General features: G+C 39.2%; 102 protein-coding genes, 1 tRNA gene, 6 pseudogenes, 1 riboswitch and 2 other annotated features (1 of these 112 only partly in view). Of the genes and pseudogenes, 12 read left to right on the top strand and 97 right to left on the bottom strand.

The genetic code is table 11. The features are described 5' to 3' along the window. Nucleotides 1-851 precede the first annotated feature (851 nt). The 16 genes and pseudogenes from HT696_RS00810 to HT696_RS00735 form a co-directional block, all read right to left on the bottom strand. A complete protein-coding gene (locus HT696_RS00810) occupies nt 852-1,010 on the bottom strand; it encodes a hypothetical protein (protein WP_007284777.1) in 159 nt (52 codons plus the stop codon). 9 nt (nt 1,011-1,019) lie between these two features. Beyond that, a complete protein-coding gene (gene obgE / locus HT696_RS00805) occupies nt 1,020-2,330 on the bottom strand; it encodes a GTPase ObgE (protein WP_173234029.1) in 1,311 nt (436 codons plus the stop codon). Nucleotides 2,331-2,393: 63 nt separating this feature from the next. Continuing rightward, a complete protein-coding gene (locus HT696_RS00800; protein WP_000863859.1) occupies nt 2,394-2,528 on the bottom strand; it encodes a DUF4044 domain-containing protein in 135 nt (44 codons plus the stop codon). A 58-nt stretch (nt 2,529-2,586) separates the two neighbouring features. Continuing rightward, nucleotides 2,587-2,763 (bottom strand): PspC domain-containing protein, encoded by a 177-nt coding sequence (locus HT696_RS00795; protein WP_173234132.1) that lies wholly within the window; start codon nt 2,761-2,763, stop codon nt 2,587-2,589. Between the two features lie 29 nt (nt 2,764-2,792). Next, the gene (locus tag HT696_RS00790; RefSeq protein ID WP_173283061.1) at nt 2,793-4,118 is read right to left on the bottom strand and encodes a glycosyltransferase family 4 protein; all 1,326 of its coding nucleotides are present in this window, start codon (nt 4,116-4,118) and stop codon (nt 2,793-2,795) included. A gap of 15 nt (nt 4,119-4,133) precedes the next feature. After that, on the bottom strand, nt 4,134-5,177 hold the full coding sequence (gene cpoA / locus HT696_RS00785; RefSeq protein WP_173283059.1) for an alpha-galactosylglucosyldiacylglycerol synthase: 1,044 nt from the start codon (nt 5,175-5,177) through the stop codon (nt 4,134-4,136). A 115-nt stretch (nt 5,178-5,292) separates the two neighbouring features. Continuing rightward, nucleotides 5,293-5,622: a metal-sulfur cluster assembly factor gene (locus HT696_RS00780; protein ID WP_000331929.1), complete on the bottom strand. Its 330-nt coding sequence runs from the start codon at nt 5,620-5,622 to the stop codon at nt 5,293-5,295. A gap of 13 nt (nt 5,623-5,635) precedes the next feature. Further along, nucleotides 5,636-6,745, bottom strand: coding sequence for an RNA polymerase sigma factor RpoD (rpoD, locus tag HT696_RS00775; RefSeq protein ID WP_000201907.1), 1,110 nt, complete (start codon nt 6,743-6,745; stop codon nt 5,636-5,638). A 2-nt stretch (nt 6,746-6,747) separates the two neighbouring features. Beyond that, nucleotides 6,748-8,508 (bottom strand): DNA primase, encoded by a 1,761-nt coding sequence (gene dnaG / locus HT696_RS00770; protein WP_173283057.1) that lies wholly within the window; start codon nt 8,506-8,508, stop codon nt 6,748-6,750. An 89-nt stretch (nt 8,509-8,597) separates the two neighbouring features. After that, the gene (locus HT696_RS00765) at nt 8,598-9,356 is read right to left on the bottom strand and encodes an ABC transporter ATP-binding protein (RefSeq protein WP_173283055.1); all 759 of its coding nucleotides are present in this window, start codon (nt 9,354-9,356) and stop codon (nt 8,598-8,600) included. Continuing rightward, nucleotides 9,353-10,219, bottom strand: coding sequence for an ABC transporter permease (locus tag HT696_RS00760; protein WP_000637230.1), 867 nt, complete (start codon nt 10,217-10,219; stop codon nt 9,353-9,355). Before HT696_RS00760 ends, HT696_RS00765 begins: the two co-directional genes overlap by 4 nt. Before the next feature lie 68 nt (nt 10,220-10,287). Continuing rightward, entirely contained in the window at nt 10,288-11,292 is a 1,005-nt protein-coding gene (trpX, locus tag HT696_RS00755) for a tryptophan ABC transporter substrate-binding protein (RefSeq protein ID WP_119920141.1), read from the bottom strand. A gap of 247 nt (nt 11,293-11,539) precedes the next feature. After that, nucleotides 11,540-11,757 (bottom strand) — a binding site (T-box leader). Nucleotides 11,758-11,826: 69 nt separating this feature from the next. Further along, the gene (ppc, locus tag HT696_RS00750) at nt 11,827-14,523 is read right to left on the bottom strand and encodes a phosphoenolpyruvate carboxylase (protein ID WP_173283053.1); all 2,697 of its coding nucleotides are present in this window, start codon (nt 14,521-14,523) and stop codon (nt 11,827-11,829) included. A gap of 24 nt (nt 14,524-14,547) precedes the next feature. After that, nucleotides 14,548-15,771, bottom strand: a complete 1,224-nt coding sequence (locus HT696_RS00745; protein WP_061439109.1) for an FtsW/RodA/SpoVE family cell cycle protein — start codon at nt 15,769-15,771, stop codon at nt 14,548-14,550. A 143-nt stretch (nt 15,772-15,914) separates the two neighbouring features. After that, nucleotides 15,915-16,229, bottom strand: a pseudogene (locus tag HT696_RS00740) (transposase family protein); the annotation flags it as partial. A gap of 255 nt (nt 16,230-16,484) precedes the next feature. Then, a complete protein-coding gene (locus tag HT696_RS00735; protein ID WP_173282824.1) occupies nt 16,485-16,841 on the bottom strand; it encodes a hypothetical protein in 357 nt (118 codons plus the stop codon). Here HT696_RS00735 and HT696_RS00730 point away from each other — a divergent pair. After that, nucleotides 16,825-17,976, top strand: a pseudogene (locus HT696_RS00730) (IS256 family transposase). The gene HT696_RS00735 and the pseudogene HT696_RS00730 overlap by 17 nt on opposite strands. A 303-nt stretch (nt 17,977-18,279) precedes the next feature. Here HT696_RS00730 and HT696_RS00725 read toward each other — a convergent pair. The 26 genes and pseudogenes from HT696_RS00725 to HT696_RS00600 all read right to left on the bottom strand — a co-directional run bounded on the left by HT696_RS00725 (nt 18,280) and on the right by HT696_RS00600 (nt 40,798). After that, nucleotides 18,280-18,867, bottom strand: coding sequence for a hypothetical protein (locus tag HT696_RS00725; protein WP_173282823.1), 588 nt, complete (start codon nt 18,865-18,867; stop codon nt 18,280-18,282). 1,069 nt (nt 18,868-19,936) lie between these two features. After that, a complete protein-coding gene (locus HT696_RS00720; RefSeq protein WP_173282822.1) occupies nt 19,937-20,254 on the bottom strand; it encodes a hypothetical protein in 318 nt (105 codons plus the stop codon). Next, complete coding sequence (locus tag HT696_RS00715) at nt 20,251-20,595, bottom strand: hypothetical protein (RefSeq protein WP_173282821.1); 345 nt, start codon at nt 20,593-20,595, stop codon at nt 20,251-20,253. The genes HT696_RS00720 and HT696_RS00715 overlap by 4 nt, the downstream gene beginning before the upstream one ends. Nucleotides 20,596-20,598: 3 nt before the next feature. Further along, nucleotides 20,599-20,781: a hypothetical protein gene (locus tag HT696_RS00710; RefSeq protein WP_173282820.1), complete on the bottom strand. Its 183-nt coding sequence runs from the start codon at nt 20,779-20,781 to the stop codon at nt 20,599-20,601. A gap of 229 nt (nt 20,782-21,010) precedes the next feature. After that, on the bottom strand, nt 21,011-21,775 hold the full coding sequence (locus HT696_RS00705; RefSeq protein ID WP_173282819.1) for an ATP-grasp domain-containing protein: 765 nt from the start codon (nt 21,773-21,775) through the stop codon (nt 21,011-21,013). Between the two features lie 62 nt (nt 21,776-21,837). After that, nucleotides 21,838-22,026: a hypothetical protein gene (locus HT696_RS00700; RefSeq protein WP_000179769.1), complete on the bottom strand. Its 189-nt coding sequence runs from the start codon at nt 22,024-22,026 to the stop codon at nt 21,838-21,840. A gap of 321 nt (nt 22,027-22,347) precedes the next feature. Next, nucleotides 22,348-22,914: a hypothetical protein gene (locus tag HT696_RS00695; RefSeq protein ID WP_173282818.1), complete on the bottom strand. Its 567-nt coding sequence runs from the start codon at nt 22,912-22,914 to the stop codon at nt 22,348-22,350. A 464-nt stretch (nt 22,915-23,378) separates the two neighbouring features. Beyond that, a complete protein-coding gene (locus tag HT696_RS00690; protein WP_173282817.1) occupies nt 23,379-24,122 on the bottom strand; it encodes a CPBP family intramembrane glutamic endopeptidase in 744 nt (247 codons plus the stop codon). A 310-nt stretch (nt 24,123-24,432) separates the two neighbouring features. Continuing rightward, nucleotides 24,433-25,822 (bottom strand): annotated as a pseudogene (gtfA, locus tag HT696_RS00685) (sucrose phosphorylase). 8 nt (nt 25,823-25,830) lie between these two features. Then, on the bottom strand, nt 25,831-26,151 hold the full coding sequence (locus tag HT696_RS00680) for a PTS lactose/cellobiose transporter subunit IIA (RefSeq protein ID WP_049518651.1): 321 nt from the start codon (nt 26,149-26,151) through the stop codon (nt 25,831-25,833). Between the two features lie 13 nt (nt 26,152-26,164). Next, nucleotides 26,165-27,478, bottom strand: a complete 1,314-nt coding sequence (locus HT696_RS00675; protein ID WP_049518650.1) for a PTS sugar transporter subunit IIC — start codon at nt 27,476-27,478, stop codon at nt 26,165-26,167. Between the two features lie 10 nt (nt 27,479-27,488). Then, nucleotides 27,489-27,791: a PTS sugar transporter subunit IIB gene (locus HT696_RS00670; RefSeq protein WP_001020606.1), complete on the bottom strand. Its 303-nt coding sequence runs from the start codon at nt 27,789-27,791 to the stop codon at nt 27,489-27,491. Between the two features lie 12 nt (nt 27,792-27,803). Beyond that, nucleotides 27,804-29,234 carry a 6-phospho-beta-glucosidase gene (locus HT696_RS00665; protein WP_173282816.1) on the bottom strand — a complete coding sequence of 477 codons (1,431 nt, stop codon included), beginning with the start codon at nt 29,232-29,234 and terminating at the stop codon, nt 27,804-27,806. Between the two features lie 148 nt (nt 29,235-29,382). Then, nucleotides 29,383-30,135, bottom strand: coding sequence for a MurR/RpiR family transcriptional regulator (locus HT696_RS00660; RefSeq protein ID WP_173282815.1), 753 nt, complete (start codon nt 30,133-30,135; stop codon nt 29,383-29,385). Between the two features lie 8 nt (nt 30,136-30,143). Next, nucleotides 30,144-30,866, bottom strand: coding sequence for a MurR/RpiR family transcriptional regulator (locus tag HT696_RS00655; protein ID WP_173282814.1), 723 nt, complete (start codon nt 30,864-30,866; stop codon nt 30,144-30,146). Between the two features lie 529 nt (nt 30,867-31,395). Next, nucleotides 31,396-32,751 carry a 23S rRNA (uracil(1939)-C(5))-methyltransferase RlmD gene (gene rlmD, locus HT696_RS00650; RefSeq protein ID WP_173282813.1) on the bottom strand — a complete coding sequence of 452 codons (1,356 nt, stop codon included), beginning with the start codon at nt 32,749-32,751 and terminating at the stop codon, nt 31,396-31,398. Nucleotides 32,752-32,824: 73 nt separating this feature from the next. After that, nucleotides 32,825-33,799 carry a DUF1002 domain-containing protein gene (locus HT696_RS00645; protein ID WP_173282812.1) on the bottom strand — a complete coding sequence of 325 codons (975 nt, stop codon included), beginning with the start codon at nt 33,797-33,799 and terminating at the stop codon, nt 32,825-32,827. Between the two features lie 73 nt (nt 33,800-33,872). Then, nucleotides 33,873-34,487, bottom strand: coding sequence for a cell wall hydrolase Pmp23 (gene pmp23 / locus HT696_RS00640; protein ID WP_004254352.1), 615 nt, complete (start codon nt 34,485-34,487; stop codon nt 33,873-33,875). Then, the gene (locus tag HT696_RS00635; protein ID WP_173282811.1) at nt 34,487-35,461 is read right to left on the bottom strand and encodes a nucleoid-associated protein; all 975 of its coding nucleotides are present in this window, start codon (nt 35,459-35,461) and stop codon (nt 34,487-34,489) included. Before HT696_RS00635 ends, pmp23 begins: the two co-directional genes overlap by 1 nt. Nucleotides 35,462-35,468: 7 nt before the next feature. Beyond that, a complete protein-coding gene (gene glyA, locus HT696_RS00630; RefSeq protein ID WP_173282810.1) occupies nt 35,469-36,725 on the bottom strand; it encodes a serine hydroxymethyltransferase in 1,257 nt (418 codons plus the stop codon). Between the two features lie 60 nt (nt 36,726-36,785). Further along, nucleotides 36,786-37,217 carry a GNAT family N-acetyltransferase gene (locus HT696_RS00625; RefSeq protein WP_173282809.1) on the bottom strand — a complete coding sequence of 144 codons (432 nt, stop codon included), beginning with the start codon at nt 37,215-37,217 and terminating at the stop codon, nt 36,786-36,788. 1 nt (nt 37,218) lies between these two features. Beyond that, a complete protein-coding gene (locus tag HT696_RS00620; protein WP_173283048.1) occupies nt 37,219-37,821 on the bottom strand; it encodes an L-threonylcarbamoyladenylate synthase in 603 nt (200 codons plus the stop codon). Next, on the bottom strand, nt 37,805-38,641 hold the full coding sequence (gene prmC, locus HT696_RS00615; RefSeq protein ID WP_173283046.1) for a peptide chain release factor N(5)-glutamine methyltransferase: 837 nt from the start codon (nt 38,639-38,641) through the stop codon (nt 37,805-37,807). The genes HT696_RS00620 and prmC overlap by 17 nt, the downstream gene beginning before the upstream one ends. Next, nucleotides 38,641-39,720, bottom strand: coding sequence for a peptide chain release factor 1 (gene prfA / locus HT696_RS00610; protein WP_173283044.1), 1,080 nt, complete (start codon nt 39,718-39,720; stop codon nt 38,641-38,643). Before prfA ends, prmC begins: the two co-directional genes overlap by 1 nt. A 9-nt stretch (nt 39,721-39,729) precedes the next feature. Then, nucleotides 39,730-40,209: a GNAT family N-acetyltransferase gene (locus HT696_RS00605; protein ID WP_173283042.1), complete on the bottom strand. Its 480-nt coding sequence runs from the start codon at nt 40,207-40,209 to the stop codon at nt 39,730-39,732. Continuing rightward, nucleotides 40,199-40,798, bottom strand: a complete 600-nt coding sequence (locus HT696_RS00600; RefSeq protein WP_173283040.1) for a thymidine kinase — start codon at nt 40,796-40,798, stop codon at nt 40,199-40,201. The genes HT696_RS00605 and HT696_RS00600 overlap by 11 nt, the downstream gene beginning before the upstream one ends. Before the next feature lie 123 nt (nt 40,799-40,921). Between HT696_RS00600 and HT696_RS00595 the strand changes: the two genes are divergently transcribed. Together HT696_RS00595 and mnmE are read left to right on the top strand one after the other, a co-directional pair. Beyond that, nucleotides 40,922-41,104 (top strand): 4-oxalocrotonate tautomerase, encoded by a 183-nt coding sequence (locus HT696_RS00595; RefSeq protein WP_001117401.1) that lies wholly within the window; start codon nt 40,922-40,924, stop codon nt 41,102-41,104. 137 nt (nt 41,105-41,241) lie between these two features. Then, a complete protein-coding gene (gene mnmE, locus HT696_RS00590) occupies nt 41,242-42,615 on the top strand; it encodes a tRNA uridine-5-carboxymethylaminomethyl(34) synthesis GTPase MnmE (protein WP_173283038.1) in 1,374 nt (457 codons plus the stop codon). Nucleotides 42,616-42,660: 45 nt separating this feature from the next. Here mnmE and dapA read toward each other — a convergent pair whose 3' ends face one another. The 4 genes from dapA to HT696_RS00570 all read right to left on the bottom strand — a co-directional run bounded on the left by dapA (nt 42,661) and on the right by HT696_RS00570 (nt 45,790). Next, nucleotides 42,661-43,596, bottom strand: coding sequence for a 4-hydroxy-tetrahydrodipicolinate synthase (gene dapA / locus HT696_RS00585; RefSeq protein ID WP_173269759.1), 936 nt, complete (start codon nt 43,594-43,596; stop codon nt 42,661-42,663). A gap of 55 nt (nt 43,597-43,651) precedes the next feature. Next, entirely contained in the window at nt 43,652-44,728 is a 1,077-nt protein-coding gene (locus HT696_RS00580) for an aspartate-semialdehyde dehydrogenase (RefSeq protein WP_173269755.1), read from the bottom strand. Between the two features lie 380 nt (nt 44,729-45,108). Further along, nucleotides 45,109-45,181, bottom strand: a tRNA-Thr gene (locus HT696_RS00575). Between the two features lie 99 nt (nt 45,182-45,280). Next, nucleotides 45,281-45,790 carry a QueT transporter family protein gene (locus HT696_RS00570; protein ID WP_000737071.1) on the bottom strand — a complete coding sequence of 170 codons (510 nt, stop codon included), beginning with the start codon at nt 45,788-45,790 and terminating at the stop codon, nt 45,281-45,283. Beyond that, a riboswitch (PreQ1 riboswitch) is annotated at nt 45,788-45,884 on the bottom strand. Its footprint overlaps the gene before it by 3 nt. A gap of 12 nt (nt 45,885-45,896) precedes the next feature. Here HT696_RS00570 and HT696_RS00565 point away from each other — a divergent pair. Together HT696_RS00565 and mscL are read left to right on the top strand one after the other, a co-directional pair. Next, entirely contained in the window at nt 45,897-46,355 is a 459-nt protein-coding gene (locus HT696_RS00565; RefSeq protein WP_173283036.1) for a GtrA family protein, read from the top strand. 81 nt (nt 46,356-46,436) lie between these two features. Beyond that, nucleotides 46,437-46,814 carry a large conductance mechanosensitive channel protein MscL gene (gene mscL, locus HT696_RS00560; protein WP_023932701.1) on the top strand — a complete coding sequence of 126 codons (378 nt, stop codon included), beginning with the start codon at nt 46,437-46,439 and terminating at the stop codon, nt 46,812-46,814. 41 nt (nt 46,815-46,855) lie between these two features. On the opposite strand, the gene hemH is transcribed toward mscL, so the two are convergent. Continuing rightward, nucleotides 46,856-47,950 (bottom strand): ferrochelatase, encoded by a 1,095-nt coding sequence (hemH, locus tag HT696_RS00555; protein WP_173282801.1) that lies wholly within the window; start codon nt 47,948-47,950, stop codon nt 46,856-46,858. 154 nt (nt 47,951-48,104) lie between these two features. Here hemH and pepT point away from each other — a divergent pair, with 154 nt between their 5' ends. Then, entirely contained in the window at nt 48,105-49,328 is a 1,224-nt protein-coding gene (pepT, locus tag HT696_RS00550; protein ID WP_173282800.1) for a peptidase T, read from the top strand. A 35-nt stretch (nt 49,329-49,363) separates the two neighbouring features. Here the strand turns inward: pepT and HT696_RS00545 are convergent, their stop codons facing one another. The 9 genes and pseudogenes from HT696_RS00545 to HT696_RS10595 form a co-directional block, all read right to left on the bottom strand. Beyond that, complete coding sequence (locus HT696_RS00545; RefSeq protein ID WP_173283033.1) at nt 49,364-52,909, bottom strand: pneumococcal-type histidine triad protein; 3,546 nt, start codon at nt 52,907-52,909, stop codon at nt 49,364-49,366. Between the two features lie 211 nt (nt 52,910-53,120). Continuing rightward, nucleotides 53,121-56,210 carry a pneumococcal-type histidine triad protein gene (locus tag HT696_RS00540; protein ID WP_173283031.1) on the bottom strand — a complete coding sequence of 1,030 codons (3,090 nt, stop codon included), beginning with the start codon at nt 56,208-56,210 and terminating at the stop codon, nt 53,121-53,123. Between the two features lie 7 nt (nt 56,211-56,217). Then, entirely contained in the window at nt 56,218-57,135 is a 918-nt protein-coding gene (gene adcAII / locus HT696_RS00535; protein ID WP_173283029.1) for a zinc-binding lipoprotein AdcAII, read from the bottom strand. Nucleotides 57,136-57,277: 142 nt separating this feature from the next. Then, complete coding sequence (locus HT696_RS00530; RefSeq protein WP_173282796.1) at nt 57,278-58,669, bottom strand: amino acid permease; 1,392 nt, start codon at nt 58,667-58,669, stop codon at nt 57,278-57,280. Between the two features lie 122 nt (nt 58,670-58,791). Beyond that, the gene (gene sdbB, locus HT696_RS00525; protein WP_173282795.1) at nt 58,792-59,349 is read right to left on the bottom strand and encodes a thiol-disulfide oxidoreductase-associated lipoprotein SdbB; all 558 of its coding nucleotides are present in this window, start codon (nt 59,347-59,349) and stop codon (nt 58,792-58,794) included. Nucleotides 59,350-59,359: 10 nt separating this feature from the next. Continuing rightward, nucleotides 59,360-60,067: a thiol-disulfide oxidoreductase-associated membrane protein CcdA2 gene (gene ccdA2, locus HT696_RS00520; protein WP_173282794.1), complete on the bottom strand. Its 708-nt coding sequence runs from the start codon at nt 60,065-60,067 to the stop codon at nt 59,360-59,362. A 230-nt stretch (nt 60,068-60,297) separates the two neighbouring features. Beyond that, nucleotides 60,298-60,714 (bottom strand): transmembrane domain-containing protein, encoded by a 417-nt coding sequence (locus HT696_RS00515; protein ID WP_173282832.1) that lies wholly within the window; start codon nt 60,712-60,714, stop codon nt 60,298-60,300. Nucleotides 60,715-60,741: 27 nt separating this feature from the next. Further along, nucleotides 60,742-60,945, bottom strand: a pseudogene (locus HT696_RS00510) (hypothetical protein); the annotation flags it as partial. Nucleotides 60,946-61,152: 207 nt separating this feature from the next. After that, nucleotides 61,153-62,988: pseudogene (locus tag HT696_RS10595) on the bottom strand (YSIRK-type signal peptide-containing protein); the annotation flags it as partial. A 504-nt stretch (nt 62,989-63,492) separates the two neighbouring features. Here HT696_RS10595 and HT696_RS00495 point away from each other — a divergent pair. After that, nucleotides 63,493-63,693 (top strand): hypothetical protein, encoded by a 201-nt coding sequence (locus HT696_RS00495; protein ID WP_173282793.1) that lies wholly within the window; start codon nt 63,493-63,495, stop codon nt 63,691-63,693. A gap of 32 nt (nt 63,694-63,725) precedes the next feature. On the opposite strand, the gene HT696_RS00490 is transcribed toward HT696_RS00495, so the two are convergent. The 9 genes from HT696_RS00490 to glmU all read right to left on the bottom strand — a co-directional run bounded on the left by HT696_RS00490 (nt 63,726) and on the right by glmU (nt 72,138). Beyond that, complete coding sequence (locus HT696_RS00490; RefSeq protein WP_173282792.1) at nt 63,726-64,721, bottom strand: Rpn family recombination-promoting nuclease/putative transposase; 996 nt, start codon at nt 64,719-64,721, stop codon at nt 63,726-63,728. 191 nt (nt 64,722-64,912) lie between these two features. Then, nucleotides 64,913-65,812, bottom strand: coding sequence for an Rpn family recombination-promoting nuclease/putative transposase (locus HT696_RS00485; protein ID WP_173218323.1), 900 nt, complete (start codon nt 65,810-65,812; stop codon nt 64,913-64,915). A 325-nt stretch (nt 65,813-66,137) separates the two neighbouring features. Next, complete coding sequence (locus HT696_RS00480) at nt 66,138-67,901, bottom strand: glycerophosphodiester phosphodiesterase (RefSeq protein ID WP_173218320.1); 1,764 nt, start codon at nt 67,899-67,901, stop codon at nt 66,138-66,140. An 8-nt stretch (nt 67,902-67,909) separates the two neighbouring features. Then, a complete protein-coding gene (locus tag HT696_RS00475; protein ID WP_173282791.1) occupies nt 67,910-68,500 on the bottom strand; it encodes a 3'-5' exonuclease in 591 nt (196 codons plus the stop codon). A 103-nt stretch (nt 68,501-68,603) separates the two neighbouring features. Next, the gene (gene rocS, locus HT696_RS00470; RefSeq protein ID WP_000021242.1) at nt 68,604-69,095 is read right to left on the bottom strand and encodes a chromosome segregation protein RocS; all 492 of its coding nucleotides are present in this window, start codon (nt 69,093-69,095) and stop codon (nt 68,604-68,606) included. A gap of 76 nt (nt 69,096-69,171) precedes the next feature. Beyond that, nucleotides 69,172-69,864: a 5'-methylthioadenosine/adenosylhomocysteine nucleosidase gene (locus HT696_RS00465; RefSeq protein WP_173233965.1), complete on the bottom strand. Its 693-nt coding sequence runs from the start codon at nt 69,862-69,864 to the stop codon at nt 69,172-69,174. Nucleotides 69,865-69,880: 16 nt separating this feature from the next. Next, nucleotides 69,881-70,192, bottom strand: a complete 312-nt coding sequence (gene macP / locus HT696_RS00460) for a cell wall synthase accessory phosphoprotein MacP (protein WP_173233964.1) — start codon at nt 70,190-70,192, stop codon at nt 69,881-69,883. Between the two features lie 11 nt (nt 70,193-70,203). Next, the gene (locus HT696_RS00455) at nt 70,204-70,749 is read right to left on the bottom strand and encodes an NUDIX hydrolase (RefSeq protein ID WP_000393816.1); all 546 of its coding nucleotides are present in this window, start codon (nt 70,747-70,749) and stop codon (nt 70,204-70,206) included. 9 nt (nt 70,750-70,758) lie between these two features. Further along, entirely contained in the window at nt 70,759-72,138 is a 1,380-nt protein-coding gene (gene glmU / locus HT696_RS00450) for a bifunctional UDP-N-acetylglucosamine diphosphorylase/glucosamine-1-phosphate N-acetyltransferase GlmU (RefSeq protein WP_164227026.1), read from the bottom strand. Between the two features lie 143 nt (nt 72,139-72,281). Between glmU and HT696_RS00445 the strand changes: the two genes are divergently transcribed. The 4 genes from HT696_RS00445 (at nt 72,282) to HT696_RS00430 (ending at nt 75,121) form a co-directional block, all read left to right on the top strand. Next, nucleotides 72,282-73,082 (top strand): glycoside hydrolase family 25 protein, encoded by an 801-nt coding sequence (locus tag HT696_RS00445; protein ID WP_173233963.1) that lies wholly within the window; start codon nt 72,282-72,284, stop codon nt 73,080-73,082. A gap of 94 nt (nt 73,083-73,176) precedes the next feature. Next, nucleotides 73,177-74,019 (top strand): DUF368 domain-containing protein, encoded by an 843-nt coding sequence (locus tag HT696_RS00440; RefSeq protein WP_173233962.1) that lies wholly within the window; start codon nt 73,177-73,179, stop codon nt 74,017-74,019. Then, nucleotides 74,019-74,501, top strand: a complete 483-nt coding sequence (locus tag HT696_RS00435) for an aminoacyl-tRNA deacylase (RefSeq protein ID WP_061423884.1) — start codon at nt 74,019-74,021, stop codon at nt 74,499-74,501. Before HT696_RS00440 ends, HT696_RS00435 begins: the two co-directional genes overlap by 1 nt. Beyond that, a complete protein-coding gene (locus HT696_RS00430; RefSeq protein ID WP_173233961.1) occupies nt 74,501-75,121 on the top strand; it encodes a histidine phosphatase family protein in 621 nt (206 codons plus the stop codon). Before HT696_RS00435 ends, HT696_RS00430 begins: the two co-directional genes overlap by 1 nt. Nucleotides 75,122-75,479: 358 nt before the next feature. Here HT696_RS00430 and HT696_RS00425 read toward each other — a convergent pair. From HT696_RS00425 to ybeY, 18 genes and pseudogenes are all read right to left on the bottom strand, one after another. Then, nucleotides 75,480-75,575: pseudogene (locus tag HT696_RS00425) on the bottom strand (IS630 family transposase); the annotation flags it as partial. 307 nt (nt 75,576-75,882) lie between these two features. Beyond that, complete coding sequence (gene prsA / locus HT696_RS00420; protein WP_173233959.1) at nt 75,883-76,824, bottom strand: peptidylprolyl isomerase PrsA; 942 nt, start codon at nt 76,822-76,824, stop codon at nt 75,883-75,885. Between the two features lie 66 nt (nt 76,825-76,890). Beyond that, nucleotides 76,891-77,604, bottom strand: a complete 714-nt coding sequence (locus HT696_RS00415) for an O-methyltransferase (protein ID WP_004259562.1) — start codon at nt 77,602-77,604, stop codon at nt 76,891-76,893. Between the two features lies 1 nt (nt 77,605). Further along, a complete protein-coding gene (gene pepF, locus HT696_RS00410; protein ID WP_173282790.1) occupies nt 77,606-79,408 on the bottom strand; it encodes an oligoendopeptidase F in 1,803 nt (600 codons plus the stop codon). An 18-nt stretch (nt 79,409-79,426) separates the two neighbouring features. Next, complete coding sequence (locus tag HT696_RS00405; protein WP_173218299.1) at nt 79,427-80,380, bottom strand: competence protein CoiA family protein; 954 nt, start codon at nt 80,378-80,380, stop codon at nt 79,427-79,429. Nucleotides 80,381-80,458: 78 nt separating this feature from the next. Next, entirely contained in the window at nt 80,459-80,836 is a 378-nt protein-coding gene (locus tag HT696_RS00400; protein ID WP_050252888.1) for a type II toxin-antitoxin system HicB family antitoxin, read from the bottom strand. 27 nt (nt 80,837-80,863) lie between these two features. Further along, nucleotides 80,864-81,052, bottom strand: a complete 189-nt coding sequence (locus tag HT696_RS00395) for a type II toxin-antitoxin system HicA family toxin (protein WP_001122912.1) — start codon at nt 81,050-81,052, stop codon at nt 80,864-80,866. Nucleotides 81,053-81,173: 121 nt separating this feature from the next. Beyond that, complete coding sequence (tehB, locus tag HT696_RS00390; RefSeq protein WP_173218297.1) at nt 81,174-82,034, bottom strand: SAM-dependent methyltransferase TehB; 861 nt, start codon at nt 82,032-82,034, stop codon at nt 81,174-81,176. Between the two features lie 14 nt (nt 82,035-82,048). After that, nucleotides 82,049-82,516, bottom strand: a complete 468-nt coding sequence (smpB, locus tag HT696_RS00385; RefSeq protein ID WP_001051750.1) for an SsrA-binding protein SmpB — start codon at nt 82,514-82,516, stop codon at nt 82,049-82,051. Then, the gene (gene rnr / locus HT696_RS00380) at nt 82,479-84,833 is read right to left on the bottom strand and encodes a ribonuclease R (RefSeq protein ID WP_173218295.1); all 2,355 of its coding nucleotides are present in this window, start codon (nt 84,831-84,833) and stop codon (nt 82,479-82,481) included. The genes smpB and rnr overlap by 38 nt, the downstream gene beginning before the upstream one ends. 100 nt (nt 84,834-84,933) lie before the next feature. After that, complete coding sequence (secG, locus tag HT696_RS00375) at nt 84,934-85,167, bottom strand: preprotein translocase subunit SecG (protein WP_000282517.1); 234 nt, start codon at nt 85,165-85,167, stop codon at nt 84,934-84,936. Between the two features lie 39 nt (nt 85,168-85,206). Next, entirely contained in the window at nt 85,207-85,356 is a 150-nt protein-coding gene (rpmG, locus tag HT696_RS00370) for a 50S ribosomal protein L33 (RefSeq protein WP_001809104.1), read from the bottom strand. Continuing rightward, complete coding sequence (locus HT696_RS00365) at nt 85,356-86,555, bottom strand: multidrug efflux MFS transporter (RefSeq protein ID WP_173218293.1); 1,200 nt, start codon at nt 86,553-86,555, stop codon at nt 85,356-85,358. Before HT696_RS00365 ends, rpmG begins: the two co-directional genes overlap by 1 nt. Further along, the gene (coaE, locus tag HT696_RS00360) at nt 86,542-87,147 is read right to left on the bottom strand and encodes a dephospho-CoA kinase (protein WP_173218291.1); all 606 of its coding nucleotides are present in this window, start codon (nt 87,145-87,147) and stop codon (nt 86,542-86,544) included. Before coaE ends, HT696_RS00365 begins: the two co-directional genes overlap by 14 nt. Further along, on the bottom strand, nt 87,147-87,971 hold the full coding sequence (mutM, locus tag HT696_RS00355) for a DNA-formamidopyrimidine glycosylase (protein ID WP_173282788.1): 825 nt from the start codon (nt 87,969-87,971) through the stop codon (nt 87,147-87,149). The genes coaE and mutM overlap by 1 nt, the downstream gene beginning before the upstream one ends. 48 nt (nt 87,972-88,019) lie before the next feature. Next, on the bottom strand, nt 88,020-88,919 hold the full coding sequence (gene era / locus HT696_RS00350; RefSeq protein WP_173218287.1) for a GTPase Era: 900 nt from the start codon (nt 88,917-88,919) through the stop codon (nt 88,020-88,022). A gap of 16 nt (nt 88,920-88,935) precedes the next feature. Next, nucleotides 88,936-89,331, bottom strand: a complete 396-nt coding sequence (locus tag HT696_RS00345) for a diacylglycerol kinase (RefSeq protein WP_173218285.1) — start codon at nt 89,329-89,331, stop codon at nt 88,936-88,938. After that, nucleotides 89,312-89,809 (bottom strand): rRNA maturation RNase YbeY, encoded by a 498-nt coding sequence (ybeY, locus tag HT696_RS00340; RefSeq protein WP_173218283.1) that lies wholly within the window; start codon nt 89,807-89,809, stop codon nt 89,312-89,314. The genes HT696_RS00345 and ybeY overlap by 20 nt, the downstream gene beginning before the upstream one ends. Nucleotides 89,810-89,913: 104 nt before the next feature. On the opposite strand from ybeY, the gene pavA reads away from it, so the two are divergent. Next, on the top strand, nt 89,914-91,569 hold the full coding sequence (gene pavA / locus HT696_RS00335) for an Rqc2 family fibronectin-binding protein PavA (RefSeq protein ID WP_173282787.1): 1,656 nt from the start codon (nt 89,914-89,916) through the stop codon (nt 91,567-91,569). 60 nt (nt 91,570-91,629) lie between these two features. Here the strand turns inward: pavA and HT696_RS00330 are convergent, their stop codons facing one another. The 14 genes from HT696_RS00330 to HT696_RS00265 all read right to left on the bottom strand — a co-directional run. After that, nucleotides 91,630-93,399, bottom strand: a complete 1,770-nt coding sequence (locus HT696_RS00330; RefSeq protein WP_173218279.1) for a glucosaminidase domain-containing protein — start codon at nt 93,397-93,399, stop codon at nt 91,630-91,632. Nucleotides 93,400-93,440: 41 nt separating this feature from the next. Next, complete coding sequence (locus HT696_RS00325) at nt 93,441-94,427, bottom strand: dihydroorotate dehydrogenase (protein WP_173252984.1); 987 nt, start codon at nt 94,425-94,427, stop codon at nt 93,441-93,443. Continuing rightward, a complete protein-coding gene (locus HT696_RS00320; RefSeq protein ID WP_173282786.1) occupies nt 94,390-95,190 on the bottom strand; it encodes a dihydroorotate dehydrogenase electron transfer subunit in 801 nt (266 codons plus the stop codon). The genes HT696_RS00325 and HT696_RS00320 overlap by 38 nt, the downstream gene beginning before the upstream one ends. Nucleotides 95,191-95,438: 248 nt before the next feature. Then, nucleotides 95,439-95,819, bottom strand: a complete 381-nt coding sequence (locus HT696_RS00315) for a VOC family protein (RefSeq protein WP_000157153.1) — start codon at nt 95,817-95,819, stop codon at nt 95,439-95,441. 57 nt (nt 95,820-95,876) lie between these two features. Continuing rightward, nucleotides 95,877-96,236, bottom strand: coding sequence for a 50S ribosomal protein L20 (gene rplT, locus HT696_RS00310; protein WP_000124834.1), 360 nt, complete (start codon nt 96,234-96,236; stop codon nt 95,877-95,879). 51 nt (nt 96,237-96,287) lie between these two features. Further along, entirely contained in the window at nt 96,288-96,488 is a 201-nt protein-coding gene (gene rpmI, locus HT696_RS00305; RefSeq protein ID WP_001125943.1) for a 50S ribosomal protein L35, read from the bottom strand. 32 nt (nt 96,489-96,520) lie between these two features. Further along, nucleotides 96,521-97,051 (bottom strand): translation initiation factor IF-3, encoded by a 531-nt coding sequence (gene infC, locus HT696_RS00300; RefSeq protein WP_000848180.1) that lies wholly within the window; start codon nt 97,049-97,051, stop codon nt 96,521-96,523. Nucleotides 97,052-97,066: 15 nt separating this feature from the next. Then, nucleotides 97,067-97,198 (bottom strand) — a sequence feature (ribosomal protein L20 leader region). A gap of 160 nt (nt 97,199-97,358) precedes the next feature. Continuing rightward, nucleotides 97,359-98,540, bottom strand: coding sequence for a hypothetical protein (locus tag HT696_RS00295; RefSeq protein WP_173282785.1), 1,182 nt, complete (start codon nt 98,538-98,540; stop codon nt 97,359-97,361). A 3-nt stretch (nt 98,541-98,543) separates the two neighbouring features. After that, nucleotides 98,544-99,131, bottom strand: coding sequence for an ABC transporter ATP-binding protein (locus HT696_RS00290; protein ID WP_112443609.1), 588 nt, complete (start codon nt 99,129-99,131; stop codon nt 98,544-98,546). A 32-nt stretch (nt 99,132-99,163) separates the two neighbouring features. After that, on the bottom strand, nt 99,164-99,427 hold the full coding sequence (locus HT696_RS00285; RefSeq protein WP_112443608.1) for a hypothetical protein: 264 nt from the start codon (nt 99,425-99,427) through the stop codon (nt 99,164-99,166). Nucleotides 99,428-99,553: 126 nt separating this feature from the next. Further along, on the bottom strand, nt 99,554-101,794 hold the full coding sequence (locus HT696_RS00280) for a DNA internalization-related competence protein ComEC/Rec2 (protein ID WP_173282784.1): 2,241 nt from the start codon (nt 101,792-101,794) through the stop codon (nt 99,554-99,556). Continuing rightward, a complete protein-coding gene (locus HT696_RS00275) occupies nt 101,778-102,416 on the bottom strand; it encodes a helix-hairpin-helix domain-containing protein (protein WP_173282783.1) in 639 nt (212 codons plus the stop codon). The genes HT696_RS00280 and HT696_RS00275 overlap by 17 nt, the downstream gene beginning before the upstream one ends. Nucleotides 102,417-102,483: 67 nt before the next feature. Further along, the gene (locus tag HT696_RS00270) at nt 102,484-103,053 is read right to left on the bottom strand and encodes a GNAT family N-acetyltransferase (protein WP_173282782.1); all 570 of its coding nucleotides are present in this window, start codon (nt 103,051-103,053) and stop codon (nt 102,484-102,486) included. A 106-nt stretch (nt 103,054-103,159) separates the two neighbouring features. Continuing rightward, nucleotides 103,160-103,346, bottom strand: the 3' end of a protein-coding gene (locus HT696_RS00265) for a PhoH family protein (RefSeq protein ID WP_173282781.1). 818 nt of this gene lie beyond the right edge of the window; only the last 187 of its 1,005 coding nucleotides appear in the window; the start codon falls outside the window, past its right edge; its stop codon occupies nt 103,160-103,162.

Below are 103,346 nucleotides of genomic sequence, written 5' to 3'. Positions count from 1 at the left end.
ATATATACGGCAAGGCGATATTGACGTGATTTGAAGAGATTTTCGAAGAGTATAATCTTTCTCGAATCGCTATTGCCCCTTTTTTGCCCCCTGAAATCGAGTAGGAGCTAAGACTAACCCCCTTATCTAAGTATCGGAATACGGCTGTTCAACTAAACTTTAGAAAGAACTTCTCCCCCTTCTCTCAGTTCACAGAAGCGTTTTATACATAGCGTCCTATATTTCATGAACAAGACGTTTTCAGGCTAGCATCCTATCAGACAATCTATTTTAAAGATAACCGTGACTCAGGATCACCTCTATCTGTCGTTTTCTCTTTATAGTGATAGACCTCACGGGATAAGTCATACATCTTTCCTCGTGTATACAAGATATGAGGACGTTAAAAGGTTACAGTGAAAATAGAAAATCTTAGTCCGAATTCAATTACTCTCGTGCTTTATGTATATAGGTTACGACTACCTTTTTGGACTTTAGAGTTTTGAGCCCCCTTATCCACTATATACGCCTTACTATCACGTTCCTGTTCGTAGAGCCACGATTTCGCTATCCCTTCCCCTGACGATTCTTATTTCCAGCATCAGACTTAAAACGATCTATCCCCAGACCGTTTTAATCCGCTACCTCACGATAGTCAGGCTTGGGAATCGCTATTTGACTCGCCGAGAATTTTGACATCAGATATACTATAACAAAGTGAAATAAGAATCAAACAATTTAATTTTGAAATTCAAATCAATTGATAACAATATTTTAGAAGATATGCTGTGCTATTCCAGATTCAGTTTGCTATACATCCCGTCGTACCACAAAATCCCGTATCTGATGAGGCACGGGATTTTTTAGCTTCTTTACTGAGATGGATTGTCTTTTTTAGTTCGTGCCAATCTCAGAGCACGATTTGGATTGAGACGATTAAACAGTTCTTCCAATTTCTTTTCATTCCAAACGTCTGCAGCGGAAACAAAATTACCATCCGCATCTCGGAAAGATATCGGTTTATCTCCCATATCAGTCTCCTAGTCTACAAATTCAAACTCAAATTTACCAATGCGGACCAAATCCCCATCCTTAGCACCACGCGCACGAAGGGCTTCATCAACCCCCATACCACGAAGTTGGCGGGCAAATTTCATGACAGATTCATCACGATCAAAGTTGGTCATATTAAAGAGTTTCATGAGTTTTTCACCAGAAAGCACCCATGTTGCATCGTCATCACGACTAATTTCAAAGGCTTTTTCTTCCTCGTCAAATCCATAGTAAGCTTCTTCTTCCATATCTGACTCGTCGTAGAGCAAGAATTCTGGTGTCTTGTCTAACAATTCAGCTGTCGCATCCAAGAGCGTTGCCAAACCTTGCTTGGTCAATCCAGAAATCGGGAAGATAGCTGGTAACTCTTCAAATTCATCGTAGTTTTCAGCTAATTTCTTCTTGAATTCTTCAAGATTTTCCTGACTCTCAGGCATATCCATCTTATTGGCTACGATAATCTGTGGACGCTCCATGAGACGAAGATTGTATGACTCCAGCTCTTTATTGATAGCTAGGTAGTCCTCATAAGGATCACGGCCTTCGCTAGCTGACATATCAATGATATGGAGGATGACACGTGTACGCTCAATGTGGCGGAGGAACTGGGTTCCCAAACCAACACCTTGACTAGCCCCTTCAATCAAACCTGGTAAATCGGCTACTGCAAAAGATTCACCCGATTGGGTGCGAACCATACCTAAATTTGGTACAATTGTCGTAAAGTGGTAGGCTCCAATTTTAGGTTTAGCTGAGGTAATAACACTTAAAAGTGTTGATTTCCCAACAGATGGGAATCCTACTAAACCGACATCTGCCAAGATTTTTAGTTCCAATTGTAACTCACGTTCCTGACCTGGTTCTCCGTTTTCAGAGATTTCAGGTGCAGGATTTTTGGGTGTCGCAAAGCGGATGTTTCCACGTCCACCACGACCACCGTGGGCTACAATAAATTCTTGACCATGTTCAATCAAATCTTTCAAAACCTTGCCAGTCTCTGCATCACGAACAGTCGTACCTTGTGGAACACGAACTCTGAGATCCTCTGCACCACGACCATGCATCCCTTTGGTCATTCCTTTCTCACCAGAATCAGCCTTGAAATGGCGATTATAGCGGAAATCCATGAGGGTACGTAGACCTTCATCTACAACGAAGACGACATTGCCTCCACGACCACCATCACCACCCCAAGGACCACCATTAGGGACATATTTTTCACGGCGAAAGGCAACCATACCATCGCCACCATTACCAGCCTTGACCTTAATCTTGGCTGTATCTAAAAACATACTCATTATTTCTTCTCACTTTAAAAAAGGGCTGGGAAATCCCAGTCACTAAATTTTCTTGAATCTATTTTATAGATTACTGAGGGCACCAATTGCAGTTGCAAAAATTCCCAATAAACTTGCTACTAGCATGATAATCACGATAAACAAGGTTATTTTCTCAAACATCGTTTTTTTACGATTTCCATTATCTCCAAATGCCATTTTTCTCTCCTTCGTTACATTCTATTTTCTATTATCTTAGCATGAATTGAGCTAGTTTTCAATAGTCACTTGCTACTGGTGCGATAATCCATAAAATGATATAAGCTACAATTCCCGCTCCGTAACAGCAAGCAAGAACACCCCATATTACACGAACAATAGTCGGATCCATATCAAAATAATGGGCTACCCCAGCACAAACACCAGCAATTTTTTGATCACTACCACCTCTCATCAATTGTTTTTTCATAGCTATTCCTCTTTCTATTCTTCATGGTCTTTCCAATAATCTCTGATGCTGATTAACTGTGTTTTTGAAGCCTTCAGCATGCGTCTAGAGCCTTTTACCGGTACAGCGACTACCTTTTGCGGAAGATACAAAACTGTTTTAAAAATACGCTGACTGACCGTATCATCTTTTGCTAAATCTTTCTGGAAATTATTTGAAATAATAGCATCAAGATAAAACTCATGCACTCGTTTTCCAAAGTTCTCAGCTGAAATCTCGTACAACTTCTCTGATAAAGTATGCTCATTCATGTTTGGTGTTGCAATCAGGGCCTCCAGAATAGCTCCAGCCAAATCATGTTCACCGTAATACAAGGTTCCAAACATTTTATCACTGATCAGATTGTCCAGATACGGATTTCCATGTGCAATGACAGGCGTCCCACTGGCCAAGCTTTCCAAGTAGGTCAAGCCTTGGGTTTCACTTGTCGATGCCGAGATGAAGAAATCTGCTGCCTTATAATAAAGAGCCGTCTCACTAGGAGCAATCATCCCTGTAAAGACAACAGAGTCTTGAATCTCTAGTTTCTTGGCTTGCTCTTTGAGGTCATCCAGATAAGGACCATCCCCAGCTACCACCAGTTTAACCTTGTCTTCCTCTTTCAGAACTTCTGCAAAAGCTGCTAAAACTGCTTGAATATTTTTTTCATAGGAAATTCTCGAAAGACTCAGCAACATCTTTTCATCATCTTGAATCTCTAGTTTACTACGCAGTTCTTTCAAATTTTCTTGCTTGATTTCTGGACGCTCAAACTTGGCTAATTCAATCCCTGTAGGAATAACACGTTTTTCAACCTTGACTTTATAGTCAGATAGCAAGTCACGGACAATCTCACTCGGGCAAATGACTCCATCCACATCATGCAGGAAACCTCTGACCAGATACTTGACCATACTAGGACGAATCAGCAAACCCTTGGCAATATAATGCACATAGTCTTCGTACTGAGTGTGATAGGTATGGATGACTGGAATCTTCAATTCACGCGCAATCCAAATCCCCAGTAGGCCAAGAGAAAATTCTGTCTGAGTGTGGATAATATCTAGCTGATACTGTTTGGCAATTTCAAGCGCCTTGCTAAAACCTCGGTAGGCAAAGCGACGATCCTTGAAAGCGAAGAAAGGAACACTTGGAATACGAATAATTTGCCAATCTTCGTAGCGATTGACATCCTTATCCGTCGTCGTAAAGATAAAAACAGCATGTCCTTGCTTTTCAAGTTCTGTTTTCAAGGTTCGAATACTGGTCGCAACACCTGAAACCTGAGGAAAATAGGTATCTGTAAATAAACCAATTCGCATAGATTACCTCACTTTTTACTTTCTCCCTAAAGCGGCTTGTTTCTCATAAAAGTCCAACCAGATTTGTAACAAGTGCTCTTCTGAATACTCTCTGGAAATATTCTTAGCCTTTTCTTTGAGATCTTTTAAGACAGCAGGATTCGATTGATATTCCAGAATAGCTTCTTTCATCTCTTCTCTATCTGCTGTCGCCCGATAATTTCCCTCCAAAATTACCTTATAGAGATCCAAATCACGTAACATAATAGGAGCTTCACAACTAGCAGCCTCTAAAATAGTCATAGGAAAGAGTTCATTATAACTAGGTAACAAGAAAAGATCCGCTAGGGCATACAATTCTCGCATCCGCTCTGGTGAGACAATTCCTGGAAAAATTAAATTTTTAGGAGGATTTTCCATGATTTTCTTGTAGCGTTCATAACCATCTGTCATGCCACCAAAAGAGAAACCACCGGCCCAAATAAAGGTAATCTGAGGCAATTCCTCAGCTAGACGGATAAAATCATCAATCCCTTTACGTTTCTGAACTTGACCAGCACCTACTACGATAAACTGATTATCACTAAGACCTAGCTCTGTTCGCAGTCTGACTACCTCTTCTTGTGGAAGTGGATGCCATTTTTCCTTGTTGACAAAGTTAGGAATATAGGTAACTTTTTCACGTGGAATACCAGCTGCCACCAAATCCTCAATAAACATCGGATTGACCACAACCAAGTGCTCCATCCGGTTGTAAAAAGAAAATACATAGCGTTTCACAATTCCCTTTAAGAAAAATGGAATTTTCAAACTCCCCTCAAGTGTATCAGGCAAGAAATGCACATAGCCAATTTTTCTCCCTGAGCGTTTCTTTTGAAATGTTGATAAATAATAGGGGAAATCAATTGTATGAAAGTGAGTCACATCTGCCTCTATTGGAAGATTTTCTGTAACAATCAATTGGTCCTTGGCATCACGGTGAAGAAGACGAACTAATTCACGGTAAGCACCTGAAACTCCTTGTCCTGCTACTTTCTCACTTGAACTCAACATATTGATGCGTAATTTCTTTTTTTCCATAACTACTATTATATCATTTTCTTTGAATAAAATCAGCAAAAGAAAGGAGAGACTAGAGGAAAAGAGGGGGAAATTTCCTCACTTTTCCAAGGGTCTCTCACATCCTTTTATATGTTTACTTAATGCCTAGGGCAATGCGTGCATAGCGACTCATTTTTTCAACGGTCCAGGCTGGATACCAAACTAATTTGACCTCAGTATCCGTTACTTCTGGAACCTCTGTCATGGCATCATAAATCTGGTCTGTCAAAAGGTCTGCTAGAGGACATCCCATAGTTGTCAAAGTCATATCAATCTCTGTTTGCCCTGTGTCGCCATCAAAACGAATCTCATAAATCAAACCAAGGTTGACAATATCGATTCCCAACTCAGGGTCGATGACTTCTTCCAAGGCTGTTAAAATGCGTGTTTTGATGTTTTCAATTTGCTCTTCTGTATAAGCCATATTTCCCTCACTCTTAGTCTTCAATAAAATCACGAAGCGGTTTGCTACGACTTGGTTGGCGTAGTTTTCTCAAAGCCTTGGCTTCAATCTGACGGATACGCTCACGAGTCACGTTAAAGACTTTCCCCACATCTTCAAGAGTGCGCATTTTCCCATCATCTAGTCCAAAACGTAGACGCAGAACATTTTCTTCACGGTCTGTAAGAGTATCCAAGACCTCATCCAACTGCTCACGCAAGACGATACGAGTTGTATAGTCCACTGGATTTTCAATCACTTCATCTTCGATAAAGTCTCCAAGGTGGCTATCATCCTCTTCACCGATTGGTGTTTCAAGAGATACTGGTTCTTGGGCAATCTTCAAGATTTCACGAACCTTATCAGGAGTCATATCCATACGTTCAGCAATCTGTTCTGGTGTTGGATCTTGACCTAATTCTTGAAGGAGATTCCGCTGTTCACGAACCAATTTATTGATGGTTTCAACCATGTGGACTGGGATACGGATGGTACGAGCTTGATCCGCAATAGCACGAGTGATTGCCTGACGAATCCACCAAGTTGCGTAAGTTGAGAACTTGAACCCTTTAGAATAGTCAAACTTGTCAACCGCCTTCATCAAGCCCATGTTCCCTTCTTGAATCAAGTCAAGAAACTGCATACCACGGCCGACATAGCGTTTAGCAATGGAAACAACCAAACGAAGGTTGGCTTCCGCAAGACGTTGTTTAGCTTCGATATCACCAGCTTCAACTGCTAGTGCCAATTCTTTTTCCTCTTCATTGGTCAAGAGAGGAACGACTCCGATTTCTTTCAAGTACATACGAACAGGATCGTTGACCTTAGCCGAAGTTGACCCAATCAAGTCCTCATCGCTGAGTTCTGGCTCTTCTTCAGTGCTAAGAACACGTGCACTTGGATTTCCTTCGTTATCTGTGATAGAAATTCCTGCATCTTGAATCCGTTGCAAGAGATCTTCAATCCCATCAGCGTCCAAGGTAAAAGGAACGACAAGACTAGCATTGATTTCATCATCTGTTGCTGTCCCTTTTTGCTTATGATTACGGATAAATTCTGCTACTTGTACGTCAAATGTTGTTACTTCTTTTTGTTTTGTTGCCATTATTACTCCATTCTTCTCTTTTGGGAAATTAAACGTTCCAATTCTTCTAAGGCTGTATCGGTATCTCCTACATGGCTAGCTTCCTGCACCTTCTTTTTGATTCTCATATTGTCCTGATTCAAGAGAGCCTTGTTTCGAGTCATCTCTACTTCACTAAGTTCCTGCGGTGACATCTCAGCAGGCAAATCCTGAGCTAAAACTTGGTACCAAGCTCTTTCAACTTCCTCTGTCTGTTCTGCTAGAACTTCTGGAGGAAGATTGCCATACTGGCCAAGCAAGTCATATAGGACCTGAAATTCAGGTGTATCAAATGAAAAGCCTTCTCGCAAACGGTAATCGTTCAAAATAAGAGGGAATTCCATCATCCGATAAAGTAGATGGGCTTCTGCCCTCATAATAGCCGATAACTGCTTGGTGACAGGCATAGTGATTTGCGTCGGTCTGGAAACCCCTTCCATGCGATTCTGCCTTTGCGCCTGACGACTCTCATTAACAATCTGCTCAATCTGAGCATAATCAAAGGATGCCAGACTGTCAGCTAAAATATGAATATAGCTGTTTTGAGCAGTAATAGACTTTTCTCGAACAATCAAGGGAGCTATTTTTTCAATAAACTCAATCTGAGCCTGCAGATTTTCACTGTTTTCAGGTTTGTACTGATGAATGTAAAACTCAACCGGACTAATACGAGTTTTCGTTAACAGATAGGCCAAATCTTCTGGACCATTTTTTTGTATATACTCATCTGGATCCAAGTTATCAGGCATGCTGACAATTTGCACAGGCATCTCACCAATTTCATCCAATGCTTTCAATGTCGCGGCTTGCCCAGCCTTATCACCATCGTAAACAAGGACTAACTTCTTGGTTAACCTTTTCAGATGCTCAACATGCTCTCGACTCAAGGCTGTTCCCATAGATGCGACAGCATTTTCAATTCCAGCCCGATAGGCTGCAATGACATCCATGAACCCTTCCATCAGGTAAATCTCACTAGCTTTTCCAGAAGATTTTTTAGCCCTATCCATATGATATAATTCGTAACTTTTGTTAAAAATTGCAGTCGATCGGCTATTTTTATACTTAGAAGTTTGTGAATCCATTTTCTGCCAGATACGACCTGAGAAGGCAATAACCTTTCCTTGGTCATTTGTCAGGGGAAACATAATGCGATTGTGAAAGGTATCTACAAATTGATTAGCATCCGAGAGATAAAACAGTCCCGAATCTAGGAAATCCTCATCACGATACTGACCAGACAAACGTTGATAGAGATAATTTCGTTCTGGAGGTGCTAAACCAATCCGAAAATGCTTGAGCACTTCATCTGTCAAACCACGCTGATAAAGGTAGTTTCTGGCCTCTTCCCCCATGGTCGTTGTCATGAGAATAGCATGATAAAATTTGGCTGCATCTTCGTGCATATCATAAAGAGCTTGGTGAGGCAAAACTTGCTTCTGTTCACTATAAAGCGGTTTTTCTACCTCTATCCCAACACGCTGACCTAAGATTTGGACAGCCTCCATAAATGGAACGCCTTGGTACTCCTCGATGAACTTAAAGACGTCACCTGAGCGGCCACAACCAAAACAGTGATAAAACTGCTTGTCCTCTACAACGTTGAAAGAAGGTGTTTTTTCACCATGAAAAGGACAGAGCCCTAGATAGTTCCGTCCTGCCTTTTGTAAAGAAATCACATCTCCTATGACTTCCACAATGTTGGCATTGTTTTTGATTTCTTCAATGACTTGTTTGTCAACCATACACAATACCTCCATGTTATCATAGTTTACTTTATATAGTATACTTTATTTCAGAAAAAAAGTAAACCATTTCACTCATTTTCCCTACTTTATTCAAAGAGTTGATAATAATCAGAGATTTTCATTTTTGCTTTATCTTCTTGGTTCAAATCTTGGATGATACGACCTTCTTTCATAACAATCAAGCGATTACCATATTTGAGAGCATCTTCCATGTGGTGAGTAATCATAAGAGCTGTCAGCTGATCTTTCTTGACAAATTCATCCGTCAATTCCATCAAGGCCACACTGGTCTTTGGATCAAGCGCTGCAGTATGCTCGTCTAACAAGAGTAATTCAGGTCGTTTCAAGGTTGCCATCAAGAGACTCAAGGCCTGTCTTTGCCCACCTGATAAGAACTCAATTGGCGTATTCAAGTGTTTCTCAAGACCATTTCCTACTTTTTCAATGGTCGCTTGAAATTCATCCTTATAACTAGTCAAGCGTCGTGGTAACAATCCACGCTTTTCACCACGAAATTTGGCAATCAAGAGATTCTCTGCCACTGTCATACGAGGAGCTGTCCCCATCTTTGGATCTTGGAAGACACGAGACAGATACTTAGCGCGCTTCTCTGGTGAAAACTTGGTAACATCCTCACCTAAAATACGGATAGTTCCACTGGTTAGTGATAAAGTTCCTGCAATAGTGTTAAAGAGGGTTGATTTCCCAGCACCATTTCCACCTAAAATCGTGATAAAGTCCTGTTCAAAAATTTCTAAGGAAACATCATTTAAAATAATCTTTTCTTCATCAAAGCCATTTTTAACGACTTTGGTTGCATTTTTTAATTCTACAATTGCTGTCATTTGCTTAACTTGGCTCCTTTCAAGATTGTTTGCTTAAATGTTGGAATCATGAGGCAGACTGCTAAAATCACGGCGCTGTACAAACGAAGGTAACTTGTATTAAAGCCAAGCGCAATAACTGCCCACACTAAGAATTGATAAGCGATAGAACCTACAACGATGGTAACCAGACGTTCTGCCAAGCTCAAACTCTTGAAGATAACTTCTCCAATAATCAAACTTGCAAGCCCCACAACGATAACCCCGATTCCTCGAGATACATCGGCATACCCTTCTTGCTGGGCAATGAGAGCTCCTGCAAGGGCAATCACACCATTTGATAAGACCAAGCCCATAAGCTCCATGCGTCCAGTATGAATCCCGAAACTTCTAGCCATATCAGGATTGTCACCTGTAGCAATATAGGCTTGTCCGAGTTTGGTATCCAAGAAAAAGAGCATGAGAGCAATAACAAGACTGACAAAGATAAGACCTGTCAAGAGTTGATTCAAATCCGAATCAAAAGGTAGAACATCCTGAATTTGCTTGGTTCCAAGCAGGCCTAAATTCGCACGTCCCATAATCAAGAGCATGATAGAGTGACAGGAAGTCATCACCAAAATCCCTGATAGCAAGGTTGGAATCTTCCCTTTTGTATAAAGAAGTCCTGCTACCATTCCAGCCAAACACCCTGCTCCTACAGCAAGCAGTGTCGCTAAAAAAGGGTTCACGCCTTTGGTTATCAAAGTGACAGCAACAGCTCCCCCAAGAGGGAAGGAACCTTCTGTTGTCATATCTGGAAAGTTTAAAATCCTAAATGTCATAAAGATTCCCAGACCTAGAATAGCCCAGACAAATCCTTGAGAAATAATGGAAACAATCATATTTTATTTAATCCTTTCTATATTCATCTTTTTAAAAAATGGGAAGAGTCTCCTCCTCCCTACCTTATTTATTCGATGACTTGTCCTGCTTCTTTGAGAACAGACTCAGGAATCGTAATACCTAGTTCTTGTGCTATTTTTTTATTGATGACTGACTTACCAGTTGAAAAGACATTGACTGGGGTATCAGCTGGTTTTGCACCTTTCAGAACTTGCGCAATCATTTTTCCAGTTGCCACACCAAGGTCATGTTGGTCAACTACAACTGATGCCAAACCACCTACTTCTACCATAGCTGCCGCACTTGGATAAATTGGTTTCTTAGAACTTTGATTGCTAGAGACAACCGTTGGAAATCCTGATGCAATGGTGTTATCAATTGGAACCCAAATAGCATCTACCTTGCTAGTCATAACAGTGACAGTTGAGGCAATTTCATTTGTTGAAGGAACTGCAAATGTTTCCACTGTCAGACCTGCTTTTTCAGCATAAGCCTTAAATTCTTCGACCTGTGTTTTTGAATTGTCTTCGCTACTTGAGTAAAGAGCTCCGATTGTTTTCACATTCGGTGTCAGAGTCTTGATGAGTTCAACTTGTTGTTGAGCTGGATTGTGGTCAGATACCCCTGTAACGTTGCCACCTGGTCTTTTCAAATCTTTAACCAAGTTAGCACCAATTGGGTCTGTAATAGCGGCCATGATAACAGGTAGGTCTTTTGTGGCACTAGCTAAACCTTGAGCAGCTGGTGTTGCAATACCAACCACAAGGTCATTTCCATTTGCAACCAATTGTTTACTCATTGTCGCAACCTTACTTTGGTCACCTTCTGAGTTCATAAAGTCGATCTTCAACTGGTCATCTTTATATCCTTCTTCAGCAAGTCCAGCTTGAATCCCTTTATAAATCAAATCAAGGGATGGATGGCTCACAAATTGAAGCACACCAATCTTGGTTATTTTCTTCTCATCCTTATTATTCTGAGATTCTGGTTTATTCATTGAAGAGTAAATCAAGCTTCCTGCTACTAAGACTGCTAAGGCAGCGACAATTCCAATTAAACGTTTATTTTTCATTCTGTTTCTCCTTTTTAATTCCTTTAAAATACTTCACTTATCTAATACTCTTCGAAAATCTCTTCAAACCACGTCAGCGTCGCCTTACCGTAGGTATATGATACTGACTCTGTCAGTTCTATCCACAACCTCAANNCGGCTAGCTTCCTAGTTTGTACTTTGATTTTCATTGAGTATAAACAAGCGACGCCATCGTTTTCTTTCCATACTAACCTCCATCAAAAAAAGTCCTCACACAAAAAACTTGTGTGAGGACGTCGATGCGCGGTACCACCTCAATTATAGGGAATTTCCCTATCGCTCTGTCTCGCAATAACGAGATGCACTGTAAGGTGTGCTCACCGAATTTTTATGATTTCAAATTCTAAATAACATTCAGCCCAATTTTCATCATCGCCACTTATCTGTTTTCAGCTACCACAGACTCTCTTGAAAGTTTGTACGATTACTTTTCTGAATGGTTAAATTATATCATTTTTAAACTACTTGTCAATAGTCTATTAGAATTTTTTTCATCTTCACTTTTGAAAATGATTAGCCTGAATTACGCAATCCTGTTGCAATTCCGTTGATGGTGATATGAATCAATCGTTCTTGATCACTGGACAATTCTCCACGACGTTGGCGTTTGATCAACTCCAACTGAATATAGTTGAGAATATTAAAGTAAGGCATACGGTAATCCAGACTAGCTTTTAGATATGGATTGTCAGCTAAGAGTTCGTCATGTCCTTCAATAGCCAGGATAACGTTCTTAGTAACTTGCCATTCATTTAAAATAGTCTCATAGATGGCCTTAACTTGCTCGTCTTCACAAAGTTTAGCATATTCAAAAGCAATATTCATATTTGATTTTGACAAAACCATATCAACATTTGAAAGAAGCGATTGGAAGAAAGGCCAATTTTGGTACATATCTCGTAAAATAGCAATATTTTCTGGATTTTTATCGATAAATTCCTTGAAGCTTGAACCAACCCCGTACCATCCAGGGAACATAACACGACTTTGTGACCATGAGAATACCCAAGGGATGGCACGCAAACCACCGATTTCAGTAATCGTCTTACGGGCAGCTGGGCGAGAACCAATGTTAAAGCTTGAAATAGCCTTGATTGGACTTGACTCGAAGAAATAATCATAGAAATGCTCATTACCAAAGACCAAATCACGGTAGATATCGTAACTACGGTCCACTACTTGATCCATAATGGCTTCATAACGATTTGAGGTATTGGTATCGCTCTTCTTCTGAGTAATCATACGGTTAATAGCTGCCGATACTAGCATTTCAAGGTTATAGTAAGCAGCGTCTTTATTACCGTATTTATTGCCAATTACTTCACCCTGCTCCGTCAAGCGGATACGATCCTTGATAGACTTGAGCGGTTGAGATGTGATGGCTTCATAGGTTGGCCCACCACCACGACCGACAGTCCCACCACGGCCATGGAAGAAGGTAACCTTAACGCCAAATTCATCTCCAATAGCAGTCAATTGTTGTTGAGCCTTGTAGAGGGTCCAACATGATGACAAGTAACCGCCATCTTTATTACTGTCAGAGTAGCCCAACATGATTTCTTGATAGTTATTACGTGAAGCAATCCATTTTTTGGCAAGAGGAAGAGAAAGATATTGTCTCATTGTTTCCTCTGAATGATCCAAGTCTTCAATTGTTTCAAAAAGGGGAACAATCTGAACACGCGCCCTTTCCGTATCCACCAGTCCTACTTCTTTTAATAGAATAGCTAATTCTAGCATATCAGAAAGGCTGGTTGCATGTGAAATGATGGTCTGACGGATGACATCATCTCCCAACTTATCTTTCAAAACACGAGCCGTCTTAAAAATAGCTAGTTCTTTTGCTAATAATTCTGATTTCTCTGCGTGAGTCGCAGAAAGAATTCGGGGATCTTCTTCTAACTCTTTCAAGAGAAGGTCACATTTTTCTTCTTCGCTCAACTCGCTATATCGAGAATGAATTCCTGCTGATTTCAAGAGTTCTGCCACACAGGCTTCATAGACGCTAGAGTCTTGTCGCATATCAATTGATGCTAGGTAAAAACCAAATATCTCTACTGCCTGCAATAATTCCACAAAATCACCTGAAATCAAGGACTCGCTCTTATTTTCTAGTAGAGAATCTCGAATGGCAATCAAATCCTTGTAGAAATCATTGGCGGTTTCATAACGAGTCCCAACTTCCTTATCCTCAATCAGATAGGTTTTTGTTGCTTGGATTTTTGATTGAATATCAAACAAGGCACGACGGTAAAGCTCTTTTTCGCGGTAAATCGAGTTATCCTTGGATTGACGAGCCATTTCTCTGACTTGCTTACTGACATTGACAATACTAGTTGAAAGAGAAAATTCACGATAAAGTTGGTAAATCTTTTCATCATAGTAGTTCATGATGACTTCACACTGAGTGAGTGCAGACTGCTTCAAGGTCTCTGCTGTAACAAATGGATTTCCATCACGGTCACCACCTATCCACATACCCATGGTGATTGGTTTAGCCTGTTTTAAATTCAGACCATGCGCTTGCGCTAAGCGCTTATACTCCGTCGTCAAGTGAGGTACAGCTTTCAAAAAGGAGCTGTTGTAATATTCCATAGCATTCGTGATTTCGTTAGTCACTTTTAATTTTTTCTCACGAATCATGTCTGTCTGCATGATAATTTCGATATAACGGCGCAAATCATTGTGCCATTTTTCTTTATTGATCAACCCCAACTTAACATCACGGTATTTACGCAAAAGACTATGAATATGATTTGTTAAATCCAACATACTTTTGCGTTGCACTTGTGTTGGATGGGCTGTCAAAACAGGGACAACATTCAAGTGTTCAAGAATTTCAACGGCATTTTCTTTTTCAGCAACCATTTTGATCGTTGTAGATAATTTACCTAAATAATCCTGATCAATATTATTTTGATGATTGATTTCATAAGCTAAATCCACATCCTCTGAAATATTAATCAAAAGAGGTAAGATTGAAAAATAGCGTGAAATATAGACCATTTCATCATTTGATAAGCTAGTCACTAGACGGTTTAGACCTTGATAATCTTCCTGCGTTGATAATTCTTTCAACTGCATGATTTTTTTAAAGGTCTCTGGGGCAAGCATATTTTTAGTAATATCTTCCAGCAATTCTGTTAGAATCAATACTTCTTCTTGCACAACACTTTTATTACTATAATTTTCTAATTTTTGAAGAGACATAGACTATCCTTTCTTTATTCTACTTCACAGAAGGTTCATTGGTTGATTTTCCAATTCTCGGTACAACTTAGCGCGTTTTTCACTGGCATCAATATTTAAGACAAAGGCCACTGCCACTGACAAGACTAGAAGACTATTTCCACCCTGGGATAAGAAGGGGAAAGTCACTCCTGTAGATGGAATCAAGCCCGAAATCCCTCCGATATTAACAAATACCTGAACCAACATCATCCCTCCGACACCGAGTGCAACCATGGCATTGAAAGGATTCTCCGCTCGGATACCGACCAAGATAATCCGCAAAATCATGAAAAACAAGAGAGCTAAAATAAGACTGGCACCAACAAAGCCAAATTCTTCAATCACGATAGAAAAGACAAAGTCTGTATGAGCTTCTGGTAAATAACCTCGTTTTTCAATCGAGTTTCCAAGACCTAGACCAAACCAACCGCCATTGACCATGGCAAAATAAGAATTAGATAACTGGTGACCCGCATCAGCACGATCGGCAAAAGGATTAAAAAAGGCACTAAAGCGCTTGGCTACATAGCCAAATACTGGGATTTTTGAAAAGGTCTCAACACCGATTAGGCTGATAGTGGTTAAGACAAAGACAGAAGCGGCAGATACGAGCGCCAGAATGGTTGAAAACCAGCGATAAGCGATTCCACTAACTGTATACATAATCAAGGAAACCAAGACTAAAATAGTCGCATTCCCTAAATCAGGGAAAATTCCCAAACTTCCAATCAGAACTAGGAGAACGAATCGCCAATCATTAAAAGCACGGGGAAGCCATTGATTTTGAGTCAAAACTTGAAAATCATAAATAGCTATTTCTTCTTGCTGTTTGGAGAATCGGTGAGCCAAATACCAAATAATAATGATTTTCAAGTACTCAGCTGGCTGAATAGTTACTCCTGCAACCGAAATCCAACCGTATGCCCCGTTTACGGAAATACCAATAAAACGAGCTAAGAACAATAAAACCATTTCTATCAATATAACTAAAATAATTAGTCGCTCATTTCTCAAAAAATCTAGTCTCAATTTATAAATTAAGGCAATCAGTATCAAACTAACAATCCAAAAGATTCCTTGGTTTCGAACCAATTGCAAAGCGCTCTTGCCTTCTTCAATTAAAATAGCACTGGTGGTCGAATAGACCACAATCAAGCCCAAAATAGATAAAAGCAAGTAGGGAATCAAGATGGAATAATTTAATAAGTGCCTCTTACTAATCTTCATAGTATCACCACTCTACTAGGATACAGACAAATCTGTTCCAAATTCCGTTTTATTTTCTAGTTTTGATTGCTATTATACCATTTTTTCAGAAAGAAAAAAACTCTTACCTTACAATCCTTCGAATTTTACTGTTTTTACAGAATTAAGGCAGAATTTGAAATCGTAAAACCATTTTGAATAAGAGTTGCTTCAATCCATTGACTCCGACTAATTATGTTGCTTTCGTGAATGCCAAAATCAGCCGAAATTTGTTCATAAGTGCGCTATTCTCGCATGTATTGAATAGTTACCTTGAGGAGATCGTCTAGGCTTAATTTGGATTTTCGTCCACCTTTTGCGCGTTTACGTTGATAAGCTGTTTTTAACACAGATAACATCTCTTCAAAAGTCGTGCGCTGAACACCTACAAGGCTCTTGAAACGGATATCGCTTAATTGTTTACTTGCTTCATCATCCATAGTTTTATTGTCTTGTATTTTTGTTTCGCAGAAAGTCTATTATCCCTTTCGTTCCAAGGTTTTTACGCTTTTAGCAACAAAGCTACACACTCCACGTGATATGTCTGCGGAACTCAAAAGGTTTGGGGAACCTTTTGAGGATTAACTACGTTTCTCTAACAAACTTACACACTCGACGTGGTGCTAGCAACTACATATACTATGAAACAAAATGAAGTCTGTCAGAATTAGGAATGTACTTTTGAACGAAATACATTAAAATTTTATATTTTTAGATGGAAATGATGCTTTAGAAATAGATATCATATCGTGAGCTGCTATTTTTTCTCCAGCATCAATTATTGAACTCAAGAGTGCAGTACTATCAATATCCGTATTCTGGAGTGGAAGTTCAATTGCGACTAAAGTTTCATCTAATTGATTGGGTCCATATTCAATTTCTTCAATATCGGCACTTGTATAAACGTAGTTATCACCACTTATTAATAAAAATCTCCCATTTAATTGGTAGTATACAATAAGTTGTGTAAACGCAAAAAGGAATAAATCCGTTATAGTAGAGTTGCGAAACATTACTAGAAAGAGATTTATTCCTATGACACTGTTTACCACAGAATCGCTTAACTTCCTAGCCCAAAAGCAAGATATTGATGAATTTTTCCGTTCTTCTCTTGAAACATCTATGAATGACCTTCTTCAAGCAGAGTTATCAGCCTTATTAGGGTATGAGACTTATGATAAAGCAGGCTATAATTCGTAATGGAACCTATTCACGGAAATTTGAAACCAAATATGGGACTGTTCAGTTAACTGTTCCAAGAGATCGTAATGGGAACTTTACCCCAGCTTTGATCCCTGCTTATGGGCGTCGTGATGACCATAAGCAGGGATGATTATCAAACTCTATCAAACCGGCGTAACGACTCGAAAAATTAGTGATATTATCTAGCGAATGTATGGTCATCACTATAGTCCTGCCACAATTTCTAATATCTTAAAAGCAACTAAGGAGAATGCAGATGATTTTCATGAGAGAATCTTAGTAGCTAACTACTCTGTTTTATTCCTTGACGGAACCTATCTTACATTAAGACGTGGAACCGTTAGTAAAGAATGTATCCATATCGCACTTGGCATTACACCAGAAGGACAGAAAGAAGGCTGTTCTTGGATATGAAATCGCCCCAAATGAAAACAATGCTTCTTGGTTCACTCTGTTAGACAAGCTTCAAAACCAAGGAATCCAACAGGTTTCTCTTGTAGCGACCGATGGCTTCAAGGGGCTTGAGCAGATGATCAGTCAGGCTTACCCATTAGCTAAACACCAACGTTGCTTAATTCATATTAGTCGAAATATAGCTAGCAGATCGAGCGGTTAGTCTGGGACAATTTAAAATGATTTATCGTGCTGAAAATTTAGAAATGTCAGTACAAGCTTTAAAGGATTTTATCGCCGAATGGAAACCAAAGTATAGGAAAATAATAGAAAGTCTGGAGAATACGGATAATCTTTTAATTTTTTATCAGTTTCCCTACCAGATTTGGCATAGCATTTATTCGACAAACCTCAATGAGTCTCTCAACAAGGAAATCAAACGTCAAACGAAAAAGAAGGTTTTTCCCTAACGAGGAGGCTCTGGAACGTTACTTAGTTACTTTGTTTGAAGATTATAATTTCAAGCAAAATCAACGCATCCATAAAGGGGTTGGACAATGTTCTGACACACTTGAAAGCTTATTTCATTAATATCTTTCAACTTTCCAAGAAAGTTATTAAAGTAATCTTAAAGAGTACGGTAATTCGCTCTCTTTCTATTCAAATTTAATTTATTAGGTATAACAATAAAAATACCTATAGAGTCGCACAAACTTAAATATTCTCCACTCTAAATATATATAATATTATCGTCTTCATCCCCATATTTCATTCAACGTAAACTTTTAGCAGTTGAAACCACATGAACTATGGAAATATCTAAAATAAAATTCACTCCAGTATCTAATATATAATTCTCCATCTTATTAAATTTTAGACTCTTTCTATTATTTTTTATGAGTTCAATCTCTTAAATACTAAGACATCTCTTTTCTCCAATCCTTTATGATCAGAATTATCTAACTCTTTTATGAATTTCTCCAATCCAATATCTTTATTCCACCAATCTCTCGGTAAAGCTAAATGTTCCCATACTTCAGTTTCAGGTATTTTATCATAAACTGTTAATGAAATTATCAAGGCTAACCAAACATAATCATCATCCACTAATCCTAGAAAATCATTATATAATCCTCTCAAAATCTCATCTTTTTTTATTTCCTGCTTAAAAGTATCAAAATAACCAATTGGAAATTTTCTCTGAAGGATCTCCAAAAGTCTCGAAGGCTCTATAAAAATATAATTTCTTGATAGCTCTTCTTCTTCTTTTGTTGACAATGTAGGATAACTACGCCAATAATATATTTCATCTATAAATTTTGCATTAACTTTTCCTATTTTTTCAGAGTAGGGAATACATCCAAAATAATGCCAAAATTGACAAATTGTACAAATTGTGTAGCCTTTACTCTGAAACTTACATCGTCTATTTATTCTATCAATCATTTTTTCAGAGATAATTGATACTTCCCATAATACCATAGCTTACCTTTCTATAATCAAATAAATATATGTGACAAAAATTTAAAAAATAGACTTGGTGTCTTAAACTATTTAATATAAAATCAAATTGAAAATTTTAAGCACCAATTAATCTATTTCTCCTTACTAATTCCTATTTTACAATATAAATTTAAAATTAACAATGTTTAAATCGTCATCTTTTTTATTGGTAGTGTACAATAATGCCACTTTCTTACTTTTAAATATTTCAAGAAACACTTTATTTTACTTCAATTTGGACTATTTGCAATATTTTTTTATATAATGTTTATCATATGGAGGAATTAATGCCTAATTTTAAAAACTACAAAAGAATATATAATAAAGTGCGGATTGTATAAGCGCATACACTCATACAATCCACTCTTATCCTGCTATGTTGATACCTAGTATTGCAAGAAATTGTATGCGGCAATATGCATCTTAAGATTCAGTTATTATTAATCCATATATGGAATAAGGGACAACTTTGTTTGAAGGTGTTGTTGAAAATGTCAAAACAGTTATTGGCTGTAATTTAAACCCTTTAGCATTTCTAATTACAAAAGCAAAAACAACAAAATTTGACTTTACTGAAATAAAAAAGAAATAGGTAGCCTTAAATATAATTCATCTAAATTGGTCAGCTATAGTTGTCCAACATTTAATATTCTCTACTCATGGTTTACAGAGGACTCAATAGAAGATTTATCAAAACTAAAAATATTGATAAATAATAAAAAAGTAGATCACTTTTAGTGTTCTACTTTTTTATTATTTAAAGAGAGACAAACCATCAACAAAAGGGGTCAACTCCCTCGCCTGCGGGAAGGAAAGGAAAGAAATGACATCAAATCAAGATTTTATTTTTGAATTTACCCCAAAATAGCAACTTCTTTTTTACTTACAATTATTTTAATAAAAAAAGAAGTTACCTGTCAAATAAAACATTAATTTATATCATCTTTGTCTATCTTAGTTATAATGTTTATCAAATCTGATTTGAGCATTTCTTTTCCTCATCTCAATAATTGAACTACAAAAAAATCGGTTGCGCGTAGCGCAACCTTTAGTAATAATCATATTTATCATAATAATCAGATTTACCGATATCTACTCTTCGCCAAACGTCTTCCTCAACCTTTTTGATGTTGAAGTCTTTTGATTTTTCGCTATAAACCACTAAGAAATAACCGTCGTCATTATAAAATTTACTTGTAACTATATGATCTTCCGGTTCGAAATAATAGATATGTTTATCTATTTTTTCAACAGTCACAGTTTTTGTCTCTTGCGATGGGTACATCATAGTGACAAAACTGGGAGCTAACATGAAATAAAGCATGAAGGCAAAAGTCGAATAAACTAATAATCTCATTTCTCTCATCTTTCTTCATCCCCTTTTTCAAATTTGTCTCCGAGTTCTTTTTCTTCCCAAGCATTATATTTTTCAATAAGACGGCTTTCACCTTTGTTTTTAGCTTTGTTGTAAACTATGAAATAGTCGCGACCAAAAGAGCTATATTTTCCGATAATGACGTCATCATCGAGATTGTCTATCTTATAATGTTCTTTAGAAGGAAAACTAGTGTATTCGACTTTTTCAACGATTTCCACTTTTGGGGTTGTGATGTTTGGAATAAGCACCTGTAAAAATATTAATGTTATGACACCAATAACAATACCAAGCATGACATTTTTGTTTAGTTCTAGTTTGTTTAGTAGCATGATTTATTCCATTCTTATTTTTACTTTACTATCACTTACAGTGATAATTTTAATATTTAAGGCTTTTAAAATCGCTGAAATATATTCAGATTCAGAAAACCTCATATAATCTTTATCTAAAACAACCTTATTAACAATCAAATTTGCTTTTTGGATTAACAAAATTACTTTATCAAGTTTCTTCAAAGTTAAATCATTATTTTTGATTTTTTAAAAATAATATTCATCTTCTTTTTTTTTAATAATGCAAATATATCATAAAGAAGAAACAATATCAACATTTTTTAGTAATTTTCCGATTTTTAAAAATAATTCCCGCGTACGCATGTCTGATAACTAAAAAATTCTTTTGCCAAACACTAATAAAAAACAGTGATTTACTAGTTACAGTTACACAGATTTACTTCTGTTCCTTTTAGAAACTTATATTTTCATTTTTAGGCATAGTAAAAATATCGTTTCTTTCAAAATAAGGTTTTACCATTTCTTTCCATCTAGCTTTATGAAAATTGATTGACTTTAAAGGAGATAGTCCATAATTTCCCAATGCATAACCATCATTTACTTCAACAACAAGTGTCCTGCCATCACTAGTAACACCGATATCTAGTCCATAAGCTATTGGCGCATCTTTCCAACATGATATGGCTTCATCAATTACACTAGGATCAAATTGTGTATGATAATCACCTGTATAGGGCCGAACATCTAACACGCGACCATCTAAAACAAAACAGCGCCATTCTGCTATGAATTCTACAACCTCACTAATCCATATAGGATAGTCGAAAGGTAGACCAATACCTATTAAATCATGGGTTCCATTAACAACTCTTCCAGTAAATACTTTTGAACCAGCTTTAGGCTTAATAAATTTTCCCCAATTATCAGGTATATTTACAATCTCTCCTAAAACACCTGCATAAATCTTTCGACCATAAAACTCTTTAAGCTCAATAGGATAGTCATAAACCGGAACATTTAACCCCATCATTTTTAGCAATGCTCTAGTCTCCATTATATAATCTACAACTATATCTTCACTTGTTAACTGTTCTATTTCAGAAAAAGATTGATATAAAATAATTTCTTCTCCTTGTAAGTAGGCACCTACTTGAGCATTGTATTTATTAATTGAAACTTCACTTGGTAGTTTGCTTTGTCTAATATAAACAACCATTTCATCACTCCTGCTTCACTAGTGTTGCACCTGTTTGTAAAAAAATAATAGCAATTTTGCTCTTATTTTTTTGAGTAAATAGCTCCCATAATATCATCGAAATAATCAACAGTATTTAGGAGTAATTCTATAACCTGGGACTTTGTTAGTCGCATTCCTCTTCTATCTCTAGCATCTTCTACTAAATTTTCAAGTTTCTCTAGATTTTTATCATCCAAGCTAATCATTATTCTATTTTTATCGGTTGCCATTTTCTTCACCTCTAGTTAATTCTATCATAGGTGTAACACTTGTGTCAACTGGCTTTTATAATACATTAGTTTAAAAGTGGAGAGGATTTTTAACACAGTAACTTTAAATCTTTAGTATTAAAAAATTTTCACAGTATTTATAGAAATAAAATCTATCTCAAATAAGTTATCAAATCTAGTATAAATTATGAGCGGCTACTCTAATACTTTCCCTCTAAACAAGAAGAAGGCTTACACTCAAGGATTTTCTTAACCCCCTTCGTTACAACGTTTTGACGCTTTTACTAGCAAAGGTACATACTCACAAGGAACTTTGCTTGACTATTGAATCTCTCCCACCTCTTCTTTAACATATCCTTCTACATCTTCAATCTCTACAAACATTGAGTCTAAATGTGATAAGAAATGCCAATCTTCGGCACCTTTTTTTCTGTAGAGAATCGCTTCTCCGTCTTCACTTCCGAAAAAGCTTCTGTCGATATCATATCCACGGCTTTCTAAGAAGTCTTTTGCTTTACGATAGTTCGTTTCTCTTGTTTCGACATAGACTTTAACTTCATGGTTGTTAACGACATATGCATCGATTTTTGAATATCCTTCGATTACTCTATCGTTTTTGAGGGATAAATTTGAAATCTCTTTCCAAATAATGTCTACATTTTCCTCAGGATCGAACATAAATTTAGATAAAGGAACAATATTTCCGTTAAAAATAATTTCCATATAATCCGGTATGTTTTTAGGATTAAAATACTCCACTTCAAAACCATCTTCTGTTTCCAGAGTGTATCCCGGGATTTGAACTACAAAGGCTTTCCCATCTTCTATGGAATCAAATGCGACTAAATCTTTAGAATAATTATTTTGATATAACTCTAATATAATCATTTATAACCTCATATAAATTATCCGTAGATTGATTTTTCAGAATATAATACTGATTAGTTACCCTTAGGATATAGCAAATCCTTTTTTCCACCTTCTTAAAACATCATTTCAAGGCTACATACTCGGCGGTTCGCTGTTACCCTATCGTTTCGTCGTAAACTTCTTACTCTACGACAGCTATCCCATTGGCAGACTCAAAAGGTTCAGTGAACCTTTTGGGGATTAACTTTGTTTCACTAACAAACTTACACACTCAACATGTGGTAATATTTTTCTTTTATACTAATAAACAAAAGGCAATGAAAATCATTTTAAAATGATACTGTGGAACGGAAAGATTTTCGCCAGTTCCAAAAGAAACGACATTCATCATTCCACTTGAAATTACAACAGAAAATTCTTTAACATCGATTATCTAGATAGACCGATTGTTACCTTCAATAATGGATATACTGATCTAAATTTTAAAATGTTGTTTCCTTACTAATCCTATTACTCGCCAATATTGTATAAATTAAATAAGTAATAAATATGATAATAAAAATAAGATTAATTTTTAACACAAAATAGAGATTTAACAAATTTGCGAATGCATGAAATAATAGACAGTACCCCACAGATTTCGTTTGACGATAAAGAAGCCCTAAAACAAAACTTAAAAATAATGTATATATAAAAAATAAAATAAAAGGAAATCCTTGATGACTTTCTCCAACTATAAACCATAAAGGCAGATGCCATATTCCCCAAATTGATCCTACAATCAAATTAGATTGCCAATAAGTATATTTTTTATCAAGTAATGGCTGTAATATTCCTCTCCATCCTAATTCTTCATGTCCACCACCAAAAAAAATTAGTTGTATAAAGAATAATGGCATCAGATAAATTGATACTCCATTTAATTCTAAGGAAGATACAGAAAATAGTATCAAAATTGCTAACAAATGAATAATGAAATAAATACTACTATTTTTTCTTTTATTAAATACAAAATGTTTAAATTTTATATTATTACTTTTCAAATAAAAACCACTTGCAATAGCTGGACCAAGTGCACCTACTATATGTAACATTCTCCCTATAAATGTTTCTAATCCCAAAATATGAGATTGAGTAAATATGGTAAGAAGCCCCCAAGCTATATAAGTAATTCCAAATGTACAATAAAGATAATTTTTTAAATTCTTTTTGTCAATTTCTGTCATTTTATCTTCCTAATCTTGATTATTCTACGTATAATATTTTTTTACTGCTTCTTAGTTGCTGTCGATTTTAAACTACCTATATTTTATCACAAAAATAGGAGCAGTTTAATTGACTGTTCCTGTTTTTTTATTACAAATATTCTCGAACAATTATCGTCACAACAGAATATAATTCATAGTTTACGTTTAAGTACTATTTTGTTACTAACTAGAGCCACAAAAAGAGTGAGGAAATCAAACGTTTCCACCACTCTTTTGTATTCTATTATAGATAAATCGATGTTCTTTCACTATCTATTTTCTCTGTAATTTAAAATGATTTATCTTTCAGATTAGCTCTTAATTCTGCCACTGTATTGGCATCGGTATTGGTCCAACTGATGTGAATAGTATTAGCGTCTTCCATGTCAACAGTAAACTCTCCATCAAATGCTGCGCTGCTATTACGGAATTTGAGCAGATTGAACAAGGACTGCACAACTGGGCGTTGAACTTCTCGCTCAATTTCTTCCAAATCATAATAGTGACGGTTGATGTTGTGGCCTTCTTTGGTTGATTCGAGCAATTCGATATCATTTTCTCCTGCCAACAAGCCAACGTAGTAAATCTGCGGAATACCTTGTGCAAAACATTGAAGCACACGTGCCAAGAGATAGGCTTGGCCATCATTTCCTAAAACTGAATAGTAGGTATAATTTATCTTATAAATATCCAAATTGTTGTAGTCCTCTGAGCTGTAAATCGTTTTGACATTTGCTCCTTGGGAATAGAGGGCTTCTCTTGTCACCTCTGTTTCCTCATCTGTCAGCAAGTCCTTGACATCGACCACTCCGTGTCCAAGGTTGTAAATTGCTTGCGAGGGCAGATTTCCATCCAGTGAACAAGACGGTTGACATTACCTGAATAAAGAGCATGAAGAACCAGCATCGGAAGGGCAAAGTCATAGACATAGTAGTCTTGCTCAGCGATTTTTTGCTGAATGGTGTAATGTTCATGAATTTCTGGAAGAATTTCCACTCCTTTTGGTGCCAATAGCTGACGCGGAAAATGAAGCATTTCCCAAATATCTGGCTCAACAAAGAAACAGTTGGTGCCGATTTTATTATTGGCGTAGGCAAAGGCGTCCAAGTGAATAATGGAAGCTCCGTGGTCCGCCAGCTGTTCCAGATTTTCCTGAATAAAGCGACGAGTTGTTTCTGTTGTCACATCGAGGTCGATCTGTTGCTCATCAAAGGTACACCAAACTTTTTCCTCACTACCATCAGCAAACTTGGTAATGCGATAGGGAGCACGTGGCTTCCGTTTGTAAATCAGGTCTACATCTTCCTGAGTCGGCCCACTGTTTGGCCAAAAGTTTTTGTAGCGGATAAACAAATCCGCATAGGCAGACTCATCTTTCTTTTCTAGGAAATCAAGGAAAAAGGCGACTTGGCTGAGATATGGTTAATCATGAAATCAAACATGAGGTAGTAGTCTTGACTGAGTGCCTCAATATCGCTCCAATCTCCAAAAGCCTCATCAACCTTGGTATAGTTCATGGGTGCAAACCCGCGGTCGCCTGACGATGGAAAGAAGGGAAGAATGTGGACACCACCGACCACATCTTTCAAAGGGCCTTCTAAGACCTACTTCAAGTCTTTCAGATTTTTTCCAAGACTGTCTGAATAGGTAATTAACATTGCTTGATTTTTTACTTTCATAACTTGCTCTATTTACCTTCCTCAAAGCGTTTATAGACTGCTATAAATTCCTCAGCAATCGTTCGAAAACCTTCTGCACTCATTAACTGATCCTCAGCATGCATCAGAAGTAGACCTGTTTCGCTTAATTCCCCATTCATTTCTTTTGTCAAAAGTGAGTGGTGAGCATTGTGTCCCTGTACAAATGCTTCTTCGCCTTGTTTAATTCTATCTTTAGCCTGCTCGAATTCACCCTGCTTAGCCAATTGAATAGCATTGATGTACATAGATTTTGCTGTTCCTACATAGGTGATAATTTGAAAACACACTTCGAGTACTTTTTCGTCCATTTTAATACCTCTCTTACCAATCTTCATCTTCTAAATCGCTTGTTTCTTGTATTACAGCTTGTAAAGCTTGTTTATCCATCTGTTTAATAAACGGATAATAAACAAAGAAAGACATAACCAAAATAAGTGTTTGCAACAAGGCTGTTTTCCAACCACCGATGATAAATCCTGAAATAATTGGAGGACAAGTCCACGGAACTTGAACGGCACCATACATAGGTGTCAGTCCAAAATAAATCGCTGAATACTGGATGATACAAGATAAAATAGGCGTTAATATAAAGGGAGTTGCTAAAACTGGATTCATTACAATCGGCAAACCAAAGAGCACCGGCTCATTGATATTAAAGATGGCTGGAACCATTTCAAGACGTCCAAGAATTTTTAGTTGTTTTGATTTTGCAAATGCAACCATGTAAACTACCAAACCAATCGTAATCCCGGCACCTGTAACATTGATAAATTGATCAAAAAATTGAATCGTCACAATATGACCGCCATTGGCTAGATTTAATTCTAGGCCCTTATCTAAAATGGCTTGGTTTTCCAAAGCATTCGCCTGTAGCAAGCCACTCATGATGCCACCAACTACAGTTGAGCCGTGAACCCCAAACATCCATAAGAATGGTACAAGGAAACACATAAGCACCGCACCAAACAATGAGTCAGTCAAGCCTTGCATTGGTGTTTGAATAAGATTATAAATCACTTCAATCGTTGTGACCTTAAACAATTGTTCAACAAGTCCGACAAAGATCGTTGCCGCTGTGATAATAACAGTAGCAGGAATCAAGGCTGAAAATGCGTTGGCTACACCAGTTGGTACGCCATCTGGCATTTTGATTTTGATATTTTTCTTCAAAAACCAAGAATAGCTTGCTCCTACAATCAAACCAACGATAATGGCACCAATCATCCCTTTCCCGGAAGTCCAATCCTTCAGAATAATGTTACCAACTACATCCCCATTTTTAGAAATCAAACTGGAGGGCTGGATTAGCAAGAAAACTGCTAGGGCAATGACACCTGCCCCAAGCGGCTCCTGTTTTTCTAGCTTAGCATAGGTATACGCAATCCCAATGACTGTTACAATCGCACTGATATTAAAGGTTGCACCAATTGCTTGATTGAGAACAGGGGTAATACCACTAGTTTCTAACATCGTTGCTAGAGCTGGAACTGGAAGATTGGCCAAGATAAGAAAGATGGAGCCAACAATCAACAATGGCATAGAGAAAACAATACCATCTTTTATCGCTGTTACACCTTTGGTATTGACAAAGGCCATCATCCTATCAACAAACTTTTTAATCAGTTTATCCTTCATCATCTTCTCCTTATTTTTTCATCATGTAAGCTTGTTTAAGAACTGCCATACCGTTTGCAGTACCATAATCAGCCATTGCAATCACTTCTACAGGAACATTGTGAGAAGCACAAATTTCTTTTGCTTTTTCAAGTTGGAAACCAACCTGTGGGCCTAATAGAGCCACATCAATATCTCCAACTCTTTGTTCCAATTCACTGATGGAATAAGCTGCAATTGTTGCATCTTTCCCTTTTTTCTGAGCCGCTTCTTTCATACGCTCAACCAAAATACTTGTTGACATACCTGCTGCACAAAACAATCCAATATTCATTTTAATTACTCCTTATAATTCGTTTCCATTTGATGCAATCACTTTTTGATACCATGTAAAGGAATCTTTCTTCATTCGTTGCAAAGTTCCTTCGCCATTATTATTCTTATCGACATAGATAAAGCCATAACGCTTCTCCATTTCACCTGTACCAGCACTAACAATATCGATACAGCCCCAAGGGGTATAACCAATGACATTTACGCCATCTTCTTCAATCGCTAACATCATTTGTTCAATGTGTTGTTTGAGGTAATCAATGCGGTAAGAATCATGGATTCCATCAGGCTCTACCTTATCATAAGCACCGAATCCATTTTCAACTATAAACAGCGGACAGTGATAGCGATCGTATAAAAGATTTAAGCTATAGCGTAATCCCTCAGGGTCTATCTGCCAACCCCAATCGCTTGATTCAATATAGGGATTTTTCTTAGTGTAAACATCTTTGAAAAGTTCTTCTGTTTCCTCAGATGCTGTAGCAGTCACTGTATCACTCATATAGTAACTCAAGCCAATATAATCTACACAACCTTCTTTTAGAGTTTCTAGATCTTCTGGTAAAATATCCAGTTTGATATTATTTTTTCGACAAAAGGCCTCGATATAGTAAGGACGCTCTCCAAAAACATGAAGATCTCCATAGTGAAATAAACGATGCTCCATTGCCTTCTGGCTAGCAAGTATATCTTTTGTATCACATGTATTCGGGTAAAATGGTACCATTGCCAGCATACAACCAATTTTGAAATTTTTATTGATTTTCCGACCCAATTGTACAACTTTTGCAGAAGCCACTGACTGATAATGGATAACCTGCTGTAGTACCTCAACTGGATTTTCATCTTCTTGATAAATGACACCAGAATTAGTCCATGAGCACCAAGGAACATTAATTGCACCTTGATTATTGATCTCGTTAAAGGTCATCCAATACTTAACTTTGTCCTTATATCGTTCCATGACGACTTCCGCAAAACGAACAAAGAAATCAATCAACTTGCGATTACGCCAAGCACCATACTTAGTAACTAGATGATAGGGCATTTCAAAGTGACTGAGTGTGATGACCGGTTCAATTTGACGAGCTAGCAGCTGATCAAATAAATCATCATAAAATTTCAACCCTTCTTCGTTAGGTTCTTCTTCATCTCCATTTGGGAAGATACGAGTCCAGGCAATCGAAGTTCGAAAACACTTAAATCCCATCTCAGCGAATAATTGTATATCGTCCTTATAGGTTCTGTAAAAATCTATTGCATCATGATTCGGATAATATTCGTCAGGTAAGACGCCATCAGTAATCTGTCGAGAGTGGCTAGCACTTCCAACCGTCATTACATCGGCTATCGAAATGCCTTTTCCACCTTTATCATATCCTCCTTCAATTTGGTGAGCAGCAACTGCCCCACCCCATAAAAAGCCTTCTGGTATTTTTGCCATTTTACCAATCCTTTCTGTATTTTGTACTAGCGCTATGAACAAGTCTATTTTATAACATACTGTATCTGCTGACAATAGATATTGAGATAGAAAATAAATGTACAGTCGAACAATATTTGTTACATAAAAAAAACAAGAGTTTTCACTCCTATTTTTTTAAATAAACTTGGTAACGTAAGGATTCTAAAAAATAGACAACTGGAATCTGAGTGGTCAAATTAGTGGAACGTAGCGAGGAATCTGCGTAGGCAACTGGCATAAAGTAGGATAAATTTATATCCGATAGCTGTGATAAAGTGGAAATATCTGTATTTGTCAGACTAACAATCTTAGCATTTCTTTCTTTGAATCCCTGTACCAGAGTTAGAACTTCTTCTGTCTCACCGCTGACACTTAGAGCAATAACCAAAACATCCTCCAAATTAGAATGATGCAATTTCAGAGAATAAAATGGGTTAGTAATAGCAAAGCTAAGAATACCGATTCCAGAAAAAAGATATGAGCCATATTCTGCCAAACTTAGACTAGTACCCATCCCTAAAAAGATAACTTGTTTGGCTTGAACGATCAAGTCTGCTATCTCTGATAGTTGTTTTTTTAAAGCTTCATCTTGGACACTAGTCTGTAAAAATTGTATTGCTGGAATATCAATAGGAAAGTAGTGACGATGTTTATTTTCCTTATCTTCCGACCTTGACAAGGCATATTTTAAATCATTGTAGCTATCAAATCCCATCTTTTTCGCAAAACGAATGATGGTTGTTGTCGATAGATTTATAGATGTCGATAGCTCTCTGATAGTCATCGTAGCAACTTTATCTCTATGTTGCAATATAAAATTATACACGCTTAATTCACTATTATTTAGCCCTTTTACTTTATGATAATCAAATAAATTCATAGACACCCTTATGCTTTTGTAGTATATAGTTGTTTCATTAACATTTCAATAATGAGAATAACAGGTACCTGCGTCGTAATATTAAACCCATTTAAAAATAATTGAGGAACATGATAGGTTATGGAGCAATCAGATAGCCTTGACAATGTTGATTCCAATGTATTTGTGATGGCAATAACTAGACAACCTTTTTCCTTTAATTTTTGTACAATTTTCAATGTTTGAGAAGTCTCACCAGATTCGGATAAGGCAATGACACAAGTTTTTTCCATACTGTTTTGTAGCACTGGTTGCCAAGGATCTTCAATACACATACTAAATTTGCCAATATTTGAAAAATAGCGCGCTCCATATCGACCTAAAGTTCCAGAGGAATCAATTCCGACAAAAACAATCTGTTCAACTTTCTTTAAGATTGCCACAGCCTCCATAATCAGCTGCAAAAAAGTATCTTGCTCAGTATAATCAATGAATAGCTTCAAAGAATGATTGTCTTGATTGTTTAAAATAATTTGCTCATTTTTTAAATATTCTTTATAAGCAATCTTAAAATGGCTATATCCATCAAATCCTAGATGCTTGCAAAATCGTTGTACGGTTCCAACTGATACATGTGCAAGTTGGGCCAATTCCTTGATTGTCATAGAGGATATATTTTCATTTTCTAAAATAGTTGTATAAATAGCATTTTCTAAGTCGTTAAAACTTGCTACAACCTCATAACTAAACATATAATTCCTTTTTCTATCTCTATTGATTTGCTTACAATGTAACAAAAAACTAATAACCAAAGTGTTCTACACTAAAATAATGGAGAGCATAATGGCTATAAAACCAAGTCAGCATTAAAATCTATTAGAAAACCAGACGAATCAGATTTGTCTAACGAGACATGGTTAAGAGAAAATACTTTAAAACAGTATTGCCTTATGTCCTAGATTATATCATATTTTTGAGCATACTTTGAGTATTGTTAGTTAATTGACTTAAAAGAAACATAACAAGAGCTTATCTCTATTAAATTGTCTCAATTTCAATCGCCCATTCTGGAGATATGTAAGGTGGGGACGTTTCTATTCCCACAATCTCCTTGTCAATGGAAACAAACACGTACCCACAGGGTAAATGGAAATAGAAACTGATAATTTCTAGCTATCACTTCTATTCATTCCAAAAATTTTCTCACTCTGAGACTTCCCCACGCCAATACAAAAAGCCTTGCAATCAAGGCTTTTCGTTATCCCTTTCATTCAAAGGTTTCTAGGTTTTTACAAGCAAAGCTACACACTCCACGTGATGCGTTTGTGGAAAAAGATCCACTGGCTGGACTTTCTTCAACTCATATCCCAATTCTTGGTAGAGTTTGATATCACGCGACATGGTTGCAACATTACAGGAGATATAGGCAATGCGGTCTGCTCCTGTTTGGCTACTTGCCTTGATAAAGCTTTCGGTTAGGCCCTTGCGTGGAGGATCAACCAAGATAATGGTTGGTTGAATACCTTCTTTGAGCCAATTTTTCATAGCATTTTCAGCTGTGTCACAGACATAGTGGGCGTTTGAAATATTGTTCAGTTGGGCATTCTTCTTACTATTCTCAACCGCTTCTGGAATTACCTCAACACCATAAACTTCTTTAACATGTTTCGCAACAGAGAGGCCAATCGTCCCAATACCAGAATAGGCATCAATGACCACATCATCTTCTTTTAATTCAGCAAAGTCAATGGCTGTTTGGTAAAGTTTTTCAGCCATTTCAGTATTAACCTGGTAAAAGGCTGGACCAGCGATTTGGTAGTCATTTCCCAACATCTGGTCAGTGATAAAGTCTTGTCCATAAAGGGTGCGCCATTCCTTACCAAAAATTGCATTGGTATTCTGATCATTGATATTTTGCATGACAGACACAATCTCTGGGAACTGCTTGATTAGTTGTTCAATCAATTGCTCTACACGGAAAACTTTAGGACGAGTTGTTACCAAAATAACCATGATTTGTCCTGAATAGTGTCCGCGACGCACCACAAGATTCCTAATTAAGCCAGACTGCTCCTTTTCATCATAAGGTTTTAAATCATAACGACGGAGCAAGTCGCGTAGAGTTACTACTAGCTCGTCAATCACGGAATCTTGGATAAAGAAATCTTCCAAAGGCATGAGGTCGTGGGAATTCTTACGGAAAAATCCTGTTTCCAAGATACCATTCACTCTACGGACAGGGACCTGTGCCTTGTTACGGTACTTGACTGGATTTTCCATACCTAAAGTTTCAGCAACCTCTACATCAGCAATTCCAGCAATCTTGTAAAGACTGTCCTTGACTTGCTTGGTTTTAAACTTGAGCTGTTCTGGATAGGCAAGATGACCTAAATCAGCAATTCCTGAACGCAGATAAGCCAAATCTAGATCTTGATTACGGTGTGGCGACTGGACTAGGTATTCTTCCACTTTCCCAAAACCAATCTTTTTATTGACCTTGAGAACTCGCATGAGAATTTTTTCACTCGGTAAAGCATTCTCTACAAAAAAGACCAAACCATCCACCTTGGCCACTCCTGCACCTTCATGGGTCAAGTCAACAATTTCAACTTCTACAATATCATTTTTCTTTAACATTCTCTTCTCTTTCTATTGGCCGACAAAAAAGACGGCAACGTTACGGTTACCATCTATTATACCATGAAATTTCTTAAGAACCAAAACTCTTGAAGAAGTTGACAATGGCTTGCCAGAGGGAGCTTAAAAAGTTCCCGCCGTCCTCTATCGCCTTATCAGCATCAAAGTTAAGGTTGATATTTTTAAAACTGTCGCCAGCTTGTGAAACAATACTTTGTTTAAGGTCATTTAGAGTTTTAGTGAAGTCTGTATTACTAAGAATATCACTTTTTGATAGATTCAAGGCAAAATTGATGATGATATTGATTTGGTTTCCTGTTATAACCTGATCAAGTTTGTAATTTTTCAAGGTATCCTCAACAATTTTAAGAACATCTTCCTCTGTCAGAGTTCCCTTAGATTCTTTTGCTTTGGCTAGTCCTGACTTGATATCAGCTAGTGCAACGTTTAATTTATTAGCATCATATCCAGTTTTGTCCTTATTTTCAGCATTGATAGCTGATAAAGCCTTCAACTCTTCTTGAGCCAAATCTTTATTAGCTTGTGGCACCTTGGCTCCATTAGCCTCTAGCGAATAGTAAATCCCGGCTAAGGCACTTTCACCTGTAACTGGAATGGGTGCTGCTACAGTAATTTTGGCATGTTCCACACCTAAAGTTACGGCCGCATTGCGGTACATATCCTGCGTCACCTTAGTGATGTTTTCTGGTGTTTCAATCTTGACCTCAAGTGGCGACTTGTCACCTAGCTTTTGAATCTTGGCTGATGAATACAATTGTAAGCTAGAGTCATTGGCAACATTCATAATCTTAGAATAGACATCAGGCGTCATAGTCTTGAGTTCTTTAGTATCTGTTGAGGCATTGTAGCCTAGTTTTTTTAGAGTTTGATTTTTTTGGTCTTCAGACAATGATGAACCTAGGACATATTCAGGTTGATCATAGGTTTCATCGATGACTTTTTGAACATCTGTTGCTGCATGGGCGCTATTCATAGCTGTTACTGCCCACAAAACCGCAGCACTGGTCAGAAAGAGTTTCTTTCTCATAGGGAATTCCCTCCTTTACCTTTCTAGAGTAATATATCTATCTTAAAGAAAACTTATAACAAAAACACCTGGTCTAGCCAGATGTTGAAAAGAGAGTGAAACATTTGATGATGTAAAGGTTGAGTTGCACCTGTCTAGAATAGTAATAGTTTCCTCCATTTACATAGAGTTCGGCACCGTGAAAAATGGAAATGGGGTGAATATAACTATAAGTCTTTCCAGTGGTATTACCAAGCAAGGGAGCAACAGTCTCACGAGAGTACTGTTTGGCCAGAGCCAAGGTGTTTTCCTTACCATTTTGGGCGATAAAATCGATATAGGCAGGTCCAAAATTATAGGCTTGAACAGCTGTCCAGACATCAACACCCTGCTTCTGGGCTAGATAGAGATTGTCTGTCAGAGTTTGAACGCCTTGCCGAATGCTAGAGGCATTATCATTGATGGTGTTGGTGGAACCACTTGCAGACTCACTAGACTGCATAACATCGCCTTCTTTTCCTTTTGTTTCGGTATAAATCATAGCGAGCACAAGCTCTTCGTTTGCTGGGGTGTCTTTTTCACTCAAGATTTCTCGCACCATGGGTTGATAGGTCATGACTTGCTTGACATCTTGGTGAACGCGGTAAGCTTTATAGCCAGCAAAAAGGAAGACTGCTAGTACAAGCACTCTTCGAATTCGTTTAAACATTATTTACTTTGGATATCCTCGATATTTTTGATTAAGATAGAGTAGGTTCCATTGTCATTTTGGATAAACTCAACAGACTCAGCGTCTTGATAAACATTATTGGGAACGATGAGCTCAATTCCATTTGACAAGGAGAGTTTTTGGTTTTCAAATTTCTTTAATTGGCGACTGGCATCAATTTCATCAAATTGAACAGGCTCTGGTACAGCTTCCTTGACTTGATCAATAAAGCTCAAACGAGCCGTCAGATTATTGTCAAAAAGGTCGTTGGCCAATTTTTCAGGTGACAATTCATTGCTTTCTTCTAGGTTGTTGAAAATCGCTGATTTGACCTTGGATTGAAATTGAAAGTCATCTGTATTAAAAGATTCAGCAATTCTCTGGGCTGTTTTTTCCAGTTCTTTGATAGATTTCTTAGGAGAAATCTTAGGAGCGACAGCAAGAAGATTATCTGAAAAATAGTTCAAGAAAGTCCCGTTGTACTTGATTCGTTTTTCAATCAGATGATACTTGCGGCTTTGAAGATTAACCACCAAGGCTTCGTCAGCACCCGTTCCAAATCCAGGCAGGTTATTCTGAGTCAACTTGATTGGATTATCAACTTCTCCTCCGAGGTGAGTCAGGGTCTCACGCAGGGCAATTCGCAAGAAAGCGAAATGTTCCACGCCTTCTTTAGAAAATTGCACAAAAATCAAGTCATTGGTCTTGAGATTTTCGGAAATGCTGAACTCCTCTTTCCAGAGATTAGCCAGTGTTACTGATGTCTCCAACAAATCGTCTGTGATATGATTGAAGAAGGGATTTTCTTCCTCGAAAATCCCAGTCTTAGCTTCATCTGAATACACACGTTCAATTTTTCTACGCAGGTATTCTTCGATTTTTGGAGTAATATTGAGAAGCTTATCCGCTAGGAACAGCTCGGTATCATCCGGGCTAAACTGATGGATAATGGCTTTCTTAATATAAATGTCCATAAAAGTTTTAGTCCTCGTATAATGGGAAGGCATCCGTCAATTCTTTGACTTCACTTCTCACTTCTTCTAAGACAGCTTCATTTTCTGCATTTTTAAGGGTTTTAATGATGAGTTCAGCCACTTTGCGACTTTCTTCTTCACCAAATCCACGTGCAGTAATGGCTGCTGCTCCGATACGAATCCCACTTGTCTTAAATGGTGACAAGGTTTCGTAAGGGATTGAGTTTTTATTTAGGGTAATATTGACTTCATCCAGCAAGTTTTGAGCAACTTTTCCGTTTTCTACAACCTTAGTCACATCCACTAGGAAGAGGTGGTTTTCAGTCCCGCCAGAAATGATACGGAAATCAGGGTCTTGCAAGAAGACATCTGCCATAGCCTTGCTATTCTTGATAACATTGGCAGCATATTCCTTGAAAGCTGGATCTAAGACCTCTTTAAAGGAAACTGCCTTAGCAGCAACAACATGTTCCAAAGGCCCACCCTGAATACCAGGGAAAATAGCTGAATTGATTTTCTTAGCTAAGTCTTCATCATCGGTCAAAATCAAACCACCACGAGGCCCACGAAGGGTTTTGTGGGTCGTTGTTGTAGTGATATGAGCGTATGGTACTGGACTTGGGTGAAGACCAGCAGCAACCAAACCAGCGATATGAGCCATATCTACCATGAGCTTAGCACCAACGGCGTCCGCAATTTCACGGAATTTTGAAAAGTCGATAATTTGAGAATAGGCTGACGCACCAGCTACAATCAGTTTTGGTTTGACTTCTTGGGCTTGTTTTAAGATAGCATCAAAGTCCAAGAGTTCTGTTTCAGGATCCACACTATAAGAAACAAAGTTGTAGGTTTGACCAGAGAAGCTGACAGGAGCTCCGTGGGTCAAGTGTCCACCTGCTGCTAAATCCATTCCCATAACGGTATCCCCTGGCTCAATCAAGGCCATGTAAGCCGCACAGTTGGCTTGGCTTCCTGAGTGAGGTTGGACATTGGCGAATTTAGCGCCGAAAATTTCTTTTGCACGTTCAATAGCTAGACTTTCTACCACGTCTACCACATCCGTTCCACCATAATAACGATGGCCTGGGTAGCCTTCGGCGTATTTATTCGTCAAGATAGACCCTTGAGCTGCCATAACAGCCTTGGAAACTACGTTTTCCGAAGCAATCAACTCAATGTTGTTTTGTTGTCGTTCTTCTTCTTTGGCAATAGCATTCCATAGATCAGCATCATATGCTTTAAAATCATCTTTGTCAAAAATCATAGGTCTTCTCCTTTATTGTGTGACTAGTCCATTAGTTTAATTTTCTAATAAGAAAATAAACTAAAAGATGCGAATAAACCGTTTCTGCATTTTATCACAAGTATAACCAACTTTTTCATAAAATGCATGAGCTCCCAGACGATGATCGGCAGAGTTTAAGCGGATAAACCCGTAACCACGTCTTTTGGCTTCTTGTTCCAACCCTTGTAGTAAACTTTTACCAATACCTTGTCCTTGCGCTTGAGGTGAAACTGTTAAGGCTAAAATATTAAATCCTGCTTTAGAATAAAGTGATTCATAGACCTCAGCGTGGACATATCCAAGCAAGGAATGACTAGCTTCATCCTCATAAGCAAGTAAGAAATGATGGGAATCCTGAGACAGTCTAGCTAGTTGACTAGACGTGTCCTCTAGACTAAAAGAATAGCCCAAAGCCTCTTGGTTAATTTCACAAATGGCTTTCACATCTGTTTCTTGCAAATCTCTTAGCATTTTAAACCTCCTCAAAAGAAATCTCTGGCAACCGAGCAAGAATATCTTCTCGCTTAATGGCCCCTTGGCGTAAGATTTTCACCTTGTCTACAGACAAGTCCAAAATAGTCGAATCATGTCCGGTTAGAAAAGAATCGTCTTCTAGCCCCAGAACCTCTTGGTCAAAATCCTTCAGAATTTGTTCAAAGGTTACTCCACTCGCCTGACCTGAAATATTGGCAGACGGTCCAATCAAGGGCCCCGTCTCTCTAATCAAATCAAGCGTGATAGGGTGACTGGGCATCCGAAATCCCACCGTTGCAAGGCCAGAATTGACCCAATAGGGAACTCGGTCATTGGCTTCAAGGATAATGGTCAAGGGACCTGGTAAAAAGGTCTCTACAAGTTTTTGTAGATAAGCTGGCTGATTCTTTGAAAAGTGCAAGATGTCCTCTAGAGAGGCGATATTGAGATTGAGTGCCTTGTCCCTGGGACGACGTTTAAGTTGGTAAACATGGTCAACTGCTTTTTCGTCTAGAGCCTTGGCAAAGAGACCGTAAACTGTCTCTGTAGGAAGAACGACAGCTCCACTATTTTCCAACTCTTGTCTAATCCTGTCCATCATCAACTACAACCATCCTATCTTGACCAAATTGGTCCTTAAGTGTTCTTACACGTTTTTCAGGAAGATGTTTCCTAAAAAGTTCAGGAACACTTTGACCTTGCTTGTATCCAATTTCAAGGTAAATCTTACCACCATCTTTGAGATAGTCTTTTGCATCTTCCGCAATTCTACGGTAAATAGCTAGGCCATCCTCGTCTGCAAAGAGAGCTAGATGAGGCTCCGAATGCAAGATATTCAAGCCGACCTCTGACTCATCTTCACGAGAGATATAGGGTGGATTGGAAACAATTATATCATATTTTTCAGAAATTTCTGTAAAACAGTCAGATTTTTTTAAAAATATTTGAAGATTTTGATTTTTAGCATTTTCGCTAGCTACATCTAAAGCATCTTGGGAAATATCCGCTGCCGTCACTGACCAATCTGGTCTGTTTTTTGCTAGAGCGAGAGCAATAGCTCCACTACCTGTTCCAATATCCAGAACTGAAAGATTCGTCTCAGGATTTTCAGCTAGGATAAGCTCCACCAATTCCTCTGTCTCTGGACGAGGAATCAAAACCCGCTCATCAACTGTTAACTGCATTCCATAAAAATCTGCCTGTCCAATGATGTACTGGGCTGGTTTATGAGCTGCTAACTGTTGGAAAATTCCTTTTACAAATACTTCTTCCTCTTCCGTCACTACCTGCTGAAGAGCAAAGACAAAGTCAGTAAAAGAAAGATTCTTCAGGCCACGGTAGACAAAAGAGAGGCTTTCAGCTTCCTCTCCTTGTCTTATCAATTCTTCTTCAAAATCTGAAAATAATTGAGCTAATTTCATTATTTGTTTAATTCTTCTAATTTTTGTGTTTGGTCATAGAGCACCAAGGCATCCACAACTTCATCTAGTTTACCAGACAAAATGGTATCTAGTTTTTGGAGAGTCAAGCCGATACGGTGGTCTGTTACACGGTTTTGTGGGAAGTTATAAGTACGAATCCGTTCTGAACGGTCCCCAGTACCGATTGTCGACTTACGCTCAGCGTCCTGTTCATCTTGTGCAATCTGAGCAAAGTGGTCAGCAACACGCGCACGGATGATTTTCATGGCTTTCTCACGGTTCTTCTGTTGAGTACGTTCTTCCTGCATCTCAACCTTGATATTTGTTGGCAAGTGAACGATACGAACGGCAGTCGCAACCTTATTGACGTTCTGTCCTCCAGCTCCAGATGCATGGTAGATGTCAACACGAAGGTCTTTTGGATCAATATCGTATTCAACTTCTTCTACTTCAGGCATGACAAGTACTGTTGCTGTCGAGGTATGAACACGGCCTTGACTTTCTGTCACAGGGACACGTTGCACACGGTGGGCACCTGATTCGTACTTGAGTTTAGAGTAAACTGACTGACCTGAAACCATGGCAATCACTTCTTTGAAACCGCCGACACCGTTCATAGAAGCCTCCATGACTTCAAAGCGCCAGCCTTGGGCTTCCGCATACTTTTGGTACATGGTTAAAAGATCTCCAGCGAAAAGTGCTGCTTCGTCTCCACCAGCTGCTCCACGAATTTCAAGGATGATGTTCTTGTCATCATTTGGATCTTTAGGAAGGAGCAAAATTTTCAGTTTTTCTTCGTATTCTTCTTTTTCAGCCTTGGCATCTTTGAGCTCTTGCTTGGCCATTTCTTCCAAGTCCGCATCTCCGCCTGATTCCTTAATCATCTCTTCAGCATCGACGATATTTTGAAGGACTTGTTTGTACTCACGGTAGGCTGTTACTGTGTCACGAGTTGAAGCTTCTTCTTTTGAAAGCTCCATAAAACGTTTGGTGTCAGAGACCACATCCGGGTCACTTAGCAATTCTCCTAATTCTTCATAACGGTCTTCTACAGCTTGTAGTTGATCATAGATGTTCATTTTTTCTCCTTATTTCTCAATTGTTAAATCATAGATTGCTACTACTTCGTTCTCGGATATTTCCCCAGTTTCTTTAAATCCATAACTGAGGTAACAAGATCTTGCATGTTCATTTTCTGGTTCATAAGACAACCAAAGTTTATTGCTTAAACCTGCTGGCGCTGTCCGAACATAGTCTAGTACTTTATCCATAATTGGTTTAAAATATCCTTGATTTTGAAAATTCTTATCAATCATAAAACGAAATAGTAAATAATTTCCACTACTAATTCCGATCTTTTTATCATAAGCTAACATCACAAAACCTATGATTGCATCATTATCATAAACTGCCAATGGAGCTACAAAATCTCCATTTTTAGTGTAGACATATGCTTCAGCTAAACTAATTGCGTTGGTAGCAATAAATTGTTTTTGATATTCCTTAACATCCAAATGCAGAACATCAAAATAATTTTCCATTGTAACATCTCTTAGTTCAATTGTCATAGTTTTGCTCCTTGTTAGAGGTTATCATTGGCGCAAAATAATGTTTACGGCAAACCGAGATATAGGTTTCATTTCCACCAATCTGGATCTGCTCACCATCATAAACGGGTAGTCCATCCTGTGTACGCAAAACCATAGTTGCCTTTTTCTTACAATACTGACAGATGGTCTTAATTTCGTCAATCTTGTCTGCTAAAAGCAAGAGATACTTGGAACCTTCGAACAGTTCATTGCGAAAGTCATTTTTCAAGCCAAAAGCCATGACAGGTATGTCTAACTCATCAACAACACGAGCTAGATCGTAAACATGGTGACGCTTGAGAAACTGGGCTTCATCGACCAACACACAGTAAGGTGTTTCTGGTAAATCACGGATATAGCCGAAGATATCAGTTGTTTCCTCAATAGCAATGGCAGGGCGTTTCATGCCAATTCGACTCGACACATAGCCAACACCGTCACGCGTATCCAGAGCCGAGGTCATAATCACAACACCTTTTCCTTGCTCCTCATAGTTATAGGCCACTTTGAGAATCTCAATGGTCTTACCAGAGTTCATGGTCCCATAACGATAATACAACTGTGCCATGTTTCTTGCTTCACGTCCATTTCTAAATTTTTGCTACATTCTAGTATATCATAATTTTCTTAAGCTTTAAACGGCAAAATGTGGTAAAATAGAAGAAATCAAAAACTAGTGGAGGAAGCTATTATGCCATTTGTACGCATCGATTTATTTGAAGGACGCACGCTCGAGCAAAAGAAGGCTCTTGCTAAGGAAGTAACGGAAGCGGTTGTTCGCAACACAGGAGCACCTCAGTCTGCTGTCCATGTCATTATCAACGACATGCCTGAAGGAACTTACTTCCCACAAGGGGAAATGCGCACCAAATAAGCTAGCTTAAGCAGAATTGCTTAGGCTTTTTCAATCTCCAAGTAGCATCCATTGAAGAAATAGTTCAAATTTGTTACAATTTGAAAAGAGACTTGGAAAAATTTCCAAGAAAAGAGCTATTTATTAAAGGAAACATTATGATTACACGTGAATTTGATACCATCGCTGCTATCTCTACTCCACTAGGTGAAGGGGCTATTGGTATTGTCCGCCTAAGCGGAACAGACAGTTTTGCTATTGCGCAAAAGATTTTCAAAGGGAAAGACTTGAGTCAGGTTGCTAGCCATACCCTTAACTACGGTCACATCGTTGACCCTCATACAGGAAAAGTCATGGACGAGGTTATGGTTGGAGCTATGAAGTCTCCAAAGACCTTCACTCGTGAGGATATTATCGAGATTAACACTCACGGTGGGATTGCGGTGACCAATGAAATTCTCCAACTAGCAATCCGTGAAGGAGCTCGGTTGGCAGAACCTGGTGAATTTACTAAACGCGCCTTTCTAAACGGTCGTGTGGATTTGACACAGGCCGAGGCGGTGATGGATATCATCCGCGCCAAGACAGACAAGGCCATGAACATTGCAGTTAAACAATTAGACGGCTCCCTTTCTGACCTGATTAACAATACCCGTCGAGAAATCCTTAACACACTTGCTCAAGTTGAGGTTAATATCGACTATCCTGAGTATGACGATGTTGAGGAAGCTACTACTGCTGTTGTCCGAGAGAAGACAATGGAGTTTGAGCAATTGCTAACCAATCTCCTTAGGACAGCCCGTCGCGGTAAAATCCTTCGTGAAGGAATTTCCACTGCTATTATCGGCCGTCCCAACGTTGGGAAATCCAGCCTCCTCAACAACCTCTTGCGTGAGGACAAGGCTATCGTTACAGACATTGCTGGTACGACACGTGATGTCATTGAAGAATACGTCAACATCAACGGTGTCCCACTCAAACTGATTGATACAGCTGGTATTCGTGAAACGGATGATATTGTGGAGCAAATCGGTGTCGAGCGTTCGAAAAAAGCCCTCAAGGAAGCTGACCTAGTTCTACTAGTGCTAAATGCCAGTGAACCACTAACCGCCCAAGACCGCCAACTTCTTGAGATTAGCCAAGATACAAACCGTATTATTCTACTTAATAAAACAGACCTGCCTGAAGCGATTGAAACTTCGGAACTACCTGAAGATGTCATCCGTATTTCAGTTCTTAAAAACCAAAACATTGATAAGATTGAAGAACGCATTAATGACCTCTTCTTTGCAAATGCTGGTCTAGTCGAGCAAGATGCAACCTACTTGTCCAACGCCCGTCATATTTCCTTGATTGAGAAGGCTGTTGAAAGTTTGCAAGCTGTTAATGAAGGGCTGAAACTAGGTATGCCAGTTGACTTGCTTCAAGTTGACTTGACTCGTACTTGGGAAATCCTCGGAGAAATCACTGGAGATGCTGCTCCCGATGAACTCATTACACAACTCTTTAGCCAATTCTGTTTAGGAAAATAAGAAAAATCCATGATCCTTCTTGCGGTCATGGATTTTATTGTCTTATTAGTAATCTGGTCTTAAAACACCTGTTACAGTTGCCTTAGTCGCTTCGTAGTCTCCATCTACAACAACCTTGATAATGCGTTTGGCATCTTCTTCTGGTGCTGGAACAAGAGGTAGACGAGTTGGTCCAGCTGCAAATCCCATATAGTTCAGAACTGCCTTAACTGGAGCAGGACTTGGATAAGAGAAGAGGGCATTGACCTTAGGAATGAATTTACGTTGAATAGCTGCAGCTTTCTTCATATCGCTTTCTGCAATAGCAGTAAACATCTCGTGCATCTCATCTCCATTTGTATGAGAGGCAACAGAAATAACCCCATCCGCACCAAGATTCATGGCATGGAAAGCATCTCCATCCTCACCAGTATATACCAAGAACTCTTCTGGTTTGTGCTCAATCAAGTAAGCCATATTAGCCAAACTAGTACATTCTTTGACACCGATAATATTTGGATGATCAGCCAAGCGAAGCATGGTTTCTGGAGTTAATTCGACAACCACACGACCTGGAATGTTATAGATGATAATTGGTAGATCCGAAGCATCTGCAATGGCTTTAAAATGCTGATACATTCCTTCTTGAGAAGGTTTGTTGTAGTAAGGAACAATAGCAAGCCCAGCAGCAAAACCACCAAACTCAGCAACTTCTTTGACAAACTCGATCGAGTCACGCGTATCATTGGTACCTACACCTGCAATCAAAGGAACACGTCCATTGACAACTTTTTGTACAGCCGCAAACAACTCCAACTCCTCATCGTGGGTCAAAGTTGGACTCTCAGCCGTCGTTCCTGCAAGAAGAATACCATCTGTATGGTGGGCCAATAAATGCTCAATCAAGGCTGGAATAGCATCAAAGTTGATAGAACCATCCTCGTGGAAAGGGGTAATGAAGGCCGTGATGATTTTACACTCTTTTAAATCTTGATAAGACATGAAAACACCTCTCTATTTCAAAGAAGGAGTTCATCTGAACTCCTAAACGATATGACTATTTTAATTCAAATTTCAATTCAGCTGTTGGACGAACCAAGCCACGTTCGTGCAAAGTTTCAGCAATCTGAACTGAGTTCCAAGCAGCACCTTTGAGAAGGTTATCTGAAACAACCCACATGTGGATTCCTTTTTCAGCATCCAAGTCTTTACGGATACGACCAACAAAGGTATCACGTGAACCCACTGCATTAATGGCTTGAGGATAGATTTGATGAGCTACATCATCTTCGAGAACAGCACCCGGGAAGGCTGCGATAGCTGCTTTGACTTCTTCGATTGGAGCCACTTCTTTTGTTTCGATGTAAACAGACTCAGAGTGAGCTGACAAGACTGGAATGCGCACACATGTTGCAGACACTGCGATGCTATCATCTTCCATGATTTTCTTAGTTTCCTTAGTCATCTTCATCTCTTCGTAAGTGTAATCATTGTCAGTGAAGACATCAATTTGTGGAAGAGCGTTAAAGGCGATAGGATAATGTTTCTTGTCACCGCCTGAAGGTAAGATTTCCGCATGCAAATCACGTGGAGTTACACCATCATTCAAGACTTCACGAAGTTCACGTTGTGTCTCAAGAATTGCTCCCATACCAGCACCTGAGACGGCTTGGTAAGTTGAAACGATGATACGATCCAAGCCCCATTTTTGGCGAACTGGCTCAAGAGCCACCATCATTTGGATTGTTGAACAGTTAGGGCAAGCAACAATCCCGTTGTGGGCATCAAGTGCGTGAGCATTGACCTCTGGAACAACCAAAGGAACATCTGGATTTTGACGGAAGTAAGATGTATTATCTACTACTACCGCTCCAGCTTTAACTGCGTATGGTGCATACTTAGCTGATGTCGAACCACCTGCTGAAAAGAAAGCGATGTCAACTCCTTCAAAAGCTGTTTCAGTCGTTTCTTCAATCGTAATATCTTGATCTTTAAATTTCAATGTCTTGCCTGCTGAACGTGCAGAAGCAAGTAAACGAATTTTATCGATTGGAAGTGTTGATTCTTCCAACATTTTTATCATCTGAGCTCCGACAGCACCTGTCGCGCCGACTACAGCAACTGTATATCCCATAAATAACCTCTTTCGGAATTTTCTAAAAATTTCTATAATAGAAGTATTATACTACTTTTTCCATGAATTGCAAAGCTTTTTCATCATTTTTTGGAAAATAAAAATCCCCAGTCGCTAGACTAGGGACTAAGAGGCATCTTCATGTGATGAGCAGGTTCACACAACTCATCAAGGTCCGCTCCTGCGTTATGACCTCCTTATGCTCAATAGCAGTCCGAAGACTACCTATCGACTCATCGCATCTATTATATTACTAGAGATAATTGGTTTTGTCAATAAAAAATTTTTGCAGGATGAATTTTATTATATAAAAGTCAGAATTTTTTCTCGCGAGCATAAGAAAAAAACTCTTGTGTTCAAGAGTTTCCCTGTAAATATCATGCTAATTGCCGGGATTGAACCGGCGACCTCATCCTTACCATGGATGCGCTCTGCCAACTGAGCTAAATCAGCTTACTTGAAAAGTATACTATAATCAGAAAAGCTTGTCAAGTTTCCTTAGAAATTTTCTATAAGAAAAAGCCAGGTAAAGGCTACCTAGCTTGTCCTATTCTATTTGCTTAAATCAATTCGACGACCAATTTTACCAATAATAATCGCTCCAATAATCAATGAAGCAAATTCACCAATTCCTGTTGTAAACCAAGTAAGGAAGAATGGTAATTCTGCTACAATATTTAACTCTGCAGCGATGGTAAACATGGAAATTGAAAAGAGGATTGAAAAGAAGAAATGATCTTTTCGAATCAATCCGTTAAAGAGGTAATCCTTGCTGTATTTTGCAAAAAGCCAAACACCTAAACTGAGGAATACCAAGGTTGATCCACCACCAACAAAAACATCTAGCAGTCCGAAGCTAAAGAAATTAGCAATCATACAACCGATAGTAACTCCGATGATGTACTTAGGATTGTAAAAAGCCATAAAGTTCATCATTTCTGAAATACGGAACTGATAAGCACCATAGCTAATGGCATTTAGGGGCGGTGTGACAGTCAAAACGACATAAATAGCAGCAACGATTGCAATGTCTGCAACATCACGAATAGTTAATTTTTTCATCTTTTCTCCTTTGGCGGTTGCCCGCGTGTAATATGCTTGGTGAAAGAAGCTAAGCACCAAGGGTTGCTTTATTCAACCTTACTAGTATAGCATAATAGCCTTCTTTATGCTATACTTAACACATGAAAATTCCTATTCAAAAAATTTTCAAAAAATTTTTAACAATGAAATCTTAGCCTATCTCTTTTTTGGCCTTGCAACAACTCTAGTTTCGATTCTCTCACGACTAGTCATTTATCAACTAAGTCATCAGGAACTCCTTGCTACTGCCCTAGCAAATAGTATTGGCATCCTATTTGCCTTTATCACAAATGATACGATTGTATTTAAGCAAGCAAGGAAGAATCGGCTTATCCGTTTATTGAAATTTTCTCTTGCCCGCCTTTCTACTTTTCTGTTAGATTTGCTCTTTACTTTTCTCTTTGTGACTCAATTCCCTCATATCATAGGGCAATTCGTAAATGAAAACATTGATAAGATAAATGCTATTGAAACAATAATTGCACAAATACTCATTATTATCATCAATTATATCTTGAGCAAGGTCTATATTTTTAGAAAATAATGCTCCATTTATGAGCCTTTTAATTGCCTTCTATAATGATTTAGGATACAATGAAACACGAAACGTTGAAAGGAAAACAGTATGTTAAAAAATCTAAAATCATTCTTGCTTCGAGGAAATGTGATTGACCTTGCTGTCGGTGTTGTCATTGCCTCTTCTTTTGGTGCTATCGTTACTTCACTTGTAAACGACATTATCACTCCTCTTATTTTAAATCCCGCTTTGAAAGCTGCTAAAGTCGAACGTATCGCTCAACTTTCTTGGCATGGAGTCGGCTATGGTAACTTTTTAAGTGCTATTATCAATTTTATCTTTGTGGGTACCGCCCTCTTCTTTATTATCAAGGGTATTGAAAAAGCACAGAAACTGACTGGCATAAAGGAAGAAAAAACTGACGAAAAAAAACCAACCGAATTGGAAGTCCTTCAAGAAATCAAAGCGCTTCTTGAGAAAAAATAATCGTTTAAAAGGATCTAGCACAAAGCTAAATCCTTTTTTCTTTACTCTTTTGGTAATTTACCTGCTTTCTCAAGCATTTTCTTGATAAGATAAGGCATCTTAACATTTTCCCGACCTTTTTTCTCAATCAATTTTTTCACAAATTCTGGCATTTGTAAATCTTGAGATTCAGCCAAAATGTTTTTCGTCTCATCTGAAGGAACTAACTCATCAAAGGTTTCTTCTTCTGGGAGAAATTCCTTAAACTCTTGATGTTCATTGGCTCTGACTGTATTAACCAAGGCATTAATCAAACGAGAATCTGTATTTGGCATTGGTGGACGATGGTAGTTTACCCCAAATTCCTGACACAAGTCATAACATTCCACATCATTATCAAACAAGACTTCAATATGCTCGCTAATGAAGCTGATAGGAACAAAAATATAATGGTCTGGATGTTCTGTCTGTTCTCTGAGATATTCTAATACATCTGGCTTAATCCATGGAATCCCAATATCACTCTCACTTTGCCAGGTATTTGTATATTGCTCGGAACTCAAACCTAGTTTTTCAGCGACTAACTTGCTATTTTCAAAAATTTGATCGATATAAGGATCGCCAAAATCCAAGGCAAAAATGGGCACACTATGGGCAGAAAAGATGACTTTAAAGCTATCCTGCTTTACTTCTTCTTTTAAAATCTTAGCAATTTCATCTGCCCAATAATTTAATAGCGCTTCTTCTTGATACCAGTCCTTAATAACCAAAAATTGAATTTGTTTGCTTTCTAAAAATTTTTCATAGCCCATGACAGAGTAAAAAGAATAATGAGGCTCCAAAATCAAGCAAATACACTGTTCAATGCCGTCTGCTTCCATCTGACCAATCACATCTGGAATAAAAGGGCTGGAAAACTTATTGGCAAAATAGACACTATATTCATTTCCTAGCCTAGCTTCTACCAAGGCAACCTCTTCACGGGTAATTTTTTGCAGAGGAGTACCTCCAATTCGCACATAATTATCATAGAGAGTTTGAATCTCGTGTTCTTGAGGTCTCACTCCACGACGAATATTTGTGAAAAAGTCAGCTACACCTTCAAAGGTAATCTCTTCTGGCGAACCGAAGGTCATCATTAAAATTGCTTTTTTCATAATCGCTTCCTTGTGATATTTTTATCAAGTTTATTTTATCATTTATCCACTAATAAGTAAACGCCAACATAGTGAATTTCCCGAACTTCTGTGTTTTGTTTTTCTCTTCTTTCTATGATACAATGGAAAAAATGAATTCAAAAGGAGTTTTTTTATGACTTATCCCAATCTCTTGGACCGCTTCTTAACCTACGTTAAGGTCAACACGCGCTCTGATGAACACTCTACTACTACTCCAAGTACACAGAGTCAGGTTGACTTTGCAACCAATGTCCTTATTCCAGAAATGAAACGTGTTGGATTACAAAATGTTTATTATCTACCAAATGGTTTTGCGATTGGTACCTTGCCAGCCAATGATCCATCTTTAACACGTAAAATTGGCTTCATCTCCCACATGGATACTGCTGATTTTAATGCCGAAGGAGTCAATCCACAGGTAATTGAAAACTACGATGGTGGTGTGATTGAACTTGGAAATTCTGGTTTCAAACTCGATCCAGCTGACTTTAAGAGTCTTGAGAAATATCCAGGACAAACGCTCATCACAACCGATGGAACAACCTTACTAGGTGCTGATGATAAGTCAGGAATTGCTGAAATTATGACTGCTATTGAATATCTGACTGCCCATCCTGAAATCAAACACTGTGAGATTCGTGTTGGTTTTGGTCCAGATGAGGAAATCGGTGTTGGTGCTAATCAATTTGATGCAGAAGATTTTGATGTTGATTTTGCTTACACTGTTGATGGTGGCCCACTAGGTGAGCTTCAGTACGAGACCTTTTCAGCAGCGGGTGCTGAATTGCATTTCCAAGGCCGTAATGTCCACCCTGGTACTGCCAAAGGGCAAATGGTCAACGCCCTTCAGCTAGCAATTGATTTTCACAATCAACTTCCAGAAAATGACCGACCTGAGTTAACGGATGGTTACCAAGGTTTTTACCATCTAATGGATGTGACAGGTAGTGTCGAGGAGGCACGTGCAAGCTACATCATTCGTGATTTTGAAAAGGATGCCTTTGAAGCTCGTAAGAAAGCTATGCAAGCAATCACTGATAAGATGAATGAAGAACTTGGTAGCGACCGTGTCACACTAAACTTAACAGACCAGTACTACAATATGAAAGAAGTCATTGAAAAAGATATGACTCCAATTACCATTGCCAAAGCAGTTATGGAAGATTTGAGTATCACTCCTATAATCGAACCAATCCGTGGAGGGACAGACGGCTCTAAGATTTCCTTTATGGGAATCCCAACTCCGAATATCTTTGCTGGCGGCGAGAATATGCACGGACGTTTTGAATACGTTAGCCTTCAGACTATGGAACGTGCAGTTGATACCATCATTGGCATCGTAGCTTATAAAGACTAAAAAGACGAGGTAGCTCAGCTACTTCGCCTTTCTTTTTATTCTACTGGTTTTGCTTGATTTCCAGTACTTATTGTAGATTCTGTTGTTTCCTTTTCTAAAGCTGGTTCAGCAGGCTTAGAATCTGTTGTGTTGCTTGGTTTGTTTTCGTCGCTTGCAGTTTCACTGTTAGATTCTGTAGCTACATTTGGTTGGTTCTCAACACTGGTGTTATCACCATTTGCTTCAGCATTTCTTGCTGGACTTGTTTCTTTACTTGCGCTAGCTTTTGACTGGATTTGGTGATTCAAAACTAGAATAGCTTTTGTCAATTCAAGTAAAGCTGCTTTGTCTTTACTCTTAGCAGAAAGTTGATCTAGTAATGCATCCACTTTATCAAAGTCCGCATCAGATCCATTATTACTTTCTAAATAAGAGTGAAGCGATATGAGAATATCGTAAAGTTTTTGATAGAGTACAAGTGTCTGAGGATCTTGCTCTGCATTTTCCTTTTCTTGTTGAAGGGCACTAGCGATACGAGTCAAGACATCTTTTACCTGGCTGTTTACTTCATCCAAGTCTGCATCAGCCTTGTTTGTAGCAGCTTTGAGATTTTCTACTTCTTCTGCCAAGGATTGTCTGATTCCTTCTTCTTGGATTTGCTCCAAGAGTTGAGTTGCCTTGTTCAAGAGGCTTTCTACTTCTTCCTTGCTAACATGATTGACATGCTCTTCTTTTTTAAGATCAGGATAAAGATCTTTCAAAAATTCATAAATCGCTTGCTTAGCAGATTGGTTATCAACTTTTTCTTTATCTAAAACTGTTTCATTTACTTTTGCAGTAGCTGGCTGATTTTTCAAAGCCTCTTCTACTTCTTGTTTTGTTTGGTAAATGCTTGGGAACAGTTTATTCAAGTCCACAGCCTTACGGAAGGATTGGGATTGATATAAAGTAAAAGTCAAATTAGCTACTTTATTACGAAGCTCATCACTTAAACGACCATCGTTTACATGCTCATAGAAGTACTTGATGTATTCCACTGTTGTATCACCAGTACGATCATTAAAGTCTTTAAGAGCTTGAAGTTGTGATTCAACTGCTACTAAACCAGCCTCATCTTTAGCCAATTTAGCTTCTTGGAGTCGAACGAGAAGGTCTTTCTTTGGAAGTCCATAAGAGTCTGTATCCAAGGTATTGATTTTATCAATCAAGGCCTGATATTTCTTATCTAAAGCACTTGTTTCAACAGGTTTGACACTTTCATCAATATGGATATATTGCTTATCAAAGAGGTCAAGTGTTTTTAGATAGCCCGCAGTAGAGTTGGTTGCCAGTTTCTTCATATTTTCAGTAAACTGACCTAAGGCTAACTCAATCTGTCTTTGTTCGATAGGCTTGTCTTTATAGATGTTTCTGCTGTCAGCTAGAAGTTGGTCTACTTTTGCCAAAACTACCTTCTCATCAAAAGCTCCAGGTTGGTAGTTGGATTGTAGGGCTGGAATCTTGTTTTTCAAAGCTACTTCATAGCCCTTAGTTTGAACCTTGATGTAGTGATTGTGGTCACCATGAGGAATCACAAAACTACCATTTTCTACCTGCAAACTATAAGGAGACACACCATCACGTAAGGCAGTCGTATAAAGTTCATTTAGGAAATCAAGTTCCGGATTGCCAGTTTGGAGTGGAAGTCGAACGTGTTCCTTACGAACAGCATAGGGATGGATATGAGTTGGATCGTAGGCTTGGTCTGGATTTCCAAAGACAAAGAATCCGTTTGAAATTCTAATAGCTTCAAGTGGAACACCATAGGTCTTAGAAATGTAAGCAATCTTTTCTTCATCACTAGCATCTCTTGAGAAAGACTCTACTGTTTTAGCAAGAGGTTGAACAGGCTCTGCATCATGATGTGCTTTCAAATGATCCTGAGCTTCCTTAATTTGATCAGCTGTCAAATCTTTCTTGAAGAAGTAATGATTGTGGTCTCCGTGACTCATGACAAAGCCTTGATCATCCTCACTAATGACACGATCGGCATCAAAACCGTGATCGTGATCTTCACCATGATGGTGGTCATGCTCATCGCCATCGTGATCGTCATCATGAGCTGGATTTGGTGTAGCTGTATTTGCCCCTTTCAAGTGGTCTTGCGCTGCCTTAATTTGCTCTGCTGACAAGTCCTTCTTGAAGAAGTAATGATTGTGGTTACCATGAGTCATGACAAAGCCTGCCGCATCTTCCGCAATAATACGATTAGCATCAAAGCCGTGTCCACCTTCTTCATGTTCCTCATGTGAAACACCAGGATTAACTGGAAGAGATGGCGAAGGTGTTGTTAGACCATTGTTTGGAAGAGTCGGTTGCCCAATTACGGTCGATTTTGGAATGTAATGGAAATGGTCACCATGTCTGACGATATAAGCTGTGGCTGTTTCTTCGACAATATCTTTAGGATTAAAGATATAACCATCAGATGTTGAAGAGATAGGCTTATTTGTAAGTAATGAGGCATGATTCAAAGTAGATGGACTACTTGAAAGACTTCCTAGACTAGACGCTACTTCATGAGGTTTTTCATTTGTAGAAACTGTAGAACCAGTTACACTGATAGGCACCATTCTGGCAATCTTTTCTTCTAAAGGAGAAAGTTTGCTGTAAGGAATAAAGTGATAATGGTCGCCATGCGGAATCGCAACTCCATTTGGTGTACGACTGACAATCTTGGCAGGGTCAAAGACTAAACCATCTGATTCACTGTAACGTTGATCACTAGGCGAATCGTAGAGTTCCTTCAAAAGACTTTGGAGATTTTCATCTTTACGTTCTGGCTTGCTAGTTGATCCTTGCACTGTAGATTGCGTGTTATTGTCACTAGCTGTTGAAGAATAGCTTAACTGGCTCGGTTGCGTATTTTTCCCAGCTAAATAAGCTTTTGCTGCTGCTAATTCACTAGCAGACAAATCACTTTTTGGAATGTAGTGATAGTGACCTCCGTGAGGAACGATATAAGCATCACCCGTATCTTCGATAATATCAGCTGGATTAAAGACATAACCATCATCTGTCGTATAACGTCCCTGAGACCTTGCTACAGCAACATCAGAGCTGACCTTCTCATTATCTTTGACATGTTCTTGTTTTTGACGATTGATTTCATCTTTAGTTCGAACATTATCAGCATGAGCTACATCTTTCAGGTAGACATAATATTTTCCATCGACCTTGATGATATAACCACCCTTAACCTCATTGACAATATCTCCATCCTTAAGTTTGTAGTTTGGATCCTTCATCAAGAGTTCTTCACTAAAGAGGGCATCATAAGGAACTTTCCCATTATAGTAATGATAGTGGTCACCGTGTGACGTCACATAGCCCTGATCTGTAATTTTGATGACAATTTGCTCAGCCTGAATTCCTTCTTTCTGGTTAACCTGGTCTGGTGTCAAGTTTTCACTTTTCTGACTGGACTGACTACCATCCACATAAGAGACCCGATTATTGTCCTTATTTTCCTGCGAGCGATGCTGGTTTAGTGCATATGCACATAGACTCAAGGATACGATAACAGCTGATCCGGCTGCAATATACTTTTTACTGAATTTCATAAATCCCTCATTTCAATAAATGATGAAGCTTTTTCTTAACTTCTTTTTCTCGGTTAAACAATTTTTTCTAAACTGGTTATTTAACCATTTAATTAACCAGTAAATAGTTTACCTTTTTTAAGTTTATCTGTCAAGATTTTTATATCATTTAAAAAAATAAAAGCCAGTATTGCTACTGACTCTTACATCATCTTGATTTAATAGGATAAACTTATGCTTCTGGTTTCGTCGTAACTGACTCACTACCTTTTAACAAAGCAAGTAATTTTTCTGCTTCTGCCATGATTCCATTATTATCCATGGTTTGCAGGCTCAAGTTACCTCGTAAACTAGCCAGGGTTTCAGTCGCAGTAGCTTTCAGACTAGCATCCGTTACTTTATCAAGTAAAGCTTCTACTTCTTTGAGTTTGGCTTCTACTTTTGCAGTCTCTACTTGATGGACTTCTGGCTCTTCTGTAGTATCTTCAGCTTCTTCCTCTGTCTCGTCTTCATCAGTGCTCGGTTTATAAAGATTATCTGCTGAAGGATTTAAACCAGCGTGATTCTCTTTTTCATCAGATTCAGGGCGAGTTGGCTCACTTACTTCATCATGTTCCTTATTTTCATCAGGTTTACCGTCTTGGTCTGCCTTATTTTTACGAACATGGTCGCTAGCATTACCCCAACCATTATCTGAATGAGGACGTTGGTCCGGATGTTCAACGTAGTATTTTACAGTCGCAAATAAATCTTCTAAGGTATAACCCTCAGGTGCCTTATAGAGTCCTTCGTCAAACCATGCAAACTTAAGATTATGATAGTGATCAAAGTGAGGAATTATAAAGTAACCATTCTGTACAGCTACAGTATACTGTAAATGATTTGGTATTTTTTCTAATGGTACCTTGTTCTCAGCTGTTACGCGGTTATAGATAGCTTCTGTCCCTGTTGCCTCTGGTTTTGCTTCAGTAGAATTTGGAGCTTGTAAGCCTTTTTCTTTAGCATAAGCCTGAGCTGCTGCCCTTTCAGCTTCAGATAAGCTGTCTTTTTTAATCCAGTGGCTATGGTTCAAGTGTGGAGTGACGTAGGCATTTCCTGCATCACTTTCAATATCATGTTCGTCAAAAATGTAGCCATCTGAGGTTGTATATTTACCTGCTAATTTCGCTAATTTAATTTCATCGTCTGTATAGGCAATTTGAGAATTTGGTTTGCCAAGGCGTTCTGGGTGGGTAATCGGTGCTAGAAATGCCAATAAATCATCTACCAATTTTACTTTATTAGAAGATCCATTATTCAAGCGTTCTGCTAATTTGTCTAAGGCTTGGAAATCAACAGCACGGCCCTTATTTTCAGACAAGGCTTTATGAGCCTGGGTTAACAGATTATAAGCTTTATCATAAAATTCTTTGTCACGAGAAGAGACATTTTCTTTCTTCGCAACTAGAGCATGTGTATCTTGAGTTTTCTTAGACAAGAGATTTTCAATAGCATCAATCTTATCCTTAGCCAAGTCTTTAGCAAAAACATAGTGACTGACACCAGCAATTTCCACAACATAGCCTTTCCCAACTTTTCTAACAACCTGTTCTACTGCAAAATTAGTTTGTTTTTTCTCAGTTGACGGTTGAGCTTGCGGTTTTGGTGCTGGTTTCAAATAATGCATTCCTGGCACGACTGCACCATTTTGCCCTTTTAACAGAATCATTCTTGCAATCTTCTGCTCTAAATCAGACATTTGTGAATAAGGGATAAAGTGATAATGATTTCCGTGAGGCACAGCAACACCATTTGCTGTACGATCTGTTATTTGTGCTGGGTCGAATACCAAGCCATCCGATTCCACATGTCGTTCTGACAAAGGTTTGGCATACAATTCACGTAAAAGGCTTGAAATATCTTCCCCTTGATTCTGATGATAAGTTGGAGTGACAGTTAGATTGTGGTTCTCTGACAAGCTTGGTTGAGCTGGATTTGCATTATGACTAAAACTTGAAGAAGGACGAGACCCCTGCTTCCCATTCCAATAGGCTTGGGCTGCAGCCAATTCCCCTGCAGACAAAGCGCCTTTTGGTATATAGTGGAAATGATTGCCATGCGGTACAATAAAAGCGTCTCCTGTATCTTCAATCACATCTGACGGACTAAAGACATACCCATCATCCGTTGTATAGGCGCCTCCAGTTCCTCGATTCGGTGCTTGCGTATTGAGATTAAAGTTTGGTTTAATGGTTGAACTTAGTTTATCTGTACTGCTTGGTTTCGTATTATCAGAATGCTTTTGAACTGGCTGACCTCCAATTGGTAGATTTCGAGCCAATTTTTCTTCCAAAGCAGACATTTGCGAATAAGGAATGAAATGGAAATGATCCCCGTGAGGAACTGCCACACCATTGGCTGTACGTTTTATAATCTGTGCTGGGTCAAATACTAATCCATCAGACTCCACATGACGTTGGCTAAGTGGCAAAGCGTACAATTCTTGAAGGAGACTAGCTAAATCCTCACTTTGACTTTCAGAATCTGTTGCAGGATTTTGAGGTGTCTCAGATTGACTCGTTCTCACACTAGATCTTGTTTCTCCCCTGCTTGAACGGTATTCAACGGTACTTAATTGGCCGCCTTTTCCAGATAAGAAGGCTTGAGCGGCAGCTAATTCACTGGCAGACAAATCACTCTTAGGAATATAGTGGAAGTGATTACCATGAGGAACAATATAAGCATCACCCGTATCCTCAATAATATCAGAGGCATTAAAGATATAACCATCATCCGTTGTATAGCGTCCTTGGGATCTGGCTACAGCAACAGCATTATCTGTGCTTGAATTATGATTATGACTGTGTTCTTGCTTCTGACGTTTAATCTCTTCTTTTGTCCGAATATTGTCCGCATGGGCCGCATCTTTAAGGTAAACATAGTATTTACCGTTTACCTTAATCACATAACCACCCTTGATTTCATTGACAATGTCTGAATCCTTCAACTGATAATTCGGATCTTTCATGAGAAGTTCTTCACTGATGATGGCATCATAAGGAACCTTACCATTATAGTAATGATAATGGTCTCCATGAGAGGTCACATAACCTTGATCCGTAATCTTGATAACAATTTGTTCGGCGTTGATTCCCTCTCTCTTACTGACTTCATCTGGTGTCAAATTTTCTGCCTTTTGACCAGCCTGATCACCGTCTATATAAGCAACTCGATTAGACTCTTTCTTAGCCTGACCAGCTTGGTAACGACCAAGTTCATAGGAACAAACACTTAGGGCAAGAACTGCCACTGAACCTGCTACATATTTTTTATTGATTTTCATTCTTTCCTCACTTTAATTCTTCTGCTAAAACACTTATATTTTCTTCAAGATTTTCTAAATAAGTCTTGTCATTTTGTGGGTCTGCCTCTAAAGGATTCAGAGTTTTAAGACCTACACCTGTTGATTTAACAAGAGTTTCAGCTACTTTTGAAGAAGCATTACTTTCTGTAAAAATCGTTTTAACCTTATAGGTTTTAACAAATTCCTGAATTTCTGTTAGTTGTCGTGGACTTGGTTCTTGTTCAGGAGAGATGCCTGCAATACCAAGTTGATGAAGTCCAAATCGCTTCGCTAAATAAGAAAAGGCTGTATGTTGTGTTACAAAGGTTTTCTGACTCGCTTTTTCAAATTTAGGCTGGAATTTCTTAGTTAGTTCTTGAGCTTTTTTGATAAAGGCTTGCGCATTTTTCTGGTAAGTTTCTTTATGCTCACTATCCACCTCTGAAAGTTTATCAGCGATAATCTGAGCTTCTTCGCCAGCTTTTTCAGGATCTAGCCAAGTGTGAGGATCATAGAGCGTTTTTTCATCAACTCCATCCCCTGCTTCCACATCTTCTAGCCCTGGGACGCGGTCTAAAGTCATTCCCTCTGAAGCCTCTAAGACCTTCACTTTAGATTTTTTTAGATTGGGATCTAAACTTCCTGCCCAAGATTCGAGCGTATGCGAATGGTAAACAAAGACATCTGCATCATAGATGGCCGCGATGTCATTTGCCGAAGGCTCAAAGGAGTGAATCCCACTACTTGACTGAATCATCCGAACATCATTCAAGTCACCAGATACTTCCTTAACCATAGCGTAGATAGGATAAAAACTGGTCACAATTTTCATCCCCTTTCCTGTCTGGCTTTCCTTTTGACTACAGGCTCCTAGCAATAAAAGAAAAACACTTAACAAGACTAAAAATAAATTTTGTTTCTTCATGAACAACTCCTTAACCATTTAATTAACTAGTAAACATTCTACTCCTAAAAATTTAATCTGTCAAGATATTTTTAGAAAAAAATTGAAATTTCTTTCACATATAAAAATCTGCTGAGTCTCAACAACTCAACAGACTTTCACTTTATTCTTCTATGGTAGAATGCTTATAACCATAAGTGAAGTAAATAAAACTTCCTATCAACAAGGCAATCAGGAAAGCAAGCCAGGTTTCCATATTATACTGTAACATGAAGGATAAACAAATGATGATTGATAAAATTGGTAACAGGGGTACCAAGGGTGTTTTAAATTCGCCCGCTTTGGGCATTCCTTTTTCTTTCCGTAAGCGAATCAGACCATAAGCTAGCATAATCAAGTAGGCTAAGGTACAAATATTTAAGAAGGCTGCGATACTAGCAAGAGGGAACATTCCTGCTGCTACTGCTGAAGCTAGACCTGTCAAGATAGTAGCATTCTTTGGTACCTTGCTTGTCTTCGTCAGTTCCTTAAAGATGGCAGGCATTAAGCCATCGCGCGCTAAACTGTAAATCATACGCGATAGGGCATAGGTCATCGAAATACAAACTGTAATCAAGGTTAAGATAGCCACTAATGACACATAGTTGGCTGCCCAACTAATCCCAACACTACGAAGGGCAAAGGCAACAGCATCGTCGACATTTAGATGGCTATAGTGAACCACACCAGTCAAGACAAGCGTCACCAAGGCATAAAGAATGGTTACGATAGAAAGCGATAAGACAATCCCTCTAGGAATATTTTTTTGAGGAGTCTTAACTTCATCTACAGCCATAGAGATGGATTCAAATCCCAAAAATCCAAAGAACATCAAGGATGCACCAGCCATAATACCAGTACTAGCGCCATAGATTTGTCCAAAACCATAAGGAGCAAAATTACTCCAGTTATCAAGCTTAATATTCCAAATTCCTACTAAAACAAAGAGAGCTAAAGCGGAAAATTTCAAAATCACTAGAATAGAATTAAAACGTAATGCTGCTTTAGCATTGAGTAAAACAAGCGAAGTCACCAAAACCAAGACAAGAATAGGCAATAAATCAACAAATGTCCCTGCTTGAGGATTAAAGGTACCATTTAAAGCCTGAGGAAGGGCTATCCCGTATTGAGAAAGCAAGCCTTTAAAATAAGCTGCCCAACCCGAAGCCACACCTGATATGGCTGTCATGAATTCCATCATGGTTAACCAGCCAGCCAACCAAGCTGGAAATTCTCCTAAAATAGCATAGAGATAACTGTAGGCACCACCTGTAGCAGGTACTCGTGAAGCAAATTCTGCAAAAAAGAGGGCTGATAATCCCACACATAAGGCAGAAATAACGATTGAAATCACTAGTGCTGGACCAGCAAGTGTAGCAGCTGCAGTACCTGTGATTGTAAAGACACCTGTCCCTACCATGGCTCCGATACCCAGCAAAATCAGATCCCATAACCTCAAATGCCTGTGCATCTCCGTTTTATCCAAACTAACATTCTTTGTTCTAAATATATTCATATTTGACTCCTAAATAAAATGATGATTCTATTTTACCATAAATATAGGACATTTGTGAATATTTATAAAATGTTTTTCTAAAAAAATCTGACTACTCTCTTGTAATCAGATTTTTATCTATTTTAGTTCATTTCTTTAAAGGCTGCTTCTGCATCCGCATTGCTGATAGCACCAAATTGAATCTTTCCAATCTTTCCTTGACTATCAATCAGGTATTCTGTAGGAATGCTTCGAATTTGATAAGCTTGGAAGGTTGTTGCTTTGGTATCATAAAGAACTGGGATATCCTTATATCCTTGTTCTTGGAACCATTGTGGGAATTGCTCAACGGTTTTTTCACCTTGAATTCCTGGTGCAATGACACTAAGAATTTCGAAATCACGATCTGGTTTTGCAGCCAATTCCATCAACTCAGGCATACTTTTCTTACATGGACCACACCATGAAGCCCAAAACTTCAAGTAAACCTTTTTACCTTTATAATCAGATAACTTGACTTCTTTGCCATCCATGGATTGCAAGGTGAAGTCTGGAGCTTCTTTTCCAACTGCTATTTGTTGTACAGTCGTTTCTTGTTTTGGCTGTTGTGGGGCTTGAGTCTTTTTAGTTTCTTCCTCACCACAGGCCATCAATACAACTAATGACAAGAGGCTTAAACCAGCAAACATTACTTTTTTCATTTGTTCTCCTTTATTCAAAAATTCCAGCTAGAACATTTACTTGTCCTAGTAGTAACAAAATTCCCATTAAAATAATGAGGAAACCACCAATTTTCTTTAGTAGCATCATATGGCGCTTGAGTTTACTAAAATAAGGCATGACTACACCTGAAGCTAGAGCCAAGACCAAGAAAGGAAGAGCCATCCCCAGAGTGTAAATAAGAGTATAGATAGCACCTTGCCAAGCTCCATTGCCTCCAGAAGCCGCAAGCGCTAAAACAGAACTTAAAACTGGACCAATACAAGGCGTCCAACCGAAGCTAAAGGTAATACCGAGTAAAAAGGCCGACCAATAACGATTGACTTCTGATTTCTTAAAAGTAAAGCTTTTTTGAACCTCTAATTTCTTAAAATGAAAAATTTCCATCTGGTGAAGACCCAAAATGATAATAATAGCTCCCATGACATATCGAAACCAATTGGCATAGAGAATATGACCAAAGTAACCAGCACCAAAGCCTAGAATAAAGAAAATAAGAGAGATACCTGCAATAAAGCAAAGTGTTCGAATCAAGCCTGACCAGAGAACCTTTCTCCCAAGCAAGGAAAAACTTTTTGCGCTTTCCTGATCATCCAATAAAATTCCAGCATAAACTGGCAGAAGAGGAAAAATACAAGGGGAAAAGAAGGACAAGACCCCTGCTAAAAAAACGGAGATTGAAAATACTATCGTTTCCAATAAAGAACCAACTTTCTTAAGATTTCTAATCCTATTTTACTATATTCAATTTAATTTGTATGCTTTCTGCTACGCAAAATCGTATCGGGCACTACTGGACCAATCTTTTCTTTTGCTAGTCAAGACGGATATTATCCCCCAAAATAGCCAAAAAGCAACGACAAGGGTTACTCGTCGCTGCTTTTGTGAACGGAAACGTCTTTTAGGTCTGACATTTCATAAATCATGTTTTACTTGAGTTTGGCAAGGGTTGCTTTAAGCTCCTCTACTAGTTTAGCTTCTGTCTCTGCTGAGCCATTTTCTTCTTTTACGAAATCAAGGGTTTCTTGGAGAAGCTTTTGGGCTTTGGCAAGGACTTTTTTATCCGCTTTTTCTGCATCTAGTTGTCCAAGAACTTTTGTCAATTCCGTGCTTAATTGCTGGATTTCTGACTCTTTCTTACGACGAACTAACCAGAAGGCAATCACACCTAGGAGGGCAAGTAGACTGACTACAATCACTCCTGCTGGAACTGAGTTTGTTTCAGTCATCTTATCTGAATCCTTACTATCTTCCGTTCCTTGCTTAGTATCCTTCTTGTCCTGTGCAGGCTTGCTGTCGCTAGCATTTGCTTTCACATCTTTGAGAGAGTTCAAGGCAGCCTTCACAGACGCTACTGCAGTACGCAGACCTTGCTCAGTCAAGGCACTATCTTCCAGAGCTTTTTGAGCATCTAGGAGAATCGCCTTGGCTGCATCAATTTTCGGATCAGATACTGTTGCCAAAGCTTTCAAGCGTTGGTCTAACTCTTGAGTCAAGGCGCGAAGTTCAGACTTGTCAACTTGCTCTTGAGCTGGAGCTTGTGTGCTCGTTGAGCTAGCTGAAGGGCTTGCTGCCACTCTAGGAGCTTGAGTCGGAGCTGAACTTTGAGATCGAGCAGGACTTGCAGGTTGACTCGGTGCTGTTGGTTGAGACGGTTGTGGAGCTGGATCAGATGGAGCTGTTGGAATCTCAGTAGTTCCTTGATTTGGCTGAGTAGGGGTAGAAGGTTGAGGTTGATCTCCTTGTGGAGTATACGGTGGTATGTAAATTCCATTCAAAGATTCTTTAGCTAGTTTTAGATTATCCCTAGCTTCATCAACTGCTTTTTGAGAAGCATATACATCACCTAAAACAGCCTTCGCTTTTTCTATCGCTTTATCGAAAGCATCTTTCTTACCTTGCTCTGCATTGTAGTATTCATGCGTCTTGCGTTTTGCTTCTGCACCATTTACTAAGTCTTGAAGACCTTGCTTATTAGTCTCTGCTCCTTGTAAACCTTGGAGTGCTGTTTCGACTTTGGTTTTTTCTGTATTGATTTCGTCTTGTGTTACATCCGCTTTTTTCAATACTTCTTCTGCTTTAGTAATCGCGTCATCATACGCTGTTTTCTTACCTTGCTCTGCATTGTAGTATTCATGCGTCTTGCGTTTTGCTTCTGCACCATTTACTAAGTCTTGAAGACCTTGCTTATTTACTGGCACTGTCGCCGCGGTCACACGTCGCGTATCACTAATAAAAGAACCTCTCTCATCCACTTTAGAATCGTTAGGTTTTTTTGCCAGTTCAATAACTGCTATAGCCTTTACTTCTCCTTCTCCAATTGCTGAATCAATATAATCTGTAGAAGTTATTGTAGCTGTTCCATCACTTCCAACATCTTTCGATGCAATGATATGATAATTTTCTGGATATGCTCCTTGACTTTCCAAACCATAGGCACTCAAGTCAGCACCTCCACGTATTAAATAAACTCTTAATTTATATTCATTATTTGGAGCTGGAGGTGGTGGTGTGACAGTTTTAATTTTAACGTCTGGTCTCTCCTTAGATTTACCTGATAACTCTTCATTAGTAGTCTCTATTACCGGTTTTGGTAATTGTGTTATATACCCAAAAGTAAACGACTTTGTTCCTGTATTTGTTTTTGCTGTGACTTTTATAGTCCAATTTCCACTTGCCGGTGTGTTCCCTTCAAAAGCCACACTGGCTCGTTTAGTATTTAAACCGCTTTTTTTAGGTTTCAAAGGAAATCCAGCATTTCCCTCTATGATAAAGTCCGTTATAGGTGAATCTGTAGAAATAGCTGTCACTTTCAAATTTCGGTCAACAAAATTTTGATTTCCTTGTGTTACCCTAACAACTGAATCACTAATAGTTCCTTTTTCTTCTAATCCAATTGTTACATTAGTATCTTCAGGTATACTCGCTTCTCTAAACCCACTACCGTCTCTTAGAGTCACTCCGTTCAAACTATGATTATGCCCTGCAATATTAGTACCATTTGGTTCTGTATTTTCTGCTTTTTTGCCTAATGTCTCTTTACCATTTGTTGTATCAAGTTCGGGAGTTTTAGGTTCTACATCCTTCTTAACACGTTTTAAACCAGAGTTTTTATATGTAACCAACGCATTATAAACAGAATCAATTTCTTTTTGAGTTGTTGCGCTAACAAGTACTTCTTTTGCTTTTGCGACTTTTTCTTGTAATACTTTTACAGACTTTTCTGTATAATCAGCTAATTCTAATTTATCAATTTCACTTAACAAATCTTCCATTTTTTTTGTATTAAGAACAGCTTTCGGTTTTTCTGTTTCTCTATTCTCCACCTCGCCAGAAAGATCGGGCTCCTTGGTATTTTCTGGTTTTACAGTATTTCCTTGACTTGCTGACTGTGGTTGACTTGTGTTATCTACAGGGGCAACTATTCCATTTGAAGATTGCCCATCTGATTTCAAAGTTTCACTATTTTCATTGCTATTATTTACAACTTCCACATTCGATTGTGCTTCCGCCGCCTGGACTTCTGTCGCTGGATTAGCCACAAAAAAGACAGACCCTAGCAAGACTGAGGCTGCTCCGATTGAAAACTTGCGTATAGAAAAGCGTTGGCGCTCATTCATTTTAAACTGTTTCATAGTTTTTCCTTTCTTTCTACCCTGTCTTTGCTCCTCTACCCATGGTCATGCAGGCATCAACTCGCAATAAAAACAGGAAAACATGACCTTTTCTCACCTTGAAAAAATGACAAAAAGCCCAGTTTTTACTAACACTTCATTATATCAACTTAGTTCCCTTTCTTCAACCTCACTTTGTGTTAGAAAATCAGTGATTATATATATATATATATATATATGCATGTTGCTTATTTTAAAGGGTTTATAGGCTCCTTATTTGTAAATTTAGTATATTTTCCAGTATTTTCAGAAATTTTAAATTTATATGACATTCGAACGGAACTGCTCGTCTTGCTATCTATCGCCAGAAAGACCTATCCTAGACTCAGCAAGTAAAAAAAGGCTCTCCGAAAAATCAGAAATCCTGAGATATTATTTGATATAACTCCTTAACCAAATCACTTGATGTAGGCTCTCCCAGCTTTGTCGAGTAGCAGAGGTAGACTAACCATGACAAAAATCAGCCACAGCCAGACTCGTAAAAGCACAGATAAATATAGGAAAGAAGCAAAGAGAAAGGCCGATAGCAAAATCATACCCAAAGTCTCTCCAAAATTCGGGCAAATAAATAAAGCAAAAGGAGAGATAAAGGATAAAGAGACTAAAGCAAAAACGCTTGCCTGTATTTTTAGTACAAAAAGCACACCTTGACCAGATGGTGTGCTTGACCATTATTGCTGTTCTTACAACAATGCCTCAAACTCAGCTACGGTCATTCCCAATTGCTGACTAGCAACCTCGGAAGTCAGAAGTCCTTGGCGAACCATATCTAGGAAGGCAAAAAGTTTCCCTTCTTCCCTTCCTTCAACTTTCCCACGCTCCAAGCCTTCTTCTCGCCCTTTTTCAATACCTTCTGCACGGCCACGTTCAAGTCCACGCTCTAAACCTTGTTCAATCCCCTCTGCACGACCACGTTCCAACCCTTTTTCCTCAGCTTGTTCCAAGGCATAGTCCTGTGCTAACAAGGCTTGTTCTTCGCGCATACGTAGTTGACTAAACATTTTTCTGTCCTCCTCGGACCAGCTCTTGTAATCTAGCAGTTGGTCTGCTTGGCTAATAGCTCGCTCTGGTTGTTGGGTAAAGGGCTTGTTCCCAAAAAACTCCAACCATGGTTTGCGAATACTATCTTTGCTGGTTTCTCTATATTTTTTTAGTTCCAAGAACGCCATCTTAACCAGATGATTTTCTTGTCCATTGTTGGTAATGGTTAAAACCTCACCTGTCGTGTCCTCTCGCATACTGAAACTGTGAAAAGCCAAGTCATCTGAGAAGTAGTTGCTATCCACAATAGCTATTGCGTATACTGGTGCAATGTGTTTGTAACTCTGGTGAGTATCTCCTTCTCGTTGGCGAATTTTTTCAAGATTTTGATTGACCTGACTGCACAGATAAGCCCACAGGCGATTGATGAAAAAATTCTGATGATGCACCTGAATCTCAATGATTACTTGAGTCCCATTGTCTAACTCCGCCAAAACGTCTATACTGGTATAGAAATCCTGTGCCGAGTAGGGCAGGGAAGGCAAGACATGAATGTTACTTCCCTCCAAAATGGTCACATTTTTGGCTGGTAAGTCCAGCATATCGCGAATAAATTGACAAGTGATTTCTGGGTTGCTGAAAATTTTCTTAGCAACCAAATCATTAGTCGGGCTGATGCCCGGATGTCTTAGAATCATATTTCCTCTCCTTTCATTATAACACATTTTTAAATCTAATTTACTAGATTTGATGCTTCTATCTATTTATTCGGAAAAGAAAGTGAAAAGTTCAAACTTTCCTAACAAAAAAGATAGCTAATCTCTTTTCCATCAAGAAATTTAGCTATTCTTTTTAATTGTTTTCATATCGTATAATATTTACAGATTTCTCACTCATGTTCTTTCAACAGTACCTCAAACTCAGCCACAGTCATACCCAGCTGTTGGCTGGCAAATTCAGTGCTTAATACATGTTGGCGAACTAGATTTGCTAACATCGCGAAACCGCCTTCTGCACGACCTCTCTCTAAACCTTTTTCCTCAGCTTGTTCCAAGGCATAGTCCTGCGCTAACAAGGCTTGTTCTTCTCGCATACGTAGTTGGCTAAACATCTTCCTGTCCTCCTCGGACCAGCTCTTATAGTCCAGCAGTTGATCTGCTTGGCTGATAGCTCGCTCGGGTTGCTGGGTAAAGGGCTTGTTGCCGAAAAACTCCAACCACGGCTTGCGAACCTTGTCTTTGCTGGTTTCTCTATATTTTTTTAGTTCTAAGAACGCCATTTTGACTAGATGGTTTTCTTGACCGTTATTTGTGATAGTTAAGACTTCACCTGTCGTGTCCTCGCGCATACTGAAACTGTGAAAAGCTAAGTCATCTTGGAAGTAGTTGCTGTCTACAATTGCAATGGCGTAGACAGGAGCGATATGTTTGTAACTTTGATGAGTATTGCCTTCTTGTTGGCGAATTTTTTCTAGGTTTTGATTGACCTGACTGCACAAGTAAGCCCACAGGCGATTGATGAAAAAATTTTGATGATGAACTTGAATCTCAATGATAACTTGAGTGCCATTGTCTAGTTCAGCTAAAACGTCTATACTGGTATAGAAATCTTGGGCTGAATAAGGCAGAGAAGGTAGTACATGAATATTGCTTCCCTCCAAAATGGTTACATTTTTTGCTGGCAAGTCCAGCATATCGCGAATAAATTGACAAGTGATTTCTGGATTGCTAAAAATTTTCTTAGCAACCAAATCGTTGGTCGGGCTAATGCCCGGATGACGTACAGTCATATTTCTTCTCCTTTCATTATAGCACATTTTTTAATCTAATTTACTAGATTTGATGCTTCTATCTATTTATTCGGAAAAGAAATTAAAAATCTCCTAATTTTTAATCAATTCTTTCTAATGGATATAGAGAATAAAGGAATTTTCCCAATTTTTAGTACCATTTTAGAAGTTGTAATGTACTATTCCAATCTCAAATTACTATAAAGTTGATTGAAATAAAAACAAGACATACATTTATCGTAAACGAATTGCAACCACAAAAAAGCAAGCATTCACAAGAATACTTACCTATCATGGGAGGAATAGTTGTTCCTCTTTTTTATTACTAAAATTCAAAGAATTCCAAAGCTTTTTTCAAGAGCAAATCCGTATATTCTGGATCTTCTTGGGCTACTTCTATTTCCCACTGAACCTTTTCCAAATCATCTGTAATCACTCCATCTACTCCTAAGTGAAGAGATTTGCTGATAGCTTCTGAATCATTGACAGTCCATACATAAAGTTTCTGATCTGTTGTCCATAGTTTGCTTACAAAATATTCATCCAAGGTCGAGTACTCCATAGTATATCCTGTCGCCCTTGTTTTAGGAAAGACAGAATTGTAGGGCATGATAAAATAAACTGGCAGTTCGGCATCATACTGTCTTACTTTTTCAACAACATGGTAGTCTAAAGACTGGATTTGATGTCCATAAATCTTGAGCTTTGCAGCATAACGGGCTAAAAAGCGGTCCATCATGTCTGGACTATCTTTTTTACTGGTTTTAATTTCAATTAGTAATTTTTGACCAAGTTCGTTGGCTCGACTGAGATAATCTTCAAAGCTTGAAATTTTAGCCTGGTAGCCATTTTCAAAAATATCAATCCCTTTAAGCTCCTCCAAGTTTAAGTCTTGAGGACTTTTATTGATACCTGCTAGATTTTTCAAGTTTGCATCATGCATCATGACAAACTGCCCATCTTTTGTTTCCTGCACGTCCGTCTCCACCAAGTCTGGTTTGAGTTGTGCTGTAGTTTCCAAGGATTCTACTGTATTTTGAATCCCATTTGCATTGGAAACCCCTCGGTGAGAAATAAGCTGAGGTAGATGAACCATGGGAGTCTCCAGATAAATATAACCTTCTAAGGCAAAGAAAAGACTGGCACAAATCATGACTCCCCATCGCATGATGTGATCTTTTTCTCTCCTAGGAAGCATATCCAGCCCCTTTCCTGTCAAAAATGAAACAAATTTAACCAAAAAATAAGTCAGAGCCATATAATAAAGATTTTTAATCACAACAAAATTCAAAATACCAAGAATCAGAGACTCTCTCTGAGTGATGTCATCTACCAAAGTTTGAGCCAATAACAAAGGAATCAAAGGAAGATAAAATAATAAATTTGCCTTGAGCAAGATATAAAATAAATTCCAAGCATAAAAAGCAACTCTTTTCTTGGTTTTCTCCAAACTAAACATCACTGCTTCTCGAACAGTCAGCTGATCATATACAATCTTCGGAAGGGCAAACATCAATCTGACAGAGACATAGAGAAAGATAAGAGATAGAAGTAGAATGCTCAGCCACCACATCCAATATTTATCTTCTAAATAATCTTGGATAAACTCTGGAATGACGATTTTATTGAGATAATAAATCTTCAGCATTTTCCGTATAAAAGGAAAAAGCATAGCTATATAGAAAAAGATAAACAAGGCTTTGGCGCAAGTTAGCTTTTTCATAAATCCAAAACTTTCATGGAAAACCTTGCGGATATACTCAATTAGCCTTCGCTTTTCATGATAGAGGAGATGACGAGCACCAATAAAGAGGAGTCCTATTTGAAAATAAGCGACCAGCAGGTTAATGATAATCAAGGCTAAAAAAGCTAGACTAATCAATGGAGAATGAGTGAGGATGGCTAAGACATTGTTATAGGAAATAAAAAGATAACCTGTCTGATCTAATAAGAAGCTAGCCAACCATGAATTGAATGGTACCCACAAATACTCCACTATCATAAAAATCAAGAAAAAGAGAAAGAGGATTTTATCAAGATTGAGGTAAATCTGTTTAAAACCCAATTTTTTAGGTTTTTCAGGTTTCATAGGCACTCCTAGTCAAATAATTGAGATAAGTCCAAGCCACCAAAAGGATTGTTTGATAAGCTACTTTCCGTCTCTAACAATTCTCTAGCTTGATCTGATTCTAGGAAGGACTCATACACACGCGCCGTCATCCGAGCATCCTCCAAGCTATTATGGGACTGACCTTGAAATCCAAGAAATGAGGCAACAGTTTGCAACTTGAGATTGGCAATACCATGTAAATCCGAGCTCCGACGTTCAAAAGCTTCATCATACAAATCCACCTTATACTGCTGACTATAGTCTAAACCATGCTCTGCTAGAATAGGCAAATCACTTTTAGCAGCATTGTAGCCAACCATGGGTAAAGAACCCACAAAATCTTGGAATTCTTTTATGACTTCCTCCACTGGAGGAGCATCTTTTAAGGTCTCGGCTGTAATCCCAGTCAAACCATTGATAAAACTTTTTAGAGGCACACTGGTATGAACATAGGAATCATAGGCATCGATTTCCTGACCATCTCTAAAACGCACTGCCGATACTTGAATCAAGTGTATTTGCCCTTCATGCTGATTAAATTCTAAATCGAAAGCAATGTAATCTTCTAATCGTTCCATTTTCTATCTCTCCTATACTGTTATTTTACTTGAGCAACTATACTATTTAGATTAGAAATAAAAGAAGCCATCAGGTTAGCATTTAACCTAAACAGCTCCTTGATTATCCTCCAAATAAACGAGCAAAAAAGCCTTTCTTAGTGGATTGGACTTCTTCTTTTGCTTGGTCCAGCTCTAGCTTGAGATTTTCTTGATCCTTCATGGCTTGAAGAGTCAATTGTTGCTGCTGATCGAGTTGTTTGTCTTTCTCAGCAATCTGACGGTCTTTGATACGCATCTGCTCATCTTTTTCTGATAACTGACGATCCTTGGCTTTTAATTGTTCATAGAGACGAAGAATTTCTGCATTCTTCTCATCAACCAGAATCTCCATCAGTTCACGCTGCTTGACATCTTCACTGACAGGCTCATCTTCAAAAATCGTTTTTTTATAGATTTCTTCTAGCTTAATCAAACCACTTCTGGTAACGACCGTTACCCCTTTGTCGTTTTTATCTGTGTCTTCTTCTGGTAATTCTTTGACACGGTTATTGATTGCTTGGCGAGATAATCCTAAAACCTCTGCAATCTCACTGACGGTCATTTCAATACTCATAATATCCTCTGAAACGTTTTCTAGCTTTTCTTTACTTAAATCTTATCATAAGCTAGAAAAACTGTCAAATTTCCGCTTAATCTAAAGCCTTCAAAAAGGCTAATAAGACTTGGGCAGAGCGGCGTCCAGCTTCGATAATAAACTCATCAAAAGAGATGTTTGCTTCATGGTTGGCATTGTCACTCATAGCGCGGATGACTAAGACTGGAAGATTAAGGGCATGCGCCGCCTGAGCAATAGCTGCCCCCTCCATCTCAACGGCTAAAACTTCTGGGAAATGGGACTTAATCGCTTCTATCTTATCATTTCCTGCAACAAAACTATCTCCTGTAGCAATCAAACCAAGATGCCAGTTTTGATCCAATTGAGATAAACTCTTTTGGATTTTGGCAACAAAGGTTTTATCTGATTCGAAATAAAGCGGTTGTTGCGCCATTTGTCCATAAGCATAGCCAAAAGCTGTGACATTCACGTCATGATAGGCTAATTTGTCTGCAATCACAACATCACCAACAGCAATACCTTCTGCTACTGCACCAGCTGATCCCGTATTAATCAAAGCATCCACCTGGAAATGATCAGCCAAAATAGCTACACTCATAGCAGACATGACCTTACCAATTCCACTTTCTACAAGAACGACTTCATGAGAGGCAATGGTTCCTGTGTGATAGGTATTGCCTAAAACAACTTGCTTCTGGGCATTTTCTAGATGCTGGACCAGATACGCCAGTTCTTCTGGCATAGCCGCAATAATTCCTATTTTCATTTCAATTCCTTTTCTATTACAACAGTTTCATTGCTAAGACAAGCAAAATTAAGAGAAAGATGACTGCAAATAAGATTTTATTCAGTTTAGAATTGAAGACATTTCTCTTGGTATTTTCAATGCGACGGCTTTTATGAATAGACGGTTCGACCTGAATCTTCAAGGTTTCCTGGCTAAAACCATGATCCTTAGGATTGGAATAACCAAAACGGGAAGAAGAGGTTGGTAAAATCTTAGTCTCCTCATCATCAAGTAAAGGAGGACCTGAAATTTTTTCGCCTCTATTAGCCCTTTCAATCATTTCATCCGTTAATAAAGGTTTACCCATACTGACCTCCTCTATTTTTTATGCAATTCCCAATACTGAACAGCCATAATTGTCTTGGCATCACAGATATGACCTGATTGGATTAATTCCTTGGCTTCTTCTAAGCTCACTTCAAGGACTTCTAAGGTTTCATCCTCATCCTGCGGACGCGGATTTTCCACTTTCGTCAAATCGCTTGCTAGGTATAGTTTTAACTTTTCATTACAAAAACCAATAGCTGAATAAAAATCATACAAGAGTTCTAATTTCCCTGTATAGGCTGTTTCTTCCTCTAATTCTCGAAGAGCTGCTGCAACAGGGTCTGTATTTTCTCCCACTTCCAACTTTCCGGCTGGAATTTCGTAAGAGACAGCCTCGATAGCTTTGCGGTACTGCTTGACCAAGATGAGTTTTTGTTCATCCGTTACTGCTAAAACACAGACAGCCCCATTGTGGAAAATCAAATCCCGTTGGGCAGTTCCCTTGCCTTCTGGTAATTCAACCTGATCTTGGACCAGTTTAAATATTGGTCCTTGATAGATTTCTTTTCGGCTAAGCGTTTTTTCTTCAAATTCCATGACAGACTCCTACTGATTCTTAGGATGATGAGGAAGACGTGTTGCATATTCGTCTTTATTGACCTGACGACCGCGACCAATCGCAATCGCATCCGCTGGAACATCTTTAGTAATAGTTGAACCAGCTCCAACGAGGGAATTGTCACCAAGTTCTACTGGCGCAATAATGGTTGAATTTGAACCAACAAAGACATTGTTACCGATGACTGTCTTGTATTTGTTTTTGCCGTCATAGTTGACTGTAATGGTTCCTGCACCAAAATTAACATGGCTACCCACTTCACAGTTTCCGATATAAGTCAAATGACCAGCCTTGGTATTCTCACCGATAGAAGAACCTTTCACCTCGACAAAGTTTCCAATATGGACTTGTGCACCCAGACTTGAACCTGGACGAATGTGGGCATACGGACCGACTGTCACTCCGTCAGCAACACTACTTTCCTCAATCATAGAATTGGTAATGACAGCTCCTGCTCCAATAGTGCTATCCACTACATACGTTCCATTTGTCAAAAGAGTCTCAGCACCAATTTTAGTTTGCCCCTTCAAGGTAACATTGGCTTCGATTTGAACTTCAGGCGCAATTTCAACATCAATATCGATATAAGTTGCTTCTGGGTTGACAAAGCTAACCCCATTGACCATGTGTTGGTGATTGATGCGACGACGCATAACCGACTCAGCTGTCGCAAGTGCCACACGGTCATTTACCCCAAGACTTTCATCAAAATCTTTCAAAGTATAAGCACCGACTTTTTCACCAGATTCACGGAAAATACCAATGACGTCTGTAATATAGTATTCTCCTTGAGCGTTGTTGGTATTGATATTTTTCAAAGCCTCAAACAAACGCTCGTTGTCAAAGACGTATGTTCCAGTGTTGATTTCCTTGATTTGCTTTTCAAAATCGGTGGCATCCTTTTGCTCAACAATACGAAGAACCTCAGCATTGTCATTACGAACAATTCGTCCATAGCCAAAAGGATTATCTGTTTCAGCAGTCAAGATAGTAGCCACATTTTTATGATTGATGTGGAAATCAATCAAGTTTTTCAAGCTTTCACCTGTGATTAAAGGAGTATCTCCTGCGATGACCAAGGTGTGACCTGACAAACCTTCCAAGATAGGCTCTGTCATCATAACCGCATGCCCAGTACCCAACTGTTCAGATTGAGTCACAAATTCTGTCTGTCCAGCCAAGACCTCCTCAACCAATTCTGCCTTGTGTCCTACAACTGTTACTGTCTTTTCAGGTTGGATAGCTCCCACACTACGGAAAACATGTTCCAACATAGAAATACCCGCAACCTTGTGCAACACTTTTGGCAAATCAGATTTCATGCGAGTCCCTTTACCCGCTGCTAAAATAATGGCAAAATTTGACATAATCTTCTCTTTTCTGTAGAAATTCCCTTTTATTATACCATATTTCAAATCATTCCGCGCCCTTGAATAAAAAAATGCTCCAAAGTCCTTTCCTTAACCCATTTTTTTGATTTTTTTTGATTTTTAGGGTAAAATTATGAGATATGAGAAAACAAATTCATCCACTTATTTTATTTAGTTTTTTTGGGATTATGATGTTCATTTTAATCATCAATCGCCCACTTAATGACAACCAATCCTTTAAAACAAAATCCAACATAGCGCAGATTGAAGCACAGGCTTTGAAACACTTAGACAGACCGATTATTGACCTCTCTGGCTGGCAGCGTCCTGAGGAAATCAACTACGATGCCCTCTCACAAAATATTTCAGGCGCTATTGTTCGTGTTCACAGCGGTGCTCAAACGACAAAAGAAAATGATGCTTCCTTTATCAATGGAATAGACAAAGCCTATAAGAGTCATATCACTGAACTTCAAAAGCGGAATGTCCCCGTTGGGGTCTACGCTTATGTAGCTGGAAAAAGTGTCCAAGAAATGGAAAAAGCCGCTGAAGTTTTCTACAATGCTGCCTCTCCTTACAGCCCTAGTTACTATTGGCTAGACATAGAAGACAAAACCATGTCCAATATGAACGAGGGTGTTGAAGCCTTTCGAGCAAAATTAGCATCACTAGGTGCTAAAAACATCGGAATCTACGTTGGGGTCTATTTCATGGAAGAACATAGTATTGATACAGGCAAGTTTACCTCTGTTTGGATTCCGTCCTACGGCTCAGACTCAGGATTTTTTGAGAGCAGTCCTAAAACTGATTTAGATTATGACATCCACCAATACACATCTAAAGGGAAAATTGCCGGCTTTGACCACAATTTGGATATCAACGTCATCTCTCCCTTAAAAAACAAAGAAGAAACCTTTAGAAAACTCTTTTTAAAACCTTAAAAGCATTTGTTTAGCATTTGCTTTTTCTTTTTGTGTTTGATTGTGATACAATATAGTAAGGATTTTTTGAAATAGAAATAGTTGGAGGAACTATATGCTCTCATGGTTAGCGCGCATTATTAAAGGGATTGTGATTGCTCTTGGATTTATTCTACCGGGAATTTCCGGAGGAGTTCTAGCAGCAATCTTAGGCATTTACGAACGGATGATTGGCTTTCTGGCCCATCCCTTTAAAGACTTTAAAGAAAATGTTTTGTACTTTATTCCAGTTGCCATCGGTATGCTTCTGGGAATCGGATTATTTTCCTACCCGATTGAATACCTGCTTGAAAATTACCAGGTCTTTGTCTTATGGAGCTTTGCGGGTGCCATCATTGGTACGGTTCCTAGCCTACTAAAAGAATCAACTCGAGAATCTGACCGAGACAAGATTGATTTAGCTTGGTTCTGGACAACCTTTATCATTTCTGGACTAGGACTCTATGCCTTAAATTTTGTCGTTGGAACCTTAAGTGCTAGCTTTCTTAATTTCGTCCTAGCAGGTGCACTGCTGGCTCTTGGCGTCTTAGTTCCTGGCCTCAGTCCATCAAATCTACTTTTGATTTTGGGTCTCTATGCTCCTATGTTGACTGGTTTTAAAACCTTTGACCTCTTGGGAACCTTCTTCCCGATTGGAATTGGTGCAGGTGCAACTCTCATCGTTTTTTCAAAATTGATGGATTATGCCTTAAACAACTACCACTCACGCGTCTATCATTTCATCATCGGTATTGTCCTATCAAGTACCCTTTTGATCTTGATTCCAAATGCAGGAAACGCTGAAAGTATCCAATACACTGGCCTTTCTCTTGTTAGCTATGTCATCATCGCCTTCTTCTTTGCACTGGGAATCTGGCTTGGTATTTGGATGAGCCAATTGGAGGATAAGTATAAATAATGGCAAAAAAAGTTAAAATCAAAAAAACATTGGTGGAACAAATCCTATCTAAAGCAGGTATCCCACATCAGGGGATTCAAATCAATGCCCTGGAAGGAGAGCTGCCTCAAGGTTATGAACGAGATCAGATTTTCAAAACCTTGGCTCTTTTGGGAGATAAGACAGGACCGATTATCGGAATTGTGCCTATCACTCAACACTTATCGGAAAAGAAACTAGCTAAAATTTCTGGTAATAAAAAAGTGAGCATGATTCCACAAAAGGACTTAGAAAAAACAACTGGTTACATTCATGGAGCCAATAATCCTGTCGGAATTCGTCAGAAACACAATTATCCCATTTTTATCGATAAAATTGCTCTAGACTTGGATCAAATGATTGTCTCTGCTGGCGAAGTTGGTCACAGCATTATCGTAGCGCCACAAGACCTGGCTAGCTTTGTAAAGGCAGACTTTGTAGATATTTTGGAGGACAGCAAGTAATGAAACTCTACTTTGTCCGCCACGGTCGTACCGTCTGGAACCAAGAAGGGCGTTTTCAAGGTGCTAGTGGAGATTCTCCCCTTCTTCCTGAATCCATTGAAACCCTAAAACAACTTGGCCAATATCTCAAGGAAATTCCTTTTGATCAGATTTATGCAAGTGATTTACCTCGAGCGGTCAAATCTGCTGAGATTATCCAAAGTCAACTCAAGACACCCTGTCCTTTAGAAAGTGTTCCGAATCTCCGTGAATGGCAGCTAGGTAAATTAGAAGGTTTGAAAATTGCAACCTTGGAAGCTATTTACCCGCAACAAATCAAAGCTTTCCGATCTAATCTTGCTCAATTTGACACTCAAATGTTTGGAGCCGAATCCCTCTATAGCACCACGCAACGGACCATCCAATTTATCAAATCATTAAAAGATAGTCCAGCTGAGCATATTCTAATTGTCGGTCACGGTGCCAATCTTACTGCCAGTCTTCGTACTCTTCTAGGATATAAAGAACCACTTCTTCGTAAAGATGGCGGTCTAGCAAATGCCAGCCTGACAATTCTAGAAACCCATGATTTTGAAACATTCACTCTCGATACTTGGAATGATACTTCTTATCAATCATAATTATAGCCTAGCCTTCTGAACTAGAACCATAGGAGATATAGTCAGTTGAAACAAAAATAAGACAAAAGAGCCTCGTAAAAAGGTATTGCAACTTGCCAATACCTTTTTGATATGAACATGTGTCTTCTCAACAGGATTGTAGAGCAAAATGAAATAAGAACTGAATAATGTGATTTTGAGAATTTAAATCAATTTATAAGAATGTTTTAGAAGCAGTGATGTACTATTTCAGATTCACTTTTCTATACTAATACTCTTCGAAAATCTCTTCAAACCGCGTCAACGTCGCCTTGCCGTACTCAAGTACAACCTGCGGCTAGTTTCCTAGTTTGCTCTTTGATTTTCATTGAGTATAAGATGAGTAGGGAGGAAGAGGTAAAAGTTTATGCCCAAACTCTTCACATAAGAACTCTAGCTTACCCATTCTATGGAATCTTGCATTATCCATTAAAACTTCCAGACTCATACTCTTCTAAAATCTATTCAAACCACGTCAGCTTCACATTATATATGTTGGTGACCTCATAAGTCTTATCTGCAACCTCAAAGCTGTTCTTTGAGAAGCCTACAGCTAGCTTCCTAGTTTAATCTTTGCTTTTCACTGAGTAGCAAGTTAAAAAAATGAGGCTGGTCAAAAAGTCTTGAAAATCAAAAAACGCATAATATCAGGTATTGAAAACCTTGTACTATGCGTTTTATTGTGGGAAAATTTACTTTATTTTTTCCTGAAGTCGAGTTTTTGCCTGACTCATTGATTTGGACTATTCGTTTGATGTACTACTGCTTGAGCTTGAATCTCCACCACCGATATATTGGGTAAAGATATTTTGGAAGGCTTGGTCCTTAACCTTGATATTGGCTGCTTGCAATTCTTTTCCGATAATGCTTTGAACAAATGTTGAATCATTTTGTTTTTGAGTCAAGATAACAGTTTTTAATTTTTCTTTGTAGTCATCAATATTAGATGATTTTTCTGTTTTCTTAATGAGTTTTACAATGTAATATTGGCTACTGTAGGCTTGTGTGCCAGTTGCTGTAATCACATCAGAAACGCCGTTTACATCTAAAGCAAAAGCAGCTTTTTTAACTTGTTCCGGTACTTCTGTTGAAGCAGAATCAAAGGTGATTTCTCCACCATTCGCTTTAGTTTTCTCATCAGTTGAGTTATCTTTGGCTAATTGGGCAAAGTCAGCACCTTCTGCCTTGGCTTTTTCGAGAACTTCTTTGGCCTTATCTTCATTATCAAGACGGATGATTTGAGCCGTTACATCTGGAGTATATTCGTCAAAGGCCTTCTTGTAAGCATCATCTGTCAATTCAGCTTCTGCTGCCTTCTTAACTGCCAACTCAACTAATTTACTTGTACGAATTTGAGCTTTACGTGTTTCAAGGGTCATTCCTGCTTGTGACAAGACACGTTGGTAGTTCTCACCATATTGTTTCTCTTCTTCGGCAATAGTATCATCAACCTCTTTATCATCAAGCTCTGAGCCATATTGTTTTTCAAAAACTTTTTGGATGGTCATATTTAACAAGACTTGTTGGGCTGAAGGGTTGCTTTTCACTTGCTCATAAAATTGATGTTCTGTGATGACATCCCCTTTCATGCTGATAAGGTCTGCCCCTTCTGAACCTTTCGAACAAGCTGCTAAAGTTGCTACTGATAATAGTGTAATGGCACCTGCCAATAGTTTTTTCTTCATGTCTACTCCTTTGAGATAAGTGTTACTCTATCTATTGTACTATATTTTCTTAAATTTTTCTGAAAATCATTCGCTGTCAGGCAATTGAACATCTGCTACATTTTTACGAAGCATGAGAATGCCGTCCCCCAGAGGGACTAATGTTGCAGTGAGTCCTGGATTGTCTAAGGTTGCATCAAATAGTCTTTGAAGGCCTCGATAGATGGTTCGCTGACCTCGACGGACTTCCATAATGTCCTTGGCAACATCACCGCCTTGGAAAATATCATCCAAGACAACCACACCTCCAACTTCCAAATGTTTGAGGATTTCTGGTAGAAAGACGATGTATTTAGACTTGGCAGAATCCATAAAGACAAAATCATAAGACTCTGTCAAGGTTGATAAGACATCTACCGCATCTCCTTCTAGGAGAGTGATTTGCTTACGACTATCAAACTGGGCAAAATTTTCCTTGGCAAAACCAATCATTTCTGGATTGCGATCAATAGTTGTAATCTTGGCATTTGGCGCATGTTCCGCCATCAAGAGGGCTGAAAAACCGATGGCCGTCCCAATTTCCAGAATGTTTTTAGGTTGCATGGTTTCCATGAGAAAACGGAAATAAGCTACCGTTTCATGGGGAATAATGGGAATATTTTCCTTGCGGGCAAAGTCTTCCAATTCTTTCAAGGAACCTGTGACTTGCTTTTGGCGCTGACGCATCAAGTCTACAATTTCTTCCTTGACGACAGGGCGACGCATGTTATGGTTGGCATTTTTACTATATGATTCAACCATCTTATGCCAATCCCAATTTTTCAACAAGGGCTTCAAACTCATTCAAACGACGTTCGAAGACTGCAAAAGCATCGTTGAGATAGTCTTCCTTCTCCATATCAACACCAGCTTTTCTCATGACATTAAGTGGATAGTCAGACTTACCTGCCTTGAGATAGTCGATATAGCAGTCACGATCTTCTTGACTACCATGGACAATCTTTTCAGCTAGGGCTGAGGCGGCCGCAAAGCCTGTTGAATATTGGTATACATAGTAGTTATAGTAGAAGTGTGGAATGCGAGCCCACTCGTATTGGATTTCAGGATTGTCTTCCTTACTCAAACCATAATACTCTTGGTTCAAGTCTGCGTAGAGTTTATTTAAGAAATCGCTTGTCAAGACTTCACCATTTTGATCCGCTTGGTGGATTGCGTGTTCAAACTCGGCAAATTGAGTTTGACGAAAAACTATTCCACGGAAACCATCTAGGAAGTTATTGAGAATAGCAAAGCGCGTTGCGTCGTCTTCCACTTCTTCCAATAATTTCTCCGTCAAGATATTTTCATTGGTAGTTGATGCAATCTCAGCCAAGAAGATAGAGTAATCTCCATAAACATAAGGCTGAGTCTCGCGAGTATAGCTAGAATGCATGCTGTGGCCTGTCTCATGAACAAGAGTAAAGAGATTGTCAAGATTGTCCTGCCAGTTAAGGAGCATAAAGGCATTGGTATCGTAAGAACCACCAGAGTAAGCCCCTGAACGCTTGCCTTGATTTTCGTAAACATCAATCCAACGCTCGCTGAAGGCACGTTTAACACGGCTCAAGTAATCCTCACCCAAGACTGACAAAGCATCTTCTGCCTTTTTCAAGGCTTCTTGGTAGGTAAAACTATATTCAACAGATGAAAGCGGTGTGTAGACATCGTACATCTTAAGGTCTGAAATCCCCAAGATTTTTGAACGAAGTTCAAGGTAACGATGCAAGAGGGGCAAATGCTTGCGAACTACTGCTACCAAATTGTCATAAACACTCTCTGGAACAAAATTGGCTGCTAGGGCTGCATGACGAGCGCTCTTGTAGTTGCGAACTTTAGCACGGTAGTTTTGCACCTTAACATTGGTTTGCAAGGTTTTGGCATAGGTATGTTGGAATTGTTCATAAGTCGCATAAAGAGCTTGATAGGCACCACGACGCACCTCACGATTTTTAGACTCCATCAAACGTGTGTAAGTCCCATGAGATAGCTGAACTTCCTTACCATCATCGTCGAGGACATAAGGGAACACAATATCCGCATTGTCCAAGATAGCGAAGGTTTCACTTGCCGAACCAAAGATTTCTCCAGCTCCAGCCAATAATTCTTCTTCACGTTGTGAAAGAACGTGATCCTTGCCTTGCAAAAGCTTATCAAAATAGTGTTGATAAAGCTGCAATTTTGGTTGAGCTTCTAAAAAGTCAGCATACTGCTCTTCACTGATTTCCATAAATTCAGGCTCATAGAATGAAAAGGCTTGGTCTAGCTGGCTGTATAGAGTCATAGCCTTAGCATAGTACTCTTGGTACTTGGCTTCACGTGTATCTTGGTCATTCTTCATATGAGCATAAACGTAAAGCTTCTCCATCTGGCGTTCCATTTCAAGAGAAAATTCAGTGATTTCGAGTAGGCTATCCGCACTATCCAAGAGATGGCCTTCATACTGGCTTACTTTCTCCAGTTGTTCTGTTAAATCTTTTAAGGCTTCTTCCCAAGCCTGGTCAGTTGGGTAAATCGTTGATAGATCCCATGTATCTTTTTCATTTATTTCATGTCTTTGTAATACCATTAGATTCCTCCATCCTTTCTATTTTACCATATTTTTCAAGAAATATTGCTGATAAAAGGCTGGTGGATAAAGCTTTTGCCAATCATTTTGAGGATTTTCTTGGTAATAGGTTTGAAAATACTGATAATAGCGAGTCAAATCTTGCTCAATTTGGCAAAAATTACCTACTAGTGGTCTTATTTGTGGATACCATTCTTTTAGACCATAAGTTAGGAGATTTTCTCCCTTTTTATAGGCTTCCGCTTGTTCTTTCATCCAAAAAGGATTTTGATAATAGAGTTGTTGCCGGATATAGCGACAGATGTCCTTGTCCTGAGAAGCTGTAAAATGAGATATTTTTTGTTTCTTATAGGGAAGACGTAATATCTCCAGTAAACTATCTTGTCCATAGGGAAATTCCTTGATTTGATAATAGAGTCTGCCTCGGAGATCCTGGTGGATGAGATATTTAAGCCTTAAAACCTGTTTTTCCTTGTCTACTTCCCAAACATAAAAGCCCATGTTTTGACTGAAATAGAGAAAACCTTGTTGCAGACGAGTCAAACGGTCTTTGAGCCACAGTTTTTGCCCCAGCAACCACAGTACTTGGTAACCCTCACTACAATAGCCCTCACTGCGCTCTTTAAGAACTTTTTGAGGCAAGGGACTACATTGAACCTCTAAAGCTAGATTGCCATTTACAAACACATCCGCAATCTGTTTAAGCTCTGGAAGCGGGTATTCTAATTGCACCTCTGCATCTTTTTTCAACCAGTGATAAAGTGATTCTTTATTGGACAGGTGTTCTGGGCTTTCATTTTCAGAGGAATAATCACAGTCTTTTAAGGATTTATGGGCAAAATGGGTTCGGACACTTGGTCCTTGCCGCAAACGGAGCTGACCTCCACAAGCTGGGCAAGTGTAGGCTTGCTTCTCAAGCTTATCCTCTAACACATTTACCAATTCTCCCCTAGTATCTCTCGCAACAAACATGATTTCCCTCCTTTTCTATATTATTCGAAAAAAAGAAAAAAGATCAGGAAATTTCCTAATCTTCATCACTCTATAATTTTAGAGTTGCAAGCGACTTTCAAGAGCTTGTGTCAAAACTTCAGAATAGTTCACTTTCTCACGATCTGCAAGTCTGACTAGCCACTCTGGAACCGTAACATTTTTTCGAATCGCTTTATTATTCTTTACGAAAGGCAAGGGATTGACCTGAATCAAAGTCACAAATCCATCAGGAGCTTTCAACTCAGCAATGTCACTAGGAGTAGGCAGAGCCAGTCCTTCATCAATATAAGAAGCTAAAACACTCTCAAGCATTTCCCGAGCATTTTTCATTGCAAGTTCAATCGTTGCTCCCTCTGTCCCACCTCCAAACTCCGGAAATTCAATCCAGTATCCAGTACCTTCTTTATGAAAAATAGCAGGATAAGATTTTAGCATAATACACCTCCACAATTTCCAAATCAACTACAATCCCAAATCTTTTAATATTTTTCTCTCTAACCCTTTTCCTAGATCATCATTACCGTGAACTGGAATAGTGACAAGATAGGGAACTCCTTCTTTCTTAAAATGATGATGACTTCCTCTCTTACGAACTTCAATCCATCCATTTGCAAGAGCTAATTTTACCATTTCCTTACCTGTGATTGGCATTCATTGTCACCTTTCTAGCTAAAATTATACTTATAATGCGTATTTTTGTCAATTCTTCTATCTTATCTATTCGTAAAAAAAGAAAAAAAAGATCAGAAAAATTCCTAATCTTCATTCATGTTTATTTAATTTTCTTAGCTAGCATGGTCGCAAAGCGTAGTTGAATGCGATTGCCATTTTCATCGCGACGGTGCAATTGACCTGGATTTTCATTGTACTTAACCAATTCCCAGTCCTTGTAATAGTCTGACAATTCCCCTTCTTTAAAGGTAAATGGGAAGTTCACAGAGCAAGGGTAATCTTCCGTATCCATAGCACAAACGATAAGATTATAACCACCGACCGTAGTATGCTCCTGCATATTTTTGATAATTGCAGGAATGCGGTCTGCTTGCAAAAACATCAAAACAACTGTCGATACGATGAAATCATACGCTTGCCCAATACTAGCTGAATTGATATCGTAAAGACCAACTGGCATGTCCAGATTTTCCTGCTCCACAATGCTTTGCAAGATTTCAAGGGCCAGTTCATTTTGATCCACAGCTGTCACATCAAAACCTTGTTGGACTAAAAAGAATGCATTACGGCCTTGACCACAGCCCAAATCCAAGGCTTTCCCTGGTTTTACTGTCTGCATAGCCTCTAGGACCTCTGAATGAACAGGATTAGTATTGTATTTCTTAGGGAAATAATCTTCAGGTTTACAATAAAACTCCAAGTACCATTCCACATCGTCTGTAGCAGCCTCGACTCGATGCCAAGCTTGAGGTTGTGCCATGGGATTGTCGGCTCCTGCTTCAAAGAGGTGCTCAGCTAAAACCTCACCATCTTCTGTCAATTCAATAAACTTGAGAGCTCCCTTCAAGACAGTAATTTTCCCCCAAGTCCCAACCTTGGTATTGTGTTTCTGCTGAACAGCCTCTGGCATAGTTTCTTTAGTCCACAAAGGCATGCGTTTATAGGCAACTAGTTTTTCCATCTTCATTCCTCTTTTTATCGCTGATTGACAGCTTTCATCACGCGCGCAATATCGCGATTCTGCTCACGTCGCTTGATTGACTCCCGTTTATCATAGTCATGCTTTCCTTTAGCTAGACCTAAAAGGAGTTTAGCGTAACCATCTTTGATATAGACTTTAAGGGGAACCAGGGTCATTCCTGTCCCTTTGGTCTCTTGTTCCAATTTTTGAATTTGTTTCTTATGGAGCAGGAGTTTGCGGCGACGTTCTGGTTCCTGATTCCAGATATTACCCTCTTCGTAAGGAGCGATATGAACGTTGCTCAACCAGACCTCCCCATTTTTTACTTGTGCAAAACCGTCCTTGAGATTGATTCGAGCAGCTCGCACACTCTTGATTTCAGTTCCAGTCAGGACCATTCCTGCTTCTAGCGTATCTACGATTGTATAGTCGTGGCGCGCCTTTTTATTTTGTGCGACGACCTTTCCCTCGCCCTTTGCCATGCTTGGCTCCTTTCTTAGCTACTTCCTTGTAAAAAGGTTTCTTTCCTTTTTTCTTCTTGTCTTTTTGTGAATGCTTGCGCTTATCATTTGAGCGTCCTGATTTTCTCTTATCTTCCTTCTTATCTGAACGACGACTTGAACCACGCCCTCTGTCACTGCGACTAGACTGTTTCAAGCCTTTTTCAATCACATCAAACTCACTTGGAATGTAAGAGAAGTCAATTTCGCCCGTCATCTTATCAGCTCTTTCAACGCGAATGCGAATCTGCTGACCTACACGGAAGGTTGTTCCTGATTTCTCTCCACGAAGAGTCAAATCACGCTCATTGAAATGATAAAATTCAGGTAGATTAGTGATGTGAATCAAGCCTTCAACTGTGTTTGGCAATTCAACAAAGAGACCGAATTTGACAATACTTGATACAACTGCATCGTACTCTTCGCCTACGTACTCTTCCATGTACTCAGCCTTTTTCATGGCTTCGACTTCACGCTCCGCCTCGATGGCACGACGCTCACGGTTGGAAGACTGGGTCGCAATCTCTGGAATCACTTGTTCAAAATGCTCTGCTATTTCTTTAGAACGGCCGTAATCACGAATCATACGGTGAACAAGAAGGTCTGGATAACGACGAATCGGACTGGTAAAGTGAGTATAATAGTCAGCAGCTAGTCCATAGTGGCCGTAATTGTGCTCCGAATAACGAGCCTGCTGCATAGAGCGAAGAAGCATCATGGACAATACATCTGCATAAGGTTCTCCCTCAACAGCACGCATAATGTCTTGAAGTGCCTCCTGGCCAATCTCACTGGCAGTCCCATAAATGCGCAAGCCAAAACTCGAAGCATAATCAATAAACTTCTGAACCTTTTCAGCCTTAGGCTCCTCGTGAATTCTATAGATAAAAGGCAAATCCAACTTGCTGAAATGCTCAGCAACTGTTTCATTGGCCATCAACATAAAGGACTCAATCATACGCTCGGCAATGCCACGCTGACGAAGAACGATATCAACAGGCTTACCTTGTTTATCCACTAAAATCTTCGCTTCATTGGTATCAAAATTGAGAGCTCCACGTTTCACACGCATGTTTTCTAAAGTTTCATGAAGCTTGGCCATAAGTTCGATACTTGGTACAATTTTATGATATTCTTTTCTCTTTTCTTCATCGCCAGCTAGGATATCATTGACATCGCTATAGGTCATCCTGAAGCTAGTCTTGATAACCGTTTGTGTGATGGTGTAGTTGACTACACGACCATGTTTATCAATCTCCATAATGGCAGACTGGGTCAGGCGGTCAACTTGAGGATTGAGAGAACAGATACCATTTGACAGTCGTTCTGGAAGCATTGGAACCACTCGGTCTGTTACATAGACTGAAGTCGCGCGGTTAAGGGCTTCCTTGTCAAGGGCAGAACCCTCGGTCACATAATAGGAAACATCTGCTATGTGAACTCCGAGTTCGATATTTCCATTTTTCATAGGCTTAATATGCACCGCATCGTCCAAGTCCTTGGCGTCAGCACCGTCAATGGTAAAGGTAATCTCATCTCTTAGATCCAGACGACCTTCCATATCCTTTTGAGACGGAGCATCAGGCACACTTTCTGCTTCCTTGACAACAGCTTCTGGAAACTCGGATACAATGTCCATTGATTCCAAGACCTCAAGAACATCAATTCCGACATCCGTTGAATGCCCCACCACATCGAGGACACTCGCGACAAAGAAATCATGTTTCTTACTTGGGTATTTATCGATAAAGACCTTGAGAACTTCTGTTCCCTCCAGTTTAAGGGCTGGTTTCTTAACATAGATGGGTTGGCTGATTTTCTGATTTTTCGAACGGATGTAGCCAGCATACTTAGGCTTTTCCTGATCCAGAACGATTTGGCCAACAACAGTTGTCAAACTGTGTTCTAAGATATCAATAATTTTTGCTTCTGCTGCTGTTCCCTTATTGCGGTCAGCGACTTTCTTGATGACGACCTCAACGGTATCACCATCAATAGCATAGTTGACATCGTTTTTTCCTACAAAAAGGTCGTCCTCTTCCCCTTCTAGACTGACAAAGCCAAAGCCATTTTTATGGGCATGAAAAATCCCCTTGAGAGTAATCTCATGTTTTTTCTTGACTTCCAAGGTCAGACTTCCATCTTCTTCAAAGCGAATCTGGTGCTTTCTTTCCATTAAGGACAAGGTTTTAATCAACTCACGAAAGTCCTTGGAACCGTCTTTTCCCAAAGCCTGAGCCAAGTCATTGACAGTTACCTTTCCCTTATCTTGTAAATATTCTTTTATTCTGTCTTTCATATTTTCTTTCTAGATTTTTTATTTTCTTTTACTGTAAAACCTTCTCAAATATCTTTTAAAAATAAAAAGAGGCAAAGACCTAGTCCTGCCCATTATTTTCTTATCTACTTGATAATACCGTCAATGCTAAGGCAATGGCTAGCCAGAAAAAGACTAAAATCCCTGTCAAACGCTGCATTACAGCTTCGAAACCGCGTGCTTTACTACGTTCAAACAAATCACCTGAGCTGGCATCAAATACATTGCTGGATTGGTTTTTAGTTGGTTGCATGAAAATCGCAATCACAATCACAACAGATAATACTAATAAAATGGTTAATAATAGGTTATACATATCAAACTCCTTAAAATCCTTATTATTTTACCATAAAATCTACTTAGATTCAAGATGTAGGGTTACTTTTCTTTCCTTGGGACAATACTTTAAAACCTCAATCTTGTCTGGATGAGTTTTTGAATTTTTACTGGTTAGGTAATTGATACTGCCACAAGAGGAGCATTTGAGATTAATTTTTACTCGCACTAGATTTCCTTTACTTTTAATAATGTTCGAAATTGAAGCAGGTTAAAGAGACAACTAAAGGCAACACAAAGGCTTGTCGCATAAAAGACTGCATGGTAGCCAAATTGACCTGCTACTGCAGAACCTGCCATGGGACCAACGACACCTCCCAGATAAAAGAATACCTGATTGAAGGCAAAGACCCTCGAAATGCCGGCTTGGGGAGTCATTTTGCTGAGTAGGGCATTAACCCCGGGAATCAGGGCACCGGTTCCCAATCCAAAGAGGAAACGATAAAGTCCTAGTTGAAGGGGGCTAGAGGCATTGGCACAGAGGAGATAGATGATGACTGAATAAAACTGGGCTACAACCAAGAGGCGATGGTTGCCCACCTTGTCACCTAGCTTTCCCATGACTCCTGCACTCATCATACTGGAAAAGCCCATACTGGATACAATCAAACCAGATACAAAAAGAAGATTCTCTGTCTGCCCTAAGTCGCGTACATACAGAGCTAAGATAGGGCCGATTGATTGGGCTGAAAATTGGATGACAAAACTGGTCAGAAAGAGGTTGGCCAAAAGATAGGGATATTTAACTGATGTAAATAATTCCCTTGTTGGGATGGCCTTTTCCTTGGCTACTGGTTGAAAATCTTCCTTGATAAAGCAAATAGTCAAAACAGCAGCTAAAAACAGAAAACTACCAACCAGTAAGAAAACTGTACGAATACCAAATAATTCTGCGATAAATCCCCCGATAAAGGGACCAGTTAGAGTACCTGCAACTACGCCAGTAGACAAAGTACCTAAGGCAGAGCCTGATTTCTCCTTTGGAACCTGACTGGCTATCAAGGCCGTTGCATTGGGAACAAAACCCGCAAATACACCATTCAGTAAACGAAGAAAGATTAACCAATAGATATTTGGCACAAAGGCCAAGCCTCCCATAGTGATAGTCATGGCCAGACCAGCACGAATCATCATGGGTTTTCGACCGTATTTATCAGCAAGGATGCCCCAGATAGGAGAGAAAAGTGCTGCAGAAATGGCAGAGACAGAAATAGCTAAACCTGCGTAAAAAGCAGCTTGATCACTCCCTACACCTAAATTTTCCACAAAGATGGGCATAAAGGGCACTACCAAAGAAATACTGGCTCCTGTCAGAAAATTACCAAACCAGGCAATGCGCAGATTATCCTTCCAGTTAATCTCTGTCATCTTGCTTACCTCCCTCAAGCAGGGAGAACACCTGAGTAAGAAGCTGGTCCTGATTTCCATTGTTATCTAGAACATAACTGGCCAAATCTTTCTTTTTCTCTAAAGGCCACTGGGCTGCCAGACGAAACTCAGCTTCATCTTTGGACAAGTGGTCCCTTTTCATTAAGCGTTCTACTTGGACATCTCGGTCCACATAGACCAACCAAGTCTCATCAAACCAAGAGACGTAGTTCTGCTCAAAAAGTAAGGGGATATCCATGAAAAAAATCTCTTCTGTCTGAGCAAACTGATCTCTCAACGTAGCTAGTTCCTCACGGATAATCTTTCCTTGGATTCGCTTAGACCATTCCTGTTCTTCAGGATTTGAAAAGATGAGATTAGCTAGGAGAGGGCGATTGAGTTCTCCATTTTCTAAGATAATTTTTTGACCAAAGTGCTGGACTAGAGCTTCAAACAGACGACCACCAGGTTTCTGTAGTTGGTGGACGGCTGCGTCGGCATCCACTACTTGAAAGCCTTGCTTTCTTAGAAAATTTGTCACGGTTGACTTACCAGAGGCAATTCCCCCAGTGATTCCGATGATTTTTCCCATCAGCCCCTCCTTTGGCACTGAGGACAAAAGTGGGTTCCACGTCCGCCTAGTTGGATTTTCTCAATCACTGTCCCACAGCGTGAACACTCTTGACCAGCCTTGTCATAGACCTGATGAAAATCCTGCATGGTTCCATCTTCCCCAAAGGCATTGGTATAGGTCCGAATGGTCGAACCACCTTTTTCAACGGCCTGGCCCAAAATAGCAATGGTTTGGTCATGAATGGCTGTCGTTTCTGCTGCTGTCAAAGTCTGGGAAGGTCTTGCCGGATGAACCTGAGCTCGCCAGAGAACCTCATCCACATAGATATTGCCAAGTCCAGCTACCAAGGTCTGGTCTAGGAGATGGGATTTGATAGGCTTTTTAGATTTCTTCAGGGCACCTATAAAATTCTCTAAATCAAAGTCCTGGTCTGTTGGTTCAGGCCCTAATTTTTTAGAAATAAAGTAGGCGTCTAAAAGATCAGGCTCCAAGAGTTCCATAGTACCAAACTTGCGAACATCCTCATAAACAAGCGTGCCACCGTCCTCAAACTGAAAGAAAACATGGGCATGCTTGCGTTCGGGAACCTGATACGGATAATAAAAATACTTGCCTTCCATGCGCAAATGGGAAATCAAGACCTTGTCTGTCAGGTAAAAAAGCAAATATTTGCCCCGACGTTCCATTGACTCAATAATCTGACCAGGCACCTCCTTTTGAAACTCGTCCAAATCTGTCTTAATCATCTTGGTATAGCGAATTTCTACACTCGAAATCTTCTTACCCAGAATCAATTTTTCTAAACCACGACGAACGGTTTCAACCTCAGGTAATTCAGGCATACGTCCTCCTTCTGTAAAAACAAGAAGCAGGCATGAGCCCACCTCTACTTAGTATTCTTTTTCATTATAGCCAAAGTCAGCCAAATCTAGCTTTTTATCGCGCCAGTTTTTCTTGACCTTGACCCAGGTTTCTAGGAAAACCTTGTCTCCTAGCATGAGTTCAATATCACGACGGGCCATGCTACCAATTTTCTTAAGCATAGCGCCACCTTTACCGATGATAATCCCTTTCTGACTATCGCGCTCGACCATGATGGTTGCACGGATGTGAACCTTGTCTGTCTCTTCATCTCGTTTCATAGAATCCACTACTACTGCAACAGAATGCGGAATTTCTTCACGAGTTAGGTGCAAGACTTTCTCGCGAACCATCTCTGATACTAAGAAGCGTTCTGGATGGTCTGTGATTTGGTCAGCTGGGAAATATTGGAATCCTTCATCCAGATTTTCACTCAAAATATCCACTAGACGAGACACGTTATTCCCCTGAAGGGCTGAGATTGGAACGATTTCCTTAAAGTCCATCTGATTACGGAAATCATCAATCTGAGACAAAAGCTGGTCTGGGTGAACCTTATCGATTTTATTCACCACCAGAATAACAGGAATCTTGGCAGCCTTAAGACGCTCGATAATCATATCGTCCCCCTTACCACGCGCTTCATCCGCAGGCACCATAAAAAGAACAGTATCCACTTCACGAAGGGTGCTGTAGGCGGATTCGACCATGAAATCTCCAAGGGCCGTTTTAGGTTTGTGAATCCCTGGTGTGTCGATAAAGACGATTTGTTCCTTATCAGTCGTGTAAATTCCCATGATTTTGTTGCGCGTTGTCTGCGCCTTGTCACTCATGATGGCAATCTTTTGCCCCATGACATGATTTAAAAAAGTTGACTTCCCAACATTGGGACGTCCTAAAATGGCTACAAAGCCTGATTTAAAAGTCATAATTTCCTCTTACTGTTTAAAATAATAAATCCCAGATTCGTGGGAGAAAAATCAATGCGCCTGTTAAGGCTGCGAAAAGAGAGACCACTAATACCGCGCCAGCTGCCATATCCTTGGCATTTTTAGCCAGCATGGAAAAGTGATAGTGACTGGCCAAATCCACCACATTTTCAATAGCAGAGTTGATAATTTCAAAGGCTACTACCAAGAAAATGCTCAATAAGAGAAAGAGCCATTCGATTCGTGACACCTGAAAAACAAAACCTGCAAGGATGACCACTAGAGCCGTCACGGCATGTTTTCGCATATTGCGTTCTTCCTTGCTAGCAGTAAAAATCCCTGTGATGGCAAATTCTAAACTGGATATCAGGTCACGATTTTTCCATTTTCGTTTATTGTCTTGTGAGTCCATAGGCTGTCAAAATTTCTTCTTGTAAACCGAACATCTCCGCTTCTTCTTCCGAAGTGTAGTGATCATAGCCGTTGATATGTAAAAAGCCGTGTACTGCCAAGAAGCCCATCTCACGCTCAAAGCTGTGACCGTATTCCTCGGCCTGCTCATGAGCCTTATCAATAGAGATGAACAGTTCCCCAATATAGGCATCAAACTCAGACATCATCTCTGCCAATTCCGGATTTTCAAGCAAATCTTCCTCGGCAAAGGCAATTTCCAACTCTGGCTTGTATTCAAGGCTGATAACATCTGTCGGACGGTCTGTGTCACGGTACTCCAGATTGAGTTCATGACTACGCTCATTGGTCACAAAGGTAACTGCCATCTCCTTGTCCTCTTTTCCTAATTTTTGGGCTGCAAATTCCAAAATTTCTTGGGTTTGTTGCAACATTTCTTTTGAAACTTGACCAGTTTCATCTACCATTTCAATATACATGTGCTTCTCGTTTCTCTTTACTTGGCTTTATTATACCACATTTCCATGATTTTATTCTACCTTTTTGATATAATACTATGGAATACAATCACAAGGAGAGAACGATGTCATTTGACGGATTTTTTTTACACCACATGGTTGAGGAATTGCGAAGAGAGTTAGTGAATGGTCGCATCCAGAAAATCAATCAACCTTTTGAACAAGAGTTGGTCTTGCAAATCCGCAGCAATCGCCAAAGTCATCGCCTGCTCCTTTCTGCCCATCCTGTTTTTGGACGCATTCAGCTGACCCAAACGACTTTTGAAAACCCAGCCCAACCTTCTACCTTTATCATGGTTTTGAGAAAGTATTTGCAGGGTGCCCTGATTGAGTCTATTGAGCAAGTGGAAAATGACCGTATTGTGGAAATGACAGTTTCCAATAAAAACGAGATTGGAGACCATATCCAGGCTACCTTGATTATCGAGATTATGGGTAAACACAGTAATATTCTACTGGTCGATAAAAGCAGTCATAAAATCCTCGAAGTCATTAAATACGTTGGCTTTTCACAAAATAGCTACCGCACCTTGCTTCCTGGGTCTACCTACATCGCTCCGCCAAGTACGGAATCTCTCAATCCTTTTACTATCAAGAATGAAAAGCTCTTTGAAATCCTACAAACACAGGAAACGACAGCTAAAAATCTTCAAAGCCTCTTTCAAGGTCTGGGACGCGATACAGCAAATGAATTGGCAAACATTCTGGTTAGTGATAAACTGTCTACTTTCCGTAACTTTTTCAGTCAAGAAACCAAACCCTGCTTGACAGAGACATCCTTCAGTCCAGTTCCTTTTGCAAATCAGGTGGGAGAGCCTTTTGCTAGTCTTTCTGATTTGTTGGACACCTACTATAAGGATAAGGCTGAGCGCGACCGCGTCAAACAGCAAGCCAGTGAACTCATTCGTCGTGTTGAAAACGAACTTCAGAAAAACCGCCACAAACTGCAAAAGCAAGAAAAAGAGTTACTGGCGACAGACAATGCTGAAGAATTTCGCCAAAAAGGGGAATTGCTGACAACCTTCCTCCACCAAGTGCCTAACGACCAAGATCAGGTTATCCTGGACAACTACTACACCAACCAACCTATCACGATTGCGCTTGATAAAGCCTTGACTCCCAACCAGAATGCCCAACGCTATTTTAAACGGTACCAGAAACTCAAAGAAGCTGTCAAATACTTGACTGATTTGATTGAAGAAACTAAGGCAACCATTCTCTATCTGGAAAGTGTGGAAACCGTCCTCAACCAAGCAGGACTAGAAGAAATCGCTGAAATCCGTGAAGAATTGATTCAAACAGGTTTTATCCGCAGAAGACAACGGGAGAAAATCCAGAAACGCAAAAAACCAGAACAATATCTGGCCAGCGATGGCAAAACCATCATCTATGTTGGCCGCAATAACCTGCAAAATGAGGAACTAACCTTTAAAATGGCCCGCAAGGAGGAACTTTGGTTCCATGCCAAGGACATTCCTGGAAGCCATGTTGTCATCTCAGGCAACCTAGACCCATCTGATGAAGTCAAGACAGACGCAGCAGAGCTAGCCGCCTACTTCTCGCAAGCTCGCCTGTCAAATCTGGTTCAGGTAGATATGATCGAGGTCAAGAAACTTAACAAACCAACTGGTGGCAAACCCGGCTTTGTCACTTACACAGGACAAAAGACCCTCCGTGTTACACCAGACCCAGAAAAAATCGCATCCATGAAAAAATCCTGATTTTACTTGAAATCAGGATTTTTAACATACTATTCACTCAAATCATATCCAATAATAAGACTAATCTTTACCACCTAGTTTCTCATTGATTTTCATCATCACACTAGCAATTTTTTCGCCCCAATAAGGGTCTGAGGCATATTCAACATTCATACCAGACGCCTTATTTCCAAGGAAAGTTCTGCCCCTATCGATATAATTTTCCTTAATCCACTTGGTTGCACCTAAAATTCCCTTATCCACATCATCAAATGTCTTGGCAGAAAGGTAAGGTGTCGTATCATAGGCTGTAATTCCAAAGAAATTATTCTTATCTTTAGCAATCTTACTTCGTCCCCAATCACTTTCTAAAGCACTATGGGCAAGGAGATAGAGGGCATTGATATGGTAATGTTCTTCAGCTTCCTTAAAGGTAGATCCCTTATTTTCCAAGAGACTATTGTCAATATTCAACAGACTAAATACCTTATCCAAGTCTTCAGGACTATAGTTTGTAGCCTCTGTTAAATCTTTGAAAAGGAAGAGATTCTCAAGCTTAAAACCATCAAAATGCAGCCCATCTGCCGAATAATATTTCTTGCCTACTTCCATATCAGAAATATGAGAAGCTACTGGAATACTAGCATTCTGAGCCACATAGTGATAAAAACGGTGGCCATCACTCTCATAATAAGGGATAAAATCCTTGCTAGCATCTAGTGCTTGTAAATCTTCTGTTTTCATATATCCTGACAAACCAGAAACAGTAATAGCCAAGCGCTTGTCATCACTTTTTCTATCCTTATCTAGCCAGACGACACTACCTTGCGATATATAGGAAAGCTTTTCACCATCTGCATTATAAACATTTGCTGTGACAGGAACTACTTGATAATAAGCAGCATTTTCATTTGTAGCTTTTTCTCCAAGCCATTTACCGTCGCTTCCAAGCTGATAACCATCTACTGTCTCATTTTTCGCCATATAGCCACCAGATTTGAAGTAGTACCAAGCTTGACTTTTAGAATCGTAGACCCATTCTTTCTCAGCTATTTTACCATCAGATTTGAGGTAAAACCATGACTCTTTATCCCAAATCCATTCATCTTTTGCCATATAGCCACCGGATTTTAGATAATAATAGTGACCATTTTCGAAAATCCATTCTTTATCAGCATGATTTCCATTTTCTTTGATGTAAAACCAAGATTGGTATTGTTTGTCAAAAAGCCAACCTTGCTGTACTTTAGCGCCACTAGCACTCACATAAGCCTGTTCAATCCACTGACTTGTCAGCATATAACCACCAGATTTGAAATAATAGTCCTTGCCCTTGATTTGAAGCCATTCTTTCTCTGCGTGTTGTCCATCTGCTTTGATATAAAACCAAGAGTCGTATTGAGAATCATAAACCCAGTCTTCTATTACCTTGGCACCTGTTGCACCAACATAGGAAGTTCCTACCCACGCATTTCTTTTCATTTTTCCATTTTGGTCAAGATAATAGAAGGCTCCCTTGTCTTCTACCCATTCTGACTTGGCCATATAGCCACCAGATTTTAGGTAAAAATAATCATCACCTTGTTTCAGCCATTCATTTTCAGCATAGTTGGCATCTGCTTTTATATAAAACCAAGATTGATAGTGAGCATCAAAAACCCATTCATTGGCTGCTTGACTACCGTCTGCTTTCAGGTATTGTTTTCCTTGCCAAGTACCATCACTGGCCATTACACCCTCTGGACTAGCTAAGAAAAATAGCAGAGCTAAAAAAATAAATCTTACTTTCTTCATTAACCTTCTTCCTCTGTTCTTATTTATTTTATTGTACCAAAATTCTCTTAAATTCATATTACAAACTAATAAAAAATCAAGAACAGATAGATTGCAGTTTACCTCAAAGACTCTTTTACTTCCTTGCGGAGATTTTCCAGACTGCTAATGCCGTATTTGTCCATAACTTTTGGTAAATTTTCGATGATATCAGGACAGGCATAGGGATTGGTAAAGTTGGCTGTTCCAACTCCGATTGCAGATGCCCCGGCCAGATACATTTCTAAGGCAGCTTCAGCCGAATCCACTCCTCCCATTCCAATGATGGGCAGGTCTGTAGTTTGGGCGACTTGGCAGATGAGTTTGAGTGCTACTGGAAAGACTGCTGAACCAGACATTCCACCTGTTCCATTGGCCAAGATTGGTTTTCTGGTTTTGAGGTCAAAGCGCATTCCAACTAGAGTATTGATCATGGTCAAGCCACTTGCTCCCGCATCTTCTGCAGCTTTTGCGACAGTAACGATATCGGTCACACTCGGGGTTAATTTGACATAAACTGGCACTTCGGAGGCTTCCACAGCTGCTTTCACCACATCATAAGCCAAATCTGGATCTTGACCAATCAAAAGTCCGTGATTACAGTGGTCAACATTGGGGCAAGAAATATTGAGCTCGATAGCCTTTACATTAGCTGCCTTGGAAATACCATGAGAAACAGCCGCATACTCTTGTTTTGAAAAACCAGCCACATTGGCAATAATAGGAAGATTTGGATATTCTCTTTCCAACCAAGGTAGCTTTTCGGCCAAAACAACTTCCAAACCAGGATTTTGCAAGCCAATTGCATTGAGCATGCCAGCAGGTGTTTCTGCCACCCTTGGAGTTGGATTGCCAAAACGGGCTTCAAGGGTTGTCGCCTTGATCATAATAGAACCTAAAAGATCTAAATCATAGTACTTGGCATACTCTTGTCCAAAACCAAAACAGCCTGATGCTGGAATAATCGGATTTTTCAAATCCAAACCAGGTAGAGAAACTTGTAAACGATTTGTAGACATGATTTTCCCCTTATAATACAACTGTTCCTGTGCGGAAAACAGGGCCATCTTCACAGACACGTTGGCTGAGCGTCTCGCTTTCTGGCACTTTTAGGACACAGGCATAGCAGGCACCCATCCCACAAGCCATACGAGATTCCAGAGATAGATAGGCTCTTGGGTGGTCATAAAAGGTTTGATTGATATACTTCATCATTCCAGGCGCCCCACAAGAATAAACAGCATCAAACTGACTGTCTAAATCCTTGATAACAACGGAAACATTTCCCTTAATGCCATAAGAACCATCATCTGTCGTTACAAAGACTTGACCACATTGAGCTAATTCCGTCTCTAAAATAACAGCATCCTTAGTGGCAAAACCGAGGACTGTCACTACTTTCACACCACGCGCATGCAATTCCTTGGCCACCTCAAGCAAGGGTGGAACACCAATCCCACCACCAACAAGGAGAACCTGATTCTGCTCATCAAGGTCAGACAAGTCAAAACCATTTCCCTGAGGCCCCATCACATCAAGAGTATCTCCCTGACTTAGGGTTGAGAAAATAGCTGTCCCAGCCCCCTCAATCCGATAAATAAGATGACACTGCTTCTTAACCTTATCGATAGACGAAATTGAAATAGGACGGCGCAAGAGATGGGCATCATCGGGAACACGCAGATGAAGAAATTGGCCTGCCCGCATGGCTTCAACCATTTCCCCTTCTAGAACTAATTCAAAGATTGCTGGCGCGATTTCCTCCTGTGCAACCACCTTCATGGTTTCCAAACGAATGGCACCCAAACGTTTCTTACATGTGGGATTCATGACTTTTCCTCCTTAAATTTTAAGGGGACCAGACAAAGAAAAGACCTTGCTAGTGCAAGGCCTCAGTTAAAATCGTACAACAGAAGAGAGCACACCCAAAAAGTCTCCTCTAGAAAATTGTACTATTCTTTTATCCGACACCTTGTGAGTCTCTCTGGACTCCCCTTAAAGGTTAAATTTTTACTAGTATACTCTTTCAGCTAAAAAAAGTCAAGTAGAAAACGAATATTCTACTTGACTTCACGAGATTATTTTTCACGAATGACTTCGACCTTGTAGCCATCAGGGTCTTTGACAAAGTAATAGTTAGGTGCAGTTCCTGGTAGACCATTTGGCTCAGTCACTTCATATCCTTTGGCACTGTGCTCTTGATGAAGCGCCTCAAGATCAGGTGTACTGAGGGCGATATGGGCAAACCCATCTCCAACCACATAAGGACCGTGATCGTAGTTATAAGTCAACTCCAACTCATAGTCGTCACCCTCAAGACCTAGATAGACAATCGTGAAGGCATGGTCTGGAAAATCTCTGCGACGCAATTCTTTAAATCCAAAAGCATCTTGATAGAATGCAATTGATTTTTCAAGATTTTCTACTCGCAAGCAAGTATGTAGCATTTTTGAAGCCATATTTTTCTCCTTTATTTTTAAAAAGACTGGACAATCCTGTTCCAGTCTCATCAGTTGTTATTTACCAAGTTTTGCTTTAGCCGCATCTGCAAGAGCTGTGAAAGCTGCTGCATCGTTAACAGCCAAGTCAGCAAGCATTTTACGGTTAACTTCAATCTCAGCCAATTTCAAACCATGCATCAATTGTGAGTATGAAAGTCCGTTCATACGAGCTGCCGCGTTGATACGAGTGATCCACAATTTGCGGAAGTCACGTTTTTTCTGACGACGGTCACGGTATGCATAGTAGTAAGAGTTCATTACTTGTTCTTTTGCAGTACGGAACAAGATGTGTTTAGCTCCATAGTAACCTTTTGCTAATTTAAGAATACGTTTACGACGTTTGCGTGATACAACGCCACCTTTAACACGTGCCATGTTTTATTTCCTCCAAATATTTCCTAGAATTGTTTACTTACAGTCAAGCTATTATTTCAAGCGAGTAAGCATTGCTTTGATACGTTTGTAATCTCCTGAATGCACCATAGATGCTTTACGAAGATGACGACGTTGTTTCTTAGTTTTTCCGTGGAAACGGTGAGAAGTGTAAGCACGGAAACGTTTAAGTCCACCAGAACCTGTACGTTTGAAACGTTTAGCTGATGCGCGGTGTGTTTTTTGTTTTGGCATGATTTTTTCTCCTTTATTTAACTTTCTGACAATTATTTTTTGTCAGTCGCTGGCGCCAATTGCATGAACATTTGACGTCCATCCATTTTAGCACGTTGTTCGATGATGGCAATATCTTGAGTTGCTTCAGCAAACTCGGCTAAAACTTTTGCACCAATCTCTTTATGGGTAATCATACGACCCTTAAAGCGAATAGATACCTTAACTTTATTTCCTTTTTCAAGGAATTTGCGTGCATTGCGAAGTTTTGTATCAAAGTCACCCTTGTCAATCGTTGGACTTAGACGAACTTCTTTCACAGTAACAACACTTTGTTTTTTACGTTGTTCTTTTTGCTTCTTCTGGTACTCAAATTTGAACTTACCGTAGTCCATAATTTTTGCAACAGGCGGTTTGGCTTGGGGTTGAATCAATACTAGGTCAACATTAGCGTTATCAGCCAAAGCTTGCGCTTCACTGAGTGGCTTGATGCCTAGCTGTTCTCCTTCAAGACCAATCAAGCGAACTTCACGTACACGAATCTCATCATTGATGAATAAGTCTTGCTTTGCTATGGTTTTCACCTCTTTTGTTTTATTAGAGAAAAACAATAGCGGACTCGTAAATATACAAGCCCGCACGTTATGATAGCGTTTCTTAGAAACTTTTCATCCGTAGGGCCAGGCAACTTAATGTCACAAGGCGAGAAGCTCTCACTTCTGCTTTTCTCAACTTTTATATGATACCAAGTTTTCTAGTTCTTGTCAAGATAAAAAGTTATTTTTTTGAAAAGTTTCTGTTTGTATTTTGCCTTGGTTTTCGATTCAAAAAGAGAGAATCAAGTTGATTCCCTCCCTATATTAGTTTTTCTTTAGCTTCCCCATAGGAAAACTAAGCCTTAAAAACTTCTTTTTTACATGAACTTCCCCATCTTTCGATAAATAGAATCCCCACTAACAAAAGGATAATCAGGCAAGGAAGTAAGACCATCCCCATGCTCCAATTCAGATTGACATTATCAATCAGCTTAGGTAATCTTCCAGACAAAATATCCACTGAACGCAAGTAAGTAAAGGGAATCAGATGTGCAATCTCTTGGAGAGGCTGAATGGTTTGGATACCAAACAACAAGCCAACAATCCCAATGAGGGAAAGAAAGAGGACAGGCATTTTTTGCTTGAAAAAGTAAGCAATCAAGTAGACGACTTCCACAATGACGATAAAAGCTAAGAAAGCTAAGAGCAAGCTAGGAAATAACACATCTTGTATTTTTCCAATAGTCACCTCTTGATTCGTTAAGCTATAGATTGGATAGGGATAATCTAACTGTCCAAAACCACTTATCAGACTTCCCGCTAGAAAAGAAAATCCACAGATTCCGATAAACAGCACAGTTACATAGCCCACTCCAACTCCAAGAGAGGACATGGCAAATGTCACTTTTGAAAAAGGATATAACTGAGCTGTATCGAGATGATTTTGATATCTTTCTGCGAACAGTTGTGTTAGCATAAAAATAATAGCAACCACAAACAAGCTTGGGATGATAGCCTCTAAAATCCAGACAATCTGATCAATCCCGTGGGTAGGAAACTCCAAAGTATGTGCTTTTATGTTCAAAGGATACAGGGCTTGGTAAATCTTCCGTTCACGGTCAACCCCCATTTTTAATTCAGAGCTAGAAGTCGGGTCATTTGATACAAATTCATAATTCTTCTCTTCATCTTGCCACTGCAAATAGTAGGCTTCTTTCCAGCGCCCTTCTTTTAATAAAGTCAGAATTTCTGTCTTTCGCGTCAAAAGATTTTTTTGCAAGTCTAAATCACTTTTAGCAATCTGGTATTCCTCCGAGCTGGTGTCAGACATTTGGGAGAGCTTCTCTTCATTTTCATTGATAGCTCTCTCGTTGGCTGCAATACGAGTTTCCAACCTGCTCTCCAAGCTGAATGAGTTTGCAGTCCGACTATTGAAATAAAAGGTAACACCGAGTACAGATGCAAATAAAAGTAAGATAATCCAGTTTAAACGACTTTTGAAAACTTTCTTTAACAAAAATAGGCTAACATCTTTCATAAACTAAACCTCTTCTATCTGCCCCTGATGAATGGTTACCATGCTATCGCAAATCTCCACTAACTCCTCTTTGTAGTGGGAACTCAAAAGAACCAGCTGTTCTTGCCTATTGATTTGTGCTAACCTATCAAAAAACTTCTGTCGATAATACTCGTCTAAACCATTGGTAATCTCATCCATGAGCCAGCATTTCGCTTGACTCAGGAAATACATGGCAATCACCAAGCGTTGCTTCATGCCTAAGGAACACTTGCGGATGGGAAGGCTGATATAGTCAGACATTTCCCAGTAGGTGATTTCATCCCTCAAGTTTAGGTCTGACTTCCAGATATTTTTTATGAGACAAAGATAGTCCATCCCACTTAAGTTTTCATCCAGCCATTCAATACTCTCATAATAAAATAAAGAAGGAGGGACTGCGATATTTCCACTACTTATAGGAATTAAATTGCTAATGGCGCGGAACAGGGTCGTCTTTCCAGAACCATTGATAGCAAGAATACCATAAATCCTACCCTTTTCAAATGTAAAATCAACATCTTGTAAGATGACTTGTCTCGTTTTTAGGGTAACATGAGTAAGCTGCAACATATCTAGCCCTCCTTTTTCTCACTCTTTAAGGATTAATAACCTCCAGTATAGTTGTTTATGACCTCATAACGATCGAAATTCCAGCCATAACCAACTTTATACTCAGCATAGCTATAATAATGAGACCATTCCGGAATGACCTTATATCTATGTCCATGGTAATTCATACTATACCTATAGAAGAGATTCCAATCATACCGATAACTTTTAAGAACACTCTCAGCAGATACACTAGACTGAAAAAGACCAATAGATAACAAACTAGCTAATAAAACAACTTTTGCTGATTTTTTCATGGTTTTCACCTCACTAATTTATTTACTTTCGAAAGCGCTTTAATTATATCATTTTTTTATCTGTTATGCAATAGTTTTTTTGATTTATTTTAATTTTATTTTACTAATATATAATATTTGTCCTTCCTATCGAACGCTTTCGATTTTCCAATTTTTCCAACCTTTAAAGCGTATAGCTCCTTGCTGGTCAGTTCGGTAAACTTTGCTATTGATACCTTCCAGTCGGGTCAAGGTTTCCTGATGGGGGAGTTTCGTTCTATTGTTCTTTCCAACTGAAATGAGAGTCATCTCTGGTTTGAGCTGTTCTAGAAAGGCTGAACTTGATGATTTTTTAGAGCCATGTTGGCTAGCTTTCAAAACATCCACCTCTAGGTCAGGATAATGCTTCAGCAAGTCCTTCTCTCCTTTCTCCTCCAAATTTCCTGTGAAGAGAAAGTGCTTATCCAAGAGTTTCCCATAAACAACCAGGGAATCTTCATGATCGCCATCTCCTATTTTCCTTGGAGATAGGACTTCTATCTGACTTCCGAAAATTGGCAAGTTCTCTCCTGCTGTTATACTTCGAACTTTTGTTTGGGTCGCTTGTAGTTCTGCAACAAATTCCTTCTGTTTCAAACTGCCTTTGGACACTAAAATTTCGCCTACATGGAAAGCCTTGGTCACCTCCAACAAATCACCAACATGTTCCTTGTCCGTATTTGTCAAAATCAGCTGGTCAATCTTGGCTACTCCACGACTTTTGATATAGGGTATCAAGGTTCGCTGGGCATTGCTGGTCGTCGCCTTTACTTGCCATTTTTCGATTTTCTTATCAGATTCTGCCTTGCCACCTACATCTATGAGAATGGTTTTCCCAGTTACATCCCGTAGGAAAATACTTTCCCCTTGCCCCACATCCAGCATGGTGATTTCATTTTCCAGCGGATGCTTGGTCAGGAAAAAGAGACCTGTAATCAATAAGCTCAATACCGTTAGCTTTTTAATATTTTTTCTCAAATCATATACTAAAGCCAAGGAAATTAACAATAAAATTAAAAGCCATGCATTGGGTTGTCCAAAGACCAGAGGTCTACTTGCCACCTGTGATACAAAGCGAATCATTCCCTCTAACCATTCAAAGATAAAGTTCAGCTGAATGACTGGATATAGAAAGGAAAGGGCAAATAAGATAGACAAGAGCGGTAAGAAGACCAAGTCAAAAAGAAAGGAAAAGACAAAGGTCAAAAGGATGGACCAAGGTTGAAATTCCGCAAAATAGAAGGACAGAATGGGCAATATTCCCAAGGAGATGACTAGACTTTCTCTAGCAATAGCCTTAAGCCCCTCCCCTTCTTTGCTGGTCATAGTCAAGATAAAAGCATAAGCACAGGACAAAACACCTCCTGCTGTCAAGAAAAAGTTGGGCATGATAATAAAGAGTACAAGCACCGTCAAGGCAAAATTATCCAAGCCCTTAACACCATGTTGAGCCAGTAACTTTTGCAGGAGACTGCGAATGACCGAGGCTGAAAATCCTGTCATACCAGCATAGAGAAGGGAAAAGGGATAAGTCAGCCATTTCAACTTTTCTTGGGTCAAACCCAATCGCAAGAGAAGTTTCTTAAATCCATCCATGAAAAAAACTACCTGCATGCCCGACAAGGCAAAGAGGTGGATAATTCCTAAACTAGAATAAAGCTCATTCATCTCCTCAAAATCTGTGTCCAGATGTCCTAGCAAAAGCCCTGTCATGTAATTGAGCATAGGGTCTGGAAAATGTGTCTTAATCCAAACCACAGCCTTTCGACGTAAACTAGACAAGTTTTCACCTATATCCCAACTGCTAACCTTTTGAAGTGACTGGATTCTTTTGATATTGAGAGTCTGGTAAATTCCCTGAGTCTTCAGATAGGCTTGGTAGTCAAAACCACCAAAATTTCTCTGCCCTTCTGGTTCCGAAAGTTTTCCTTCTAGTCCTATCTCATGAAGGTCAGTTAAAGCTTGAAAGGCTTCTTTCTCCTCCTCGGACTGGAGTTTATAATAGACTTGAAAAATGCGGTCGTCAGCCTTGCCCCGAAAGGATAGACTATCTCCATTGACCTTAATAGTATCAGGCAAAATCCGTACCCTTTCAACAGAATCCGCCAAATTTTGACTCGCTTGACTCTGTTGCCAATTTTGAAACAGAAACCAGAAGCCAAAGATTCCACAAATCACTAGAACTTTGCCTGCTGATTTCCAAGGAAATTGAATAAAGAGGCAGACTAGCAGAAAAACAAAGCCCAACAAAGCAAGATAGGATGCAGAAAAAATGGCGTAGTAAAGCCAGAGCAATAGAAAACTCAGGTAAATTAGGGGAATGGGGACGTTCTTAATCCACTGTAACATAGTCTTTTAACTTTTCTATCGTTTTAGCACCAATGCCAGAGACCTTCTTGAGTTCATCAACCGACTTAAATTTCCCATTTGCCTCACGATGGTCGATAATATCCTGAGCTCGTTTTCCTCCCAGACCCTTGACCTGCTTGAGTTCTTCCAGACTGGCCTTGTTGAGATTGACCTTCTTTTCCTTGCTCGTCGAAGAAGCTGTCCCAGAACCTGCCTGCTGACTAGCTGCCTCTTCTCCCTTAGTGGGAACGTAAACCAGAGCCTCATCACTAACTTTCTGAGCTAGATTGAGCGACTTGCTATCTGCTTGTTCTGTCAAACCACCAGCCTTCTGAACGGCATCATTGACCCGACTACCTACTGGCAAGTCATAAATTCCTGGCGATTTGACAGCACCTTTTACATCTACTGTGATTAGATCTTGTTCAACCGATTCTTCCTTCACTTCCTTTTCGGTCGATGAATCCTTGGAAACTGCTGCAACTTCTGCCTGTAAATTCGTTTCTTTTACAGGGGGTAGTGGAGCTGGCTTTAGCAGGAAAAATCCTCCTACAAGCAAGCCCAGACTAGTACAGATGATAATGATTTTATACTCTTTGATTTTCTCGATAATTGCTTCCATATTTTCTCCTCTCTTAGATTATTCGTAAGAGGAAGAAAAAACAGTCGAAAAATTTCTTTTCAACTGCTTATTTATTTGCAAAATAGTCTTCCTTGGTCAAGACATAATGAACTCTTGTCACGATTCGGCCTTTTTCATGCTGGTCCATACAAGCATAAGCTTCTTCGTGGGAAAAACGCATGCCTGATTTCTCCATGACCTTTCCTGACGCGGGATTAGCCTTATCGTGTAAAGCAACCAACTTATTCATCCCTATCTTCTCAAAAGCCAGCTCAATCACGGCACGATTGGCTTCTGTCGTTAATCCTTGATTCCAATACTTTTTATTAATAATGTAGCCAATAGCCGCCTTCTTAAGAGCAGGATCAATCTTGTGCAAATCAATAGTTCCGATAAATTCACCATTACTTTTTAGTTCGATTCCCCAGCGTCCCAAGGGATTGGCCAAGTAGAACTGAGCAATGTTATTCTTGGTTTCTTCCAAACTTTGATTTGTTGGAAAAGTGTAGCGCGTATTTTCTCTGTCTGAGGCATACTCAAACATAGCTTCCGCATCATCCAAGGTTACAGGTCTAAGCAATAAATGCTCGGTTTCTATATACGGATACTGGGCAAATTTTACAAAAATTGATTCCATAGGATTCCACCACTTGAAAAGTTTCTAATTAAGATAAGGATATTGAATGAAATATTTAAAAAGCAAATTTATACTTAGTATTGAGATAATTTTAAGTACAAAATAACTATTCTTCAGATAGAGGTTGAGACTCTAATTCTTCACTCTCTTCTTTTTTAACTGGAGCTGGTTCATAAGCTCGGATAATCTGAGCGACAACAGGATGGCGAACCACATCCTTGGCTGAAAAATGAACAAAGTCAATCTGATGGATGTTCTTGAGTTTTTCTTGAGCATCAATCAAACCGGACTTG

Origin of the sequence: Streptococcus sp. 9903 (genome assembly GCF_013276625.1) — a bacterium.
Classification (GTDB): Bacteria; Bacillota; Bacilli; order Lactobacillales; family Streptococcaceae; genus Streptococcus.
This window is presented reverse-complemented; position numbering and strand designations above follow the sequence as displayed.

Excerpts from the sequence above, each read along its gene's own strand:
- prmC (WP_173283046.1), bottom strand. The coding sequence starts at position 38,641 with ATGAAATTAGCTCAATTATTTTCAGATTTTGAAGAAGAATTGATAAGA.
- mnmE (WP_173283038.1), top strand. The coding sequence starts at position 41,242 with ATGATTACACGTGAATTTGATACCATCGCTGCTATCTCTACTCCACTA.
- HT696_RS00620 (WP_173283048.1), bottom strand. The coding sequence starts at position 37,821 with ATGATGGACAGGATTAGACAAGAGTTGGAAAATAGTGGAGCTGTCGTT.
- adcAII (WP_173283029.1), bottom strand. The coding sequence starts at position 57,135 with ATGAAGAAACAAAATTTATTTTTAGTCTTGTTAAGTGTTTTTCTTTTA.
- hemH (WP_173282801.1), bottom strand. The coding sequence starts at position 47,950 with ATGAAAAAAGCAATTTTAATGATGACCTTCGGTTCGCCAGAAGAGATT.
- HT696_RS00405 (WP_173218299.1), bottom strand. The coding sequence starts at position 80,380 with ATGTTTGTTGCGAGAGATACTAGGGGAGAATTGGTAAATGTGTTAGAG.
- HT696_RS00690 (WP_173282817.1), bottom strand. The coding sequence starts at position 24,122 with ATGACAGAAATTGACAAAAAGAATTTAAAAAATTATCTTTATTGTACA.
- sdbB (WP_173282795.1), bottom strand. The coding sequence starts at position 59,349 with ATGAAAAAAGTAATGTTTGCTGGTTTAAGCCTCTTGTCATTAGTTGTA.
- HT696_RS00780 (WP_000331929.1), bottom strand. The coding sequence starts at position 5,622 with ATGGCTTATACAGAAGAGCAAATTGAAAACATCAAAACACGCATTTTA.
- HT696_RS00810 (WP_007284777.1), bottom strand. The coding sequence starts at position 1,010 with ATGGGAGATAAACCGATATCTTTCCGAGATGCGGATGGTAATTTTGTT.
- rplT (WP_000124834.1), bottom strand. The coding sequence starts at position 96,236 with ATGGCACGTGTTAAAGGTGGCGTTGTATCACGCAAACGTCGTAAACGT.
- HT696_RS00695 (WP_173282818.1), bottom strand. The coding sequence starts at position 22,914 with ATGATTATATTAGAGTTATATCAAAATAATTATTCTAAAGATTTAGTC.
- HT696_RS00795 (WP_173234132.1), bottom strand. The coding sequence starts at position 2,763 with ATGAGAGGTGGTAGTGATCAAAAAATTGCTGGTGTTTGTGCTGGGGTA.
- HT696_RS00545 (WP_173283033.1), bottom strand. The coding sequence starts at position 52,909 with ATGAAATTCAGTAAAAAGTATATTGCAGCCGGATCAGCTGTTATCGTA.
- ybeY (WP_173218283.1), bottom strand. The coding sequence starts at position 89,809 with ATGTATATTGAAATGGTAGATGAAACTGGTCAAGTTTCAAAAGAAATG.
- mscL (WP_023932701.1), top strand. The coding sequence starts at position 46,437 with ATGTTAAAAAATCTAAAATCATTCTTGCTTCGAGGAAATGTGATTGAC.
- HT696_RS00440 (WP_173233962.1), top strand. The coding sequence starts at position 73,177 with ATGCTCTCATGGTTAGCGCGCATTATTAAAGGGATTGTGATTGCTCTT.
- HT696_RS00475 (WP_173282791.1), bottom strand. The coding sequence starts at position 68,500 with ATGGAACGATTAGAAGATTACATTGCTTTCGATTTAGAATTTAATCAG.
- HT696_RS00790 (WP_173283061.1), bottom strand. The coding sequence starts at position 4,118 with ATGCGAATTGGTTTATTTACAGATACCTATTTTCCTCAGGTTTCAGGT.
- HT696_RS00800 (WP_000863859.1), bottom strand. The coding sequence starts at position 2,528 with ATGGCATTTGGAGATAATGGAAATCGTAAAAAAACGATGTTTGAGAAA.
- HT696_RS00540 (WP_173283031.1), bottom strand. The coding sequence starts at position 56,210 with ATGAAAATCAATAAAAAATATGTAGCAGGTTCAGTGGCAGTTCTTGCC.
- HT696_RS00280 (WP_173282784.1), bottom strand. The coding sequence starts at position 101,794 with ATGTTACAGTGGATTAAGAACGTCCCCATTCCCCTAATTTACCTGAGT.
- mutM (WP_173282788.1), bottom strand. The coding sequence starts at position 87,971 with ATGCCTGAATTACCTGAGGTTGAAACCGTTCGTCGTGGTTTAGAAAAA.
- HT696_RS00645 (WP_173282812.1), bottom strand. The coding sequence starts at position 33,799 with ATGAGAAAGAAACTCTTTCTGACCAGTGCTGCGGTTTTGTGGGCAGTA.
- HT696_RS00530 (WP_173282796.1), bottom strand. The coding sequence starts at position 58,669 with ATGAATATATTTAGAACAAAGAATGTTAGTTTGGATAAAACGGAGATG.
- obgE (WP_173234029.1), bottom strand. The coding sequence starts at position 2,330 with ATGAGTATGTTTTTAGATACAGCCAAGATTAAGGTCAAGGCTGGTAAT.
- HT696_RS00635 (WP_173282811.1), bottom strand. The coding sequence starts at position 35,461 with ATGGACATTTATATTAAGAAAGCCATTATCCATCAGTTTAGCCCGGAT.
- prfA (WP_173283044.1), bottom strand. The coding sequence starts at position 39,720 with ATGAACATCTATGATCAACTACAAGCTGTAGAAGACCGTTATGAAGAA.
- HT696_RS00760 (WP_000637230.1), bottom strand. The coding sequence starts at position 10,219 with ATGATTGTTTCCATTATTTCTCAAGGATTTGTCTGGGCTATTCTAGGT.
- era (WP_173218287.1), bottom strand. The coding sequence starts at position 88,919 with ATGACTTTTAAATCAGGCTTTGTAGCCATTTTAGGACGTCCCAATGTT.
- HT696_RS00480 (WP_173218320.1), bottom strand. The coding sequence starts at position 67,901 with ATGAAACCTGAAAAACCTAAAAAATTGGGTTTTAAACAGATTTACCTC.
- HT696_RS00400 (WP_050252888.1), bottom strand. The coding sequence starts at position 80,836 with ATGCTAAAATCTTATCCTGCTATTTTTCATAAAGAAGGTACTGGATAC.
- dnaG (WP_173283057.1), bottom strand. The coding sequence starts at position 8,508 with ATGGTTGACAAACAAGTCATTGAAGAAATCAAAAACAATGCCAACATT.
- coaE (WP_173218291.1), bottom strand. The coding sequence starts at position 87,147 with ATGGGAAAAATCATCGGAATCACTGGGGGAATTGCCTCTGGTAAGTCA.
- pavA (WP_173282787.1), top strand. The coding sequence starts at position 89,914 with ATGTCATTTGACGGATTTTTTTTACACCACATGGTTGAGGAATTGCGA.
- HT696_RS00595 (WP_001117401.1), top strand. The coding sequence starts at position 40,922 with ATGCCATTTGTACGCATCGATTTATTTGAAGGACGCACGCTCGAGCAA.
- HT696_RS00285 (WP_112443608.1), bottom strand. The coding sequence starts at position 99,427 with ATGAAAAAATCAGCAAAAGTTGTTTTATTAGCTAGTTTGTTATCTATT.
- HT696_RS00320 (WP_173282786.1), bottom strand. The coding sequence starts at position 95,190 with ATGAATCCCACATGTAAGAAACGTTTGGGTGCCATTCGTTTGGAAACC.
- HT696_RS00605 (WP_173283042.1), bottom strand. The coding sequence starts at position 40,209 with ATGACAATTGAACTAAGAGATGTTACAATGGAAAATTATTTTGATGTT.
- HT696_RS00495 (WP_173282793.1), top strand. The coding sequence starts at position 63,493 with ATGACAAAAATCAGCCACAGCCAGACTCGTAAAAGCACAGATAAATAT.
- HT696_RS00395 (WP_001122912.1), bottom strand. The coding sequence starts at position 81,052 with ATGCCAATCACAGGTAAGGAAATGGTAAAATTAGCTCTTGCAAATGGA.
- HT696_RS00330 (WP_173218279.1), bottom strand. The coding sequence starts at position 93,399 with ATGAATTTAAGAGAATTTTGGTACAATAAAATAAATAAGAACAGAGGA.
- pepF (WP_173282790.1), bottom strand. The coding sequence starts at position 79,408 with ATGGTATTACAAAGACATGAAATAAATGAAAAAGATACATGGGATCTA.
- HT696_RS00765 (WP_173283055.1), bottom strand. The coding sequence starts at position 9,356 with ATGACAGCAATTGTAGAATTAAAAAATGCAACCAAAGTCGTTAAAAAT.
- HT696_RS00415 (WP_004259562.1), bottom strand. The coding sequence starts at position 77,604 with ATGGTTGAATCATATAGTAAAAATGCCAACCATAACATGCGTCGCCCT.
- HT696_RS00465 (WP_173233965.1), bottom strand. The coding sequence starts at position 69,864 with ATGAAAATAGGAATTATTGCGGCTATGCCAGAAGAACTGGCGTATCTG.
- HT696_RS00290 (WP_112443609.1), bottom strand. The coding sequence starts at position 99,131 with ATGTTGCAGCTTACTCATGTTACCCTAAAAACGAGACAAGTCATCTTA.
- HT696_RS00435 (WP_061423884.1), top strand. The coding sequence starts at position 74,019 with ATGGCAAAAAAAGTTAAAATCAAAAAAACATTGGTGGAACAAATCCTA.
- trpX (WP_119920141.1), bottom strand. The coding sequence starts at position 11,292 with ATGAAAAATAAACGTTTAATTGGAATTGTCGCTGCCTTAGCAGTCTTA.
- dapA (WP_173269759.1), bottom strand. The coding sequence starts at position 43,596 with ATGTCTTATCAAGATTTAAAAGAGTGTAAAATCATCACGGCCTTCATT.
- HT696_RS00315 (WP_000157153.1), bottom strand. The coding sequence starts at position 95,819 with ATGGCTTCAAAAATGCTACATACTTGCTTGCGAGTAGAAAATCTTGAA.
- HT696_RS00295 (WP_173282785.1), bottom strand. The coding sequence starts at position 98,540 with ATGAAAGATGTTAGCCTATTTTTGTTAAAGAAAGTTTTCAAAAGTCGT.
- HT696_RS00720 (WP_173282822.1), bottom strand. The coding sequence starts at position 20,254 with ATGAGAGAAATGAGATTATTAGTTTATTCGACTTTTGCCTTCATGCTT.
- rlmD (WP_173282813.1), bottom strand. The coding sequence starts at position 32,751 with ATGTTAAAGAAAAATGATATTGTAGAAGTTGAAATTGTTGACTTGACC.
- pmp23 (WP_004254352.1), bottom strand. The coding sequence starts at position 34,487 with ATGTTTAAACGAATTCGAAGAGTGCTTGTACTAGCAGTCTTCCTTTTT.
- HT696_RS00565 (WP_173283036.1), top strand. The coding sequence starts at position 45,897 with ATGCTATACTTAACACATGAAAATTCCTATTCAAAAAATTTTCAAAAA.
- rocS (WP_000021242.1), bottom strand. The coding sequence starts at position 69,095 with ATGAGTATTGAAATGACCGTCAGTGAGATTGCAGAGGTTTTAGGATTA.
- HT696_RS00680 (WP_049518651.1), bottom strand. The coding sequence starts at position 26,151 with ATGGACGAAAAAGTACTCGAAGTGTGTTTTCAAATTATCACCTATGTA.
- HT696_RS00570 (WP_000737071.1), bottom strand. The coding sequence starts at position 45,790 with ATGAAAAAATTAACTATTCGTGATGTTGCAGACATTGCAATCGTTGCT.
- HT696_RS00275 (WP_173282783.1), bottom strand. The coding sequence starts at position 102,416 with ATGGAAGCAATTATCGAGAAAATCAAAGAGTATAAAATCATTATCATC.
- HT696_RS00430 (WP_173233961.1), top strand. The coding sequence starts at position 74,501 with ATGAAACTCTACTTTGTCCGCCACGGTCGTACCGTCTGGAACCAAGAA.
- HT696_RS00745 (WP_061439109.1), bottom strand. The coding sequence starts at position 15,771 with ATGAAGATTAGTAAGAGGCACTTATTAAATTATTCCATCTTGATTCCC.
- rpoD (WP_000201907.1), bottom strand. The coding sequence starts at position 6,745 with ATGGCAACAAAACAAAAAGAAGTAACAACATTTGACGTACAAGTAGCA.
- glyA (WP_173282810.1), bottom strand. The coding sequence starts at position 36,725 with ATGATTTTTGACAAAGATGATTTTAAAGCATATGATGCTGATCTATGG.
- HT696_RS00445 (WP_173233963.1), top strand. The coding sequence starts at position 72,282 with ATGAGAAAACAAATTCATCCACTTATTTTATTTAGTTTTTTTGGGATT.
- rnr (WP_173218295.1), bottom strand. The coding sequence starts at position 84,833 with ATGAAAGACAGAATAAAAGAATATTTACAAGATAAGGGAAAGGTAACT.
- glmU (WP_164227026.1), bottom strand. The coding sequence starts at position 72,138 with ATGTCAAATTTTGCCATTATTTTAGCAGCGGGTAAAGGGACTCGCATG.
- HT696_RS00665 (WP_173282816.1), bottom strand. The coding sequence starts at position 29,234 with ATGGCAAAAATACCAGAAGGCTTTTTATGGGGTGGGGCAGTTGCTGCT.
- HT696_RS00325 (WP_173252984.1), bottom strand. The coding sequence starts at position 94,427 with ATGGCCCTGTTTTCCGCACAGGAACAGTTGTATTATAAGGGGAAAATC.
- macP (WP_173233964.1), bottom strand. The coding sequence starts at position 70,192 with ATGGGTAAACCTTTATTAACGGATGAAATGATTGAAAGGGCTAATAGA.
- tehB (WP_173218297.1), bottom strand. The coding sequence starts at position 82,034 with ATGGAAAAACTAGTTGCCTATAAACGCATGCCTTTGTGGACTAAAGAA.
- HT696_RS00655 (WP_173282814.1), bottom strand. The coding sequence starts at position 30,866 with ATGTTTAGTTATGAGGTTGTAGCAAGTTTTAACGACTTAGAAAATGCT.
- HT696_RS00490 (WP_173282792.1), bottom strand. The coding sequence starts at position 64,721 with ATGATTCTAAGACATCCGGGCATCAGCCCGACTAATGATTTGGTTGCT.
- HT696_RS00660 (WP_173282815.1), bottom strand. The coding sequence starts at position 30,135 with ATGAATTTATTTGATTATCATAAAGTAAAAGGGCTAAATAATAGTGAA.
- HT696_RS00725 (WP_173282823.1), bottom strand. The coding sequence starts at position 18,867 with ATGGTATTATGGGAAGTATCAATTATCTCTGAAAAAATGATTGATAGA.
- prsA (WP_173233959.1), bottom strand. The coding sequence starts at position 76,824 with ATGAAGAAAAAACTATTGGCAGGTGCCATTACACTATTATCAGTAGCA.
- HT696_RS00715 (WP_173282821.1), bottom strand. The coding sequence starts at position 20,595 with ATGCTACTAAACAAACTAGAACTAAACAAAAATGTCATGCTTGGTATT.
- HT696_RS00625 (WP_173282809.1), bottom strand. The coding sequence starts at position 37,217 with ATGCTAAGAGATTTGCAAGAAACAGATGTGAAAGCCATTTGTGAAATT.
- smpB (WP_001051750.1), bottom strand. The coding sequence starts at position 82,516 with ATGGCAAAGGGCGAGGGAAAGGTCGTCGCACAAAATAAAAAGGCGCGC.
- HT696_RS00345 (WP_173218285.1), bottom strand. The coding sequence starts at position 89,331 with ATGGACTCACAAGACAATAAACGAAAATGGAAAAATCGTGACCTGATA.
- HT696_RS00675 (WP_049518650.1), bottom strand. The coding sequence starts at position 27,478 with ATGAAGGATAAACTGATTAAAAAGTTTGTTGATAGGATGATGGCCTTT.
- secG (WP_000282517.1), bottom strand. The coding sequence starts at position 85,167 with ATGTATAACCTATTATTAACCATTTTATTAGTATTATCTGTTGTGATT.
- pepT (WP_173282800.1), top strand. The coding sequence starts at position 48,105 with ATGACTTATCCCAATCTCTTGGACCGCTTCTTAACCTACGTTAAGGTC.
- ppc (WP_173283053.1), bottom strand. The coding sequence starts at position 14,523 with ATGTCTCTTCAAAAATTAGAAAATTATAGTAATAAAAGTGTTGTGCAA.
- HT696_RS00705 (WP_173282819.1), bottom strand. The coding sequence starts at position 21,775 with ATGGTTGTTTATATTAGACAAAGCAAACTACCAAGTGAAGTTTCAATT.
- HT696_RS00700 (WP_000179769.1), bottom strand. The coding sequence starts at position 22,026 with ATGGCAACCGATAAAAATAGAATAATGATTAGCTTGGATGATAAAAAT.
- HT696_RS00365 (WP_173218293.1), bottom strand. The coding sequence starts at position 86,555 with ATGACAGAGATTAACTGGAAGGATAATCTGCGCATTGCCTGGTTTGGT.
- HT696_RS00600 (WP_173283040.1), bottom strand. The coding sequence starts at position 40,798 with ATGGCACAGTTGTATTATCGTTATGGGACCATGAACTCTGGTAAGACC.
- HT696_RS00485 (WP_173218323.1), bottom strand. The coding sequence starts at position 65,812 with ATGACTGTACGTCATCCGGGCATTAGCCCGACCAACGATTTGGTTGCT.
- cpoA (WP_173283059.1), bottom strand. The coding sequence starts at position 5,177 with ATGGAAAAAAAGAAATTACGCATCAATATGTTGAGTTCAAGTGAGAAA.
- HT696_RS00670 (WP_001020606.1), bottom strand. The coding sequence starts at position 27,791 with ATGAATATTGGATTGTTTTGTGCAGCAGGTATGTCAACAAGTATTTTG.
- HT696_RS00580 (WP_173269755.1), bottom strand. The coding sequence starts at position 44,728 with ATGGGATATACAGTTGCTGTAGTCGGCGCGACAGGTGCTGTCGGAGCT.
- HT696_RS00455 (WP_000393816.1), bottom strand. The coding sequence starts at position 70,749 with ATGGAATTTGAAGAAAAAACGCTTAGCCGAAAAGAAATCTATCAAGGA.
- HT696_RS00270 (WP_173282782.1), bottom strand. The coding sequence starts at position 103,053 with ATGGAATCAATTTTTGTAAAATTTGCCCAGTATCCGTATATAGAAACC.
- rpmI (WP_001125943.1), bottom strand. The coding sequence starts at position 96,488 with ATGCCAAAACAAAAAACACACCGCGCATCAGCTAAACGTTTCAAACGT.